This window comes from Plantactinospora sp. GCM10030261, from assembly GCF_042666615.1.
In the GTDB taxonomy this organism is placed as follows: Bacteria; Actinomycetota; Actinomycetes; order Mycobacteriales; family Micromonosporaceae; genus KBS50.
On sequence record NZ_JBHTDD010000007.1, the window covers coordinates 171,583 to 267,905 of the forward strand.

The following is a 96,323-nucleotide window of genomic DNA, read 5'->3' on the forward strand; positions in this document are numbered from 1 at the left end:
CGGACCCGGGCAGACGTGCTCGACGCGCACGGCGCGGAACTGCGCCGCATCGAGCGCGACCTGCACGACGGCACCCAGGCGCGGCTGGTCGCCATCGCGATGCGGCTGGCCGTGGCCCGGGGGGCGCTGTCCGACAACCCCCGGAACGAGCAGTTCCTGGGAGAACTTCTTCGGGACGCGCACGAAGGAACCGAGGAGGCGATGGCCGAGCTCCGCGAGGTGATCCGGACCGTCTATCCCCCGATTCTCACCGATCGTGGCCTCACCGGGGCGTTGACCGCGGTGACGGCCCGCTGTGGCGTGCCCACCCGCCTCGATGTCGGCAACCTCGAAGCCGTGCCGGCGGCCGTGGAGGCCGTCGTCTACTTCACCGTCGCCGAGGCGCTCACCAACGTCACCCGGCACAGCCGGGCGACCATGGCCGGCGTGCGGGTCAGCCGTGCGGCAGACCGGTTGTCGGTGGTGATCACCGACAACGGTGCTGGCGGCGCCGACGATCGGCGGGGCACCGGCCTGGCCGGAATCCGCCGCCGCGTACTCGCTCTCGACGGCACAACCGACGTCGACAGCCCGGCCGGCGGCCCGACGACCATTACCGTGAAGTTGCCATGCGGGTCGTGATCGCCGAGGACAACGTGCTGCTGGCCTCCGGGTTGGAGCTGCTGCTCAACAGCGTGGGGTTCGAGATCGCCGCCATCGCGGGCGACGCGGCGGGCTTCCTCGCCGCAGTGCGGGAGCACCGGCCCGACGTCACAATCGTCGACGTCCGGCTGCCGCCGTCGTTCCGCGACGAGGGCATCCGCGCCGCCCTGCGCGCCCGTCGCGACAATCCCGGCCTGCCGGTCCTGGTGCTGTCGCAGTACGTCGAGCAGCAGTATGCCGCCGAACTGCTCGCGAGCACCGGCGCCGGTGTCGGCTACCTCCTCAAGGACCGGGTCAGCCGGGTGGACGAGTTCGTCGACGCGTTGCGCCGCGTCGCCGCCGGCGGAACCGCCATGGACACCGAGGTCATCGCCCAGCTCCTCGCCCGCCGGCGGGATCCGATCGCGGTCCTCACTCCCCGCGAACGTGAAGTCCTCGCCCTGATGGCCCAGGGTCACGACAACAACACCATCGCCGACCGGCTTGTCATCACCGGCAACGCGGTGCACAAGCACATCGGCAACATCTTCGCCAAGCTGGGCCTCGCCGTCACCGACAGCGGTCACCGCCGCGTCCTCGCCGTCCTGACCTACCTCAACGGCGGGAGTCAGGGCGGCGGTCGCTGACCTGGCGCCGACGGGTCCAGCGGTAGGAGCGATTGCGGGTTCCCAGCTCAGCGCGGTCGCGGCGGCCGACCAGCTTGACCGGCCGGCTGGCCGTGCTCGGCGACGTCCGCCCGCGGCCATGGTCAGGCGTCGCGGCGGGCGGCGACACCCGGTCCGAATCCCGTTGTACCGTCGAACCATGTCGGACGAACTCGATCAGGCGCTGGTGTTACAGGGCCGGATCAGCGCCTTCGTGCGCGCCTTCGGGCAGCCCGGACCGGTGCCCTCCGCACCCGGCGGCGACCAGCACACCCGCCACCACGGCTGATCTCGCCCGTCACTGACCGGCGCCTGTCGCGACGTCAGGCGGCACCAGACGCCGCGTCGACCTGATCTCCGACGCGAGCCGCCATGGCCTGCTGCCGGCCGGGTTCCTCGCGCAGCATGGCGCAGTGCAGCCACTCGTCCGGGATGGCGAAGCCGTCCACCAGGGTCCGCATGTGCGGGCGCAACTCCTTGAGCAGACCGTTTACCACCGCGGTGATGGCCTTGGAACGGGCCGGCGTGAGCCGGCCGTGCTCCAGGAACCATCCCTTGTGCGTCTCGATGACGCTCAACGCGTACAGGTCACAGACCCGGGACAGCAGCGCCCGGACCGCCGGATCCGCGGTGTTCTCGATGCCGGCGACGAACGCCTCCAGGGTGACCCGGTCGATGTGCGCGGCGGCCACCGCCAGGACGTGGTCCTGTACGTCGTTGAAGATGTCGAAGGGACGGTCCTTCTTGTCGGCCGCCCCCCTGCGCAGGCGGCGGATCGCACCGTCGAGGAGGTGCTTCTCCCGGTCCTCGAAGACCTTTACCTGCCAGCCGCGGTGCGTGACAGCGACCTCCTCGTCCCGGCCGGGCACGGCGCCGACCAGCCGTTGGATGACCGACCGGGCGGCGGTGCGTTCGAGCACCATCTCCCTGACCTGGTCGGCGACGAAGGACGCGCGCCCCCAACCGTCCAGCGACCCGAACTCGTCCCGGTAGCCGGTGAGCAGTCCCTTGGCCACCAACTGCAGCAGGACCGTGTTGTCACCCTCGAACGTCGTGAAGACGTCGGTGTCTGCCTTCAGACCGGGCAGCCGGTTCTCCGCCAGGTAACCGGCGCCGCCGCACGCCTCGCGGCACATCTGGATGGTGCGGGTGGCGTGCCAGGTCTGCGCCGCTTTGAGACCGGCGGCCCGGGACTCCAGCTCCCGCTGCCGGTGCTCGTCGACCGGGCTGTCGTCGCGCTGCGCGTCGCTGAGCGCGGCGACCAGCTCAGCCTGGGCGAAGTGCAACGCGTACGTGGTGGCCAGCGCGGGCAGCAGTTTGCGCTGATGGGCCAGGTAGTCGTTGATCAGCACCTCGCGGTCCGCGTCGGGTGCGCTGAACTGGCGCCGGATGTCGCCGTAGCGGACCGCGATGGTGAGCGCCGACTGGGTGGCGGCCGACGCGGCGCCGCCCACGCTGACCCGGCCACGCACCAGGGTGCCCAGCATGCTGAAGAAGCGCCGAGCGTCGTTGGAGATCGGGCTGGAGTACCTGCCGTCCTCCGCGACCTGACCGTACCGGTCCAGCAGCATGTCGCGGGGGATCCGCACGTGGTCGAAGCTGAGCCGTCCATTGTCCACGCCGAGCAGGCCGGCCTTCGGCCCCGCGTCGCTGATCGTCACGCCGGGCAGCGGGGCGCCCCGCGCGTCGCGGATCGGCACCAGCCACGCGTGTACGCCGTGCCGCCGGCCCTCGGTGACGAGCTGGGCGAAGACCACGGCCATCCGCCCGTCGCGGGCCGCGTTGCCGATGTAGTCCTTGCGGGCCGCCTCGTGCGGCGTGTGCAGGTCGAAGGTCTGCGTCCGGGGGTCGTACACGCAGGTGGTCTGCAGTTGCTGGACGTCGGAGCCGTGACCGGTCTCGGTCATCGCGAAACAGCCGAGGAGGTCGCCGGAGATGATGTCCCGAAGGTAGGCGTCGTGGTGTCGCTCGGTGCCGAGGGCGTGGACGGCGCCGCCGAACAGGCCCCACTGCACACCCGCCTTCACCATCAGCGACAGGTCGACCTGCGCCAGCATCTCGCAGGCGACAATCGATCCGCCCGCGTCGGACCTGCCCCCGTACCGGGTGGGGAAGGCCGAGGCGATGCCCGACTCGACGGGGAGTTCGGTGAGCAACCGGCTGATCCGCTCCCGGGCCTGGTCGCCGGATTCGCCGTAGACGGGTAGGAAACGGGCGTCGAGGTGCTTCCGGTGCGCGGTGCGTACGTCGGCCCACGGTCCGTCGAGCACGTCTTGCAGCCGGGCGGGATCGACGGGGCCGGACACGGGATCGGACATGGCTACCTCGAGACGCCGTTGGGTACAGCCTGTACCCAGCCAAGGTTACCCAGCCGCTACAGTGATCCCGTGGATATACCCGTGGTGAAACGGGACACCATCGCCGCCCGCCGCGCCGCCGGAACCCCCCGCCAGCGCGCCCAGCGGCGACAGTTGATCGTCGAGGCCGCGGTCCGGGTTATCGAGGAAAGCGGCACCGCTGCCGGCCTGGGTACGGTGGCCGAGCGGGCCGGGCTTCCCCGGCCGCACGTCTACCGCCACTTCCCCAGTAGGGACGACCTCGACCGGGCCGTCGCCCGGCACGCCGCACAGCTGCTGACCGCGTGGATCCGCCCGTCCCTACCCGCCCCGGACACGCCGCCCGAGGCGGCGGTGCACCGCACCATCGGCCGCGTGCTCGCCTGGGCGGTGGAACACCCCCACCTCTACCGGTTCCGGGCCCGCCTCGGCGCCACCCACGGGACACTCGAACTCGCCGCCGCCCTCCGGCCGCACCTGCCCGCGTACGTGGTGGCAAGCCTCGCCGGCATGGTCGACGCCGGCATCCTCTGGTGGTTCGACCACCGGGACGAGGTGGACCGGACCCAGCTCAACGACTGGCTCGCCACCCAGGTCTGTCGGGTCATAGCCGAGTCGGCGCGGATACCACAAATACCCGCCGGGACCTCCGGTTCCGGACCCGATGGCGGATCGACGCCCTGACGCCGGTCCTTCGGTACGGTCCGCTGGGCGCCCCGCACACCGATGGTTCCGCTCCGGACGAGCTCGCTTCCGGTGAATCCACGGCGCCCGACTGACCAGGCCCCAGCGGCGGCGCCATATTCGGGTCCCGTCGTGGCGCGACCCCCGGCACAATGGCGCCGTGATCACCGCCACCCGCTCCCTGCTCGCCTCGCTCGCTCCGCTGCCGTACCGCATGCGGATGGACCGCCTCGGGCAGTGGGCGCGCACCGCGCCCGACCGCGCGCGGGTGTGCGCGGACCTGCGCGAGCATGGCCCGTACGAGCGGCAGCTCGCGCTGATCGCCGCGCTGGTTGCCCGGGACGCCGACGGCATCGCCGCCGCGACGCGTGACCCGCAACCGTCGATCAGGACCGCGGCGCTCACCGCCGCCGTCCGCGCGGACCTCCCGATCGGCGAGGTCACCGACCGGCCGGCCGTGGAGCGGCGGCGGATCTACCGGGTGCTGCGTCGGCGGCGCGCGCCGGCCGTCGCCGACCGGCTGATCACCGAGGTCCGCGCCCGGTTCGGCGACGCGGAGGCGGCCGTGCTGCTGCCCGCGTGCGGCGCCGACACGGTACGCGCCCTGCTGCCCGAGCTGGAGCACGCGCTCGACCTGGAACGGCTGGTGCGGCGCCACCAGCGACCCCTGCTGGACCGGGTCCGCGAGCGGCTGGCCGGGGCCGAACCTGAAACGCGGGACAGAATCTGGGACGACGTCGCCGGCGCGGTGCTGCGCTGTGACCCGGCACAGACGCTCGACCTGATCGAACGGTACGCGCCCGAGGAACGGTTGCCCGGCTCGCTCGACGCGTACGGACCGCTCGCCGCACACGACGCGCGTCGGGTCGCCCGGCTGCTCGTCGCGCCCGGCCGAGCGCGCTGGCTGGCGCGGACCGTACCGCCGCCGGCAGTGCTGCGCCGCCTCGCGGCGCTGCCCACCGACGACCTGGCGCCACTGGCCAGCCGGTTCCACGGCCACAGCCGGTCCCTGGCGGCGCTGCTCGACGCCGTGGCACCGGCTCGGCGCGCGGAGTTGTACGACCGGGCGCTGGCCGAGGTCGACACGACGGCTCTCGTCCCGGCGGCCGAGATCATGGAGGTGTTGCCGTCCACGGTCCGCATCCGTGAGGCGAACCGGGTGCTCGGCCTGGCGAAGATCCGCGAGCGGGAGCACGACGTCCGCGCCTGGAGTGCCTACCTCGCCTGGTCGGACGCCTCCTCAGCACTGGACGTCGCGGTCCGTTCCGGCGACGCCGACGAGCGGGCACGCGGCTACGCGCTGCTGACGGAGGCCGCCCGCCGGTCCCGTGACCCGCGGGCGGTGGCCGAACTCGTCCGCCGGCTCGGCCGGTTGCGTAACGAGCAGGATCCGGTACGCGCCGCCGCGCTCACGGCGCTGGCGAAGGCGGCGTCGGTGCTCACCGCGGACGCCGCGGCCGGGCTCACCCAACTGACGACCGACGCGGTCGACGCCCGGGACGGATCCGGCGCCACCATGGCGGCGTTGGCCACGCTCGCCGTCGATGTCCTCCAACACCACGTCGCCGTGCCGCTCCTGCGCGACTGGGCGTTGCTCACGATCGACCTGGTGAGCACGGGCGCGAGCACGCCGACCCTGCGCCGCTTCGACACGGTGCTGCGCCGGGGACAGGAGACGATGGTCTTCGAGCGGTTACGTGGCTGGGTCGAGGCCGGCATGGCCCGGGGCCGGTACGGCCCGCTCTTCGCGCTCACCCATGCCCTCGGCAAGCGGGCGCGGCGCCTGCCGGAGTTGCAGGACCTGCTGCGGCAGGCCGTCGCCTCCCACACGCTGCCGTCGGTAGCCCGCACGGCGATCGGGCTCTGGCTCGACGACCCGCGTACCCGCGCCGACCGGGTCGCCGAAGTGCTCACGGTCGACTCGTCGGCGGTAACGCTCCACGAGGTGTGGGCGACGATCTGCACCTCCCGCACCGACCTGCTCGACCAGGTGCTGGACCGTCCCCCGAACGGCCGCTTCGTGGAACAGGGGATCCGCTGGGTGCCGGCGTGGGTGACCCACGTCGAACGGTGGCTGCCGCACCAGCAGGCCCGCTTCGTGGAGCTGCAGCGGCTGGTCATCGCCGACGCGGGGCAGGGGCGGTGGCAACGCGTGGCGGCGATCCAGGTCGCGGCCCGGGTCCCCGGCGCGGGCCGGGACCTGGTGCTCCGCCAGCTCGACGATCCCGACGCGGTGATCGTCGAGGCCGCCTTGGGCGCGTTGGTGTGGACCGACCGGCCCGACGAGGCGCTGCCGGTGCTGCTCCGGTACGCCGATGGTGACCGGGCCCGGGTCGCGCTGTACGCGGCCGGCCGGGCCGCCCGGCACGTCGCGCCGTCCCGGCTGGTCGAGGTGCTGGCAGACGTGCTGGCCGGTCCCGCGAAGGTCACCAGCCGGAAGGAGGCGACCCGGCTGCTGGCACGCTACGGACCGCCGTCGACCATGGCGACGCTCCTCGACGTGTACACGCGTCCGCGCACGCACCGCGACGTGCGCGCCGCCATCGTCTCCGCCGCCAGGCAGCGGCTACAGACCGAGGCGAGTTGGACCATCCTGCGGACCGCTATCGACGGCAGCCGGGAGGAGCGCCGCGCGGTCCTGAACACCGACCCGTACACGATCCCCGAACGGCACCGCCCGCGCTACGGCGCGTTTGTCGTCGACGCGTGCCGGATCGACGACCGGGAGGTCAGGCGCGCCGCACACCAGCGGCTGGGGGACTGGTCGCCGTGGCTCACCGGCATCGCCGACCTGGTGGTGGACCGGCTCTGCGACCTTGGCGAGACGATGGTGGCCGTCGAGGCCGCCGGCCTGCTCAAGGCCGGTGGCGACGCGGTGCTCGGCGCCGCGTTCGCGAGGCTTGTCGACCGCGACGCCGCCGACGACCGGCCCGGCGACCGGAGCGCGGACCGTCCGGCCCGGCGCCGCATCGACCTGCTCGCCCGCGGCGCGGCCACCCGTTCCGGGATCCAACCGGCCACTGCCGACCGGACCGGACTTGTCGAGTCGGCGCGCTGGCTCGCCGGTCGGCCCGCCTTCGCCGGTACGGCCATCCGGCTGCTCGTCGACCTCGGCCGACTCGACAACCTGGACGAGATAGCCGATCTGTGCGCGGGTCGGCCCGTTCTCGCGGCCCGCCTCGCGGACCGGGTGGGTGCCCGCCTGCGGGGCCTGCGCGAGTGGCCCGAACAGGCGGTCCTCACCGGCGCCATCAGGCGACTGGCGGGCCGGGGCGACCTCGCGGGTGGCCTGTTCGCCGTCGCGTTGGTCTGGCACGGGGCCGGCTTCGGTTGGCCGGCGCCCTGGCGGGACCTGCTGGTCGGGCTGCGTGGGCATCCGGACGCCGACGTGCGCGAGGGCGCGTACGCCATCGACATGAGCTGACCGGCGCGCCCTCGGGAACCCGTCGTGCGGCACCACGGGTGACAGTTCTGTCCCACCCCTGCGGGAGAACCGGCCCACCTGATCGTGAGTAACGGCTGGTTGTGACGAGCGATGGCGTCGCCCGGCGGTGGCGGCGAGTCCGGCTAGCCGAACGTCTCCGGGACCGACCGAAGGCCCGACGACCCGTCCTGGACGGCGCGGGGCAACGTGATGGTGAAGGTCGTCCCGGCCCCGACCTCACTCTCGACCGCGATGGTGCCCTGGTGGTCGGTGACGATCTGGCGGGCGATGGCGAGGCCGAGACCACTGCCCCCGGTGCGGCGGCCCCGGGCGGCGTCGGCCCGCCAGAACCGGTCGAACACGTGCGGCAGCGCGTCCGCGGCGATGCCGGAGCCGGTGTCGACGACCCGGACGATCGCCTCCGTGTCGGTGTGGCTCGCGACCAGCCGCACGCTGCCTCCCGCGGTGCTGGCCCGGATCGCGTTGGTGACGAGGTTGCCCACGACCTGGCGGAGCCGGTCGGGATCGGCGCGCACCGCGACGGGGTCGGCCGCCACGCGCAACGACACCCCGGCTGCCTCCGCCCGGGCGTGGTGGGCGGTGGCACAGGTCTCCAGGAGTTCGGCCAGGTCCACCCTGACCCGGTGGTACGCCAGGTTGCCGGCCTCCGCCAGGGCCAGCTCCTGCAGATCGTCGACGATGCGCTGTTGCAGCACCGCCTCCTCGAGTAGTGAGGCGAAGAGTTCCTGGTCCGGGGTGATCACGCCGTCGGAGAGCGCCTCAAGATAGCCGCGCAGGTTGGCCAGTGGGGTACGCAGCTCGTGAGCGACATCGGCGACCAACCGGCGTTGCCGCTCCTCCCCGCGTTGCAGGGAGTCGGCCATCCGGTTGAACGACCGGGCCAGCTCCGCCAGTTCGTCGTTGCCCCGCACCGTGACCCGCCCGGTGAGGTCGCCTCGACCGAGCCGCTGCGCGGTCGCGGTGAGCGTACCGATCGGCCGCAGCACCCGCCGGCTCAGCAGCACGGTGCCGACGATGACGACCGCCGCGATGCCGGCCGCGGCGGCGAGCAGCGGACCGGTCGCCAGCGTGGACGCCGGATCCCCACGAGCACCGAGGTAGACCCGAGCGGGCGCCGGTGCCACGTCACTTATCTGTTTGGCGAAAACCTGGGTCAGGCAGGAGTCCCGCAGCTCCGCCGCCCCCGGTGCGTCACAGCCCAGAAAGGCCACGCCGGCCGTCCGGACCGGGCCCGACCGCGCGGCGACGTCGCGGCAGCCACGGACGATCTCGTCAACCTCGCGCTGGCGACGTGCGTCGTCCGCGTCGCGATCCGGATCGAACTGAGGAACTCCCGTGCTCGTCGGCGAGGTCACGACGGGGACGGACTCCCGGGTCAGGCAGGCCGCGAACAGCACGCCCAACCGGTATGCGCTGATGGCGGAGACGACGCCCTTCTCCCGGCCCGCCGGGTCGGCCGGCAAAGCGGCCAGGTTCAACACCGGCCGTGGGTCCACGAACCCGACCACCGTGCCCAGCGGGCGGGCGGTGCGCTTCTCCAGGGTGTCCGTGTCCACGATCACGGTTCCCGTGTCGGCGACCAGGTGGATCCGCTGTCCGGTCTGGACGCGCAGGGTCCGCACCAGAGCGGGCACGCCCTCCCAGGTGCCATGCTGGCTGCCGTATGTCTCGAGTTGCGCTACGACCTGGTCGAGTTGCGCCCGGTCGACGGTCGCCGAGTCGTTGATCTGTTGCGAGGCCTGCCGGAGGGTCAACCACGCAGTCGCCGCGGTCGCGCTCACCGCGACGAGAATGACCAGGCAGAGCACCCGTACCCGGAAGCTCACCGGTCGGCTCCGGGCGGGTGCTCCCGTGCCGGCGCCGCCGTGGAGGCCGGGACCGGTTCGGCGAGTCGGTAGCCGCGGCCGTAGACGGTCTGCACGTACCGCGGCTCGGCGACGTCGTCCTCGATCTTGCGGCGGAGGTTCATCACATGCGCGTCGACAGTGCGTTCGAGCACGAAGTGATCGAAACCGAAGGCGCGGTCGATGATCTGCGCCCGGGTGAACACCCGACCGGGCTCGCCGGCGAGCACCTCGAGGATGCCGAACTCCTTGGCCGTGAGGGCCACCGGCCGCCCGCCCACGCGTACCTCGAACCGGCCGGCGTCGACCTCCAGCTCGCCGACGCGCAGCGCCGCCCGGCTGTCGACGCTCACCACCCGCGCTCGGCGCAGCAGCGCCCGTACCCGAGCGGCCAGTTCCCGCGGGCTGTACGGCTTGGTGAGGTAGTCGTCGGCGCCGAGGTCGAGACCCAGCAGGACGTCGTCCTCGGTGGTGCGTGCGGTCAGCAGCAGGATCGGGATCTCCGATTCGGCGCGCAGGATCCGGCACACGTCGAGGCCGTCGACGACCGGCATCATCACGTCGAGAACCACCAGGTCCGGCCGGCGTGACCGGCACTGGTCCAGCGCGGCCCGCCCGTCGCCGACCAACAGCACGCTGTGCCCCTCGCGTTCGAGATAGACCCGCACCAGGTTGGCCTGTTTGGGATCGTCCTCGGCGACCAGGATCCGCGCGCTCATGTTTCTCCCATCCTGCCCTGGTGGTGGCGAGGGTCAAGGTAACCCGAAACCTGTGAAGAACCGATGCGGGCCGGCCCCGACGAACGCGGTGCGGGACGTTCACACAGCCGACCCACGGCTTCTTCAAAGGATCTTCACGACCGGCTGCCTACCGTGCCGTCATGTCAGTCTGGAGCCGGACATGATTGTCGGACCAAGGAACCCGGGCCGCCGTGACGAGCGACAGCGACGGGAGATCCGTCGACGGATCCGGGAAGCGGTCGCGATGCGCCGGGCCGCCGCGGTGGGTGGTCCCGACCCCGCCGGTTCGCGGGACGAACCTTCCGACGCACCGGAGGCCGCCGGGTGACGCCGGGTACCCCCCACGGGTGCCGGTAGGGTGGCGGAGGGTCATTAGGATCGTCGTGGACGATTCCTGTGTGGATTCCCCGGGCTCTGGGTGGGAGGCGCGACCGTGTTCCCGAAACTGTCCAGCGAGGACCCCCGGGTTGTCGGCGGATACCAGCTGCGGGCACGGCTCGGGTTCGGCGGAATGGGACAGGTATATCTCTCGTTCACCCCGGGCGGCCGGGCCGTCGCGCTCAAGGTCGTCCGCCGTGAGTACGCCGACGACGCCGACTTCCGCGGCCGCTTCGCCCAGGAGGTGCGCGCGGCGCAACGGGTGAGCGGCCGGTACACGGCACAACTGCTCGACGCTGGTCCGGACGCGGAGACGCCCTGGTTGGCCACCGAGTACGTGCCCGGTCCGACGCTGCACCAGGCGATCAAGGGCCACGGTCCGATGCCGCCCGCCGCCGTGCGGCAGCTGATCGCCGCCGCCGCCACCTCGTTGCAGGCGATCCACGGCGCCGATGTCGTACACCGGGATCTGACCCCCCGGAACCTGCTGCTCGTCACGGACGGCCCGCGCATCATCGACTTCGGCATCGCCCGCGCGGTCGACGCCACCCACCTGACGCTCAGCCACACGCCCATCGGCACGCCCTCCTTCATGGCCCCGGAACAGGCCGCGGGGGAGCAGGTGACGCCCGCGACCGACGTCTTCACCCTCGGCACGGTCGCCTACTTCGCGGCCACCGGTCGCACCGCCTTCGGCGACGGCAACTACCTGAGCGTGCTGCGCCGGGTCGCCGACGTGCAGGCGGACCTCACCGACTGCCCGGCAGAGCTGCGGGAGCTTGTCGAGTCGTGCCTGCGGCGGGAACCGGAGCGGCGGCCGACCACCACCGAGATCGTCGAGATGTGCGGCGGGACGCCCCGGTTCGCGCCCGACTGGCTGTCCCGGCCGATTCGCGGGGAGGTCACGCAACGGACCAAGGCCGTCGCCGAACTACTGAAGTCGCATGCCCCGGCGGCCCCCGCTCCGGCGCCGACCGGGTCGGCGCAACCCGGGCGGCGTCCCGGCAAGGCGCGCCGCACCCCGCCGCCGGCCAAGCCGGCCGGCCCCACCGCCCCACCGCCAACCAGACCGGCCGGCCCCACCGCCCAGCAGCCGGGCAAGCCGGCCCGTGCCACCAAGCCGCCGGCCGGACCGACGCGGATCGTCCCGCCGACTTCCGATGGGGCCAAGCCGACGAACCCGCTCCGTGGCTGGGCAGAGTCGCGGCACCTGAAACGTGTCGGGGCCGCCCTCGCGCTGCTGTTGGTCGGGCTGGTCGCCGGCGTGGCAATCACCATCAGGTTGGTCGACGCAGAGCGCGAGGCCGACGCGCAGCGGGACGCCGACAAGATCACCGACACCGGGAGCGGCACGGACTCGCCGTCACCGAGCCCACCGGCAATTGCGTCAGCTTCGGCGGCCCCGACCGTAGCCCCGGAGCCCACGGTGCGCTGGACCGGCACGATCACCGTCACCTACCGGGGCATGGACATCGATCAAAAGCCGCCCGTGGTCGCGCCCGAACCGAAGTCCGACTCGGATCTCCAGTTCGGCAGCTACCCCAACTATTCGTACCGCATCACCGGCTCGGATCGTCCCGACTACGCCAAGTGGGAGGGACAGGGAAGTCCCACCCCGACGGCATGCCGAGACCTGATTTCGACCAATGGATTGAGCAGCGTCGAGATCCGTCCCAGGGACGTCGTGTGCGTCCAGACGGGCGAGCAGCGCATTGCCGCAGTCACGATTACGAGCGCGCCGAAGGATATCTCGGCCGGCTTCACGGCTAAGGTGACGATTTGGGACATGCCCGAGGGCACGTAAAGGCGCCCTACCCGGCCTTCTCGTCCAGGTAGGCGCGGATCTCGCGTACCAGCGGGTGTTCGCGACCCAGCGTGGCCTCGGCGCGCACGGAGAGCCGGACCAGCCGCAGCGCCGCCGCGGCCTCCCCGCCCAGGCCGAACCTGCTGCGGATCCTGCCGAACTCCGCCGCGAGCAGGTCCTCACCCGCGGCGCGGTCCTCGGCGCGCAACCGGTGCGCCAACTCCGTGAAGTGCCGGTCCGCGCGGGCGTAGTCACCCTGCCGCAGCAACACCTCGCCGGCCTCCAGCGCGCGACCCGAATCGTCGTCGCGCGGACGACGCACCGTGGTGGTGTCCCGCGGGCCGTCGCCGATCGTCTCCTCGGCGGCCGACGGGACGAGGGTGGCCACGTCGGCCTCCGCGGTCGCCGGATCCGGCAGGGTTGGCCGTGCCGGATCGGGGAGGGTCGGGCGTGCCGGATCGGGCAGGGTCGGTGCCGGCCCCGCCGGGGAGGTCGGGACGGTCGGATCCGGCAGGGTCCGACCGGGTGTCCTCGGCGGCGCCGCGAGCGCGGCCAGGATGTCACGGACCTCGGGTGCTGTTGGGCGGGCGGCGGGGTCCTTGGCCAGCAGGTCGTGGACGAGCGCGGCGAGCCCGGGCGGAGCCTCCGGGCAGCAGACGGTGACCGGCCGCGGCGCTTCGTTGATGACCCGCTTGGCGTACTCGTTGAAGGCCCCGTCGATCCCGAACGGCGGCCCGTTGGTGAGCAACGTGTACAGCACCGCGCCGAACGAGTAGAGGTCGCTGCCCGGGCCCGGGTCCAGGCCCAGGCACTGCTCGGGCGACATGTAGGCGGGGGTGCCCATCCGCGTGCCTGGCTGGGTGTAGCGGGTCTGCATCGCGTCCGGCGCCACCGCGAGCCCGAAGTCGCAGATCTTCACCGTTCCGTCGTCGTCGACGATGATGTTCTGCGGTTTCAGGTCCCGGTGGATCACCTGAGGCTGGTGACCGTGCAGGTGGGCCAGCGCGTCCGACAGCGGCACCGCGTACCGGAGCACCTGGTCGACGGGCAGCCGCTCGCCGGCCGCGTACAGGATCTCACCGAGGTCCGGGCCGGCCACGTGTTCCATGACCACGAAGATGCCGCCCTCGTGCCAACCGACGTCGAACACCGACACCACGTTCGGGTGCTTGAACATCGCCAGCACCTTGGCCTCGCGCCGGAACCGGCCCAACTGCTCACGACCGGCGGTGGAGGCGAGCAGTTTTACCGCGACCGTACGCTCCAGCACGCGGTCGTGTGCCGCGTACACGGCCCCCAGCCCACCCTGGCCGAGCTGGCCGGTGATCTTGTACCGGCCGGCCAGCTTCAGGCCGACCCTGCTCATCGGCGTCTCGGTGGGCGTTCGATCATGGTGGCCTGCGCGGCCTCCACCGCGAGCGCGTCCGGTTGCGCCGGCACGGTCGTCTCCTCGGTGTCGAAGACGAACGTCCGGCCGCTGGCCACCAGTTCGACGCCGTCGCACAGCACGATGACCTCACCCGCGCGCAGCGTCCACGCGGACCGGTCCTTCGGCGACCGACCACCGGACGGCAGCCGCCGGCCAGCATCGGCGCCCTGGTCACGGCGTACCCAGGTGCCGTTGCGGCTCAGGTCGCGGATGGAGATGCGGGTGCCGTCCCAGGCCAGCTCGACGTGCTCGCGGCTGATCCGGCCGTGTGCCCTCTCGTCGAGCCACTCCCGGGCCAGCGCGAGCCCGGGACCGGTGGGCGCCCGCCCCACGACGCTCGGCGTGCCGGCCACCAGCATGAACCGCGCCTTCACCACACCGTCGACGCGCAGCTTGAACTGCTTCTGCGCCGGCCTCGGGCCGACGTCGGTGAGCGGCCGTTGATGGGTGGGGCAGCGCACGGTGCCCTGCCGGAACACCGGTGGCGGTTGGTTCGCGGGGGCGTCCGCGCCAAAAATCGGGCAGTCGTCCTCGGGGCATCGCCACCGCCGGGTCAGCAGCTGGGCACGGGCACCCGTGCCGTGCCGCCGGTCGTACATGCCGACGGCCAGCAGCCGGCTCTCCTCTTCCTTGCGGGAGATCTGCCAGTCGGGCGGGATCGACATCGTGCGCGGTTCGAGCCTGACCCCACCCTCGTCGGGTGCGGCCGTCGCCCGGAAGAAGCGGTCGCGACTTCCGGCGATCCAGGGGTACGTCCGGTAGGCGTCCAGGAACCTGTCGTCGCTGATCACGGGGACGCCCGCGAGGTCGGCGAGTTCGAGGAGACGGTCGTCGGCGACGTCGCGCACCTGGATGAGACCCGCGTCGCGCCAGCGGTGCAGGGTGGTCCGCTCCTGGTTGGTCAACTCCCGCAGGGACAGCAGCGACGCGTCGGCGACGGCGTAGACCTGGGCAGACTCGTCCCGGGTGTACCGGACCACGGCCCGCACCAGGCCGAGGAAGCGCCGCAGGTCCGCCGGCCGGTCGCCGGGGAGCGCCCGGTTGCGCACCACGTTGGACATGTCGACGGCGAAGTCGACCGCCTCGATATCGAGCGTGAGATGGTCCTCGACGCGCATGCGGCTGACGATATCAACGGCGCGCATGAGGGCAGTGGCCCCGTTCGGCGGAAATCCCACGACAGAGTAGGTGCGGTTCCGGAGAATCCCGGTGTGATCGCCGCCCTCGTTCGCCAGGCCCGCCCGCCGTCGCCTCTCGCCGGCCGGCTCGCCACCCAGTCGCTGCTCTTCGCGCTCGGTGAGGGCACCTTCCTGACCGGGTCGGCGGTGTTCTTCACCAAGATCGTCGGTTTGTCCGCCGCCCAGGTCGGCCTCGGCCTGACGATCGCCGGCGTCGCCGCGTTCCTGGCCGCGCTACCGATGGGCAAGCTGGTCGACCGCTTCGGGCCGAAGAAAATGTGGGCGGTGAGCGCGATCGGGCAGGCGGCGATGTTCGGGGTTTGGCCGTTCATCACCGACTTCACTGGTTACGTCGTCATGGCCGTCGGCATGGAGGTGATCGGCGCCCTCGGCGGCGCGGCGCACGGCGCTTACACGATCGACGTCCTGCCCGCGGAGGAGCGGGTGAAGTCGCGCGCCTACATGTACTCCGCGCTCAACGTCGGCTTCACCCTCGGCTCTCTGCTCGGTGGCGTCGCGCTGGCGTTCGAATCCAACGACGTCCTGCACGCGTTGCCCTGGTTCACCGCGGTGGCCTTCCTGGTCAATGCCGTCGCGATCACCCGGCTGCCGCGGGCCTCGCACGACAACCGCACCCCGGCGGAACGCAAGGTCAAGATCCCCGGACCCGGGCCGCTGCGCAACCCCGGCTGGCTGCTCACGACGTTCTTGAGCGGGGTCTTCTGGACCAACCAGGTACTGCTCAACGTCGTGATCCCGCTGTGGCTGGTGGAGAAGACCGACGCCCCACGGGTGCTGCTGGCCTTCCTGTTCGGCACCAACACGGTGATGTGTATCTTCCTGCCGATGGCCGCGGCCCGTGGGGTCCACGACGTGCCGACGGCGCTGAAGGCGATCCGGTTGTCGTCCACCTTCTTCGTGCTCTCCTGCCTGATCACGCTGGCGACCCACGAGACCGTCGGCTGGCTGACGATCGCATTGGTCTGGCTGGGTCACGTCACCGTCACCGGGGCGGAGCTGTACCTCTCGGCCGCCAGTTGGTCGTTCGAGGCCGAGTTGATGGATCCGCGGCAGCGCGGCGCCTACCAGGGCGCCGCCGAGTTGAGCGGCACCCTGGGCAAGGTGTGGGCGCCGGCGCTGTATACCTTCCTCGCGCTGAGCTGGGGCGCGTCCGGCTGGCTGATCATCGCCGGCATCATCGTGGTGGCAACCGTCGGCATCCACCCGTCGACCCGGCTGGCGCGGCGGTTCCTGGACAAGCACGTGCCCGCCGACGTGCTGGCCGAGGCCCACTCATCCAGCCGGGAGCCCGAGGAGGGACCGGCGCTCGGCCCACCCTCGCTCGTCGACACCGGGGAACCATCTACCGCGTCCACGACGGCCCGACCGGCACACTAGAGCCGTGTTCACGAACGGTGGCAGGCCCACCGGCTGATCGAAGTCAGCGTGAGCTTACGTGGTGTGATGGCGGGGACGAGCCGGCCCACCGTCTCCGCCATCCTTTGCGCTGCTGTAGCCCACGCATCAGCTACCCAGAGTGAACCGGATCGTCATCCACATAAATCGTCCATCGCGAATATTGCGAGTTCGATGCGGGCGTTGCGTGGGCTGCAGCAGCGCAAAGGGAACCGGCCCCCGGGCCGGGGGCAAGGCAATGTCACGCACCGCCACGAGGAGAGACCACAGCGCCCGTCATGACACAGTGTGATCACGCCTCTTGTGTGGTGCCCGAAGCGGTTCCCCGGGTGGAGCGGCCCAGGCGCTTGCTCTTAGACGTATACGTCTATAGGCTACGGCGGTGCCATTGGACGCGTCCCGGAACAGCCTGGTGTTGCCGATGCTCGGACTCCTCGTCGAGCGGCCGGCACACGCCTACGACCTCACGACCCGCCTGCGCGAGCGGTACGGGCACCTCTCCGTCACCCGGAGCACCGTCACGTCACTGCTCAAGGCACTGGAGAAGGCCGGCCTCGTCACCTCCCAGCTTCCCGAGCGGGTGGGCAACCGGCCGCCACGGACCGCGTTTGCATTGACCACCACGGGCGTCGCCGACTTCCGTAGCCGGGTCGAGCAGGGGCTGCGGGACAGTCCGGCCGCCTCCGTGGACTTCGTCATGGCCGTCGCCTATCTGGCGATTCTGCCGGCCGACCGGGCGGCGTCCATCCTGGACGGCCGCGCGGATCGGCTCGCCCAGGAGTTGGTCGCCCTGCGTTCAGCGGCCCGACCCGACGGCGTCCCCGCAGCGCACATGCTCGAAGCCGGCTACTGGCAGGCCATCGTCGCCACCGACATCACCTGGATCAGGGAGCTGGCACGGCGGATCCGGTCCCACGAGATCGACTGGCCAGCCCGGCCCACCAACTGACAAGGAGAAAACGTGAAGTTTGGCATCTATCCGGGAGGAAGAGCCGGCACGGTCTGCTCGCATCCGCCCGATCCCGCCGCGATTCGTACCCTCGTGGACGACCTCGCGGGCGGTCACCCCTTCGTCGTCCGCGAGTATGTCCACTTCTTCGGCGATGCCACGCCACCCGATATCGTCACGTCGCTCGGGGCCGAGGACGAACTGGCCCGCCTCACGATGCCCGACGACTGGTACGCCGAGGGTGGGCGCGAACTGGACCTGGTGGTCAGCTACATCCCTCGAACCGCCGATCTCTCCGGATGGCTGACCTTCCTCGACGCCGTCATCGACCGCTACGGCCACCTCGCGCGGTACCTCCAGGTGACGCTTGAGCCGAACTTCCCGATCCCGCTCATCGATGGAAGCGCACCCGGCGTCCTCGACGCCCTGGCCACCGGCATCCCACACGCGCGTAGGGCTCTGGATCGACGAGGTCTCGACAATGTGCGGATCGGGTTCTCCGTCGCCGAACCGGCGGAATGGTTGGGCGGCGACGAGGCCTTCTGGTCCTTCCTCTCCTCGCTGCCGCACCAGGACTTCGCGACGCACGTCGACTACGTCGGCCTCGGCCTGTATCCCGACGCCTTCTCACCCGTCGCCCCGCGAGGCAAACCCGGAGACGTAGCCTCCCTCACCGTCCACGCCCTTCGCCACCTGCGGGAGACCTCGTTACCGCGTGCCCACATCCCACCCGACACGCCGATCCACATTGTGGAGAACGGCACGCCGAGCGGGGCGCCTCGCACCGAGCAGGCCCAGTGCGATTCCCTGACCGACATGCTCGACGCCATCCTCGCCCAGCAGCAACCCCTGAACATCACCCAGTACGAGTTGTTCAGCCTTCGGGACGCCGACAGCGCCGCCACCGAACCCACCGGAACCCTGGGCATCGTCACCGACACCTACCGGCCCAAGCCCGCGTTCGCCACCTACCGCGACATCGTCCAGCGCGGCGGTCCCGGGACGGACAACGTCACGGGTGCGCTGGCAAGACCAGCGGGATGAGGAGATCGATGTCACTCGTAGTAGAACTTCTGCGGGCCGGGGTAGACCCAGGACAGCGCGTCGCGGAGCCGGTCCCGCCAGTTCTCCCAGTTGTGCCCGTCGCGCGACTCGACGTACCGGACGGTCATGCCGGCGGCCTCGAAGGTCGGCACCATGGACCGATTGGGGACGATCAGTGGTTCGTAGACGCCGCAGCTCACGAAGAGCCGGTCGGCGACGTGGGTCGGGCGGGCACGGTACCTGTTGACGAATTTGACGACCGGGTCGAAGACCGCACCGCCACCGTGGTCGGTACCGATGTCGGTGAACACGAACGACCCCGACATCAGGATGAGCGAGCCGTACGTGCTCGGTGACCTCACGGCCGCCGACAGCGCGGCCACCCCACCGAAACTCGAACCCATCAGGCACCGGCTGGACGGCTTGCCGATGAGCGGCAGCTCGGTCTCCAGCCGCGGCAGCAGCTCATTGGCGAGAAAGCGCGAGTGGGCGGTCGAGTCGGCGTACTCGGTGAGCCGGTCCTGCGGGTGCAGGAAGGCGACGACGGTCTCGGCGACGTCGAGCCGGTGGATCAGGTTGTCCAGCACTGTCTTGGCGGCGGCGTACTGCAGGAAGTCCGGGCCGTCGTGGACGACCAGCAGCGGGTACGACACCGACCGCCGGAACCGGGCCGGCAGGTAGACGGTCACCGGGCAGTCCCGTCGCAGCACCCGGCTGCGCACCGTCAACGGGACCAGCTCGCCCGGTCGGGCATCCGGATCGGGCATGGTCCACTCCGGCGAGGAGTAGCCGTGGCCGAAGCAGACCGAGGAGGTGCCGACGGGGCTGTAGGACAGCTTCTCGTTCAGCGGGTCGTTGAGCCGCTCGACGTGCCCGCCGCGGCGGACCTCGAGCTGGTAGTTGACCCGCGAACCCTCCGGAAGTTCGAGCACGAGGTACCACAGGTCGGTGCCGTACAACCGGCGCAGGGGTAACAGCTCGGGAAGGCCGACGATCCGCTGGGCGAGGAACACCTCGTCGACGTCGCCGCGGTAGAGGAACGTGCAGCGGGTGCCCTCGACGATGGGCACCTCGTGCCGGGCGAGGAACCGGTCCACCGCCGCGGCGTCGAGCGGCTTGCGGTCCTTGAGCCGGTTGATCGCCAGGCGGGCGGGCGGAGCTGCGAACCTCGGCACCGTCATGCCGCCTCCAGCGCCGTGACCTGGCCGTCCGAGGTGACCACCCGGGCGTCGGGCGGAGGCGAGCCATCGGCCTCCAACCGGACCCGCACCCCGTCGTCCAGCACCAGGCAGGGGGCGGGCGCGAACCGCCGGGCGAGCACCGACATCCGGACCGGGTCGTCGACCCGCAGCCGGCGCCGCAGGTGCGGCAACGGCACGAGGCCGGGCACCACCCCGAGACCGTCGCCGAGCACCTCGGTCTGGGCGATCCCGTGCGGGACGAAATCGTGGAACAGCACCACCCGGTCGGCCAGCGCCATCGCCCCGGCGGACCAGGCCACCACCACCGGCGGCAGGTGCGGCTCGACGTGGAACAGGTGCAGCGCCTCGACCAGGTCACCGACGTGCCCACCCGCGATGACGATCGCCTGGACGCCGGCCAGCAGGTGCCGCACCTCGTCCCGGTGCCGCGCCACCACCGGATGATCCTGCGGGCGCCAGGCGCCGAAGAACGCGTGGCGGGCGGCCCGGACCCGCGTCAGGTGTTGCTGGTCCACGAGCCGGACGGCGTCGAGGGCGTCACCCAGCGCGGCCTCCCGGAACCGGGGCCGGCTCTCCCTGTCCCGGGCCACCGCGTACGCCGCCCGCAGGACGTGGTCGAGCTGGGTGAGGTAGAGCTGGCGCAGCTCGGCGAGGGCGACGTGATGTTCCCGCTCGGCGTTGGCGTACTCCCGGTCCTGCTCGTGGACGTCGAGCCACCGGGCGTGCAGGGTCAGATTCACCCCACGCCCGCCGAGCAGATCCCGCAGTTCGGCATCGTCGGACTCGCGCTCCTGCCAACCCGCTGTCACGGCCGCGATGGGGACGTGCGGGTCGAGGTCACGGACGACGTGCTGCAGGGTCGGCCGGCGCTGCGGCCCCAGCAGCCAGACGGTGCGGTTCACCCCGCGTGCACGCGGACGGTCCGCCCGACCTCGTCCAGCATCGAGCGGAGGACGTCGTAGTCGGGGTGCCGCATGCGCACGTACGCGTTGGCCATGTAGCCGGCCTCCACCGGCTGCGTCGGCGTGCCCGGGTCGGGCAGGTGCGCGTCGAGCACCCACTGACCGTACTTCTCCTGGATCTGCTCGACGCCCGAATAGCCGGAGATGCGGCCGTCCCGGTCCGGCCGCAGCGCGATGATCCCGGCGGCCTGGCGGCGCGACGGGCGGGTCGCCACGTGCCCGTGTCCGACGGCGTTGGCCCATTCGCGGTAGAGGTCGAGATCGTTGCCGGCCGAGTAGAGGTCCCAGGCGCCGACGCCGGGCGGCCGGCAGCCGATCTCGGAGAACCGCAGCCCCTTGGGCCCGAAGAACCACTCCATGTGGGTGGCGCTGGTGCCGATGCCGAGCGCCTCGACCACCCGCTGCCCGAGCTCGCGGAGCTGGTCGTAGTCGGCGGCGGAGTCCAGGCGGTTGGTGGCGACGAACTGCGGCGAGATCCACCGGGTCCGCATCGCCTCCAGCACGGTGGGGTAGTAGTGGGACACGAAGTCCAGCGCCGGCTGTCCGTCGATCGACAGGGTGTCGTAGAACCCCTCGTGACCCTCCACGAACTCCTCGACGGCGATGGACGTGACGCCCTTGTCGCCGAACGTCGCAAGCGCCGCCGTCAGCTGCTCCCGGTCGTCGACGCGGGTCGTGTCCAGGGCTCCGGCGCCGCTGCGTGGCTTGAGGATGAGTGGGTAGCCGACCTCGTCGGCGAACGTCCACACCTGCTCGGCGGTGTCCGCCGCCGTCGAGGCCGCGGTCGGTACGCCGGCGGCCCGCAACGCCTCCTTCATCGACGGTTTGTCGCGGCACAGCCACGCCGTCCGCCGCGACGTGCCGGGGATCGTGCACCGCTCCCGCACCTCGGCGGCCGCGAGGGTGTGCGATTCGATTGTGGCTTCGAGGCGGTCGACCCACATCTTGTCCTGCACCCAGCGCACGGCGTCGGTCAGCACACCGACATCGGTCACGTTCGGCACCTGGTGGTAGTGAACCAGCCAGCTCCTCAGCTCCTCGTCGAGGAACTCCTGGGGCGACTCCCCGATGCCGATGACCTCGGCACCGACCTGCGCCAGCGCCCGGACGAACTGGCGCTGGTTGTTCGGGAAGCTCGGTTCGACGAAGATCACTCGCATCACCGGTCATGCTACGACCGGTCGGCACCTCGGGCCACCCGAGCCGTGGGGCAAGCCATCGACGAGATGTGAGATCCGGCCGCGCCGGGTACCGTCCGGCCATGGTCGCCGTCGCCTTTGTCGCCCCTTACCTCCTCGACGCCACGGCCCGTTTCGTGCGGTGCGTGGCGGCGCTGCCCGGAGTCCGGCTCGGCCTGGTGACAAGCGATCCGCTGGAACGGATCACCCCTGACCTGCGTGGCCTGCTGGCCGGCCACTGGCGGGTCGACGACGCGCTGGACCCGGGGCAGATCGCCGCGGGTGTCGCCGGACTCGCCAACCAGATCGGCCGGGTCGAACGGCTGGTCGGCGCCCTCGAACAGCTTCAGGTCCCGCTCGCCCAGGTGCGCGAGGCGATGGGCATCGCCGGCATGGACGTCGCGACGGCGCGCAACGTTCGGGACAAGGCCCGGATGAAGGAGGTGCTGCGGGCGGCCGGGGTTCCCTGTGCCCGCCACGCCCTCGTCCACGACCCGGCGCAGGCCCAGGCCTTCGCCGGCGACGTCGGCTTCCCGCTCGTCGCGAAGCCGCCGGCCGGGGCCGGCTCCCAGGCCACCTACCGGCTGGACGACCAGGCCGCGCTCGACGGCTGGCTGACGGCGATGCCGCCGACCGGCGACTCACCGGCGCTGTTGGAGGAGTTCCTGGTGGGCCAGGAGCACACCTTCGACAGCGTGACCGTCGGCGGCAGCACGGTGTGGTCATCGATCGCGGACTACCACCCACCACCGCTGGACGTGCTGCGCAACCCGTGGATCCAGTGGACGGTGGTGCTGCCCCGGGACGTCGGCGGCCCCCGGTACGCCGGCATCCACGCGGTCGGGCCGGCGGCGCTGCGCGCGCTCGGGGTGACCGACGCCCTCACCCACCTGGAGTGGTTTCGGCGACCCGACGGTTCCGTCGCCGTCTCGGAGGTGGCGGCCCGACCGCCGGGCGCGCAGCTGACCTCGATGCACGGGTACGCCCACGACTTCGACCTGTTCGCCGCCTGGGCCCGCCTCGTCGTCCTGGGCACCTTCGACGTGCCCGAGCGTCGCTTCGCCACCGGCACGGCGTACCTGCGGGGCATGGGTCGCGGCCAGGTCGGGGCCGTGCACGGGGTGGACGAGGTGAACCGGCAGGTCGGCCACCTGGTGGTGGAGTCCCGGCTGCCGCGACGCGGTCAGGACGCCGGGTCGGACTACACCGGCCAGGGGTACGTCATCGTGCGGGACCCCCGCACCGAGGTGGTACGCGAGGCGCTGCACCGCGTCATCACCGGGATCCGAGTCGAACTGGTGGAGACGCTGTGACGAACGTGGTCATGATCTCGCCGGGCTATCCGCTGGAGATGGCCTGGTTCACCCGGGGCCTGGCCACCGTGGGCGCCACCGTGATCGGCGTGGGCGACCAGCCCCGCGACGCCCTGCCACCCGCGGCCCGAGAGGCGTTGGCGCACTACGAGCACGTGTCGCTGGCCGACGAGGAGGCGGTGCTCGCGGCCCTGCGGGGCCTGTCCCGACACGTCCGCATCGACCAGGTCGAGTGCCTGTGGGAGCCGTACATGCTCCTGGCGGCCCGGGTGCGGGAGGCGTTCGGGCTGCCCGGGATGACGGTCGCGCAGACGCTGCCGTTCCGCGACAAGGAACTCATGAAGCGGACGCTCGACGCCGCCGGCATCCGTACCCCGTGGCACGCGAGCGCCACGACGGTGGCCGGGGTGTGGGAGGCGGCCGAGAAGGTCGGCTATCCGCTTATCGTCAAACCCATAGCCGGAGCCGGGTCGGCCGACACCTACCGGGCGGACTCCCCGACGGCGCTGGCCGAGGTGCTGCCGATGCTGCGCCACGTGCCCGAGGTGAGCGTGGAGGAGTTCGTCGAGGCCGAGGAGTTCACCCACGACACCGTGTGCGCCGGTGGCCGGATCCTGTTCGAGCACATGCTGTGGTACCGGCCCCGACCGTTGCAGATGCGCATGCACGAGTGGGTGAGCCCGGTGGCGATCTCGCTGCGTGACCTGGACGCGCCACACCTGGCCGACGGCCGGCGGATGGGCGAGCAGGTGCTGGCGGCGCTCGGCTTCGACACCGGATTCACCCACCTGGAGTGGTACCGGAAACCGGACGGCGAGGTGGTGTTCGGCGAGATCGCCGCCCGCCCACCGGGCGTCCGGGTGGTCGACCTGATGAACTTCAACACCGACGGCGACGTGTACGTCGGCTGGGCGCAGGCCGTGGTCCACGGCGAGATGGAGACGCTGCGCCACCGGCACAACGTGGGCAGCATCTGCAAGCGGGCCCAGGGGATCGGGCGGATCACCTCGGTGCGGGGCCTGGACGCGCTGCGGGCGGAGTTCGGGCCGGACATCGTCCTCGTCGACCTGCTTCCCGTCGGGGCGGCGCGCCGGGACTGGCGGGCCACCACCATCGGCGACGGAATCGTCATCGTCCGCCACCACGAGCTGCAACGGGTGATCGAGATGACCGAACGCTTCGCCGCCGACCTGCACCTGCACGCCGCGTGATGCCGCCCGCCGACGGTGACGCCGCCGCCCGCGACGCGACGACGCCCGACCCTGCCGGCACCGATGACACGAGCGTCACCGCGACCACCGCCGACGAGGCCAGCGCCGAGGCGACCGCGGCCGACCCCGCCGAGGTTCACCTCCGGGCGGCCGTACGGGCCGTGCTGCCCGCCGTCCGGGACGGTCTGGAACGGCTGGTCCGCATCCCGTCGGTGTCGGCCGATCCGGCGGCCCGCCCCGCCCTCGACGCGTCGGCGGCCGAGGTCGCCCGCCAGCTCGCCGAGGCCGGCCTTGCCGAGGTCGACGTGGTGCGGGCACCGGGTGGCCTGCCCGCCGTGCTCGGCCGCCGGCCGGGGCCGCCGGGCACCCCGACGGTGCTGCTCTACGCCCACCACGACGTGCAGCCGGTGGGTGCCCGGGCCGCCTGGCACGGTGAGCCCTTCGAGCCGCTGGAGCGTGCCGGCCGGCTCTACGGCCGGGGAGCCGCCGACGACAAGGCCGGCATCGCGGTGCACTGCGCCGCCCTGCGGGCGCTCGGCGACGACCTCGGGGTCGGCGTCGCCGTGCTCGTCGAGGGCGAGGAGGAGATCGGGTCACCCACCCTGCCGGCGCTGCTGGCCGAGCACCGCGACCGGCTCGCCGCCGATGTGCTCGTGCTCGCCGACTCCACCAACTGGCGGGTGGGCGTACCGGCGTTGACGACGTCGTTGCGGGGTGGCGTGAGCGTGGTGGTCGAGGTGGCGACCCTGCGGCACGCGGTCCACAACGGGGTGTACGGCGGTCCGGTGCCGGACGCGCTTACCGCGTTGGCGCGGCTGCTGGCCTCGCTGCACGACGAGCGGGGCGACGTGGCGGTGGCGGGCCTGACCCGGCAGTCCGCCGAACCGCTCGACCTGACCGAGGACCAGGTGCGCGCCGACGCCGGCCTGCTCGACGGCGTACGGCTGATCGGCTCCGGGTCGCTGACGTCGCGGCTGTGGCGGGCGCCGGCCCTGTCGGTGATCGGCATCGACGCGCCGCCTGTCGACACCGCCGGCATGGTTCTGGTGCCGACCGCCCGGGCCAAACTGGCGCTGCGGATCGGACCGGGCGACGACGCCACCGCCGCCCGCGACGCGCTGGTGCGCCACCTGGAGTCCCACGTCCCGTGGGGCGTCCGGTTGCGGCTGACGCCCGGCCGGCCGGTGGCGCCGTTCGCCGCCCGTACCGACGGCCCGGCCTACGCCGCGGCCCGCTCGGCGTTCGCGCGGGCCTGGGGTGTGCCGCCGGTCGAGATCGGCGTCGGCGGCTCGATCGCGTTCCTGGCGCCCTTCGTCGAGACGTATCGGGAGGCCGAGGTGCTGATCACCGGAGTCGAGGATCCGGACACCCGGGCGCACGGACCCAACGAGAGCCTGCACCTGGCCGACTTCGAACGGGCCTGCCTCGCGGAGGCGCTGCTGCTGCACCGGCTCGGCCACCAGCGACCTGTCTAACAGAGCTCTTCGAGGTACTGCGGCAGCATCCGCCGCCAGGTCGGCCAGTCGTGCTCGAAGTCCGGACCCCACGAGTCCACCCGGTTCGGCACGCCCTTGGCGCCGAGCGCGTCCGCGAGCGCCCACGACTCCCCGATGTCCTCCCAGGAGCCCTCGCCGGAGGCCAGGATGACCCTGCGACACCGCAGGGTGTCCAGCTGCGGACCGTCGAGTCCGGACACGAAATGCACGGCGGAGGCGAAGTACAGGTCGTCGCTGAACTGGTCGTCGAGCAACGCCCGCAACCGGTACGTGCCGCTCATCCCGAGTGCCGCCGAGAAAAGCTCGGGGTGGCGGCAGAGCATGGCAACCGCGTTGAACGCGCCGATCGAGGCTCCGGCCGTGACGATCGGGTCGCGGTGACCGCCGAGGTCGGCGTGGATGGCCGGTACCACCTCCTGCGCCACCGCCTGCTGGTACTGGTTGAGCAACCACATGCGGTGTGCCGGAGTGCCGGTCTTCGTGGCGAGGGCGCGACCGGCGACGCTGTCGCACGAGTAGAGCTTGATCCGCCCGGCATCGAGCAGATGCCGGCAGCTGGCCACCAGGTGGTGTCGTTCGATCTCCTCCGCGTCACCGCCGGCCGTGGGGAAGAGCAGCACCGGCGTGCCGTAGTGACCCCACCGCGTCATGCTGATCGGCTGCTGCACGCGCTCGGAGAACCACTGCTCGCTCGCCTTCACGAAACACCTCCACTTTTTTGCCGCCACGGCCGATCTTGATCATGTCAACGGTGGCATTGTCTCCTAGATTCATAGCTGTGACTGGTCATCTGATCGGGCTGCTCCTCGGTGCGGAGGAAGACTGGCCCCAGGCTTTCGAGGCGACCTTACGCATGGTGGGGCCGATCCACTACGGCGGCGAGATCCATCGCCTGTCCAGCGAGCGGCTGACCATCGAGCCGTTCCGGCTCGGCGATCCGGTCCGGACACCCTTGGTGATCGACCGGTTGGCGCACTGGTACTACCACCCTCGGGAGTGGCTGAAGAAGGCCGCCCTGGTCAACGGGACGTACCTGCTGAACAGCCCGTTCACCTTCCAGTCGATGGAGAAGCACAGCGCCTACTGCGCGATGGTGCGGCTCGGGCTCAAGGTGCCGGCGACGACCCTGGTGCCGTACAAGAACCCGGTCGACAACGTCCGCTGGGCCTACACCGCCGAACGCTACAACCGGCCCTTCGACCTGGACCGGATCGCCTCCGAACTGGGTTACCCGCTGTACATGAAGCCGTTCGACGGTGGCGGCTGGCGCGGCGTCTCCCGCATCAACGACCGGGCGGATCTGCACCGGGCCTACGACGAATCCGGCGAGATGCTCATGCACCTGCAAGCCACCATCGACTACGAGCACTTCGCGCGGGCGCTGTCCATCGGCCCGGAGACAATGGTCATGGACTTCCGTCCCGACCAGCCCATGCACGACCGGTACGCCGTCTCGCACGACTTCCTGTCGGATTCCGCCGGTTGGCAGGCCCAGGCGGTCAGCCGGGTGGTGAACGCGTTCTTCTCCTGGGAGTTCAACTCCGCCGAGATGCTGGTCCGCGGCGACGAGGTCTATCCGATCGACTACGCCAACGCCTGCCCCGACGTGGCCGTCACGTCACTGCACTACTACTTCCCCTGGGCGATGACCGCCCTGGTCCGGTGGTCGACGTACTGCGTCGTCACCGGCCGGCGACCCAACCTCGACCTGCGGACCAACCGGTACTTCGCCATCGCCGACAACGCCGACATGTCGTACGAGGAGAAGCTCACCGCCTACCTCGCCCTGGCGGACGAGTACTTCGAGACCGACCGCTACTGGGAGTGGTGCGACACCCACCTCGGGCACCTGGAGGAGCAGGTGTACGAGTGGGTGGGGTCGGACGCCTTCGACCGCATCCTGCGCGAGACGGTCGCGGCGACCTACCCGCCGCATGAGTACGACCAGTTCCTCGCCCACTTCCGCGGCCTGATCCGGCTGTGGTTGGACGACGGCGCACCAAACCGGCCCTCCTAGGGCCTGCCGGCTGGCCTCCTCGCCTCACCAAGATCCAGGAACAGACGCGGACTCAGGTGCGGTGAACAGCCGACCACCGTCAGGTCGGTGGCGCTGGGGCGCCGCGGCGGGTCGCGTGGTGGCGGGCGACCCGGGCCCGGTTGCCGCAGGCTGACGAGCACCAGCGCTGGGAGGCGCGTTCGGGGTGGTACAGCACGACGCAAGCCGGGGCCGCGCAGCGCCGCAGCGGATGTGTGGTGGCGGCCTCGATGACGCGCATGGCGTCGCGGGCGACGTCGGCCAGCAGCGCCCTGCGTCCCGTGGCGTGCGTGTGGTGTAGGAGGAGCGTCTGGTCACCGTCGACGCGCAACTCGGGCCAGGTCGGCGCCTGGGCGGCCGCCACGTTGAGTTCGGCCACGTCGTTGGTGTCCGGCGACCGACCCTCGGCCAGTGCGGCGAACAGCCGGCGTACCGCGTCGCGTAACCGCAGCACGTCGGTGTGGCTCGCGTCGTCGCCGCCCGTGACGAGCCGCCTGTCCCGCAGCCAGTCGGCGAGCCCTTCCGGATCGCCGATGGCGTCCTGCGTCCGACCGCGGCGGAGGTAGACCGTGTTGGCGAAGTCCACGGACAGGTCAGCCATGCGCTAATGGTAAATGCTCTTGTTTTCATTAGCGACGACTGGCAGATTAATGGCCTAGATCCTGCGTGACCATTAGAACCTGCGCGCCGGGCCGACAGTGGGCTCGCCGCCTCGGCACCGCCCCGCCTCGGCGGCTGACAAGGGAGTGACAATGTATGTGGCCCAGCTCTGGCGGTACCCGGTCAAGTCGCTCCGCGGCGAGCGGCTGACCACCGCGGAGCTCACCGCAGACGGCATCACGGGCGATCGCATCCTGCACCTTCGCGACTCCGCCGGCCTGATCACCGCCCGCAGCCACAGCGGGCTGCTCGGACTCTCGGCCAGGACCACGCCGAGCGGGCAGATCCTCGTCGAGGGCCTGCCCTGGCAGGACCCCGCCACCGCGCGAGCCATCCGGCACCGGGCCGGAGAGGACGCCGAACTCGTTCGCTACACCGGCTCCGAACGTTTCGACGTGCTCCCCCTGTCCGTGATCACCGATGGTGCCGTAGCGGTCTTCGGTAGCGATGTGCGCCGCCTGCGACCCAATATCGTCATCGGGGGCGTCCAGGGGCTGGCCGAACGCGACTGGCCGGGCAGGGCGTTGCGGATCGGTGAGGTGACAATCGGTGTCCTGAAGCTGCGGGCCCGGTGCGTCGTCACGACCGTGGACCCGGACACCGGTCAGCGCGACCCACGGGTGCTCCGTCGGCTGCACCGCGACTTCGACGGTCGCTTCGCGCTCGACTGCTGGTCGGTCGGCAGCGGCACCATCCACGTCGGGGACCCGGTGCGCCTGGTGGACGCGCCGGAGCCCCGGCCTCGGCCTGGTGGCTGGATCGTCGGGGCGCCCTACACCGTGCCGTGACGCCGGTGTCCCGGCTGGTGGCCTGCAAGTCCGACCGGACCGGCAGGCCACCACGCGTCAGCTCCGCGCCGGCTCGCCGGCGAAGACAACCTCCTGCTCCCACGCGTCGGGCGGCTGCCCGTGCAGACGCAGGTAGTGCTCCGCGATCCGGTCAGGATCGAACTCGCCGCCCGGTGCCACCGCTCCGCACACCGTCACGGTCGCCACGTGGACCCCGCGCGGACCGTACTCCTGGGCCAGCAGGGTTGTCAGCGCCCGCAGGCCCGCCTTGCCGAGCGAGAGGCTGACCACCGTGGGTAGCGGTCGGGGCATGCCTGCCGTGAAGATGATCGTTCCGCCACCGGACGTCGCCATTCGCGGCGCCACGTGTGCGGCCGCGGTGAGGGCGCCGAGGACGCGGCGAGGACCTGGTGCGCCAGATCGAGGCTCTCGGCCGATCGCGCGATCAGGCCGACCGGCATCCCCGAGACGCCGAACTGGCGCGCGACCGACGTCCCGATGCCTGGTCCGGCACCTACCAGGAGCAGTCCAGCCATGACGAGGACCCCTTTCGGTGTGTTCGCGGGTGGTGACCGTTACCGCGGGGCGGCCAGGCCGAAGACGAGAATCCGCGTGTCCACGTCGGCCGCCGGGCGGTGCGATGAACCCGGCTGGTAGTGAAGGAACGATCCGGCCGGAAACCGAGCTCCGTTGTCGAGCAGCTCGCCATGGACCACATAGATCAACTCGTCGGCGCTGTGGTTGTCCACCTCGGGCCAGGTCGCGCCCGCCGCGAAGTCGAAGGCGCGCGCGGCGACCGCCCCGCCCGGAAGACCTCGCCGCGTGATGCCGGCGGCCACGTCCTGAGTTCCCACCTCGTCGACGACGACCGCCGACAGCCCCTGGATCTCTTCAGTCATATCTCGATCATCCTCACCCCCGATCGACCAACCAGAGGCGAATCTGACACCGTCGGGTACCTTTCCGCCATGTCCCTCGGAGCCTGGTGACCGTCCGATGCCTCATGGTGGCGGAAGACGGGCGAAGACCCGCCGGTATGCCGCCGGGGTGGTGCCGACCCTGGCCTGGAACCGGCGTCGCAGGTTGAGCGCTGAGGAGAAGCCCACCCGTGCGGCGACCGTCTCCACCGGCAGGTCGGTGAGTTCGAGGAGCTGCCGGGCCGCGTCGACCCGCTGGTGGAGCAGCCATTGGCCGGGGCTGGTGCCGAGCTGCTCCTGGAAGTGTCGGGTGAGGGACCGTTCGGAGACCTTCGCCCGCCGGGCCAGTTCCGCCACGGACATCGGCTTGTCGAGCCGGCCGAGGGCCCACTCCAGCAGCGTCGAGAGGTTCTGTTCGACGGCCGGCACCGGCGGCACGCGGGCGTACTGGGCCTGGCCGCCCTCGCGCCTCGGGGGCATCACCATGTATCTGGCGATCTCCGCGGCATGCGCCGCGCCGTGGTCCTTGCGAACCACGTGCAGGCACAGGTCCGCTCCGGCGGCGCTCCCTGCCGTCGTCGCCACATCCCCGTGGTCTACGTAGAGGATGTCGGGTACGACCTCGATGTCGGGATACCGGGCCGCGAGTTCGGCGGCCCGCAGCCAGTGGGTGGTGGCCCGACGTCCGGCGAGCAACCCCGCCTCCGCGAGCACGAACGCCGCGTAGCAGATGGCGAGGATGCGCACCCCCCGGCCGTGCGCCTGTTTCAACGCGTCGAGGACGCGCGGCGGTACCTCGGGAGCCTGCCAGCCGGGGATGACGATGGTGTCCGCCGAGCCGAGCGCCGCCAACCCTTCCGGTACGACGAGGTCGTAGCCGAGAAGGGTGGGCACGGGTCCCGGCTCTGGCGTGCACACGACAAACTCGTAGCGAGCGGGCAGACCAGGCCGGCTCAGGCCGAACACCTCCCCGGCGCAGGCCAGCTCGAAAGGCGAAACGGGCGGGTTCACCAGCGCCGCGACCCGGTGGGCCGGGGCCGCCGCGGTGGCCTGCTCAGGAGGGTGGGTCATCGAGGTGCGCTCCACGATCTGTCGCTTGGTCCCGTACGACAGGAAGTGTCTCGGCGGCGTCGGCGGACCCGCAACGGCCACCGGGCCGGTGTGACGCGGCCCGCGACGTGTCCCGCCCCGCGGATCAGCTCTCCGGGGTGGTCGCGTGGGAGAGGGCCACGCCCGCGATGATCAGGGTGAGCGCGGCGACCCGTCCCGGCGTCACGGGATCCTGGTGGACGACGATGCCGAGGGTGATGGCGCCGATGGCGCCGATGCCGGTGAAGACCGCGTACGCGGTGCCGACCGGGATCCCCTGCATCGCCAGGGACAGCAGGTAGACAGCGGTGGCGGCGAGGGCGAAACAGACAAGTGTCGGCAGTGGGCGGGTGAAGCCGACCGTCGGCTTGATGCTCTGCGACCAGGCGACCTCGACCAGGCCGGCGGCGATGAGCAATGCCCAGCTCACAGCTCTCCGCCGATCTTCCGGGCCGCTGCCAGCGCGGTGGTGTGGGATGCGTCGTGGGCGTCGCGAAGCCGCGCGAGGCCCGGATCGAGACGGGCGTTGACGAGCTCGGTGCCGAGGAACGTCATCGCCTCGTCCGGGATGGCGAAATGCCCGACGAAGAAGTCGCGTAGGTAGCGCTCCTGGTGGTCGACCGGGTGACGCGGGGTGCCGGGCCCATAGGCCCCGCCGCGCGCGTACGCCACCACGAACCGCCGTCCGGTCAGCGCCATCTTGGGGAACGTCACCTGATCGATCCACGCCTTGAGCGAGGCGGGGATGGAGTAGTTGTACATCGGAGTGGCGATCAGGATCGTGTCGGCGGCCACCATCTCGTCGAGCAGCGGTTCGACGACTGCCCAGGCCCTGGCCTGGGCCGGTGTCCGCACCGCCTCCGGGTAGCGCGCGATGTCGGTTATCTGGTGGGCCAGGATGTGGTCGCACAGCTCGGTCCAGGCCTCGTCGATCTGCGGGACCGGGGTGAGTGCCAGATCCCGGTGGACGTACCTGCCGTCCGGGTGGGACGAGCGCCAGGCGTCGGCGACGGCGTCCCCGACCTCCCGGCTGAAGGAGTGTCGCCGGGCGCTGGCGTCGATATGCAGCAACGTCCGAGTGGTGAGGGGCATGGTGCGTCTCCTGACCGGTGAGAGATAAGCGGACATGGTGTCCGGATAGCTCCACCGTATCAAACGGACGGCACGTCCGGTTACTGTCCCGCTGCCGTAGGCTGGATCCGTGGCGACGAAGGAACGGGCGGACGCGGCCCGCAACCGGGCGAAGGTGCTCAGCGCCGCCGCCCAGCTGTTCGCGGCGGGCAGCCCCGGGGCGGTCACAATGGAGGACATCGCCCGCGCCGCCGGAGTCGGCCGGGGCACCCTCTACCGCCGTTACCCGGATGTGGCGTCCGTCGCGGCGGCGCTGCTCGACGAACACGAACGACGCCTGCAGGGTGAGCTGCTGCGCGGCGATCTGCCGCTGGGCCCTGGAGCGCCACCGCACGAGCGGCTCGCCGCCTTCCTCGCCGCGATGGTCGACCTGCTGGGCCAGCACAGCCATCTCGTCCTGGGCGCCGAGGGTGGATCGAGGCGGTTCGCCGTCGGCGCCTACGGCTTCTGGCGCGCCCATGTCCTCGCGCTGCTGCGGCAGGCCGGCACGCCCGACCCCGAGGCCCTCGCGGACACCCTGCTCGCACCCCTGGCGCCGGAGGTCTTCCGCCACCAGCAGGCCCAGGGCATCACGGCCGAGCGACTCAAGGCCGCCCTCACCCGGCTCGCGCAGGTGGCCACGGGTACGCGTTGACCCGCTGACTCCCCCGGGCCACCCAGGGCCTCGATCACGGAATCGGTCTGCGCGGGGGTGGAGCGGCCAATGGGCCGGCGGACGGGGCCGGGTCAATCCTTCGTCCCGTACGCTGATACGGGCGAATTACCCCATAAGTGGCGTTGGTTGAGTAATGGTGTTGATCGGAAGGGGTGCGGATGGCCACCGAGGCGGCCGAGTCGACCCGGGATGCTCATCACGGCATGTCCATCCACGAGGTCGTGACGCTGCTCGGCACGGACTCCGACGCCGGGTTGCCCGCCGCCGAGGCGGCCGACCGGTTACGCCGGTACGGCGACAACACGCTTCCCACCTCCACCGGTGGCGGCACGGTGCGGCGCGTTCTACGGCAGTTCCACAATCCGCTGATCTACGTGCTGATCGCCGCGACCGTCGTCACGGCGGTCCTCCGCGAGTATCCCGACGCGGCGGTGATTCTCGCGGTCGTGCTGACCAACGCCGGGATCGGCTTCGTGCAGGAGTCGAGGGCCGAAGCGGCCCTGGACAGCCTGCGGCGGATGGTGCGCACCGAGGCCCGGGTCGTCCGGGACGACAAGCGGCGCACCGTACCCTCGGCGGACCTGGTGCCGGGTGACCTGGTCGCGCTGGAGGCCGGTGACAAGGTACCGGCCGACCTACGCCTCATCCGCGTGACAGAGCTGCGGGTGGACGAGTCCGCCCTGACCGGCGAGTCCGCGCCGGTGAACAAGGACGAGGCCGAGCTTCCCGAGGTCACCGCCGTAGCGGACCGGCGCAACATGGTCTATTCCGGCACCTTCGTCACGACCGGCGGCGGAGCCGGTATCGCCGTGGCCACCGGTGCCCAGACGGAACTGGGGCAGATCCACCGCCTTGTGGGTTCGGCCGAGGTCCTCGCCACTCCGCTGACCCGGAAACTCGCCCGGTTCAGCAAGGCGCTCACCGTGGTGATCCTGTTACTGGCCGCAGTGACGTTCGGCATCGGGCTGGTGCGCGGGCAGGACGCCACGGACACCTTCACCGCTGCGGTCGCCCTCGCCGTGGGGGCGATCCCGGAGGGGTTGCCGGCGGCGGTCACCATCACGCTGGCCATCGGGGTGACCCGGATGGCGCGCCGCCGCGCGGTCGTCCGGCGGCTACCCGCCATCGAGACGCTGGGCAGCACCACGGTGATCTGCTCGGACAAGACCGGCACGCTCACCGAGAACCAGATGACGGTGAAGATCGTCTGGACCACGACGGGGAGGTTCGAGGTCACGGGTTCGGGCTACGCACCGGACGGCGAGGTGCGGGACAACGCGGGAGAAGAGGTCGCCATAGCCGCCAGCCCAGCGCTGCGCTGGTCCCTGCTCGCCGGTGCCGCCTGCAACGACGCCCGCATCCACCAGGCGGACGGGACATGGCAGGTCGCCGGTGATCCGACCGAGGGCGCGATGCTGGTGGCGGCGTCGAAGGGCGGCTTGGACCCCGAGTCGGTCGGGGAAACCCACCCCCGCCGCGCGACGATCCCCTTCAGCTCCGAACGGCAGTACATGGCCACCCTCCACGATCAGCGGGACGCCAACGAGCTGGTGGTGCTCGTGAAGGGCGGCGTCGAGCGGGTGGTGTCGATGTGCCATCAGCAGGTGGGAGCCGACGGGTCGGGGCAAGCCCTCGACACCTCGGCGGTATTGGTTGCGGCCGAGGAGTTGGCAGCACAGGGGTTACGGGTCCTGGCCACCGCCATGCGTCCGGTGACCGAGCCGGCGGAGTTCGACGAGCAGGCGCTGCCCGGCACGCTCGTCTTCACCGGACTCCAGGCGATGCTCGATCCGCCCCGGCCGGCAGCCGCGCCAGCGGTGCGCGCGTGCCACACGGCGGGCATCGCGGTCAAGATGATCACCGGTGACCACGCGACGACGGCGCGGGCCATCGCCCGCCGCCTGGGCATCGCCGGAGACGGGTCCGGACGTATCCTCTCCGGCTCGGAACTGGCCGAACTGCCCGGAGCCGAACTCGCCGACACGGTTGACCAGACCGACGTGTTCGCCCGGGTATCCCCGGAACAGAAGCTCCGCCTCATCGAGAGTCTGCAACACCGCGGGCACGTGGTGGCGGTCACCGGCGACGGGGTCAACGACGCGCCGGCGCTGCGCCAGGCGGACATCGGCGTCGCCATGGCCCGCACCGGGACGGAGGTGGCCAAGGAAGCCGCCGATATGGTCCTCACCGACGACGACTTCGCCACCATCGAGGCGGCCGTCGAAGAGGGCCGGGGCGTCTTCGACAACCTGACCAAGTTCATCGTGTGGACACTCCCGACGAACCTCGGCGAGGGTCTGGTGATCCTCGTCGCCATCGCTCTGGGGACCGCACTGCCACTGTTGCCCACCCAGATCCTGTGGATCAACATGACGACGGCCGTGCTCCTCGGACTCATGCTGGCGTTCGAGCCCAAGGAGAGTGGGATCATGGACCGGCCACCACGGGATCCCGGCCAACCTCTGCTCACCAACATGTTGATCCTGCGGATCCTGCTGGTCGGCGGCATCCTCGTCACCGCCACCTGGTGGATCTTCCAGTGGGAACTGGATCACGGCGCCAGTACCGCCGAGGCCCGAACCGCGGCGCTCAACCTGTTCGTCGTCGTCGAGGTCTTCTACCTGTTCGGCTGCCGATCACTTACCAAGTCCGCCTGGCGGATCGGCCTGCTCTCCAATCGCTGGATCCTGCTCGGCATCACCCTGCAGGCCCTCGGTCAAGCCGCCATCACCTACCTGCCCGTCATGAACCGGGTGTTCGCCACGGCGCCCGTCCGCGGGTCGGCCTGGCTGTACATCGTCGTCGCCGGTCTGCTCACCACCCTGGTGGTCGCCGCCGACAAGCGGCTGCGCCAGCGGATCGGACGAGGCGCGTCGGGCGTCGCCTGAGCCGGCGGCGAGGTCGTCGTACCGCGTCACCGTGGGGAGGGCGGTGCCCGCGTAGGGGCGGTGCCGGCGGCCGCCCACCCGGCGGTCCCGGGAGCGGCTCAGTGACTCAGCGCGATCCGGATCGCGAGGACGATCAGGATCAGCCCGGTCAGCCGCTCGATCGCCCTGAGCACCGGTGGGCGGGTCAACCAGGGGTGCAGCCGGTCGATGAGCAGGATGTAGCAGGCCCACCAGAGCACCGCGAGGCCGATGAACGTGGCGGCCAGCACCGCCGTGCGGGCCGCCGCGCCGTCGCCGGGCTTGACGAACTGCGGGACGAACGAGACGTAGAAGACGACCACCTTGACGTTCAGCAGCTGGCTGGTGACGCCCATGACGAACGAGCGGCGGGCCACGTGCGGATCCTCGGCCACCGGGGCGTTGCGGGCCGGCTCGGTCGCGTCCAAGCCGGTGCCGGCCCCACCCGCCGCCACTGTTACGGGTTGCGTGGCCGGCGCCGCCCGCCGGGGCCGGGTCGCCCACAGGATCGTGCCGCCCAGATAGAGCAGGTACAGGGCGCCGGCGACACGCAACGCGGTGTAGAGCCCGGGGGAGGAGACCAGCAGCGCCGACAGGCCGGCTGTGGCGAGCGACGCGTGCACCAGAGCGGCCGCGAACAGGCCGGCCAGCACGACGAAGCCCGCCTGCCGCCCGTACCGGACGGTCTGCCTGGTGACCAGGGCGAAGTCCACTCCCGGCACGATAATGATCAGCAAGCTGGCCGCGATGAAACTGACGATCTGGAGGTCAGACATGCCGCCCGCCCTTCCGCGGTCCGACGAGGGTCGGCGCGGCCTCCTCGATGACGGACACGCCGCTGTCGCGGCGCGGTCCGTGCCGGCGCCAGTTCTCGCGGAGCCTGATCCGGCCGTCCGGCAGCCGCTCGGGACGCGAGACACACTCCCCGACGACGATGGTGCCGTCGGTGAGCACCTCCAGGTACGCGAAGCGCACCACGCCCTCGGCGTCGCAGGTCCCCGCCAGCGAGCCGCGTCGTACGGTCCCGCCGGTGATCTCCCCCCAGACCAGGTCGCCGCGCTGGTGGTAGTGCCCCGTCAGTGGCGCCACGCCGGCGTCGTCGGTCCCGACGTGGTCGACGGAAACGAAGACCTTGTCGTCGTAGTCGAACGCCGCCATCACGCCCACCGGGTGCTCAGATAGTCGTCGTGGAACCGGCAGACGGCGCGACCGGCGATGGAGTTCAGCACCATCGCGCTGCGGATCGGCAGGATGCTGAGGTTGGAGTCGACCAGCCCCTGGACGTATCGCCCCCGGTTCAGCACGAAGATTTTGTGGTCGTCGGCGTGTTTCCACCGGATCGAGTAGTCCGACTCGATTATTGGTTCACCGCGCTCGTCGACGTCGACAAGCGCGGACAGTTCCGGATCGAAGGGCAGCGGGGCCAGCCGCCGCCCGGCCGCGACGACCAGGTTCACCGCCCGGTGCCGTTCCTCGCCACTGCCGGCCGTGAGGCAATCCAGCTCGATCTCCCCGTCCAGCTGTCGGGCCCCGGTCACGGTGCGACTCGGCACGATGATCACCGGGAACCGTCCGGTACGCAGCCGCTCCTCGTAGTTGTGCTGGTAGATGCCCCGCAACGTACCGGGCGAAATGCCGTCGCTGGTCAGGATCTGACCGGAGACGAGGCGTTCGCGCACGTCCCGCGACAGGGCGAGGAACGCCTCCTGGTAGGCGGGCCGGTACAGGTCGTTGGCCGAGGGGGAGTCCTCCAGCGGCGCGAACCAGGACCGCCGACCGATCCACCTGATGTCGCGGCAGCCCCGGCCCAGCAACGCCGCGACGCACTCCGCGCTGGTCTGGCCGCTGCCGATCACGATCCACGGCGAGTCCGGCTCGTCCGGCACGGTCGCCAGACGTTTGTCCAACTCGTCGGCGACGAAGACGTGCCGGGGATCGAGGGCGCTCAGGAAGTCGGGTACGAACGGCACGGTGCCGGTGCCGAGCACCAGGTGCTGGGAGCGGGCGACGGCCTCCCCGCCGCTCAGGCTGACGAGCGCGCCGTCGAAGTCCACCTGGTCGATCCGGGTGCCGTAGGAGATCAGCGGCAGTTGGCCCGCCGCCCACACCAGATACTGCTGGTACTCGACGCGGGGGATGGTGTCGAACCCGGCACCCAGCAGGGCGTAGACCTTACCGGTGGTCACCAGGTAGTTGAGGAACGACAGGGGGTGGGTGGGGTCGTAGAGCGAGACCAGGTCCTTGACCCAGCCGGTCTGCATGCGCACACCGCTGTGCAGCATCCCGTCGTGCCACCCCGGCCGGTCGCGGGACTCGAACAGGGCGATCTCCTGCGGCGCGAGCACGCCGTACATCGCCGCGAGGCTCAGGTTGGCGGGCCCCGCGCCAATTCCCACTGTGTGATAGGTCTGTGTCATCGTTCTGCCTCTGTCTATCGGGTTGGACACGGACGGCGGATCGGATGCCCAGCAGGGCGGTGGCGGCGAGCCGGCTGGCGGCCAGCACGGTCTTGGCGGCGCCGCCGCTGCCCCCGGTGAAGGTGAGCACGGTGCCGGCGACGCCTCGCAACGCCAGGCCGGCGGGTTCGCTGTAGCAGTCGGCGGCGCTGACCGGCGGGCCAACCGGTCGAAGGTTCCGGCCCGGGAACCGCTGACCGGTGGTCACCAGGACGCGTGCCGCCAGTTCGGCGTCGGGCTCGGGGCCCGGCGGGTCGACGTCCCAGCGATCGCTGGGCAGCCCGAGCAGCAGGCGTCCGGGACCGGCCGGCCGACCATAGAGGCCACTTGTGGCGTCCACGAAGCACGGCAGGTCGGGCCGGTCGGTGGCGTAGTGGGCGTACTGGACGTGTTTGGTGCGTAGCGTGGTCGGTAACCCGGCGGCGCGCAGCAGACCGGGCGTCCACGCCCCGGCGGCCACGACGACGAGGTCACCGGTGAGCCGGCGGCCGTCGCGCAGGACGACCGCGCCGTCGTCGAGCCGGGCCACCGGTGTGGCCTCGGTCCGGTCCAGGCCACGGAGGACGGCACGACGCAGCAGGTCCGGGACGAGGTATCCGGCCCGCCGTTCCCAGACGGCCACCGCACGTTCCGGAAGGTGGTCGAAGCCGAACCGACGCGCGATCTCCGGCCCGGCCACCATCTCCACGCCGGCGGCCGCGAGCCCGTTGGCGTCGGCCCCGCCGGTCGTCGCGGTTCCGGCCCCGCCCCCACCGGTCGTCGCGGTAGCGGCCCCGGCGTCGTCCGGATCGAGCACATAGAGCGAACCGGTCCGTCGCCAACCCACGTCCGCCGCGAGGGACGGGTCGGCCAGCAACTCGTCAAGGCTGGCGGCGGCCAGCGCCCGGGCGGCCGGTTCGGGTTCGAAAGCCCGTACCAACCCACCGGAGGCGGCGGTGGCGTCGACGTACCGGCCCGCCGGCCCGCCGCCCTCCGTGCCGATCAGCACCGCGTCGGCGCCGACGTCCCGCAGCCGTCGAGCCAGGAGAACCCCGCTCACGCCCGCGCCGACGATGAGCACCCGCGGCTCAGCCACCGGAGCCCGCCGGGATGCTGCCACCGATGAGACCCAGCAGCCCGGCCGCTCGTTCGGGCCGGCTGCGGAACGCGGCGAGCGCGGCGCGAACCGCCGTGGCGGGGTCGAACTGCTCCAGCCGCAACGCCTGCTCGCCCCGCGTCAGCTCGATGTCCGCCAACACACCGTCGAAACCGGGAGCGGTCCCGTCGAGGACGGTGGCGTACCGCGCCTTGAACGCCTCGTACGCCTCCGGCCGGAAGTCGGACTCGTACCTGTCCGGTCGGTCCCAGCTGACGAACGCCCGGACCACGGCCGGATCCTCGGTGGACAGGAACTCGTGTGCCCAGATGGCGTGGTCCCGACTGGTGGAGAACTTCGCACCGGTGAGTCGGTAGAACTCGTTGACCACCAGCCCGGTCGGCCGGTCGGGCAGCCCGGCGGCCAGGTGCAGTGCCGGAATGAGAATCGCGTAGTAGAAGGCGTTGTCGACACCGAGGAAGATCCACTGCTCGTCGACGTCCCGCCACGCGTCGAGGTACCCGTCCAGGGCGGCCGCGTCCGAACGCAGGTGGCGGGCGGGCAGGAGCAGGTTGGCCAGGGCCATCTCGGCCCACACGTCGATCCGCAGGTCGTCGTCCCATTCGATGCCCCAGTCGGACGGGTAGGCGAGTGGCACCTCAGGCAGCCCACCAGCGAGGCACGACCCGACGAGCTGGCGCAGCCGTGGCGGCAGCACCGTCCGGGACCAGAACCCGGCCAGCCGATCCCGGTGCTCCGCCAACCGAAGCACCGGAACCGAATGCGTGACCGGCTCGGGGGCCACAGAGCAGCAGGTCGACAGCGCGCCAACCAGGTTCGTGGCGGTGCAGAAACCGCCACACCCCTCGCAGGTGCCACCGGCGGCACCGGCTCCGCAGGCCGGGCAGCGCCCGACGACCCGGACGTGGTGCAGGACCCGATGACAGGCGGCGCACGCCCCCAGCGTCACCGGGGCCACCTCGACGGCCTTCACCTCGACCAGTTCGGTCAGCAGACCGGCCACGTCGTCGCGGTAGCGCGGGTCAGCCAGCGGGTCGACCATGATGTCGTACCGGATGCGTGCCGCGTGCAGGGCCTTGCCGATCAACGCCCCGTAGCGGCTGACGGTGTCCGCGGCGGTTTCCCCGCCCGCCTCCGCCCGCGCGAGCACATAGTTCTGGTGGGCGTCCAGGCCGCACTGGGTCAGCACCCGGCGGCCGCCGGCGCGCAGCGCGCGAGCCGCGATGTCGCCGGCGACGTACGGACCCGACAGGTGGCCGAGGTGCAGCGGCCCGTTCGGTGTCGGCGGCGGTGTCACCAGGAGCGCCGTGCCGGCGCCCGGGACGGTAAGCCTCGGGTCGTCAGCCATTGTCGACCCCGTCGCCGGTATCCGGCGCCTCGACGCTGTTCGTGCGCGGCATCCAGTAGATGCTCAGGATCGTGAGTGGCTGTTCCGGTGAGGGATTGTGGATGACATGGCGCTGCTCGGGATCGAGCAGGATCACGCCGCCGGTCAGCACCTCGACCTTCTCCCCACCCGCCTGGTAGATGGCCGTGCCGCGGGTGACCACGGCGAACTCGACCTCGGGGTGCACGTCCTCGGTGCTGCTGCCGCCGGGCGGGATCACACACCACATGGCGTCGAAAGGCAGTCGGCCGAGATCGCGGTACTGCTTCCAGCGACCGATCTGTATGCCGTATTCCTCGGTGAGTTCGGCGGTATCGCTGACGTATTTCCGCATTTCTGTCCTCCTGGCCGGGTTGACCTGAGCGCCGGAGCTGGGCTGACGCCGGTCTCGGTGCGACGGAAGAGTGGGCTTGGCTGATTATCGCCATCAATGGCAGTAGAGCCACTGTGGACATAATCTGATCGAGCTAACAGGAATTACACCGGCAGATCACCGGCAATCTCGCTGCTGACTGCCACCCAGTGGCCTCGGCTCCGGTGGTTCGCCGGCACGAATCAGCCGGAACCTGTACGGAGACGACTACGGTGATCCGCTATCCGGATACACTGGGTGATGACATCGTCACGGCTCGGCAGCGGGCCAACCTCACCCAGGAAGAGCTGGCCGACCGCACCGGGCTGAGCGTCCGGAGCATCCGCAACCTGGAGTCGGCACGGGTGACCCAGCCACGGCCGGCAACCGTCCGGCTACTACGTGACGTCCTCGGCCTACCCGCCCACCCGGCGCCATCGGCCCGGATCCGCCCCATGCAACTGCCGCTGGACATTCCCGGCTTCATCGGTCGCGCCGCGCAGCTCACCCAACTCGATCGGTTGCTCGACCGCGGACCTCGACGGATGTCCACCGTCGTGGTGTCCGTCCTGTCCGGACGGCCCGGAATCGGCAAGACGGCGCTGGCACTGCACTGGGCACACCGGAGGGCGGTCCGGTTCGCCGACGGAGTGCTGCACGTCCACCTGCGCGGTAGCGACCCGGCGAAGCCGGCGGTGACACCCTCGGAGGCGCTTGGCTGTCTCATCGAGGCTCTCGACGTGCCCGGTGTCGTCCCGAGTGGTCTCGCCGCGCGGGCCGGACTGTACCGCAGCGCCCTCGCCGGTCGCCGGATGCTCCTCATGCTCGACGACGCGCGGGACGCCGACCAGGTACGACCGCTGCTGCCCGGGGCTCCGGGCTGCATGGTCGTGGTGACCAGCCGGGACCGTCTCACCAGCCTGATCGCCGGCGAGGCCGCGCACCCGGTCGTGGTGGACGAACTCACCGCCGACGAGGCGTGGGAGCTACTCCGGATCCGGTTGGGCGCGCACCGCCTCACCGCCGAACGCGAGGCGGCGCAGAAGATCGTCACCGACTGTGCCGGTGTGCCTCGGGCGCTGGCGGTGGCGGCGGCCCACGCGGCCACCCAGCCCCGGCTGCCCCTCGCCGAGTTGGCCTGGTGACCGCCGTGGGACGCCGTCACCGCCGGTGGCCCCGGCCGCGATGATCAGGGCCGGTCGACGCGGGTGCCGGCCCGGGCGGCCACGTGCGCCGGCACGGGTACGCCTGCGGGCAGCGCGGGATCGGCCAGCGGCTGCTGCCACCGCGCGGCCAGGGGAAGCTCTCCGGCCCAGTGGCCACGTGCGGCGTCGGGGCTGTCGCCGTCATCCGGCGGACCGCTGCGCGTCTTGACCGACGCCTCGGTGAGCGGGAGCGCCAGCAGGGCCGTGGCCGCCAGTTCCTTGCGGTTCGGCTGCCGGGCGTAGGTCCACTGGCCCGGTGCGACGTGTTCGGTGAGCACCCGCAGGCCGTGCAGCTTCTCCTCCATGTCGGTCACCCACCGCGGCATGCCGTAGACCATCGCGCTGCGGTAGTTGATCCCGTGTTCGAAAACAGAGCGAGCCAGGACCATGCCGTCGACGACGGTTACCGTGACGCAGACCTCCGCTGCGGTGGTGAGACTTCTGCTGGCCACCGAACCGTGCAGGTAAAGGTGCTGTTCGTCGAATCCGTAGACGGTCGGCACCACCATCGGGCAACCCTCCACGAGGACGCCGAGGTGGCAGACGAAGCTGGCCCGGAGCACGTCGAACAGGGCGCTCCGGTTGCTGTGCCCCTTCTCCTTCATGCGGCGCAACCGGGTCCGGGGCGTCGCGGACAACGGCACATCGGCATCGGTCATGACGTGCCCAATTCTCTAGGAGGCCTGGCGGGCGGGTGTGTCGGCCAGCCAGACGTCGGCCAGGTCGCTGAGCGGCACGTCGAGGGCCTGGCTGAGGCAGACCACGGTGCCGAACGCCGGTGCGGGAAGGCGGCCCGCCTCGATCTTGCGCAGCGTCTCGGGGGAGATGCCGGCGGCCAGGGCCACCTCGACGAGGCCGCGACCGGCCCGCGCGGTCCGGAGGGCGGCTCCGAGGCGCTGGCCGGCGGCGATCTGTTGGGCGGTGAGTGGTTGGCGAACCATGCCCCGCAGGATATCCCTCCGGCGCGTCCCAGCCTGTCATGGTATAAAAATACCGAGTACGGGGAGGGGAAGCTGTCATGATCGAATTCAAGTCCGCCGAGGAGATCGGCCGGATGGCGGTGACCGGCACGTTCGTCGGCGAGCTGCTCGCCGAGCTGAGCGGTGTCGCCGCTGTCGGCGTCAACCTGATGGACATCGAGCACCACGCCCGCCGCCGGATCACCGAACGCGGGGCCGAGTCCTGCTACTGGGACTATGCCCCGTCGTTCGGCCGCGGCCCGTTCCGCAACGTGCTCTGCCTGTCGGTCAACGACGCGGTGCTGCACGGCCTGCCGCACGACTACGTGCTGCGCGACGGCGACCTGCTCAGCATCGACATGGCGGTCAGCATCGACGGCTGGGCCGCCGACTCCGCGCTCTCCGTCGTCGTCGGCACCCCCGACCCCGCCGACCTCAGGCTCATCGAAGCCACCGAGGTCGCGTTGGAGGCCGCCATCGCCGCCGCTCAGCCCGGCGGCCGGCTGGGTGACGTCTCCGCCGCCATCGGCCAGGTCGCCGGCTCCTACGGGTACGGCGTCAACGGCGAATTCGGCGGCCACGGCATCGGCCGCACCATGCACGAGGCGCCGCACGTGGCCAACAGCGGCCGCCCCCGCCGCGGCCTGAAACTCGATCCCGGCCTCACCATCGCCATCGAACCCTGGTTCTGCCGCTCCACCGACAAGATCCGGGTCGATCCCGACGGCTGGACGATCCGCTCCGCCGACGGCTCCCGCACCGCCCACTCCGAGCACACGGTCGCCATCACCGAAGCCGGCCCTCAGGTCCTGACCCGCCGCCCGACCCGCGACATCACGTCGGCCGACCCCACCTCGGCGGAGCCCACCAGGAAGCCCGCCACCGCCGCCTGACCTACCCGCCGCCCGCCCCCAGGCGTGGCTTCCGGACTCGATAGGTTTGTCGGCCATGACTGACGTACGGCTGGAACCGATGACCGCGGATGAGTACCAGCCGTGGCGGGCCAAGGCCGAGGCGCACTACGCGCGGAGTGTCGCCGCGTCGGGCCGGTCGGCACAGGACGCGGCTCGCATTGCCGCCGATACCTACGCGCAGTTGCTTCCCGACGAGTCCGCCACGCCTGATCATCATTTCTGGAATGCCTACGACGGCGACCGCCGGGTCGGTTTCCTCTGGGTCAAGGTCACTCACGGCACGGCGTTCGTCTACAACGTCGCCGTCGAACCCGACCTTCGCCGCCAGGGCTACGGCCGCGCGATCATGCTGGCGGCCGAACGCTGGTGCCGCGACAACGCGCTGCTGAGGATCGGCCTGCACGTCTTCGCCCACAACACCGGCGCCCGGGCCCTCTACGAGCAGTTGGGTTTCACCGAGACCGGTCGCAACATGGCCAAGGACCTGTGACCGCGATTCGCCCGGACGCTGCCGTCTCCCTCGCTCCGGATCACCCGGCCGGAACCCATCAGTCGCGGTAGGCCGTCATGAATGCCGGAACGTCCGCGTCAGTCGCAGGATGCCCTGGTGAATCAACACGCCGACGCCGGTGTTGACCGCGGCGAGGCCGGCGGCGCCGAGCAACCCCGGCTCGACACTCGCCACGCCGCCCGCGACCAGCAGGACCGGCCATGCCACAGCGGCGGTGATGAGCGTCGACCGCCACCAGCGTCCGAGTAACAGGCCGAACAGCACCAGCAGCGGGATCACGGCGGCGGCCACCTCCTTCGCTGTCGCAAATCTACCGCAGTGGATCGTTCCGGTGGCATCCTCCCAACCGTCGGAGAGCACGGCGGCCCGACTTTCGACAGGGACAGGTTGCGACGATCGCCAGACGCTTCCCCGGCGGGTGATCCATAGGTTCGGTCCATGCGGAAAACAACTCTTCTGGCGGCTGTCGCGTTATCCCTGGTCATCGCTTGTCCGGGGCCCGCGCGGGCCGGGGAACCGGCCGCCACACCCACCGTCTCGGCTATCGACGACTACCTGCGAGAGGCTCTCGACTCGACCGGCCTGCCGGGGATGTCCGTGGTGGTGACCCACGACGACCGGATCGTCCACGCCACCGGGCTCGGCCATGACGCGTCCGGGCGGTCCGTCACCGCCGACACCCCGATGCGGGTGGCGTCGGTGAGCAAGTCGTTCACCGCGGCCACGGTCATGACCCTCGTCGACGAGGGCCGGGTGGACCTGGACCAGCCGGTCGCCACGTACCTGCCGGAGTTCCGCATGGCTGATCCGCGCGCGGGCCGGATCACCGTACGTCAGTTGTTGAACCAGACGTCGGGCCTGTCGGACCGGACGGTCGACATCGGCGCGACGCAACGTGCCACCAGTCTCACTGGTTACCTGGCCGCCCTTCGACCCGGCGGGTTGGCCGGTGAGCCCGGAGTCCGCTGGGAGTACTGCAACGTCAACTACGATGTCGCCGCCCGGCTGGTCGAGGTGGTCGATGGCCGGCCCTTCGCCGACGCCGTACAGGACCGGGTGTTCGAGCCGCTCGGCATGGGCACCAGCGCCGTCGGAGACCGGGTGGTGCGGCCCTCGGACGGGTTTGTCTCCCTCTACGGTGCCTGGGTGTCCCGGGCCGAGCTTCCGGGCTTCCGTGGTGGGTCCGGTGGGCTCGTCACCACGGCGTCGGACATGGGTCGATGGTTGATCAGTCAGACGGGGCATGGTCCGCGAGTGGTGACGCCTGGCAGTTTGGCGGCGCTCCACACGCCGGCATCCGAAACCGGCTACGCGATGGGTTGGGGCGAGGAGCCCGTGGAGGGCCGGACGCTGCTGGTGCACTCGGGCAACCTGTTTACCTACACGGCCGTGCAGGCGGTGGATCCGGCCACCGGCTTCGGTTTCGCGGTCCTGACCAACAGCGCCTCGCTGCACGACGACACCTACGACGTCCTGCTGGGCCTGGTCTCGCTGACCGACGGCAATCAGCCGGCCGTGCCGGGCGGGGGACGGCAGACGATGGAGTTGGTCCTGGCACTGGTGGCCCTGACTGCCGTCGGGCTGGGGATTCTCGGCGTGCTCCGATCCGGTCGTTGGGCCCGCCGCCGTGCCCGCCGGGCTTGGTGGCGGACCATGCTGCGGATGGTGGGGACGCTGGTGCCGGTGGCGCTGCTGGCCGCGTACCCGCAGTGGGCGTCGATCCTGATGAATGGTCGGTCCGTGACCTGGGCGCAGATGACCTATTTCCCGGCGCCGTTGACGATCACGCTCGCGGTCGCCGCGGTGGCCGGGCTGGCGACCGCCGCGGCGCGACTGGTCCGGCTGCGGTCGGTGCGGCACGCGGACCTGGGCATCGCCGAACGACGGTGACGTTTGGCCGGATACAGTCGCGCGGTGCACAGGGAGCAGGTCCGGCAGGCGTACGCGTCCGTCGCGGAGCGCTATATCGAGCTGCTCGGCACCACGCAGCAGGTCCACGCCGACGACCTCGCCTTCATCGGGCGACGAGCGACTGCAACGGCCCAGCGAGGGACCTTATCGGCCACACGCCGCCATCGCGGCCGTTGCCGGCGCCGGGTCGCGGCTCCCGGTCAGCCCTCCTCGGTCGGACCGGGGCTGACCAGGCCCGTCTCGTACACGACCACCACGGCCTGCACCCGGTCGCGGAGATCGAGTTTGGCGAGGATCCGGGCCACGTGGGTCGAGTTCGGGCATGCGCACGTCCATGAGCACGACGTCGGGGCGGGTGCGTCGGACCGCGTCGACCGCCTCCGCGCCGGTCGCGGCCTCGGCCACCACGTCCACCCCGCCGGCCGTGAGGATCATGCGGAAGCCGGTACGAACCAGCGCCTGGTCGTCGGCGACCACCACCCGCACCGTCACAGCGCCGCCAAGGGGATCAGGGCCTCGACCCGGTAACCGGAGCCGGGCCGGGCCTCGGCGTGCAGCGTCCCGCCGTACACGGCGAGTCGTTCCCGCAGGCCGATCAGCCCTCGCCCGCCCGTTCCGCCGGTGGTGGCCGGGGCGTCCGGTTCGGTGTTGCGGACCCCTATCCGCAAGACCTCCGGGGAGTATTCGACGAGGACCGTGGCGGCGGCGCCGGGCGCGTGCCGCACCATGTTCGTCAACGCTTCCTGGACCACCCGGTGACCGTCGCCGGTGCCCGGGTGGAGAGCCTCGGTGAGGCCGCTTCGGCCCGCTTCCGGCGGGCGCACGTCGGCCTGGTCTTCCAGTTCTTCAACCTGCTCGACGACCTGACCGTGCTGGACAACGTGCTGCTCCCCGCGCGACTGGCCGGCACCCTCGGCCGCGCGGCGGGCGAACACGCCACCCGACTGGTGGACACGCTTGGCATCACCCGGCACGCGAACGCGTACCCGGGTCGGCTCTCCGGCGGCGAACGCCAGCGCGTCGCCGTCGCCCGCGCCGCGTGATCTCACCGGGAACTAGGATCACACGGGTGACGGTCCAGTTGTGTGTGCTGCTGTGGGCGCGTCCGGGCGCCGCCGAGGCACTTATCGCGTACGAGGACAAGGTGCTGGCGCTGCTCGGCGAGCATGGCGGTCGGGTGGTGCGGCGGGCCCGCACCGGCGGCACGGACGGCGCTCCCACCGAGGTCCAGCTGATCGAGTTCGCCTCGCGAGCCGGGTACGACGCGTTCCTGGCCGACGAACGGCGCACCGCGCTGGCCGGCGAGCGGGACGCGGCGATCGCCCGGACCGAGGTCTATCCCGCCGAGTTCGTCTAGCGCGATTCGTGGATGGTAGCGCTTCCACCTGGCGCGCCGGACACGGAGACGCGCCCTCGGCGCGGACAGCGCGGGCGACGGCTGTCTCCGGGGACCGCGGTGCCGTCGACAGCCGCTGGTCGCCGCCGTTTGCCGGGTTTGCGGCCGGGTAGCCGGGCGGGCAGTGGGCACGACGCCGTCCGGCCGAACCCGTCCGGCTGCCCGGCACAACTCGACCGACGGAGGAGTGGCCATGCTCAAGGGGCGGCTCGCTGACGTGGTGATCGGAACGTTCGGGGGCGCGGCGGCCACCGTCGCCGGCCCGAGACAGGGACTCGCGCGCCTGAGAACGAGGGCTGCCTCGCCCACCGTGGTCGGCATCGGGGTCGCGCTGGTCGCCGGGTATTTAGTCGGTCGCCGCCGGTCCGGCTGACCCCGACCCCCGGCGAGTGTGCCACAGCGACACGCCGGTACGTCCTGCACGCCCATACGGTTCTGCTCGACGGGGCACTGATCTGTGGACGCCAAAATTCGGTCGCCCGCGCATCCATGGAAGGGCGGAGACGTATTACCAGTGGTCGCGCCCGCCGGCGGGCGGGAGGGTTCGACACCAGGAGGAACGTGATGACCCTTTCCAGGGTGACCTGCGCGCGGGCAGAGGCGTTGTTCGTCTCCGCGGTGCAACCGTCCGAGCGACCTACCGCGTACCAGGTCCGCCGGGCGGTCGCGCACAGCCTGCTGCGGCATCGGCTGGCCGGATGCGCGGCGTTGGTCGCCCAGGAGTACGGCGACCACCCGGGCGCCGCGCTCGACCGGATGCGGTGGGCGGTCGCCGCGGTGCGGAACGCCTATCCGGCATCCCGTGTGGCAGCCGCACCGGCGCCCAGGCCACGTCGAACCGAGGTCTGCGCCGGGCGGTGCTGAACCGCAGCGGCTCACCTGGTCGCCGCGCGCACGGCGTCGGCGAGCAGGGCCGCGGCGGCCCGCGGTACGCCGTGCGCCACTCGGGCCGCACCGTGCGCGTACTCCCGCTCGGCCGCGACGGCCCCCAGCAGCGCCCGGCAGCGCGTGTCCACCTCGTCCCGTTCGTACAGCAGGGCGGGATGCGGGTGTGGCTGCCCGCGCCGTACGGCGTCCGCCAGGCCCAGCAGACGAGCGGCGGCGACCGGATCGGCTCGCAGGGCCAGCGCGGCGTGGGCATCCAGGACGGCCGGGATCTCGTACGGCGGAAGGCCGTGCGTCATCGCCTCGAGCCCACGTCGCAGCTGGTCGTCCACGCCCGTCAGGTCGCCGCAGGCGTGCCGGACGATGCTGGCGCGCGCCTCGACGAGGCCGCGGTGCGGGGTTTCGTCGCCGAACGCGTCGAGTAGTCCGAGGGCCGCGTCGATGGCGCGCCGGGCGCCGGCCAGCGACGCGTCGGTGAAAGGGCGGCCGTCTGACGGGCGATCGGGGCGGCTGCCTCGACGGGGGCTGGTGACAGCGCCGGCACCCGATCGGTCCTCGGTGTGGGCGCCGCCGGCCAGTTCGGCGATCGCCACCGTGGACAACGACAGCGCCTGGAATCGGGGATGCCCGCCCTGCCCGAACCGTTCGGCCGCCTCGGCGGCATGGGCGGCCGCCATGGCCCAGTCGCGCAGGCTCAGCGCGACGCCACCCAGGTTCATGAGCGTGATTCCCAGGTCGTTGTCCCGGGCACCGGCCCGCCGTCGCGCGACCAGCGCCTGCCGGTAGAACTCCTCGGCACGGCCGAGGTCACCGGTCAGCTCGGCCACGGCACCCAGGTTGTGCAGCGCCCGGCCCGCGGTCCGCCAGTCGTTCCCCATGACCGCGAGGTCGCGGGCCCGCTCCATGTGCCTGGCCGCGCCCAGCAGGTCGTCGCTCTCGCTCGCGAGGCTGCCCTCGAGCATCTCCAGCGCGGCGCCTGCGATGTGGTCACCGGCGCGCAGCACGCGACGGCCGCGGTGGAGCAGGTCCCGTGCGCCATCGGGGTCGTGCAGCAACCGGCTCATCGTTCCAGCCGCGGCCAGCGCCCACGCGGCCCCGGCCACTTCGGCGTCCGCGAGGGCGACCAGCGTGCGCCGGCCCTCGACGAAGCGGCCCCGCTCTTCGCAGTACCGGTACACGGCCTCGACGGTGGGCTGGTCCACAGCCGCGGGCATGTGCCGAGCGGCCCAGAAGAGGGCGGCCCGCACGGTGTCGGCGTCCGCGTCGAGCGCCGCGCACGCGGCACGGTCCAGGAACGCCGTTGTCACCGGCCTCGCCGGGCCGCTGTCCGGAGGACCACCATCGGGTGCGGTCACCGCGCGGAGCCGATCAAGGTAGATGCCGGCGACCGCACCCTCGGCGCGGAGCCGGTCGGCGCGGCTGGCCAACCGCTCCCGGGCCACCTCCGCGACGGCGTTGGCCATCACGTATCGGGTCACCGATCCGTCGCGTCGAACCCGCACCAGGCCGGCGTCCACCAGCTCACCGAGCGCGTCCAGCGCCTCGTCGACGTGGGCGGTGAGCCGCCGCAGTAGCCGATCCAGATCATCGGCCCGGATGCCACCCACGCTGGCTGCCAGCCAGGCGAACACGTCCTGGGCACGGGTGCCGGTCGACGCCAGGGTGGTGGTGATGGCGTCCCGCAGCGAGCGGTGGTGCGCGGGCAGGTCGGCCGCGCCGCCGGTGAGAACGTCCAGCGGACGCTTCAGTCGGTCGAGCAGCTCGTCCCCGCTGAACAGGTGGGTCCGGGCGGCGGCGAGTTCCACGGCCAGTGGCAGGTGGTCCACCGCGGCGCAGATGCGCAGCACCACGGCTCGATCCAGGGCGACGGCGGCGCTGGGCGCGACCGCCGTGGCTCGCTGCCGGAACAGCGCAGCCGCGTCGTCCGGCGGCAGCGGTCCCAGCGGGAACAGCCGCTCGCCCTGGGCGTTGAGCCGACGCTGACTGGTCACGAGGATGGTCAGTCCGGCGCAGTGCCGCAGTAACGTGGCCAACGCCGGCACCGCCGCGACCAACCGCTCCATGGCGTCGAGCACCAGGATCAGGCGGCGACTGCCCACCTGGATGCGGATCTGCTCGATGGCCGACCCCCGGGTTGTGCCGCCGTCGACCACCTCGGCGATTCGCTCGGCCACCAGGCGGTGGTCGGTCACCGCGGACAGATCCAACGTGCGAACGTCGTACCCGCCGCGCCGCAGTCCCGGGACCAACTCCGCGACCAGGCGGGACTTGCCCACGCCGGCGGGGCCCAGCACGGTGATCATCCGGTGCCGTCCGCCGGCGGCGAGGTCGAGCAGGGCCCGCAACTCGTCGCGGCGACCGACGAACCCGGTCGGCGCCGCCGCCAGTACCGCCGGCCGATCCGGCCGTCCATCGGCGTGGGCGGCGACGAGGAAGGCGCCGAGCGCGTCGCCGTCCAGCCCGAGGGCACCGGCCAGCAAGCGGATCGAGTGTGGCCGCGGCCGCGTCGTGCCGCCGCGCTCGATGTCCCGTACGGCCCGCTCGCTGAGCCCGGCGCGGACCGCCACGGCCCGCTGACTCAGCCCGGCGGCGATCCGATGGTGCCGGACCACGGCACCGAACTCAGCCACCCGTCGGACGGTAGGTGGCCGAGCCGGTCCTGGCTGTCGGACAGCCGATCGGGCGCCCGAACTGTCGGTTATCGGCTACTGCCGCCGTGTGGCCGATCGGGTAACCCGCGACGACGATCGGCTATTTCCATGTGCGACCGTGCGTGGCGCATGACTACGAAGGAGCCATGGCCAACGAGCGGACCATTCCCCTGCTGCCCTGCGCGTCCATCGACGACATCGTCGCCTTCTACGAGGTTCTCGGCTTCCAGATCACGTATCGGCAGCGGAAACCCAATCCGTACGCGGCGTTGCGGCGGGCGGACCTGGACCTGCACTTCTTCGGGATGCCTGAGTTCGATCCGCGCCAGTCCTACGGGTCCTGCCTGGTGCTGACGTCGGACCCGGGGGAGCTGTACCGGGCGTTCGCGGCGGGCATGCGGGCCGCGTACGGCAAGGTGCTGATCTCCGGTACGCCACGCATGACCCGGCCCCGACCGCGAAAGAACTATGACGGGTTGACCGGCTTCAGCGTCATCGACCCGGGCGGCAACTGGATCCGGATCGTTCAGTCATCGGCCACCGCTCCGGCGTCACCGGCCGCGCCGACCGGCAGACTGGCCGCGGCCCTGGCGAACGCGGTGGTGCTGGGCGACTCCAAGGGCGATCACCGGCAGGCCGCCCGGATCCTCGACACCGCGCTGGCCCGTCCCGAGGCCGGTGACGACCCGGTGGTGCTGGTGGAGTTGCTGGCCTATCGCGCCGAGATGGCAATGGCCCTGCGGGAACCGGCCACCGCGGCGGACCTGCTGGCTCGCATCGACCGCGTCACATTGATCGGGGACGAAGTCGAACGGGCCACGGACGCGTTGCGGGGCGCGGCCGACATCGCGGCGGCGCTGCGGGCGGAGCCGGACCGCTAGCGCGGTGTCCATAAACGTTCGCGGGTTCCGGTGTGTACCGGGCCTGGTGGACGGAGACACCCACAGTCACCCGAGGGCAGGTTCGTTAGGCGACCCGACTGCGGCCTTTGCGCTGCTCTAGCCCACGCAACCGGCGGCGGGTGTGGTCGGGGTTGAGGAAACCGGGGTGAGCGCGTGACCGTCCCACCCCGGTCGACGGGACAGCTACCTGCGGTAGTTCTTGCCGAGGGGCATGCCGGGGATCGGCTTGGCGATGAGCGCGACGGGGATGAAGAAACAGATCTGGCCGATCGTCACGGTGAGCGTCCACAGGGCCCGGTCGTCGTAGTGGGCCGACGCCCTGTCGAACAACTCGTCGGGGACCCGTTCCCCGGACGGATTCGGGGTGAGGACGGCCTCCAGGAGTTCCAACGCGATGCGCTCCGCGCCGGTAAAGTACGGGGCGTCCCGCCAGGACGCGACGGCGGTGATCCGCTCCTCGGTCTCTCCCGCCTTGCGCAGGTTCTCGGTCTGCCGAACGGTGTGGTAGGTGCTGCCGACGAGTTGCCCGGCCCGCAGCTGCACCAGACCGATCGTGGTGCGCGGGATCGAGCCGTTCAGCGTGGCCTTGGTCATCCCCTGGGCGACCGGTCCCAACTCGGGAAGGACCTCGATGGGGTCGGGCAGGCGCGACCGGATGTCGTCCTGGCCGGGGATCACGGGCGTGGACATGGTGAACTCTCCTCTGTCGTTCTCAGCCGGGTCAGTAGTTCGACGACGCGACCCCGGGAACTGTGAGGTGACCTGCCGACATCACAGTTGACCCCGGTGTTTCGTCGGACCGGCGGGAGGAACGCGACAAAGGGAGCCGCCGATCATGAGCACCCCATCCGAACCGGGGGACGGCCGACGCGACCCGGATCTGGCCGAGGTCATGAGCGAACGACGTCAGTTGATCAACCTGGCGTACCGGATGCTCGGCTCCCTGGCCGACGCCGAGGATGTCGTGCAGGAGTCCTACACCCGCTGGTACGCGATGTCCCGGCAGCAGCGTGCGGCCATCGAGGCACCCGGTGCCTGGCTGACGACGGTCGTTAGCCGGATCTGCCTCGACCTGCTCGGCTCGGCCCGGGTGCGGCGGGAGCGCTATGTGGGCGACTGGATCCCGGAACCGCTGCCCGATCACGCCGAGTGGAGTGGAGGGTGGCCGGGTGGGGATCCGGCGGATCGGATCACCCTGGACGAGTCGGTGAGCATGGCCTTCCTCGTGGTGCTGGAGTCGATGACTCCGGCGGAGCGCGTCGCGTTCGTCCTGCACGACGTCTTCCGCTACCCCTTCACCGAGGTCGCCGAGATCGTCGGCCGTACGCCGGCGGCCTGCCGCAAGCTCGCCTCGTCGGCCCGCCACCGGATTCGCGGCCCGCATTCCGCCGCGACCCCGTCCGCTCGGCGGGCCGGTGTCGTCCGGGACTTCAAGCAAGCCTGGGAGGCCAGGGACATCGCCGCCCTCGTCGGGATCCTCGATCCCGACGTCACGGCGACCGCCGATGGTGGCGGCCTGGTCGCCAGCCTGCGTCGCCCGATCGAGGGCGCCGTGGACGTCGCGCGCTACGCCGTCGAGATCGTGGAACTGGCGCCCGACATGACGATCCTGGAACGTACGGTCAACGGCCAGCCTGGGCTGGTGGCCGAGCGGGACGGTGCCGTCATCTCGGTGATGGCGTTCGACATCGTGGGCGACCGCGTCAGGCACATCTGGGCGGTTCGTAATCCGGAGAAGCTCCGCCCGTGGACGGCGGAGTCATGAGGTGGCGGGACGCCACGTCATGGCGTGGCGTCCCGCCACCGCGCCGGAGTCATCCCGTGATCGGCGCGGAATCGCTTGATGAAGTAGCTGACGTCGGGATAGCCGACCCGCCGGCTGATCGCCGCCACCGTCAGGTCGGTCTCGCCGAGCAGCAGGCGGGCCTGCCGCATGCGGCGTTGCGCGATCCACTGCTGCACGGTACGTCCGGTCCTGCGGCGAACCACGGTGGTGAGGTGACCGGGGGTGAGCCCGAGGTCGGCGGCGACACCGGCCAGCGACAGCGGCTCGTGGTAGCGGCGCTCGATGGTGTCGAAGACAGCCGCGAGCAGCGGCTCTCCCGAGGACCGAAACTGGGCGGCGACACCGGTCGACAGTCGGGCCGCGGCCACGAGCAACAGGGTCAGGTGGGCGAGTGCGGCTTCCCGATGACCGTCGCGCCGTGACCGTAGCTCGCCGTCGAGCGCGGTGAAGCGTCCGGTCCATTCGGCCCGGTCGGCCGGTGGGACGTGGAGCCGTTGCGCCCGGTCCGTGCCACGGGCGAACGGAAAGAGCAACGGGTGCGTACGCCACGACGAGTAGGCCCCGGACGTCCCGGGCCGCACCACGTCGGCCGGGAACCACACGGCCCACCCGTCCGTGACGACCTTGTCGTGCGGGTCGTGGAACGAGAGGACCTGGCCCGGCGCGATGACGAACAGGTCGCCGCGGGTCACAGTCCACGTCCGGCCGTCGATCAGCAGCCTTCCGTGCCCCCGTAGCACGTAGAAGAGCACCAGAAACTCGTGCGTGTGCGTGCCGTCGGCGCCCAGCACGGGCAGGCGCTCGCGGACCCGGGCCACCGCGACCGGTGCGGTCCCGGGCGCGTGTTCGAACCCGATGACCGGGACCCCCTGCCCGGTCACCCCGACTGGGCGGGGCGCCCAAACCGAAGTTTGTCGCATCCCTTCCACAGATTCGCCATTGTCCGCACCTTCGCCTCGCATGAGGCTGAGAGTACGACCAACTTTTGTCGGATGTCGGAGAGTGCCATGACCCATCAGCCCCACCTCGACCACGAACAGCACTACCTGCCGCCCATGGGCAAGCGCTGGCTGCTGCCGCTGTACGACCCGTTCAGCCGGCTCGCCGGCGTCGGGCGCCTGCACGAGCAGTTGCTGGACCGCGCGGACATCCGTGCCGGCCAGCGGGTCCTGGAGATCGGCTGCGGCACCGGCAACCTGCTGCGGGCGCTCGGCCGTCGCACACCGGACGTCGACGCGACCGGCATCGACCCTGACCCGGGCGCGCTGCGCCGGGCCCGCCGGAAGGCGGTCCGGTCCGGACTGACGATCCGGTACGAGCGCGCTTTCGCCGGCGCGCTGCCGATGGACGCCGACAGCGTCGACCGGGTGCTGTCGGCGTTCATGTTGCACCATCTCCCGGAGGACGAGCGCGACCGTGCGTTGGGTGAGGTCGCGCGGGTGCTGCGGTCCGGCGGCGAACTGCACGTGGTGGACATCGACGGCACGCCGTCCGGACGGGGAATCGGTCGGATGCACCGCGATCCACGGATGGTGACCAGCCGTCCCGAGCGGGTGTTGACGGCGATGACCGGTGCCGGTCTGACCGACGTGGCGGAGACCGGCCGTGGATCGGCGTGGTTCGGCCGGTTCGTTTTCTACCGCGCTCGGGCCCGCTGATCCTTGACGGGGCCGTCACCGCTGACTAGTTTGATTTAAACCAAACGGTTGAAACGGGGGTGGGGATGCCGCCGATCGACGCCCTGTCCAAGGTCTTCTCCGCCCTCGCCGATCCGACGCGCCGTGACATCGTGGCCAGACTCTCCGTCGCCGACGCCACGGTCAACCAACTCGCCGAGCCGTACCGGATGAGCCTTCAGGCCGTGTACAAACACCTGAGGGTGCTCGAGGACGCGGGGGTGGTGAGTCGGTCCGCCGGCTCGCAGCCCCGCCCGGTGCACCTGGAGGCCGAGGCGCTGGACCTGCTGGACGGGTGGATCGAGCGGTATCGACGCCAGGCCGAAGACCGCTACCAGCGCCTCGACGGAGTACTGGCCGCGATGGACGACAGCGACGACGAGGAGCACCGGTCATGACCACCGTGGAGGCGGATCCCCAGCTTCCAGTCATCCGCGTCACCCGCGATTTCCGGGCCACCCCGGAGCAGGTGTGGCGGGCACACGTCGACCCGGAACTCTTCGCCCGGTGGGTCGGCCCGAACGGCATGCGCACCCGCGTCGACCACTGGGACGCGCGGACCGGCGGCAGCTTCCGGTACGTGTCCGTCCGGGACGGCGTCGAGTACGGCTTCCGTGGGTGTTTCCACGAGATCCGGCCGGATCTCGTCGTCCAGACGTTCACGTTCGAGGGCGATCCGGACGGGGTGGCCCTGCAGACACTCCGGTTCGACGACCTCGGCGACGGCCGTGCCAGGCTCCGGGTGCAGTCCCTGGTGGACAGCTTCGACAGCCGGGACGCCTGGCTGAGGAGCGGCATGGAGACCGGCGTGGAGGACGGATACGCCAAGCTCGAAAGGATGCTCACCGATGGCCCTCGCTGACCTCACTCCCGCCGAGCGGCACCGCCAGATCGCGGCCGTCTTCACCGACCGCGTCCGGGCGGCCAAGGACTGGGACGCCCCGGCGCCGGTGGCCGGCTGGACGGCCCGGGACGTCGTACGTCATCTCGTCGGGTGGCTTCCCGGCTTCCTCTCCTCCGGTGCCAACGTCGGGCTGCCGAGCGGGCCCAGCGTCGACGACAACCCCGTCGCCGCCTGGCAGACCCAGCGCGACGCGGTGCAGGCCCTGCTGGACGACCCGTCGACCGCACACCGGACGCTTGCCGACAGGCACATCGGCGAGGTGCCGGTCGACCAGGCCATCGACCGGTTCTACACCTCTGACGTGTTCATGCACACCTGGGACCTGGCCCGCGCCACCGGACAGGACGATCGGCTCGACGCCGACTTCTGCGCCAAGCTGCTGACCGACCTGGAACCGATGGACGAGGTGCTGCGTTCATCGGGACAGTTCGGCCCCCGGGTGCCCACCCCCGACGACGCCGACGTGCGGACCCGGTTCGTCGCGTTCATCGGCCGCGACCCGTTCTGGACGCCGTCCTAGCGACTGTCTGCGCGGGCCGGTCTCGACGGCGGCCGGGGCTCCGGTCACGCCGTCAGGCCGGCACCCGGGTCCGGTGATCGGCGGCGCGGCCGTGGAGTTCGCACGGTTGCCGAGGTTCCCGCGGGCACAGCACCCACAGGTCCGACGCCGTCGCCCGGTACAAACGGTACGGCGCCGAGCCGGTCACATCGGCCCGCTCGACGGCGCTGGCCCCGTCCCGAGCGGGCCGGGGATAGGACGCCAGGGCGCGGTCGAGGTCGTCGTCCGCCACCTGCGCCGCCGTCCCGACCGCGTAGAGCGCACGGCCGTGGTACGGCGGCACGGTGGAGTCGAAGACGACGAGACTCACCCACGGGCGCCGCGCGAGGTGCCGGGAGTGGTCGGCGTCGGTGGCCGACACCCACAGGAACTCCCGGTCGGCCTCGGGGGCGAAGTACACCGGCGTGCTCCACGGCCGACCGGCGTCGTCGACCGTGCCCAGGGTCAGGTACAGGTTCCGCTCGACGAGCGAGCGGGCGTGCGCGGCGATGTCCATGGCGGCAATTGTCAGGCGTCGGCCGCCGCGCCGAGGAGCCGGGCCAGCTCGGCCGGCCGGGTGAACATCGGCCAGTGCCCCGAGCCGATGTCGACGAGGTCGAGGTGCTTGGCCCTGGCCAACTCCGCCAGCTCGCCGGCGGCGATCCACTCGCGGACCTGGTCCGGGGTGAACTCGGGACAGACGAGCGTGACCGGCACGTCGTACCGTCGCTCGTCGGTCAGCCCCACCACACCCTGGGCGACGCCCGCCGGCGTCGGGATGGCCGCCGACGCGATGCGCCGCCGAGCGTCCTCGTCGAGATCTGCCGAGTCCGGCCCCTCGAACGGTCCCCAGCCGGGGAACGGCATGACCCCGTCGACGAGATCGAAGAACGCGGCGTACTTCTCCCCGTCGGCGGACGGGAAACCACCGACGAGCACCACCCGGGCCACCCGCTCGGGTCGTGCGTCGGCGGCCATCCAGGCCAGTGTGGCGGCGGCCGAGTGACCCACCACGAGGACCGGACCGGAGGCGGCGTCGACCGCGGCGACCACCGCGGCGAGCTGGTCGTCGAGCGTGGCGGAGGTGGACCCGTCGCCCTGACCGGGGAGGGTGAGCGGCGTGGCGCGGTGGCCCAGCCGTTCGAGCGGCGCCACCACCTCGTCCCAGGCCGAGCCGTCCAGCCACAGGCCGGCGATGAGCAGGATGTCCATGGTCTCCCCCTGAGTTCGATCGGCAGGCGGTGAGCGTACGACCTGATCCGGACGATCCACTTCCGCTTATCGTCATCGACGATGCCGGCGAAGGTGGGGGTCACGCCCGACGCCCCAGCTCCGCCACATCGAGTTGACCCGCGTCAGTAGATGCGCCGGCCCCGCGCGTCCGGCACCCCGGACTTCCGGAAGAAGTACGTGTTGATCTGGTCGCGCCACTCCCGCGCGCTGCGGAGCTGCTCGTCGAGGCGTTCGGTGACCCGGGCGTACACACGATCGTCGACCAGCCCGGCGAGGCGTACCCACTGGTGCCGCATGGCGATCACCTCGTCCACCCCGGCGAAGTGGGTGTCGTAGATGTGCTGGATGACCGTGGAGCCGTCGCGCAGCACGTGGGAGTAGGGCACATGGTGGAAGAACAGCAACAGCTCGTCGGGACAGTCCGCGAGCGACTCGTACACCTGCGCCCACGGCGCCGGATACTGGCCGGTGAACCCGGTGCCCGTGGCCCCGGTGCGGTCCACCCCGACACCGTCCCGGTCGGCGAAGTGGTAGGTCCCCCACGGCGTGTACTCGTAGCCATCCACGTCCGGGCCGTAGTGAACACCGGGGCGGACCATGAAACCCGCGCCCAGCGGGGCGGTGTACCGCTCGTAGGCGCGCCAGGAGTCGTCCATGACGGTGTGCAGGATCCGCCGGACCGACCCCTGGTCGCCGACCGCCTCGTCGACACCGGCGCGCGCCGGGGGAAAGGTCAGGCCGATCCACTCGTCCAGGATGGTCCGCGGGTCCAGCTCCGGGTCCCAGGCCAGCCGGCCGAACGCGTACAGGTTGGCCTGGGCCAAGGGGTGGCCCGTCCAGAACCGATCGTCGCCGACGTTGGACACGCCCACCAGGCCGCCACCGGCGGGTGGGGGAGCGCCATAACCGCCGGCGGCGGCCAGGGTGCCGACGGTCGGCCCGTCCGGTCCCCACGGCGCGAACCGCAGCACCTCGCTCCACCAGGGCGCCAGGTAGCAGACGTGCCGTTGCTGGCCGGTGTATTCCTGGGTCACCTGGAACTCCACCGCGACCCGGGTACGCGGCATCGCGGCGATCACCGGTGACACCGGTTCCCGGGGCTGGAAGTCGATCGGCCCGTGTTTCACCTGGAGGATCACGTTGTCCCGGAACTGGCCGTCGAGGGGGGCGAAGTGGTCGAAGGCGGCCCGAGCCCGGTCCGTCGAGCGGTCCCGCCAGTCCTGCCGGTGGTTGTAGACGAATGCCCGCCAGTGCACCACGCCGCCGGTCGGCGCCAGCGCGTCGGCCAACAGGTTCGCGCCGTCGGCCTGGCTGCGACCGTACGCGAACGGGCCGGGTTGCCCCTCCGAGTCGGCCTTCACCACGTACCCACCGAAGTCGGGGATCCGCTCGTACACCCGCCGGGTGGTCGCGGTCCACCAGGCTCGCACCCGTTCGTCCAGCGGATCGGCGGTCGGCAGTCCGCCGACGACGACCGGCGTGGCGAAACTGACCGACAGGTGCACCCGGACCGCGTACGGTGCCAGCGCTTCCGCGATCTCCGCCACGTCACCGAGCCGGTCGGTGAGCAGCAGCGCCTCGGTGGCGTGGACGTTGACGTTGTTCACCGAGACCGCGTTGACGCCGCAGGCGGCCAGCAACCGTCCGTACGCCCGGATCCGGGGCAGGTCGTGGCGGGCCCGACCGTCCCGCCAGAAGATCGACCCACCGGCGTACCCGCGCTCCACCTGACCCGTCACCGGATGCACGGCCACGTTGTCCCAGTGGTCCAGCATCCGCCGATCGGCCGCCGGGCGGTGCGCCTCGGCCGCCCGGTCCCGGTCGAACGCCGCCTCGCCGAGCCGGACCACGGCGAACAGCCCGTACAGCAGGCCGGCCGGGCGGTCGGCGAGCACGACCGTGACGCCGTCGCGCCGGGCCAGCGCGAAACCCTCGGTGCCGAGCGCGTCCGGCCCGTACCGCCGCTCGATGTCGGCCGCGACGGCGCCCGCGGCGGCGGGCAGCGGCCCGGGGGCGGCGAGCGGGCCGGGGACGGCCGGCAGCTCGGCGGGCGTGAGTGCGAAGACCAGGTCGACCGGTTCCGGCGAGGGGCGGTCGGTCGACCGGCGGACCGTGCCGCCATGCTCGGCACCCGCCCGGGTCAACTCGTCAGCCACCGTGTCGAGGACGGGACCGGCTCCACGGACCAGCACCCGCCGCGACCCCACGGCCCGCCACGCCGCCCCCGGCAGCCATGCCGGATGCCATGCCTCGTCGGCCTCCACCATCGATCCGTCGGACCCGGTGACGGGCGGGGTCATCGGGTGAACTCCCGCTCGATCGCGTCGACAATCGGCGTGGACATCCGGAGGAACGCCAGGGTGAGGACCGAACCCAGCAGGGTGAGCACCGCCTCCGAGGCGGCCACGACGATGCCGGCGGCGAGCAGCAACAGGCAGGCGTTGCCGGCCGCCACCGCCGGGGTTCGGACCAGGAAATAGACCGCCAGCCGGACAACGTCCCGCGTGCGGAAGGCGAACAGCGAGGCGATCACCAGGGCGTTGCCGCCGGCGACCAGTGCCGCCACCGCGACGGCCACCAGCAGCGCACCCCACCACGCCGGTACGCCGGCGGCGCCGAGGTTGGTCAGGTTCACCGCGATCACGGCAAGCCAGAGCAGTAGCGGGACCCAGAGGCACAGCACGCCGCCGAGGTTCGCCCGGTAGCCGCGCCAGAACAGCGCGGCCGGCCGCAGATCGGTCAGGTCGGGCCGCTGGTGGCGCAGCGCGTACACCGCGGCGGACACCGCCGGACCGACCGGGACGCCGCAGGCGACCGCAAGCGGGATGTTGCTGGCGTCGCGGTCCAGCAGGAGCAGCGGCACCAGGCCGGGCAGGGTGGCGATGACCAGCGACAGCTCCACCACCAGCAGGGCGTGGACCGTCGCCGCCGCGCGGGACAGGGGACCGTCACCGAACTCTCGTCCGGCTCGCGGGTGCGGCGGCCGTGCGGCAGACACCGGCGGGACCGGCCGGGTCCGGCTGGCGGACCCGGCCGGAGCGCGGTCAGCCATGTTCCTTCTGGTAGCGCTCGTACGCCTTGTTGACCATCTCCAGGTACTGGTCCATGTTCTTGCCCTTCAACTCGGTCAGATAGGCGTCCCACTGGCCGAGGTCGCGTTGCCCGAGGGCGAACTGCAGCGCGGAGGCGACGACGTGGTCCTTGAGCGGCGTCTCCCACAGCGATGCCTGCTCCCGTTCCTCGTCGGTGAACGGGTACGGCGGGGGCGTGATCGCCGCCAGCGGCTTGCGGGCGTTCATCACCTTCTGGAACTCCTGCTCCTCGGGAGAGAAGAAGGACTGCACCAGTTCGGTGTTACCGGCGTAGGCGAAGACACCGTTGTAGAAACCGAAGTCCTTCTGCAGGTGCTTGCTGCCGCTCGGGTTGAGGCCGATGACATTCACGTCGGGGGTGAGGGTCCGCTTACCGGACGAGTCCTTCGTGTAGGTGATGCCCTCGACGCCCCACTTCGCGAACTCCTGCCCGGCGTCGGAATACCACAGCCAGTCGATGAACTGCATCATCGCGACGAAGTTCTTGCTGTCCCGGGCCTTCTTGGAGATCATGATGCCGTTCTCCAGCCGGGGCGCCGGGTTGATCTCGCCGGCCGGACCGATCGGCAGCGGGATCTTCGTCAGCTTCGCCGCCGGGATGGTCTTCGCGAGATCCGGCCGGTAGTCGTTGACCAGGGTCTGCGCGTTGCTGCCGATGACGAAGGACCTGCCGTTGGCAAGCTTCTGCCGCGCCTGGTCGTCGGTCTGGGTGAAGCTCTCCGGGTCGAGCAGCCCCTCCTTCACCAGCTTGTTGAGGTACTGGAGGACCTGCTTCCACTTGTCGGTGGCCCCGGTGTAGGTGAACTTCTCCGTCTCCGGGTCCCACGACGCGTGCTTGTAGGCCCATCCGGCACCGGCGAGGCCGTGCGAGACGGCGAGCAGGTTCAACAGGTTGCCGGCCGGGTTGGGCTTGCTCCACCGTTCGGAGAGCGGGTACGAGTCGGGATGGGCCGCCTTCATCGCCTTGAGCACCGTGTAGAGATCGTCCCAGGTCTTCGGGACCTGGAGGTTGAGCTGCTCGAGGATGTCCGTCCGGATCGCCAACGAATAGTCGTGCCACTGCTTCTCGTGCAACCCGGGCAGCAGGTAGAATTTACCGTCGTCCTGGCGGAGTGTGTTGATCTCGGGTTCGAGCTTCCACTTCGAGATCTTGTCCTTGAAGTTGGGCATCAGGTCGAGGTAGTCGCTGACCGGAAGGATGGCTCCCGAGGAGACGAAGACGTCCTCCTGGTCGGGATAGGTCTTGGGGATGATCAGCGGGGCGTCGCCGGCACCGATGAGCAGACTGCGCTTCTGCTCGTAGTCGCTGAGCGGAACGACGACCGGTTCCAACGTGACGTTCGTCCGCTTCCCGAGTTCGGTCCAGAACAGCCAGTCGTCCTTGATCGGATAGCTGGAATGGTTGTTGTAGAGGATCGAGAAGCTGACCTGTTCGGTGGCTTTGAACTGGTCGCCGGTGCCGTACCCGGCCATGGCGCCGGCCCGGTTGCCGGACAGGTCCGACTCCTCCGGGTCGTCGCCGCACGCGGTGGTGGTGAGCAGGAGCAGCGCGGTGGCCAGCGCCGCTGCTCGGCGCCGGGTTCCTGGGAGCATCGGGACGTCCTTTCGGGGAGCGCTGGTGGGACGGTGCGCGGAGGGCAGGTCAACCCTTGACCGCGCCGAGCAGCACCCCGGAGACGAAGTACCGCTGGACGAAGGGGTAGACGGCGAGGATGGGCAGGGTGGTGAGGACGACGGTCACGGCCTTGAGCGTCGCCTCGGCCTGGACCTCGTCCGACTCGGCGATGGCGCCGACGTTCTCCGCTCCGGTGGCGCCGGCGAGCAGGTTGCGGAGATAGACGGTCACCGGGAACATGTCCTGCTGGTCCAGGTAGAGGAACGCGGTGAACCACGAGTTCCAGAACGACACGGCGTAGAACAGCACCATCGTGGCGATGATCGCCTTCGACAGCGGCAACACGATCCGGAGCAGGATGCCGTACGTGTTCAGTCCGTCGACGGCCGCCGCCTCCTCGAGATCGCCGGGCAGGCTTTCGAAGAACGCCTTCATCACCAGCAGGTTGAACACGTTTATGGCGTTCGGTACGGCGACCGCCCAGATGGTGTTCTTCATGCCCAGGCTGGTCACCAGCACGTAGTTGGGGATCAGCCCTCCGGTGAAGAACATGGTGAACACGGCGAGCCCGACCAGGAACCCGCGGCCCTTGAGATCGGACTTGGACAGCACGTACGCGTAGCAGGTGGTGAGCACGATCGAGATCACCGTCGCGGCGACCGTGTACACCACCGTGTTGCGATAGTTGATCCAGAACGTCGAGTCGGACATCAGCAGCTCGTACGCGGTCAGGTTGAATCCGCGCGGGACGAGACTCACCTGGCCCGCGATGATGTACGCCTCGTCGCTGAGCGAGCGGGCCACGATGTTGAGGAACGGATACAGGGTCAGCACCACGACGCCGGTGAGGATGACCCCGTTCACCACCTGGAACACCCGGTAACCACGGGTCGGCCGGGGACCCCGCGGACGACCGGTCCGCCGCGTCGGCGGGGCGGTGGTCACCACAGGCTCGTTCCCGTCGTGCGGCGCGAGATGGCGTTCGCACCGAACACCAGGGTCAGCCCGATCACCGCCTCGAACAGGCCGATCGCGGCGGCATAGCTGAAGTTGCTGGACTCGAAGCCCATCCGGAACAGGTACGTGGAGATCACGTCGGAGGTCGGATAGGTCAACGGGTTGTACAGCAGCAGGACCTTCTCGAAGCCGACCGTCATGAACGTGCCGATGTTGAGGATCAGCAGCGTCATCATGGTCGGCCGGATGCCGGGAAGCGTCACGTGCCAGGTCTGGCGCCACCGGTTGGCGCCGTCTATCCGGGCCGCCTCGTAGAGGTTGTCGTCGATCGTGGTCAGCGCCGCGAGGTAGAGGATCGTGCCCCAGCCGACGGTCTGCCACACCTCCGACGAGACGTAGATGGCGCGGAACCAGTCGGGTCGTTGCAGGAACGGGGTGGGGTCCCCGCCCATGGCCTGGACGAGTTGGTTCACCGTGCCGTTGACGGACACCAGTTCGGCCACCATGGCGGCCACCACCACGATGGACAGGAAGTGCGGCAGGTACGACACCGACTGCACGAACCGCCTGACGGTGCGGGTACGGATCTCGTTGAGCAGCAGCGCGAGCACGATCGGCAGCGGGAAGCAGAACAGCAGGGTCAGTGTGCCCAGCACCACGGTGTTCGTGAACACGTCCCAGAACTTGGGGTCGGCGAGGAACATCCGGAAGTAGCGCAGCCCCACCCAGTACTCGCCGAAGAGGCTCCCGCCGGGCTGGAACCGGCGGAACGCGATGACGTTGCCCAGCATCGGCAGGTAGCGGAAGATCGCGAAGAACAGCAGCGGCAGTACCGCCAACGAGTAGAGCTGCCAGTCCCGGCGCAGCGCCTGCCGCCAGGATCGGCGGTGGACGCGGCGGCGGGCGGTGGGCGCCGCCGGTGCCGGTCGGCGGATCGGCGTGTCGTCCGGGGCCGGCTCCGCTGTCTTCAGGACGCTCATCCTCGGCCCCTTCGTGCTGCCGACATGCCGCCGGTAACGAGCCCCGAAACTTTCGGAACAGGACCGTAATCCGTGTCGGGAAACTTAGGAGGGGTATCGGTATGTGTCAAGGTCTTGCCGGTCGGTGTGTAGGGCCGGCCGAGGTCCGGACGGCTTTCCCGACAAACCTTCCGACCTGGATGGACCCGACGTCGAGGAGACCGTTCATCACCGATTGGGCGTGCTAACCTTCCCGAGAATTTCGCCGGATCCGGCAAGGCTGGAGGGACCGATGGCCCCGTTCGACCTGTCCCTCGACGAACTGCGGCGGTACGCCCGACAGTGCCCGTTGCCCGCGCGGACCATGGTCAGCCGGTGAACGGCTCGGGACCGAACCGACCCCAGGCCACGAAGACGGCCATGGCGAGGTAGACCAGGTCGGGCACGATCGTCGCCCGCTCGCCCCGACGCAGCCGCATGGCTGTCGCGCCGACGAACAGCACCGCCACGCAGGTGGCCGTCACCGGCACCATGATCGGCGCGATGTCGAGGACGGCGGGCAGGATCAGGCCGACGGCGGCCAGCAGTTCGAGGGCTCCGATGGCCCGCAGCGCGCCGGGGCTGAAGTCGAGCACCCAGGCCGAGGCGCGCCCGCCCATGGCGGCCATCTTCTCCCTTGGCACGAACATCTTCGACGTGCTGATCAACATGACGGTGGCCAGTAGTCCGGTGACGATCCACAGGACGACGTGCAGACTCATGAAAACCTCCTCAGCGGTGTACGGCCATGAAGAGGCCGGCGACCGGCTCGTTGTGACGGCCCGGCCGTGTGACCTGGCCCACGGTGGCGACCGTGTCACGCGACGGCGGTGACCGACGTCTGGAGGTGTGGCACGGCCGAGGGCGACGAGAAGGGAGTGAGCCATGGGCGGGGGAAGACCGGGTGCGGCGGGGGAGTTGTCCGGTGACGGCCCGATGGGGTCGGCCACCGAGGTGTTCGTCGCCCACCGCAACCTGCTGTTCACCGTGGCTTACGAGATGCTCGGCTCGGCCGCCGACGCGGAGGACGTCCTGCAGGAGACCTGGTTGCGGTGGGCGGGCGTCGACCTGGACACGGTGCGGGACCCGCGGGCGTACCTGGTGCGGATCACCACCCGCCAGGCGCTCGACCGGATCCGCACGCTCCGCCGCCGCCGGGAGTCCTATGTCGGTCCCTGGCTGCCCGAGCCGCTGTTGACGTCGCCGGACGTGGCGGAGGACGTGGAACTGGCCGAGAGCGTCTCGATGGCGATGCTGATGGTGCTGGAGACGCTCAGGCCGGTCGAGCGGGCCGTGTTCGTGCTGCGGGAGGTGTTCGACCTGGATTATGACGAGATCGCGGAGGCCGTCGACAAGAGTCCGGCCGCGGTTCGGCAGATCGCCCACCGGGCACGGGCGCACGTGGCCGCCCGCCGACCGCGCGGGGACGTGTCGCCGGCCCGCACCAGGGACGCGATCGAGGCGTTCCAGCGGGCGGTCGAGACGGGCGATCTGCGGCAGCTGCTCGACATCCTGGCGCCGGATGTGGTGTTCCTCGGTGATGGTGGCGGGCTCCGCCAGGCGGTGTTGCGGCCCATCGTGGGTGCCGAGAAGGTGGCCCGCGTGCTGACCGCCAGGTGGGCCAGGATCGTCGCCATGTCGCCGCAGTGGGCGCAGATCAACGGCCACCCCGCGCTGATCTTCCGGGACGGCCGCGAGGTGGACACGGTCGTCGCGGTCCGCATCGACGACGGCAGGGTGAGCGGTCTGTATGCCGTACGCAATCCCGAGAAACTGTCGCGCGTCGAACGGGAGGTTGCGATGAGCCGCTGACGGAATACCCGACGCCCGCCTGACGGCAGACGTGGTCACCAGGGGTGCAGGGTGCCGTCCGTCAGCCGGTTCACCGGCAGGTACGCGGGAGCGTAGGGGTAGCGCGCCGCCGCCGCCTCGTCGATGTCCACGCCGAGCCCCGGTGCGTCACCCGGGTGCAGGTAACCGTCCTCGTAGTGGTACTCGTGCGGGAACACCGCGTCGGTCTCCGGGGTGTGCCGCATGTACTCCTGCAACCCGAAGTTCGGGATCGCGATGTCCAGGTGCAGCGCCGCCGCCATGCAGACCGGGGAGAGGTCGGTGGCACCGTGCGAGCCGCTGCGGACGTGGTGCAGCGCCGCGAGGTCGAACACCCGCCGCAGGTGGGTGATGCCGCCGCTGTGCACCACTGTCATCCGGATGTAGTCGATCAACTGTTCCCGGATGAGCTGGGCGGCGTCCCAGATCGTGTTGAACACCTCGCCGGTGGCGATGGGCGTGGTGGTGTGCTGGCGGATGATCCGGAAGCCCTCCGGCAACTCCGCGGGGACCGGGTCCTCGATCCAGGTCAACCCGTATGGCTCCAGGCTGCGGCCGAGCCGGGCCGCCTCGATCGGCGTGAGCCGGTGGTGCACGTCGTGCAGCAGGCGTACGTCCGGCCCGAACTCGTCCCGGACCCGGGCGAACACCGACGGGACGTGCGCCAGATAGCGCTCGGTCGACCAGGTGGTCTCGGTGGGCAGCGCCGCGTCGGCCGGCTCGTAGAACATCTTGTCGGCGCTCACGCCGTACGTCCTCGGGATGCCCGGCACCCCGCTCTGCACCCGCACCGCCCGGTAGCCGAGGTCGAGGTAGCGGGCCACCTCGACCAGGATCTCGTCCATCGTCTCGCCGTTGGCGTGCCCGTACACGGTGACACCGGTCCGGGATCGGCCGCCGAGCAGGTCGTAGACCGGGAGGCCGGCGACCTTTCCCTTGATGTCCCACAGCGCGGTGTCCACGGCGGCGATCGCGCTCATCGTCACCGGCCCGCGCCGCCAGTACGCCCCCTGGTAGAGGTACTGCCAGGTGTCCTCGATGCGGGCCGGGTCGCGCCCGATCAGCAGCGGCACGACGTGATCCCGCAGGTACGACTCGACGGCGAGTTCGCGGCCGTTCAGGGTGGCGTCGCCGACTCCGGTCACCCCCTCGTCGGTAATGATCTTCAGGGTCACGAAGTTGCGCCCCGGGCAGGTCACGATGACGCGCGCGTCGACGATCTTCACCCTGGCACTCCTCTGTCCCCGGACCCGGCCACTGGAGACTGGACCGGTGACCGCCGGGTGTCAAGGCTGGGGCCGTGCCGACGCCGGGGCCCGGCTCAGGTCCGGGCGCCCTCCGCGACATCCCGGGTCGGGAGCGTTTCCAGAACGGACGCCGCCTGGGCGGCGAGCAGCAGAGCCCAGGCGCGGTAGCCCACCGGCCCCGGGTGGAAGCCGTCGGTGGCGAAGAAGTCCGGTCGAACCGGCAGCCCGCTGACCGGCAGGTGGGCGATGCCGGGCTGCCGCCTGGCGACCTGTGCGAGCCGCCGGTCGAGCCGGCTGGCGTACCGGCCGCACATCCACCGCACGGGCGCCGGCAGGGCGGGGAACCGGTGGATCGGCGGCAGCCCGGCCAGCAGCACCGGCACCGGGGTGCCCGCGCGGCGCCGGAGCAGGGCCACGAGGTCTTCGACGTCCTGCCGGAACCGGTCGGGCCGGCGCAGGCTGATCACGTCGTTCCCCCCGACCGCCACCAGCATCACGTCCGGCGTCCACCGGGTGTGCGGATCGGTGATCTGGTCGACCAGGTGGCGGGCGGTACGGGCGGTGGCGCCAGTGCGGGCCACCACGCGCCAGGAGATCGCCCTGCCGGTCAACGCGCCGATGGCGCCGGCCGCCTGTCCGGCCAGCGCCTCCCGGTGATCGGTGGCGCCGACCCCGGCGGCGGACGAGTCACCGAAGACCAGCAGCCGGAGTGGTTCGCCGCGGCCGGCGACCGACCCGGTGTCGGAACCGCCGGCCTCGGCGAGCCGGGGGATCCGGGGAGCCAGTCGAGCGAGCAATGGCGGCATGTCGCCTCCTTCATAACGCTGTTATGTCAATAACAGCGTTATGATGGCGTCGTGTCAAGACCCGGATCGACTCACCGCGCGGAACTCGCCGGCCACCTTGTCGAGACGGCCGCCCGCCTGCTCGCCGAACAGGGCCCGCGCGCGCTGACGGCGCGGGCCCTGGCGAGAGAGACGGGCGCCTCCACGATGGCCGTCTACACCCACTTCGGCGGCATGCCGGGCGTGGTGCGGGCGGTCATCCACGAGGGCTTCGCCCGGCTCGCCGATCGCCTCGCCGCCGTACCGGAGACAGCGGATCCGGTGGCCGACAGTTACCTGTTCGCCGCCGCGTACCGGCGGTCCGCGCTAGCCGACCCCCACCTGTACGCCGTGATGTTCGGCGGCTCGACCGTCGCGGGATTCGCGCTGTCCGAGGAGGACCGCACCATCGGTCGGTACACCCTGCGGATGGCCCGGGACTCGGTCGCCCGGTGCGTCGATGCCGGTCGTTACCGGTCGGTCGAGCCCTGGTCGATGGCTCGCCAACAGTGGTGTCACCTGCACGGCCTGGTCACCCTCGAGAACGCCGGGTTCCTGCCGGCCGGGGCGGCCGGATCGACGGACCACGAGTTCCGTCGGCACCTGCGCGACTTCGCCGTCGGGGCCGGCGACACGATCGAGCGCGCCACGGCGTCCCTGGCCGTCCTCGACCGGCCGGCTGACGACGAGCGGTCGGCACCGGGCGGTTGTCCATAACCGGTTGCCGGTCCGGCCCCCCGGCGGCAGGCTGAGCCGGATGCAGATCGACACGGCCCTGGTCCGGCGGCTGGTCACCGCGCAGTTCCCGGGATGGGCGGAGCATCCGGTGCGCCCGGTCGACCTCGACGGCTGGGACAACCGCACCTTCCGTCTCGGCGCCGACCTGTCGGTCCGGCTGCCCAGCGCCGCCGGGTACGTGCCGCAGGTCGACAAGGAACACCGCTGGCTGCCGGTGCTCGCCCCGCACCTGCCGCTGCCCATCCCGGAGCCGGTGGCCAGGGGGAATCCCGGTGCGGGCTACCCGTACCCGTGGTCGGTCTATCGATGGCTCGACGGCGAGCCGGCCGCCCGAGCCACGATCGCCGATCCGATCCGGTTCGCCACCGACCTGGCCGGATTCCTGGCCGCCCTGGGTCGGATCGACCCGAGCGACGGCCCGCCGGCCGGGCAGCACAGCGCGTGGCGGGGCGGCCCTCTCACGACGTACGACGAGGACACCCGGCAGGCCGTCGCGGCGCTCGCCGGACGGATCGACGGTGAGCTGGCCCTGGAGATCTGGCGGACGGCCCTGGAGGCCACCTGGACCGGGCCGCCAGTGTGGTTCCACGGCGACGTCGGCGTCGGCAACCTGCTGGTCCGTGACGGCCGGCTGGCCGCCGTCATCGACTTCGGCTGCGCCGGCGTCGGTGACCCGGCCTGCGACGTCACCGCCGCCTGGACGATGTTCTCCGGCCGCGCCCGGGCGGCGTTCCGGGACGCGCTCGCGGTGGACCAGGCCACCTGGGCTCGCGGTCGCGGCTGGACCCTGTGGAAGGCCCTGATCGTGCTGGCCCACGACGGCGACACCGAGAAGCTGACCTGGGCCCGCCGCACCCTGGAGGCGGTGTTCACCGAGTACCGGTCAACCTGAGGCGTCACACCCGGCGCAGCACGTGCAGCAGATACTCCTTGCGGTTCAGCGGGTTGTGGTCCCAGCGCTCCCGCTCCGGAGCCGGGCCGCGTACCGGCTGGTAGTGGTCGAACGTGCTCTCCAGTGTCCCCTCGCCACTGGTCAGCGCCGGCAGCCGCTGTTCCAGGTCGTGCACCCGGGCGGCCGGAAGGTCCCCGGTCAGCAGGTATCCGGAGCCACGGAGTTCCGTCTCGTCGACGGTGCCGCCGAGCCGGACCAGCACCGGCATCACCGCCGCGAACGACTCGGTCGGCAACTCCAGCCGGAACCGGTGCACCGGCTCGTGCACCCGGGTGCCGGCCCGCCGCAGCGCGGTCGTCAGCACCAGCGGGGTCAGGTAACGGAAGTCCCAGCCGGTGCTGGACATGCTCTTGTCGAACGTGCCGTGCATCCGGCTCTGCTTCGGGTAGTAGCCGGAGTGGGTCATGGTGACCAGGCAGTCGGGCACCTCCCAGCCGCGCAGCCCCTGCCCGAGGGTCTGGCGCACGGTCTCCTCGACCGCGACGAAGAACGCGTACGGCATCGAACCCAGCTCGACACCGAGGCGGAAGATCACCCCGCTGCCGGCCGGCGCCGGTTCGAGCCGCAGCCCGACGGTGGCCAGGAACGGGTTGTCGGTCCCGTCCTTGAACTCGACCGCCGCCCCGGTACCGGTCAACCGCTCGACGTAGATCGTCGTCGACTCGCGGAAACCGACCCGGACGCCGTACTCGTCGGCCAGGGTCGCCTGGATGACCTCCTTCTGCACCTCACCGTAGAGGGACAGGACGATTTCCTGGCGGGTCTCGTCCTGCCGCAGGTTGATCAGCGGGTCCTGCTCGGCGAGTTCGCTGAGGGCGGCGTGTGCCGCCAGGCGGTCCACGTCCCGCTCCGGGACCACCACGGTCGCCAGGGTGGGCGGCGAGAAGTGCGGCGTGCCGTTACCCGCCGGTTCGCCCGGTCGGCGGTCAGCCGCCGGTGGGTCGCTCCTCGGCGGGCCGGCCGGTGGCACCTCGCCGGGCCCGCCGATCGAGTCGCCGATCCGGATGTCGCCGAGGCCCCACACCTTGGCGATCTGACCCGCCGCGGCGGACGGCCGGGGGACGGCGGCGCCCCGCTCGAACACCGCGAGCGCGGTCACCTTGGCGCCCGGCGTCCCACGGAACGGCAGCCGCTCGCGGACCCGGATGGTGCCGGCGAAGAGCCGGACGTACGCGATCTTCTCCCCCGCCGGACCGCGTTCGATCTTGAATACGGTCCCGGACACCGGCCCGTCGGGGTCGCCTTCCGCGGCCGGCAGCAGGGTCCGGATTCCGGCGACGAGCGGTGCGACGCCCGCGCCGGTGATCGCGGAACCCACGAACACCGGGTACGCCACGGCCCGTGCCGTCTGAGCCGCCAGTTCGGACCGCAGCCGGTGGTACGGCGGCGGCCCGCCGTCCAGGTACGCGGCGAGCGTCGCGTCGTCGTGCTCGGCCAGCAACTCGGTCAACCGGGCGACGAAGCCGGTGTCGGTGCCCGGGTACGGCTCGACCGTGGCGTCCCGGGTGCCCGCGCCGGTGGCCGAGCCCATCGCCACGATGTCGGGGGTGAGCTTCTCCGCGATGTCGCGGAGCACCTCGGCGTACCGCGCCCCAGCCCGGTCGATCTTGTTGATGAAGATCAGGGTGGGGATGCGCAGGCGCCGTAGGGTCCGCATCAACACCCGGGTTTGCGCCTGGACCCCCTCCACGGCGGAGATGACCAGGACGGCGCCGTCGAGCACCCGAAGGGCGCGTTCCACCTCGGCGATGAAGTCCGGGTGGCCGGGCGTGTCGATCAGATTGACGGTGACGCCGTCCACCGCGAACGAGACGACGGCGGACTTGATGGTGATGCCCCGCTGCCGCTCCAGCGCCAGCGAGTCGGTCTGGGTGCTTCCCCGGTCGACGCTGCCGACCTCGTCGATGACCCCGACGGCGTGCAGCAGCCGCTCGGTCAGGCTCGTCTTACCGGCGTCGACATGGGCGAGAATTCCAAGGTTGACGATGTGCACGAAGCGTCATGTCCTTTACCTGGGCGACGGTTCCCCTGTGGATGAACATGAACGCAGCTCGCATCGCACTCTCCCTGCCTCGGTCGGCCCGTCGAAAGGAGTGCAGCAGAGCGACCACCGACGGGCAACCCCATTTCGCCGGGCACCCCCGCGATGCCGGTGCCCCGGCCCGGCGCCCGCGACTGACAGCGCGAGAAGGGGTCCGCTGTCCGGGCGATGCGTCGACAACGGACCCCTTCTCCCGTCCCGGCCGGTAGCGTCGACTGCGGAGGTGAGGTCAGACGTCCACACAGCTGATGGGCCGGGTGGCTCAGACCTTCGAGTTGATCGGCATCGGCGTACTCGTGCTGGGACTCGTGTGGTCGGCGGTTGTCGCCGTCCGGCGGTGGCGCATCGCCGGAGGTCGGGCGGCGTACCTCGGGCTGCGCGAGATGTTCGGGGGAGCGCTGCTGCTGGGCCTGGAGGTGCTGGTCGCGGCGGACCTCATCCGGACGGTGGCGGTCTCGCCGACGCTGGACAACGTCGCCGGACTCGGCCTGATCGTGTTGATCAGGACGTTCCTCAGCTTCTCCCTACAGGTGGAGATCGACGGCGTGGTGCCGTGGCGCCGCGCCTTGACCGGCGGTGCCACCACGTTCGCCCGGGCCGCCCGGAAGCATCAGTCGGGGGAGGCCGGCTGAGCGGCCAGCCAGGCGGCAAGCCGGTCGAGGCAGCTTTGCCAACCGAGGACGTTGTTGTCCCGATCGGCGTCGTCGCTGAACCCGGTGTGCGTGATGGCGAGGTCGGTCCCGCCGTCGGTGGGGCTGAGGGTCACGGTCACCCGGGTCCGCTCCGCGTCGCCGTCGAACCGCCAGTCGAACTCGAGCCGCTGCGGTGGGTCCACCGACCGGTAGCCACCGCCGACCGAGATACCACCGCCTGGCCCCTCGATGCGGTACGCGCCACCCACCCGTGGATCGACACTGGCGGTGGTCGCGAACCGTTGCGGCCAGAACCAGGCGGCCAGCAGTGCCGGGTCGGTCCAGGCGGCCCAGACACGTTCCTTCGGGGCGGGCAGGTGGCGGGTGACACGCAGCTCGCTCATCGGATCCCCTCGGAGTCGCGACACGAACGCGCCGACGGTACGCCCGGGATGCGACAGGTTCGGTCAGCGCGCCGCGACCGACGCCGGCTCCCGGTGCCGTCGGGCGCGGACCGCGGGGGCGGGCACGTCACCGTGCCGCACGGGGGCCGCGTCGCCGGTGCCCGGCGTGCCTGGACCGCCGAGGACGGCGACCAGACCGTCGGCGATGGTGCGCCGCCAGTTGACGTAGTCGTGCCCCCCGGTGTACTCGGCGTACGTCACGTCGTACCCGCGCTCGACCACGACGTCCCGGAACCGCCGGTTCACCGACACCTGATCAAGACCGTCGCCCCAGTACGCGTTCGTCTCGTGATCGCCCACGTCCAGATACAGCCGAACCGGTTGTGCCGGCCGGCGGGCGTACTCCCGGGTGAGCCACTGCGGCTCCCGGCCGGTGGGCGGGGCCGGCCACCAGAAGCTGGCGGACTGCGCGATCACGGCGCCGAAGACGTCCGGCGCGATGAGGCCGAGATAGGCGGCGGTGAGCCCGCCCAGGGAGGCGCCGGCGATCACTCGCTGACCGGGGTCCGCGCTGATCCGCCAGCGGCGACGGGCCCACGGAAGCAGTTCGTGCAGGACGAAGTGCCGCATCGCGGGACCCGGGCGCAGTTCCCGGTCCCGGCGGCCGCCGCTGGGCGCGCTGACGAACAACGCCATGGTGGGCGGGATCCGACCGGCCGCGATCAGGTTGTCCAACGTGGTGGGGATGCGCAGGACGGCCCGCGAGATGTGGCCGTCGAACACCACAAGCAACGGCAACGGCTCGTTTCCGGCGCCGGCCGGGCGGTAGACGCCGATCCGGCGCCGGCAGCGCAGCGCGGTGCTGCGCAGGCTGGTCTGCCGGTGCCGGCCGCGAGGAACGCCGGGGCGAGGGGTGCTCCACGACTCGGTGGGGGCCGCCGGCAGTTCGAGCAGGGACATCCAGTAGTTCCGGTCGTGCGGATCGGCCGGATCGGCGGGGAACAGCAGGCGGTGCGGGTTCAGCGGGTCGACGTGGGTGGGCCCGACGCCCGTGACGTCGGTCGGGATGGCGAAGCCCCGGTGCCGCACCAGATAGATGGTGCGCAGGTCGGTGCGGAGCCGCCGGGAGCCGTACCACAGGTCGGTGCCCTCGATCCGCCGCAGCGGCACGTCCACGCCCCAGTAGGTCGCGGTCTCCGCGGCCTCGCCCCGCCACAGGAAGGTGACCAACGCCTCGCCGTCCCGCACGTCCTCGACCAGGGGGGCGCCCGTCGCGGTCACGTCCCGCCAGAATTCGTCGACCACCCCCCGGCGTCCGGTCGACAGCTCCCGCAGCAGACGGGCGATCCGCGGACTCTCCTCCGTCACGACCTCATCTCCTCGACGCGTGTCGCCGGGTGGGCGGGACGCGATCAAGGCTGTCGCACATCCGCCACGAAATCAACCGTTCACCATCCGCTCATCCGGGCGGGTGCGACACGTGTCCGCTGGCGCGCGACGCGGGTGCGAGGGCGTCGACTGGCGGGCGCGGTGCGGGTGCGAGGCGTCGACCCGACCGGACCGGTGGTGACACCAGGCACAGTGGACCAACACGTACCGCCATAATGGGCCGATGGTCAGATGGGAATACGCGCTGCTGGTCCGCCGCCGACAGGCCGAGGGGAGTTCCTGGGGGCTCAGCTATCACTGGTACGGCCCGGACGGGTCGCGGCTGGACGTGACCGCCTACGGCGACACCGCTATCTCGCATCTCAACCGGGTGGGCGCGGACGGGTGGGAGCTGGTCTCGGCCGCCGAGGACGTCAACAACCTCCAGGGCACCACCGAGGTGTTCCGCTATCACCTCAAGCGGCCGGTGCGGGATTGACCCGTCAAGGGCGGCGCGGACCGGGCGGGGGGAGGCCCGGTCCGCGCCGCCTGGGACGGTGGCCCGGCGTACTCCGTCGAAGTCGCCGGTCCACCGCCCTGCGCCCGCCACGCGAGGGGCGCCGGAGCGAAGCTGGTGTGCCGTGATGGCACCGGGGCGGCCGCACGTGAGGTGGCCGCTCCGGCGTCACCGGCTGTCGAGCAGCGGGTCCGCCTCCGCCCGGCGCGCCAGGTAGAAGGCGGTGACGGTGTCCACCGCGGTCCCGCGGGTGCTGGCCGGCCGGTAGCGCACCGTCGCTGCGCGGGCCGAGGCTGTCTCCACGACGCCGGCGCACCAGGCGCTGCCACGGTGCACCCAGACCCGGTCCGAGGGTCGGTAGCTGTCGGTCGGGGCGAGCTTGCCGGGGTCGCGTTGTCCGGGTTCGACGGTGGGCAGGGACACGGTCACACCTCCGCGATGCTGGCGTTGTCGAGGGGAAGAGATGCTGCCGAGGTGAGGCTCTTCGTGCGGTACATGTCGGTGTCGGCAAGCGCGAGAGCCTCGGCCAGCCGAGTGGGGCCGGTGACCGGGGCCAAGCCGATCGAGGCGTGGATCCGGACCGCCTCGCCGCCGATCTCGATGGGGGCGCCGAGCTGGCTGGCCAGCCGCTTGCGGGCCTGGTCGCGACTGCCCGGATCGACCGGCACGTTCCCCATCAACGCGGCGAACTCGTCGCCACCGAGCCGGGCCACGGCACCATCGCCGACGAAGTGCGTGAGCCGCCGGCCGATCGTGGTCAGCACCCGGTCGCCGGCGGCGTGCCCGAAGGCGTCGTTCACCTGTTTGAACGCGTCGAGGTCCACCACGATGGCCAGGATGGGGAACTGGGTGCGGTCGGTGAGCAGGACCTCGCCGCGCTGGTGAAATCCCCGTCGGTTGTACAGACCGGTGAGGGAATCGTGGTTCGCGGCATGCCGGGCGGCCTCGAGCTGGCCGGCGAGGCCAGCCAGGCGGCTTTCCGCCCGAATCGCACGGCACCGCATCCGGTAGGCGGCCCAGAGACCCGTCGCGGCCGTCGCGGCGGCCAACAGGGTCAAGGGCTCCACCATGGTTGCCCCCTTCCAAACGTCGATCGATGTCGACGTTTTGCCTGGTGATGCCCCCTTTTTCATCACTAGAAGTGATGGGACGGGTACATCCGTACTGGGTTATCATGCTCCGCGTCCATTGCAGATGCAATAGCGGATGCACGTGCATCTGCCCGCGCGACTGGCGAGCCGCGGTTCCTCCCCGCCCTCGGCAACCGCATCACGTGCGGGCCTTCGAGAGAGGCTCCAATGCAGCAGCTACCGAACGGCGTGCCCACCACCGAACTGCCGCCCCTGGCCTGGCAGAAGAGCCGGCGGAGCAATCCAAGCGGCAACTGTGTGGAGATGGCCGGGCTGCCCGACGGCTCCGGCATCGCGGTCCGCAACTCCCGCCACCCGGACGGTCCCGCCTTGATCTACACGATCGAGGAGATCACCGCGTTCCTCCTCGGCGTGCGGGACGGTGACTTCGACAACCTCGTCGCCTGACCGGCGAGACACGTGCCCGGCCCACCGTCGTGAGGCGCGGGCGTCCGTGGAGGACGGTCGCCGATCCCGCCGACCGTCCTCCACTAGATCGACAGGGTGGGGTGGTCCGTTCGTCGGTGGTTCCCGTGGAGGTCTTCGCCTCACTGTCGGTTCATGGCATGCTTACGCGTCAGTGGTGCCGGGGGGCCAGTTCCGAATCGATTGGCAGGCGGAGGTCGTGGGTGGCGACGGAACAGTCCGGCACTGGGTCGGCCACGGGCCCCACCGTGCTGCGCATGCTCCTCGGCGCTCAACTGCGTCGTCTTCGCGAGGGCCGTGGTGTCACCCGCGAGTCCGCCGGCTGGGAGATCCGAGCTTCCGAATCCAAGATCAGCCGGATGGAGTTGGGCCGGGTGGGATTCAAGGAACGTGACGTCGCCGACCTGCTCACGCTCTATGGCGTCACCGACAAGGGTGAGCGCGACAGCCTCCTGGCCCTGGCCCGGGAGGCAAACAATCCGGGTTGGTGGCACCGCTACGGTGACGTGCTGCCGGGCTGGTTCCAGGCATACCTCGGGCTGGAGGCCGCCGCGGCCCTCATCCGGACGTACGAGGTGCAGTTCGTCCCCGGCCTGCTGCAGACCCGGGAGTACGCCCGGGCCGTGATCCTGCTCGGTCACGACGGCGCGGACGCCGCCGAGATCGAACGCCGGGTGACCCTCCGCCTGCAACGTCAACGGGTGCTCGGCCGGTCCGAGGCCCCACGGCTGTGGGCTGTCATCGACGAGGCCGCGCTCCGCCGACCGATCGGCGGGGTGGACGTCATGCGCGCCCAGCTCACCGCGCTCATCGAGGCCACCAAACTACCCAACGTACGACTGCAGGTGATGCCGTTCGCCGCCGGCGGACACTCCGCGGCCGGTGGGGCGTTCAGCATTCTCCGCTTCCCGGACGCCGACCTGCCCGACGTCGTCTACGTCGAGCAGCTCACGAGCGCGCTCTACCTGGACAAGCGCGACGACATCGACCACTACGCGGCGGCCATCGAACGGGTCTGCGTCGAGGCCGAGCCGCCCGAGCGGACGACCGAGATCCTGGAGCAGGTGCTGCGCGACTACGAACGGGTCGGCTGAGCCGCCATTCAGCCGAACGAGACCACTGGGGAGGACATACGTGCACGAGCACGGGGGTGGCGCCGACCGGATCGACACCAGCGTGGCGCATCCGGCCCGCCGGTACAACTACTGGCTGGGCGGAAAGGACAACTTCGAGGCCGACCGGCGGTCGGGTGACGAGATCGCGGCCCGGTTCCCGGCGGTGCGCACGGCGGCCGTGGAAAACCGGCGGTTCCTGCGCCGCGCGGTCACCTTCCTGGCCCGCGACGCCGGCATCCGGCAGTTCCTGGACATCGGCACCGGGATCCCCACCGCGGACAACACGCACGAGGTGGCTCAGGCGGTCGACAGCCGGTCCCGGGTGGTCTATGTGGACAACGATCCGATCGTGCTGTCGCACGCCCGCGCGCTGCTTACCAGCTCGACGGACGGCGCCACCGCCTACATCGACGCCGACCTGCGGGAGCCCGACAAGATCCTTGAGCATCCGGACCTGGACCGCACCCTCGACCTCACCGAGCCGGTGGGGCTCATGCTCATCGCCGTGCTGCACTTCGTCCGGGACAGCGAGGAGCCGTACGCGATCGTCCGCCGGTTGCTCGACGCCCTGCCCGCCGGCAGTTACCTGGCCGCGTCGAATGTGACCACCGACTTCATGCCGCCGGAGTTCGCCGCCCAGGCCCGCCAGTTCGGCGTGGCTGGCGGGCCACACGGCGTCATGGCATTCCGGAGCCGGGACGAGTTCGGTCGGTTCTTCGACGGGCTGGAACTGGTCGAACCTGGCATCCAGACGGTGGCCCGGTGGCGGCCCGAGGACGAATCCGGCTCCCGGCCCAGCGACGCGGACGCGGCCGTCTACGGCGCGGTCGGACGCAAGCCCTGACCGGAAGCCGCCGGCGCCACCTCGGCCGGCGTGGCGTCGTCGGCCGGCTCGCCCGCCCAGGCCGGCTCGCCCGCCCCGGACGGCTCGGCCCGGGCCACCGCGGCGAACTCCGCGTACCGGGCGACCGTCGTGAAACCGAGCCGGCGGTATACCGCCGTCGCCGCCGCGTTGTCCGCCCGGACGTTGAGCGTCACATGGTCCACGGTGGCCGCCAGCCGCCGGCAGAGCGCCGCCACCGCCAAGCCGGCGAGGCCCCGCCCACGGTGCGCTGGATGGGTGGTGATGTTGCCCAGCGCCGCCACCCGGTAGACCGGCGACCAGACGTGCACCCCGGCCACCGCCACCAGTTCACCGTCGCGCCGGACGCCCACGTACTGTCCCGTCTCCAACATCCGCCGATCGAACCAGTTGGCCGGATAGGACACTTCGTACAACCGGGCCAGTTCCGGCAGGTCGGCGGCGGTGAGCGGGGACCCCTCGGCCAGCGCCGAGGCCAGCCGTGCGGGTTCGGTGAGTGCCATCTTCAGGTGCGGTCCACCCGGGGTCAGGTCGTACCGGCGGGCGAGCCGCCAGTCGAGACCGGGGGAGAGGTGCGCGTACAACCGGGTCGGCAGCAGGGACGACAGGTCGTCGAGCAGTTCGCCCGCGGGACCGGCCGGGTCGTCGAACAGCAGCAGGGTCGGTGGGTCGACGCCGTGGTAGAGCAGGGCGACCGAGTCGCCACGCGCGTACCACGTGGTGTAGGGCCAGAAGAAGTCGTCCAGGTCACCGAGCTGGTACGCGTGCCGCGCCGGGTCCCGACGAAGCAGCGCCGCCAACTCCGCCCGGTCGTGAACGCTGCGCATCCGCATGACGCCGATCGTCACACGACCCGGTTCCGCCCTTGCCGCCGGCCCTTAAATTCGGCTTAAGCATGCGTTAGAAGGGGGTGTACGGGCCGTGATCACTTTGCTTCGCCGGGTAGCGTCCGCCGGGGACCAGCCACTGAGGAGTGACCAGATGGCCCGGAAGCGCATCGCTTACCTGTTTGTTGGCACCGTTGCCGTCGGTGCCCTGCTCGCCACCACCCTGCCCCTGCTCGCCGACGACTCGGGCAGCCGCACTGTGGTGGCCGTCGCCGACACGACCGCCACACAGGTGGTCCAGGACGGTGACAACGGCGTGAAAACCACCCTCGCCACCTGCCCCCAGCTCTGCGACGGAAATCCGCGCGGCTGGCGGGACGCCGTGGTGCGGTTCACCGTGACCGGGCTGCCAGCGACGGCCGGCAACATCCGTGCCCGGCTGCGGCTGCACGCCTGGACCGCCACGGCCGCCCGGGTGGCCGTCTTCCCGTCCAGTTCCGCAGCGGACGGTCCCGGCGTCGTCGCCGTTCGACCGGACCTGCGGGTGCCGGCCACGGCCGTGCGGGACGATGTCGTGCGCGGGTTCAACGAGTGGGACGTGTCGGTGGCCGTCACGGGCAACGGGGACTACACGTTCACCCTGCGCCAGGAGACCCACAACAGCCGCGTCTACTGGGCGTCGCGGGAGAACCGGCGCTCGGAGATCCGGCCGGAACTCACAATCACCTACGACGGGTCCGGTGGGTTACCAAGCCCGACGGCCAGCCCGATCCCGTCCGCCGCCCTGCCGAGCCGGCCCGCGCCACCATCCGCCTCGACCAGCCCGCGGCCGACCACCACGGCACCATCGCGCCCGGCCCCGACCGGTGGCCCGAGCACCTCTCCAACCGCCGGCCCGACCGTTCCCGGCTGGCGCCTGGCCTGGTCGGACGAGTTCTCCGGAAGCGGCCTCGACACTCGGAAGTGGACTGCGCGGGACAGCTGGGTGGACTATGACCGGGCCTGCATCACCAGCCGGGACAACAACGTGTTCGTCCGCGACGGGATGTTGACCCTGCGGGCCCACCGGGAGGGATACAGCTGCGGCTCGGAGCGACGCGCCTACACCACCGCGTACCTGGACACCCGGGGCAAGGCGTCCTTCACCTACGGCCGGTTCGAGATCCGGGCCAAGTCGCCCAACACTCCGACCGGCTCCACCGGACTGTGGCCGGCGTTCTGGATGCGGCCGGACGACGGCGGGGTGGGGGAGATCGACGTTGTGGAGCTGCCCGGCGGCGCCAACTGGTACAAGGGCGCCACTCAGGCGATCTTCTACGACTACACGCCGATCAAACAGGACAACCGTAGCAACCTGCCCAACGGGTATCCCGGCGACGGGTTCCACACGTACACCACGGAGTGGGAACCGGGCGTGCTGCGCTGGTACATCGACGGTCGGGAAGTCTACAAGCGGGACCGCACCACCACGTCCTGGTTCGACAAGGCATTCAGCCGCCCGTTCCACCTGCGGATCAATTTCCAGGTCGGCGGATGGCTCGGTGATCCGGACGCGGCGACGCGGTTGCCAGCCGACTTCCAGGTCGACTACGTGCGGGTCTGGCGACGCTGACCGCGCGGAGGCCCCTTGTGTCGTACGGCAGAAGGGGCCTCCGCGCGCGGTCAGATTCCCCGGCCGCGCCGGTGCAGCGCGCGTACCACCACATCGGCCCGGACCGCCCGGCTCGCCACCGCCAGCGCCAGGTAGGCGCGTGGCTCCCGGGGATTGCGCGCCAGGGTGCGGCCGGCCCAGCGCAGCGCGCTCCGGGTGTCGCCGGACGCCGCGTTCGCGAAGGCGATCTGACCGGAAACCCGCGCGGCCCCGGCCGGCTGGCTGGCGAACTCGGGATACCGGTCGAGCAACCACTGGAGTGCCGTCGATATGGTGCCCCACCGTTGCGCGAAATAGGACCGACGATGCCAGCGGACCAGCGCGTACGGCCGCGGAACGTTGGCCAGGGGACGACGGCGGGCGGCCCGCAGCAGGAATTCGTAGTCCTCGGCGTAGCTGCCGGGAATCTCCTCGTCGACCAGGCCGATGCCGTCGAGCAGCGCGTTCCGGCGGATCACGAACGTGGACGGGTGCAGCTCGGTGAGCCGGTCCCGCAGCAGCGCGGCCAACGCGACCCGGCTGGTAGCGAGCGCCCGATCCACCTCCCGGTCGGCGTACCGGACCCGGATGCCGCAACAAACCAGCTCGGCGGCACCGTCGTCGAGCGCCGCCACCTGGGCGGCCAGCTTACCCGGCAGCCATTCGTCGTCGTCGTCACAGAACGCGACGAGGTCGCCGGTGGCGGCCAGGATGCCGGTATTCCGGGCACCGGCCAGTCCGGGAGTCCGGTCGTTGCGCAGCACCCGGACCGATCGCCGACCGTCGATCGTCTCCAGCCCTGGATCCGGCTCGGACCGGTCGAATACGACGAGCACCTCGATGGTGCCGGGATAGTCCTGGTCGAGGATGCCGCGGATCGCCCGCGCCAGCAGCTCGGGCCGGTCCCTTGTGGGCACCACCGCGCTGACGGTCGGCGCCGGACCGGACCGCTCGGGGGCGTTGGTGGACCGCTCGGGTGCCTCGCCGGCACCGGGGTACGTGCCGCTCACCGGGCACCCCGCCGGCTCCGCGTCGTGGCCCGGACGAGGTCCTCGACGATCCGGCCCACCCGGGCCGCGGCCGCCGTCCGGGCGGCCTGCCGCGTCGCCTCGGCCACGGGGTCGATCCGGAACGTCGCCGGGGCGGCGAGACCCCGGTCCAGGGTGGCGGACAGCTCGCCGCCGGACCGGCAGAGGTGGATGTCCCCGGTGGCCGCGAGACGGGCCGCGTACCGCAGTTGGTGCTCGTCCACGTGCTCGCCGTGGGCCGGATCCCGGGGCACCACGATCGGCAGCCGGCCGGCCGCCCGGGTCTCCGCGATCGTCGCCGGGCCACCGTGGGTAACCACCAACCGGGCGGAGGTGATCGCCCGTTCGAGGTCGTCATGTGCGAGGAAGGCGGTGGCGCCCGGAATGAGCGGTCGGCGGCTCCGGCCGTACTGCACGGTCATCGTCGGGCGGTCCCGGCGGCCGGCGTACCAGCGCTCCAGCCAGTCCATCAGCCGGTGGAACGGGTGCGTATCGGTGCCGACCAGCACCAGCACGGCGGCACCCGTCGGCGTCGGCACGCTCACAGCAGGTGCCCCACGACGGTCGCGCCCGGGTACAGCCGGCGTTGCTCCTCGGACTGCACCAGCATCGCCGACAGGAAAGGCCGGCACAGCCGGGCGGTGAGGGTGCGGGTGTCGATCCGGTCCGACACCTCGATATACACGGTCGGAATGCGACGGAGCCGGGCCAGCGCGACGAACGGGACGGCGACGCCGGCGCCCGTGGTCACCACCGCGGCGAAACGCCGTTGTCGGAACAATCGGAGCGCCAGCACCGCGTTGCGGGCCAGGTTCCACAGATTGCGCGTGGTCGGGTGGTGGGCCCAGACCACCTCCTCGTCGCGCAGCAACGAGCAGGCGTCGGGTGTGTCGAAGGTGACCCAGCACCGGCCCCAGTCCCGGTACCACGATCGCAGGGCCAGAAGCTGGGCCAGATGGCCACCGCTCGAGCCGACCAGCAGCAGGTCGGCGTCTCTCGGAATCCGGGAAAACTGTGCCACTCGTCCCCCTTGGCGCGACAAATACCATATCGAAACCGGCCTTCTTCACAGGCACGGCGGGGTCGACGGTCCACTGCGGACCGCCTCATGCAGAATCGCGGACGACCGGCGGTTCGCGGGTCGGTCAATGAGCGGGTTTCTCGTATCCATTTCTTCGTACTCCGAACAAAAGATCCTCTCGGGCATCGCGGAAATCGCGGACCGGTCGCCGTAACCGGGATCCGCGACGCCGGCACATTCGGGAATGGATCACGAAAGCCGGCTGTCGAGCAGGTCGAGCAGCCCGGGATGGAGTGCCGGATTCCACCCGGCGCCGCCCACGGCCAACCGCCAGGTTCGCAACCACATCTCGATCAGGTAGGCGTCCACCACCGCCGTACCCACCGCCGGGTCCAGGCCGAGTTCCGCACCGTACCGCCGAACCGCCGTCTCGGCCGCCCGCGCCGCACGGTCCACCGGCCGGCCCGCCACCACGAGCGCCTCCTGGAACGCCTGATGGACCAGGTCGAAGCCGAGCGGTACGCCGGTCCCCGCGTGTTCCCAGTCCCAGGCCACCAGCCGATCCCCGAGCTGTCCCAGGTTCCACGGCACCCAGTCGCCGTGCCAGCAGCCGAACTCCATCGGCATCCGCCCGCACCGGTCGACAAGCGCCGTCACCGCCCGGGCGCACCGTCCGTGGTCCACCGCGGCGGCCCGAGCGGCGGCGGCCGCGAACCGGCGATGCAACGGCGATCCGGCCAGCGGTCGGACCACAGCCTCGGCGGCGTCGCCCCGCGACACCGCCCGGATCGCCGCGAGCCGCGGACTCCGCGGGTCGGCCAGCCGACGCACGTCGGGCGGCAACGGTGCGATCACCGCCACCTGCTGACCACCCCACTCGGTCGTCGTCAACAGGCGGGGCACCAGGGGGTACGCGGGATCGACCGGCGCCGTGGGCAGCCGGGTGAGGGTGGCGCCCTCCGCACGCACCAGGTCACGGGTGGCGCCGTTCCAGCCGATCTTCGCGTACCCGCGCGGACGTCCCCCGTCGTCGAAGAGCTGCAGGGTCGGCTTGCGGTTGGGGTCCGGCGGCCGGACCCCGATCGCCGCGTGCAGGCGTTCACCGCCCAGCGCCGCCGTCAGCCGGTGCGTCAACAACACCTCGGTCGGATCCACGCCCGCCGGCACGGCAATGCTCAACATCGGAAACGGGGCCAGCCGGGCCGCGCCGAGCCGGGCCGCCGCCCCCACCGCGGCGCGGGCCAGCCGGACCGGTGTCGGCCGCAGCGCGTTGTAGGCCAGCAGGGCAGCGGCGGCCACCGGCCGGCCCGCCAGCGGCAGCAGGAACCGGGCCCGCCGAACCGAGGGGACGACGGCGAACCGCATAGCCGCCTCCTCGATGGGGCCGATCCCCACCCGCAGCCGAGCGTCCGCGAACACCGCCCGGGTCACCCAACCGAGCCCGTCCGCCCGGTCCCGCGGGTCCGGTGCGGCTACCGGCGCCGTCACGACGACCAGTCGAAGCGCATGCCGAGCCGCTCGCGCAGGGCCGCGTTGTGCGGGCGGAAGTACGCTTCGAGATCCGCGCGGACCGTCGGATCCATCGGCGCCGAGCGGCGGTCGTTGAACACCTCGTACCGGCCCAGGTTGTGCGGGGGCAGGCCGAGGAACTCCAGCACGCCGGCATAGCAGCGGGCCGGCTCGCGGTACAGCGACTCACTCGGCAGGATGTGTACCCGCGCGCGGTCGAACAGATCCAGCCACGGCTCGAGATGTTCCAGGTACCGCCCCCGGGCCCGGTAGGTGTACCAGTCGTAGGCGTTGCTGACATAGCTCGGATCGGCGATCAGCCGGTCCCGTTCGCCGGCGGTCCGCTCCGGCTCGGCGGCCAGCGCCGCCGCGAAACCGAGCGGTTCGGTGCCCTCCGTGCGCCGCTCCTTCCAGTGCGAATAGGCCCGCTCCACCGGATCCCTCAGCAGGACGATCAGCCGTACGTCCGGCATCAGGTCGTGCACCCGGCGCGGCGCCAGCGGGTGGAACATGTACAGCGGAGCCGCCTCGCCGGCGCGGGGTGGGGCGCCGTAGCGTCGGCGCAGGGCCGCCCGGCGCCGGTCGGTCGGGAAGTGCGACCGGTACCACCGCTCACCGCGGTGCCAGTTCTCCTCGAAATAGTGCGACGTCTTGGTGTTCCAGGCCGGCCACAGCCGGGGGACCAGCGGATGCCGGATCAGGTAGTTCCACAGTGATGTGGTGCCGCCGCGCTTGGTGCCGATGATCAGGAAGTCCGGTAGCGGCCGGCGGTCGCTGGTCCGCTCGCCGTACCGCACGAGCACGTCCTTTAGCTGATCCCGCACTCCGGCCGGCGCCGCCCGGTTCACCCGGTCCCGCAACGTGGTCATGGTCCTCCCCATCGGTTTCGTCATCCGTCCTGACGTAGCTCGCGCACCGTGCGGCGCAGCCACCGCCGCACGCGGCGCCGACCGAGCGCCGCCACCGCACCCATCGCGAACAGGCCCAGGGCCACTGCCAGGCCCGCCGTTCCCCGGCCGCCCCCGGCCGGACCACCCGCCACGGCGACCGCCACCGCCGCCACCGCACCGACCACCAGCAGAGCGCCACCCGCCGCCCGCAGCGCCGGTCCGCTGAGCACCGAGCGGCGCAGGGCGCGGGACGCCGCGACCGCCGCGACGGCGTTCTCGGTCACGATGCCGGCGGCCCAGCCGCACGCGGCGCCGGTCACCCCGTACGCCGGAATCAGGACCGAACCGAGCAGCAGCGTGGTGGCCAACCCGAGGGCGGTGGCGAGCAGGTGCCGGCCACTGTGGCCGGACATCAACAGCAACGTCTGCACGTTGCCGAGGCCCACGTTGACAAGCATCGCGGCGGCCAGCACCGCGAGCGCCGGGCCACCCGCGTCGAACTCCGGTCCGAACAGCGCGAGGAACGCCGGCGCGAAGATGCCCAACAGCAGGTAGACCGGCCAGGACAGCAGCACCACCCACACCGTCGTCTGCCGGTGCACGGTCAGCGCCTCGGCGGTCCGGCCCGCACCCAGCAACCGGGCCAGCTGGGGTGCCACCGCCACCCGCAGCCCCTGCATGGCCAGTTGGCCAGCGAGCACGTAGCGCCCGACTCCGCCGAAGACACCGGCGTCCGCCTGGCTGGCCAGCGCGGCGGTCAACAGCACGCCGAACCACATGCCGCCGGTGTCGATCGCGGCCGACAGCGCCCGCGGCAGGGCGAATCCCCAGAACGGCCGCCAGTCGGCGACCGTCGGCCGCACCGAGGCGCCCGCGCCGACCCCCAAGGGTCCGCGGACCAGCATCGCGCAGGCGAGCATCGCGACCACGATCGGCAGCACCCAGGCCAGCAGACCGGCGACCAGGCCACCGCCGAGCAGCGCCACCGCGGCCACCAGGACCGGCCGGCTGATCGGCAGCAACAGGAACTGGATGCCGACGTACGCCCCGATGGTCCGGCTGGCCCGCACCGCGGACAGCAGCACCGTCATGGCGACCGTCGGCGGCACGGCGGCGAAGGCGACCGCCAGCAGCAGCGGTCCCTGCCGACCGGCCGCGTCGAGCAGTCCCGGTGCCAGCCGGTCGGCCGCCAGCACCCCGACGACTGCCACCGCGCAGGCCGACACGACCGGCGGCAGCAGGGCCACCGGGAGCAGGCGGGCGGCGTCCCCACCGGCGCCCAGCCGGCGGCGGGCGATCGCCCAGATGAGACCGGTGTCGGCGCCGAGGCAGCAGACCGCGGCCGCCACCGTGAGCACGCCGATCGCGGCGAACAGGCCACCGGCCCCGGCGGCGCCGAAACCGCGGGTGATAACCACGGCGAGCAGGAAGCCGAACAGTCCACTGACCGCGGCCCCGATCAGACCGAGCGCGCCGCTGCGGGCGCTGCGGCGCACCTCGATGCCGGCGACCGGCGCGGCGGTCACCGCCCCGCTCCCGACACCGAGGTCACCGCGCCGGTCGGGGAACTGGCGGCGGCCGCGGTCCCTGTGCGGCGGGCCGACGCCCACCGGCCTCCCGCCGGCAGGTGCGCCTCCCGGCGTACCGGACCGTCGACGGCGGCCAGGGCCAGACCCACGGCGAAGAACGCGGCGGAGAGGTTGTGGAAGTTCAGTCCGTAGAACGGCAGTTGCACCAGCCCGATGACCGGCACGACGGCCAGCCACTGGCCGGCCGCCGACCGAGCCCGGGCCAGTCGGGCGGCCACCACGACGAACCAGGCGACGAAACAGCACAGCGCGGGGATACCGTGGCTGAACATGACAAGCCAGAACTGGCCCTGGGTGCCGACCGGCGCGTTGGCCGAGGTGGTGTCGACGGTCACCGGCGCTCCGTAACCGAGCAGCGGAGAGTCGACGATGGAGCGCAGCACCTCGCGGTAGAGACTGGCCCGGTCCACCGTTGTGTCGCTGGTGCTGGTGCGCTGTTCGATCAGCTCGCCGACCGGGATGAGCAGGGTGGCCAGCCAACCCAGGACGGCCACCGCCAGCACAGTGCCGACCACCCGTACCTGCCCCCGGCGGATCGCGCGGCCGGCCAGCACCAGCAGGCCGGCGCCCAGGCTGAGGAACATGCCGCGATTGAGGGTGAGGAACGCGGGCGGCAGGGACAGCGGCAGCGAGACCATCAGCACCAACCGCAGCGGACCGGTCCGCACCGACAGCAGGTAGCCGAGGACGCACGGCACCAGCAAGGCGTACGTGCTGCCCCAGTTGTTGGTGTACGGGTACGGCGCGGACGGCCGGTAGGTCGGATTCAGCGCGCGAGGACTGTACTCCGAGGCGTGCAGGTGCACCATGTCGTTGATGAACGGTGCCTGGGTGATGCCAGCCGGCAGCAGCGATTCGGTGGGTGTGGTCAGCGACAACTGGGGCAGCACCACGCCCACCCAGCCGAGCAGGACCAGGGCCAACCAGAACAGGCACAGCGGCCGGAGTATGCGGCGCCAGGGCGTGAGTTCACGGGCCGCGGTGTAGACGTACACGGCGACGACAAGCGCGGTGATGTGGAAGGCCAGCCGCAGGGCCAGGCTCAGTCCGGCGGAGGAGCGGCCGAGTTGGCTGGCGCTGAGCACCGCCAGGGCGAGGAATACCAACCACCACGGCGTACCGGACGGCAGCACGACCCGGCCCCGACGAATCAGGTACGCCAGCAGCAGCGCGCCGAACAGCGGCCACACCAGGTAGAAGGCGCCGAGCGCCCACCAGAGTGGGACCAGACCGAACATCACGGCAAGCGGCCACACCGGCAATCGGGGCGGGTCGGGCCGGACCGCGGGCGGTGGATCGGCCCGACGGACGGGCGGCGGTGGATCGACCATCAGCGGCGGCCGGTGAGAAAGACGAAACCGAGCGTTCGGGCACCGGTGAGCCGGAGTCGTTCGGTGAGCCGGTGCAGTTCCCGGGTGCGGGTGCGGTCCCGGGCCACCACCAGCACCGCCGTCGCGTCCCGGGCCGCCCGGACTCCGCGTTCGTCGGACTCGGCCGGGGGCGCGTCGACCAGGACCAGCGTCGGCGCGCCCGGCCGGGTCGCCGCCCGGTCGGTCCGCTCCGCCGGATCGGACCCGGCCTCCTCCAGCAGCAGACGCGCCGCCGTTGTCAACGCTTCCCGATCGTCCGGAGGCGCCGGACGCGGACCGGGCGCCGGACGTGCACCGGGCGCGGGACGCGGGACCGGTGCCGACCCGCGCGGCCGGCCCGCCGACTCGTCGAACGACCGGGTGTCGCGGCCCGCCGAGGCGACCGGAACGCCGTTCGACGCGGAGTTGAGCCGCTCGTCCGCGTGCACCACCCGGATCCCGTAGCCCTGGTCGACGAGCGCCGCGGCCAGGCCGGTAAGCAGCCGGTCCCGACCCTCGCCGGCCCGGCTCGACAAGAGCACGGCGGGACGGGCACTCCGGTCGAGCTGCTCGGCCAGGACGAGGGCGGCGTACCGCAGATCGGTGTCCGGGCGGTCGTCCGCCCGGCGTGGGCGGCGCACCACGGCGAGCGCGGCCCGGCCGACGATCTCCTCGGCTTCGTGGATCGACCGGATTCGCCGGTCCACCGACTCGTGCGCGTAGCTGGCGATGGCGCCGGCCAGCAGACCACCGAGCAGGCCCACCATGAGGTAGATCGGCGCGGAGTCGTCACTCGACGACCTGGGTTGGTCGGCGATCTGCGTGATGGCGCCAGGTGTGGTGTCCACCGCGGCGACCGCGGCGCGCTCCTGGTTGAGCTGCGCCAGCTCCTCGTTGAGGGCCCGCAGCTGCTCCACCGCGGCGGTCACGCCAGGCGGCGTCGAGCCGGTGCGGGGGGCGCTGCCGGGCAGGCTCCCGCGCACCGCCGCCTGCCGGTCGGTGACCTGCTTGATGGCGGCGTCGTACGCGGCCAGCCGCGCGGCGCGTTGCTTCTCGTACAGTCCGCCGCGCACCTCCAGATAGGTCCGGGCGGCCGTGTTCACCCCGTCCACCGCCTCGGTGGCGCTCCGGCCGGTGTAGAGGAACCGCAGCACCTGGCTGCCGACCGGCAGCTCCACCTGCAGACCGGCGCGCGCGACGGCAGGCGTTCGGCCGGTCGTCGCGGCGACGGCGTTGATCACTTCGGTCCCGGTGGCCAGGCCGTTCTCGACGTTCATGTTGACCGTCCGGTCGGCGCCCGGCCCGGGGTAGCTGAACGGGTCGGCGACCACCGGTCGGACCGCCACCACCGCGACAGCCTCGTGGCTGGCCGGCACCACCCACAGCCAGGCGAACCCGGCGAGCAGCCCGATCACCGCTGTGACCAGCACCGTCGGCCAACGACGCAGGGGGATACGGACCAGGTCGCTGAGCGTCACGGCACGTCGCCCAACCGTCACGTCGGTCGTGTCAATCATCAAACCTCTTGACTATCTGTTGCGGATTTCCGATCACCACCACCCGCGGTGGCACGTCGGTACGAACCACGGTCGCCGCCCCCACGACGCTGTCCCGGCCGACCCGTACTCCCTTCATCACCAGGGCGCCCCCGCCGACCCACACGTTCTCCTCCAGGACGATCGGAGCGCGGGTGCTCGGCGACGGAGGGTCGTGCCGGCGGGCGGGATCCAGGTTGTGGAAGGTGCTGTCCACCAGTTCGCAGTTCGAGAGCAGGCACCGGTCCCCGACGGTCACCGTCGTCCAGCACCCGATCCAGGTGGCGTTGAGCAGGCAGTCCGCGCCGATCACCACCTCGCCGGGGCCGGCGAAGCGGACCAGCTTGTTGATCCGGGTGCGGTCACCGATGGTTACCCGGACCCCGCGGCGCAGCCGGATGCGACCGCGGATCCGGACGTCGCGGCCCAGCGTCAGGCGCGGATAGCGGACCCGGTACCAGGTCCGCCGGACGGTCAGGAGCAGCCGGGCGGCGGCGCGCAGCGGGAGGCTGGTCGGCAGGTCGCCGGGTCGGGCACCGGCCGGTCGAGGGTGGGCACCCTCGACCGGCCGGTCGGCGACGTGTCGCGTCGTCACTGGTTGCTGAAGAAGAGCGTGGGACTCGACCAGGTCAGCTCCGGTGTCGCGGCGGCGAGCAGCACAGCCGACGCGCCGTCGACGGCCACCGGGGCGGCGGGATCGAACGGCGCCGCGCGCAACGCGCCGTCCGTGCCGCCGAACAGCACCGACCCGTCGGCGTACGCGAGGCCGCGCACCGTGGACCAGGTGACGCCGGTGGTCGGCAGGGTGAACTCGCTCGCCCCGACGATGTAGCCGTCCGGCTCGAAGTACCGGTAGAACAACGTGTTGCTGCCCGGCTTGGTGTAGTACATCCGTCCGCTGAGGTAGAACGCGCCGGTGAGCGTGGACGGGTTGTACCAGTCGTTGTAGCCGATGTACCAGGGCGCCCCCACGGTGCTGCCGGTGAAGAACGAGATCCCCAGCTGGCTGCCGCTGGCCCAGTACAGCTTGTCGGACACCCGCATGGTCACCCCGGTGGAGGTCAGATTGGGCTGGCTGGTCACGGTTGCCGCGCCCAGGGTTCCGCCGGCGAACGGCACCTTCGTCAGTTGGTTCGGGCCGGTGCCCAGGTAGAGGTAGCCCGGGGTGGCCTTCGCCGCGTCCAACGCGGGTACGGTGCGCCCGCCGGCCATCGGGAACATTCCGAGCCGACCGTGGTACTCGCCGCCCATCCCGTCGGAGTTGTGGCCGAAGTAGACGCCGGTGCTGCCGCGCCACAACACGGGCACCGTCGACCCCCATGCCGTGTAGCCGGCAGGGGCGCCGCTGCGCCGGGGGTTCCAGTTCAACGGCATGCCGTTGCTCGGGTCGGCGGCCGCGATGCCGAGTCGGTCCACCGCGCCAGGCCCGTCCCGGTCGCTCGCGTTCGGGTTGTTCAGCCAGCGGAAGTGTCCGCCGAGGTAGATCACATTATCGGTCACCTCGACCGACGTGATCGAGTCGTTCCCCGTCCAGTCGATCCAGGTGGCGTCGAGGTTGCTGCCCCGGGTGGCGGTCTCGTACCGCACCAGCGCGTCGCAGTACGCCGTCGGCCAGCCACCGCCGCCGTTGCTGACGATGACGAAGTAGCTGCCGTCGTCGGAGAACTCGACCTCCTGGGCGTAGTGCACGAACGTGTTCGGCGAGGCGCACGGCGGGACGTACCGGTGTGTGCTCCAGTCCGCCACGGTCGGCGTCCCGGCCAGATCCACCAGCCCCACCTGGTTCCGGCCCAGGCCGTTCAGCAGGGTGAAGTTGCCGCCCACCACAAGCGTGCCGCCGTCGGCCGAGACGTCGAGCGTCCAGACGTACGAGGATGTGTTGTGTCTGCCGACGGTGGCGTTGATGACGAACGCCGGGTCCAGCTCGCCGGTCGTGGCGTTGAGCCGGGCCAGCCCGTTGCGCTGCACCCCGTTGAGCCAGTTGAAGGCGCCCCCGACGTACAACTGGTTGCCGTGCACCTTCAACGCGCGGACGTTGCCGCCGTCGGACCGCCCCTCCCAGGAGTCCACGATGGCGCCGGTCACCGGGTCCAGTTCGACGAGGTTACGCCGGCTGACCCCGTTCACGGTGTTGAACGCCCCACCGACGATCAGTTTCCCGTCTGGGCTGGTCGCCAGGGCGTTCACGGCCCCGTTCAGTGCCGGCGCGAAGGCGCGCAGGGCGCCGGTGTCCCGGTCGTAGGCGAACAGGTAGTTCCGGGTCACCAGGGTGGCGTCGGCGGCGGTTCGGACCTGGGTGAACGTCCCTCCGACATAGACGGTGTCGCCGATCTCGGCGAATGCCCGCGCCTCGCCGTTGCGGGCGTGTGGCGTGATGTTCGACGGGTTCGTGGAGGCCAGGGTGCCGACCTCGGGCGGCGGCACCAGGACGGCCCCGGCTGGCGCCGCCAGCAGGATGGCGAAGATCGAAAGCGACGGCACCAGGACCGCCGCCCTCCGTACACCTCGGACACGCCGCACACGGGACGTCACACCGCACCTCCAAGCGAACATGATTCGCGTAGCTTCCCGTGACCGAATGCTTACCGGAATCGGACGTTCGGCGGACCGTCGAGGTCGGAATGACGACATCGAACAGACTGTGCGGGCGGTCAGCGACCGTGGAGGGCGCCGGCTGCGGCACCGTCAGCCGGTACAGACCACGGCCGAAGGTCGCCGCCACCAGCCGGTCGTTCGTGCCGTCGTACTCGATGTCGTCCACCGGGACCAGCGGCAGTCCCCGGCCGACCCCGCTCGGTACCCGGACAGCGTGACGTACACCCGACCGGCGAACCGGGGGTCCACCACCACCCGGGTCACCCACGGCTGCCCGGAAAGCAGCAATGTCCAGGTCGTCCCCAGGTCACGGGGTAACCCACACCCGGCCGTCGTCTGGACGTGGCGCGGCCGGTCCGGGCTTGTCCGGTCGGCGTGGCGCGGCCGGTCCGGGCCGGACTACTGACCGGCTGACCGACCGGTCAGCCAGTCGTCGATGCCGGCGCGCAGCCGTCGCTTGTCGACGGTCGGGGCGAAGCTGGCCTCAGTCCCGGCGCGGGCCAATTCGGCGAGTGCCTCGTCGGACCAGCCGAGCCCGGTGCGCAGGTGCGTGTACTCCGCACTGAGCGTGGTGCCGATCATGGCCGGGATGTCCGTGTTCAGGGTGACCAGCAGGCCCGCCTCGACGAGCCGCGGCAGCGGATGGGTCCCCCGTGAGGCGGCGAACCCGAGCGCCACATTGGACGACGGGCACACCTCCAGTGGAATGCGCTGGTCGCGCAGCCACGCCATCAGGTCCGGGTCGTCGACGGCCCGGATGCCGTGCCCGATCCGCTCGGCGCCACCGGCCGCAACCGCCCGGCGGATGCTGTCGGCTCCGGCGGCCTCGCCCGCGTGGTGGACGATCCGCAGCCCACGGTCCCGGGCCGCGGCGAACACCTCGACGAACGGGTCCACCGGGTACGCCTCGTCGCCCGCCAGCCCGACGGCCACCACACCCCGGTCGGCGTACCGGACGGCCAGGTCCAGGGTCCGCCAGGCGCGTTCCACCGACCGGCGGCGGGAGTGGTCGAGGATGACCCGGCAGGTGATGTCGTGGGCCGCCTGCCCTTCGGCGAGACCGGCCAGGACGGCGGCGAGTGGCATCTCCAGGTCCCCCAGCCGCTCGCCGTGCGCGGCGGCGGTGAAGGAGACCTCGACGTACCGCACTCCGTCGGCGGCCTGGTCCGCGCAGAACTCGGCGGCGATCCGGCGGAAGTCCTCGGGTCGGCGCAGGCAGCGCCGGACCAGGTCGTTCTGCTGGAAGAAGTCCGCGAAGTCGGTGAAGGCGTAACCGCCGTCCGACAGGTGCGCGGGCAGGTCGACGCCATTGTCGGCACCGATCTCCGCGAGTGTCGACAAGCGCACCGCACTCTCCAGATGAACGTGCAGATGAGGCTTGGGCAACGTGATCACGTCTCGCATGGCCCGACCAACCTAACGGCCATCCGACCCTGGTCGCCAGGCAATTCCTCGGCACCCGTACGGGGCACAAGTCGCTTAACAGACTGCGTCCGTGCCCGTTCCGGGCGCAAGGTGAGGCTGACCCGTGTCGCGGGCGCGGCGCGGGCGGCCGGAGGGAGGCCGTCATGGAAGAGGGTAGGCGGTTGGCGGTCGACCCGCCGCGACGCAGTGCCGGTGGGGTGGCCGATCGACGGTTACTCGGGCGGATCTACCGCCCGGATCCGCGGGACTGGAGCCTGAGTCGGCTCCTGGAGATCGCCGAGCCGCCGGACTCGATCCGGCAGAGCACCATCGAGCAGGTCCTTGCGGAGACGACGTACTTCACTGACTGGCGCTCCTACCTGGTCTTCTGGCGCTGGCTGAAAAAGCAGCAGGAGCCGGCACCGCCGGCGCCCACGGATCGTGCTCCCGCCTGGGAACTGCCGATCCAATTGGACCAGGGGGACACCGGGCATTGCGTCGGGTTCGGCTGGGCCGGCTGGGTGGACGCCACCCCGGTCCCCGGGACGTACCAGAACGCGGACGCGCACGCGCTCTACTACGAGTGCAAGATCATTGACGGTGAACCAGGGGAGGAGAACGGTTCGACGGTCCGCTCCGGTGCCCTGGCCCTGCGGAACCGTGGCCGGGTCGCCGCCTTCGGATTCGCCGACAACCTCACCGAAATCGACGAATGGATCAACGCGCAGGGAACCGTCGTGGTGGGCACGGAATGGACGCAGGACATGTTCACGCCGGATGGCGACGGATACGTCAAGCCGACCGGGAGCGTGCAGGGCGGCCACTGCTACCTCATGCTCGATCGGCTGGACGCCGAGGACGCCTACCTCTTCCAGAACTCGTGGGGCGACAACTGGGGACAGAGCGGACGATTCAAGATCAAGTCCCGGGATTTCGAGGGACTGCTGGCCAGCCAGGGCGAGGCCTGTTGCGCCGCCGAACTGCCGCACTGACCCGGTGACCCCCGTTACCCGCTCCGCCGAACTTGATCAACGCTTTGTCGGTGATGTTGGGGGGTTGGAGCGCGTCGGATAGCCCTGTTTCGCCGACATCGAGATGATCGAGCGCATGGTGGGCCGGGGCGCGATCGGCGACCGTCCGGTTGTCGGTTGCGTGGGTGGTTTGACCGTGACCGGGGGCACGCTGGGGGTGGAATGCGGGCGGGCGCCGGTTGGTTACATCCCCCGTACGGCCAGGTAGCAGCGCGCTCGGCGGGCGGATGAGCCCGGGGCGTGGGCCGGCCCCCGAGGGAATCGCCTGGGGGTCGAGGTCGTTACACCGGGTCCGGCGCCGTGGTGGGTTCACCCCCCGGGACCGGCCG

The 96,323-nt window shown here is 71.3% G+C and carries 93 protein-coding genes and 2 pseudogenes (1 of these 95 running past the window's edge); 39 read left to right on the forward strand and 56 right to left on the reverse strand.

Going from position 1 to position 96,323, the window contains the following annotated elements:
- The 3 genes from ACFQUZ_RS11225 to ACFQUZ_RS11235 form a co-directional block, all read left to right on the forward strand.
- Positions 1-621, forward strand: the 3' portion of a protein-coding gene (locus tag ACFQUZ_RS11225; protein ID WP_377441140.1) for a sensor histidine kinase. 564 nt of this gene lie to the left of the window's left edge; only the last 621 of its 1,185 coding nucleotides appear in the window; the start codon falls outside the window, past its left edge; the stop codon is at positions 619-621.
- Positions 609-1,268 carry a LuxR C-terminal-related transcriptional regulator gene (locus ACFQUZ_RS11230; RefSeq protein ID WP_377440965.1) on the forward strand — a complete coding sequence of 220 codons (660 nt, stop codon included), beginning with the start codon at positions 609-611 and terminating at the stop codon, positions 1,266-1,268. Before ACFQUZ_RS11225 ends, ACFQUZ_RS11230 begins: the two co-directional genes overlap by 13 nt.
- 178 nt (positions 1,269-1,446) lie before the next feature.
- Positions 1,447-1,575, forward strand: a complete 129-nt coding sequence (locus ACFQUZ_RS11235; RefSeq protein ID WP_377440967.1) for a hypothetical protein — start codon at positions 1,447-1,449, stop codon at positions 1,573-1,575.
- 34 nt (positions 1,576-1,609) lie between these two features.
- On the opposite strand, the gene ACFQUZ_RS11240 is transcribed toward ACFQUZ_RS11235, so the two are convergent.
- The gene (locus ACFQUZ_RS11240) at positions 1,610-3,604 is read right to left on the reverse strand and encodes an acyl-CoA dehydrogenase (protein ID WP_377440969.1); all 1,995 of its coding nucleotides are present in this window, start codon (positions 3,602-3,604) and stop codon (positions 1,610-1,612) included.
- A 69-nt stretch (positions 3,605-3,673) separates the two neighbouring features.
- On the opposite strand from ACFQUZ_RS11240, the gene ACFQUZ_RS11245 reads away from it, so the two are divergent.
- Both ACFQUZ_RS11245 and ACFQUZ_RS11250 read left to right on the forward strand, forming a co-directional pair.
- A complete protein-coding gene (locus ACFQUZ_RS11245; protein WP_377440971.1) occupies positions 3,674-4,306 on the forward strand; it encodes a TetR/AcrR family transcriptional regulator in 633 nt (210 codons plus the stop codon).
- Between the two features lie 160 nt (positions 4,307-4,466).
- On the forward strand, positions 4,467-7,730 hold the full coding sequence (locus tag ACFQUZ_RS11250; protein ID WP_377440973.1) for a hypothetical protein: 3,264 nt from the start codon (positions 4,467-4,469) through the stop codon (positions 7,728-7,730).
- 143 nt (positions 7,731-7,873) lie between these two features.
- On the opposite strand, the gene ACFQUZ_RS11255 is transcribed toward ACFQUZ_RS11250, so the two are convergent.
- Both ACFQUZ_RS11255 and ACFQUZ_RS11260 read right to left on the reverse strand, forming a co-directional pair.
- Positions 7,874-9,577 carry a sensor histidine kinase gene (locus ACFQUZ_RS11255; protein WP_377440975.1) on the reverse strand — a complete coding sequence of 568 codons (1,704 nt, stop codon included), beginning with the start codon at positions 9,575-9,577 and terminating at the stop codon, positions 7,874-7,876.
- Complete coding sequence (locus ACFQUZ_RS11260) at positions 9,574-10,314, reverse strand: response regulator transcription factor (RefSeq protein WP_377440977.1); 741 nt, start codon at positions 10,312-10,314, stop codon at positions 9,574-9,576. The genes ACFQUZ_RS11255 and ACFQUZ_RS11260 overlap by 4 nt, the downstream gene beginning before the upstream one ends.
- 454 nt (positions 10,315-10,768) lie before the next feature.
- Here ACFQUZ_RS11260 and ACFQUZ_RS11265 point away from each other — a divergent pair, with 454 nt between their 5' ends.
- Entirely contained in the window at positions 10,769-12,517 is a 1,749-nt protein-coding gene (locus tag ACFQUZ_RS11265) for a serine/threonine-protein kinase (RefSeq protein ID WP_377440979.1), read from the forward strand.
- A gap of 7 nt (positions 12,518-12,524) precedes the next feature.
- On the opposite strand, the gene ACFQUZ_RS11270 is transcribed toward ACFQUZ_RS11265, so the two are convergent.
- Together ACFQUZ_RS11270 and ACFQUZ_RS11275 are read right to left on the reverse strand one after the other, a co-directional pair.
- The gene (locus ACFQUZ_RS11270; protein ID WP_377440981.1) at positions 12,525-13,883 is read right to left on the reverse strand and encodes a protein kinase; all 1,359 of its coding nucleotides are present in this window, start codon (positions 13,881-13,883) and stop codon (positions 12,525-12,527) included.
- On the reverse strand, positions 13,880-15,064 hold the full coding sequence (locus ACFQUZ_RS11275) for an FHA domain-containing protein (protein WP_377440983.1): 1,185 nt from the start codon (positions 15,062-15,064) through the stop codon (positions 13,880-13,882). Before ACFQUZ_RS11275 ends, ACFQUZ_RS11270 begins: the two co-directional genes overlap by 4 nt.
- Before the next feature lie 93 nt (positions 15,065-15,157).
- Here ACFQUZ_RS11275 and ACFQUZ_RS11280 point away from each other — a divergent pair, with 93 nt between their 5' ends.
- From ACFQUZ_RS11280 to ACFQUZ_RS11290, 3 genes are all read left to right on the forward strand, one after another.
- Positions 15,158-16,522 (forward strand): MFS transporter, encoded by a 1,365-nt coding sequence (locus ACFQUZ_RS11280; protein ID WP_377440985.1) that lies wholly within the window; start codon positions 15,158-15,160, stop codon positions 16,520-16,522.
- 400 nt (positions 16,523-16,922) lie between these two features.
- Complete coding sequence (locus ACFQUZ_RS11285) at positions 16,923-17,489, forward strand: PadR family transcriptional regulator (protein ID WP_377440987.1); 567 nt, start codon at positions 16,923-16,925, stop codon at positions 17,487-17,489.
- 12 nt (positions 17,490-17,501) lie between these two features.
- Entirely contained in the window at positions 17,502-18,533 is a 1,032-nt protein-coding gene (locus ACFQUZ_RS11290) for a hypothetical protein (protein WP_377440989.1), read from the forward strand.
- An 11-nt stretch (positions 18,534-18,544) separates the two neighbouring features.
- Here ACFQUZ_RS11290 and ACFQUZ_RS11295 read toward each other — a convergent pair whose 3' ends face one another.
- From ACFQUZ_RS11295 to ACFQUZ_RS11305, 3 genes are read right to left on the reverse strand one after another with little or no spacing between them, the layout of a single operon-like run.
- Positions 18,545-19,714: an alpha/beta hydrolase gene (locus tag ACFQUZ_RS11295; RefSeq protein WP_377440991.1), complete on the reverse strand. Its 1,170-nt coding sequence runs from the start codon at positions 19,712-19,714 to the stop codon at positions 18,545-18,547.
- The gene (locus ACFQUZ_RS11300; protein WP_377440993.1) at positions 19,711-20,637 is read right to left on the reverse strand and encodes a hypothetical protein; all 927 of its coding nucleotides are present in this window, start codon (positions 20,635-20,637) and stop codon (positions 19,711-19,713) included. Before ACFQUZ_RS11300 ends, ACFQUZ_RS11295 begins: the two co-directional genes overlap by 4 nt.
- On the reverse strand, positions 20,634-21,857 hold the full coding sequence (locus ACFQUZ_RS11305) for an acetyl-CoA carboxylase biotin carboxylase subunit family protein (RefSeq protein WP_377440995.1): 1,224 nt from the start codon (positions 21,855-21,857) through the stop codon (positions 20,634-20,636). Before ACFQUZ_RS11305 ends, ACFQUZ_RS11300 begins: the two co-directional genes overlap by 4 nt.
- A gap of 101 nt (positions 21,858-21,958) precedes the next feature.
- Between ACFQUZ_RS11305 and ACFQUZ_RS11310 the strand changes: the two genes are divergently transcribed.
- The 3 genes from ACFQUZ_RS11310 to ACFQUZ_RS11320 are packed head-to-tail and all read left to right on the forward strand — an operon-like array spanning position 21,959 to position 25,874.
- Positions 21,959-23,188 carry an acetyl-CoA carboxylase biotin carboxylase subunit family protein gene (locus tag ACFQUZ_RS11310; protein ID WP_377440997.1) on the forward strand — a complete coding sequence of 410 codons (1,230 nt, stop codon included), beginning with the start codon at positions 21,959-21,961 and terminating at the stop codon, positions 23,186-23,188.
- Entirely contained in the window at positions 23,185-24,399 is a 1,215-nt protein-coding gene (locus tag ACFQUZ_RS11315) for an acetyl-CoA carboxylase biotin carboxylase subunit family protein (RefSeq protein WP_377440999.1), read from the forward strand. The genes ACFQUZ_RS11310 and ACFQUZ_RS11315 overlap by 4 nt, the downstream gene beginning before the upstream one ends.
- Complete coding sequence (locus ACFQUZ_RS11320) at positions 24,399-25,874, forward strand: dipeptidase (protein ID WP_377441001.1); 1,476 nt, start codon at positions 24,399-24,401, stop codon at positions 25,872-25,874. The genes ACFQUZ_RS11315 and ACFQUZ_RS11320 overlap by 1 nt, the downstream gene beginning before the upstream one ends.
- Here the strand turns inward: ACFQUZ_RS11320 and ACFQUZ_RS11325 are convergent.
- Positions 25,871-26,596 carry an esterase family protein gene (locus tag ACFQUZ_RS11325; RefSeq protein WP_377441003.1) on the reverse strand — a complete coding sequence of 242 codons (726 nt, stop codon included), beginning with the start codon at positions 26,594-26,596 and terminating at the stop codon, positions 25,871-25,873. The genes ACFQUZ_RS11320 and ACFQUZ_RS11325 overlap by 4 nt on opposite strands.
- Before the next feature lie 77 nt (positions 26,597-26,673).
- On the opposite strand from ACFQUZ_RS11325, the gene ACFQUZ_RS11330 reads away from it, so the two are divergent.
- Positions 26,674-27,912: a RimK family alpha-L-glutamate ligase gene (locus ACFQUZ_RS11330; RefSeq protein WP_377441004.1), complete on the forward strand. Its 1,239-nt coding sequence runs from the start codon at positions 26,674-26,676 to the stop codon at positions 27,910-27,912.
- A gap of 79 nt (positions 27,913-27,991) precedes the next feature.
- On the opposite strand, the gene ACFQUZ_RS11335 is transcribed toward ACFQUZ_RS11330, so the two are convergent.
- Positions 27,992-28,531, reverse strand: coding sequence for a CGNR zinc finger domain-containing protein (locus ACFQUZ_RS11335; RefSeq protein ID WP_377441006.1), 540 nt, complete (start codon positions 28,529-28,531; stop codon positions 27,992-27,994).
- A gap of 151 nt (positions 28,532-28,682) precedes the next feature.
- Between ACFQUZ_RS11335 and ACFQUZ_RS11340 the strand changes: the two genes are divergently transcribed.
- Positions 28,683-29,378, forward strand: a complete 696-nt coding sequence (locus ACFQUZ_RS11340) for an MOSC domain-containing protein (RefSeq protein ID WP_377441008.1) — start codon at positions 28,683-28,685, stop codon at positions 29,376-29,378.
- Between the two features lie 57 nt (positions 29,379-29,435).
- On the opposite strand, the gene ACFQUZ_RS11345 is transcribed toward ACFQUZ_RS11340, so the two are convergent.
- The 5 genes from ACFQUZ_RS11345 to ACFQUZ_RS11365 all read right to left on the reverse strand — a co-directional run bounded on the left by ACFQUZ_RS11345 (position 29,436) and on the right by ACFQUZ_RS11365 (position 32,476).
- On the reverse strand, positions 29,436-29,732 hold the full coding sequence (locus tag ACFQUZ_RS11345; protein ID WP_377441010.1) for a hypothetical protein: 297 nt from the start codon (positions 29,730-29,732) through the stop codon (positions 29,436-29,438).
- Positions 29,733-29,953: 221 nt separating this feature from the next.
- Positions 29,954-30,277, reverse strand: a complete 324-nt coding sequence (locus ACFQUZ_RS11350; protein ID WP_377441012.1) for a cupin domain-containing protein — start codon at positions 30,275-30,277, stop codon at positions 29,954-29,956.
- A 102-nt stretch (positions 30,278-30,379) separates the two neighbouring features.
- A complete protein-coding gene (locus ACFQUZ_RS11355) occupies positions 30,380-31,366 on the reverse strand; it encodes a GlxA family transcriptional regulator (RefSeq protein ID WP_377441013.1) in 987 nt (328 codons plus the stop codon).
- A 124-nt stretch (positions 31,367-31,490) separates the two neighbouring features.
- Positions 31,491-31,814, reverse strand: coding sequence for a DMT family transporter (locus ACFQUZ_RS11360; RefSeq protein WP_377441014.1), 324 nt, complete (start codon positions 31,812-31,814; stop codon positions 31,491-31,493).
- Positions 31,811-32,476: an FMN-dependent NADH-azoreductase gene (locus tag ACFQUZ_RS11365; protein WP_377441016.1), complete on the reverse strand. Its 666-nt coding sequence runs from the start codon at positions 32,474-32,476 to the stop codon at positions 31,811-31,813. Before ACFQUZ_RS11365 ends, ACFQUZ_RS11360 begins: the two co-directional genes overlap by 4 nt.
- A 109-nt stretch (positions 32,477-32,585) precedes the next feature.
- Here ACFQUZ_RS11365 and ACFQUZ_RS11370 point away from each other — a divergent pair, with 109 nt between their 5' ends.
- Both ACFQUZ_RS11370 and ACFQUZ_RS11375 read left to right on the forward strand, forming a co-directional pair.
- A complete protein-coding gene (locus ACFQUZ_RS11370) occupies positions 32,586-33,149 on the forward strand; it encodes a TetR/AcrR family transcriptional regulator (protein ID WP_377441017.1) in 564 nt (187 codons plus the stop codon).
- A gap of 179 nt (positions 33,150-33,328) precedes the next feature.
- Positions 33,329-36,058 carry an HAD-IC family P-type ATPase gene (locus tag ACFQUZ_RS11375; RefSeq protein ID WP_377441018.1) on the forward strand — a complete coding sequence of 910 codons (2,730 nt, stop codon included), beginning with the start codon at positions 33,329-33,331 and terminating at the stop codon, positions 36,056-36,058.
- A 98-nt stretch (positions 36,059-36,156) separates the two neighbouring features.
- Here the strand turns inward: ACFQUZ_RS11375 and ACFQUZ_RS11380 are convergent, their stop codons facing one another.
- From ACFQUZ_RS11380 to ACFQUZ_RS11405, 6 genes and pseudogenes are all read right to left on the reverse strand, one after another.
- Positions 36,157-36,852, reverse strand: a complete 696-nt coding sequence (locus tag ACFQUZ_RS11380; RefSeq protein ID WP_377441020.1) for a LysE family translocator — start codon at positions 36,850-36,852, stop codon at positions 36,157-36,159.
- Complete coding sequence (locus tag ACFQUZ_RS11385) at positions 36,845-37,234, reverse strand: hypothetical protein (RefSeq protein WP_377441021.1); 390 nt, start codon at positions 37,232-37,234, stop codon at positions 36,845-36,847. The genes ACFQUZ_RS11380 and ACFQUZ_RS11385 overlap by 8 nt, the downstream gene beginning before the upstream one ends.
- On the reverse strand, positions 37,234-38,493 hold the full coding sequence (locus tag ACFQUZ_RS11390) for a SidA/IucD/PvdA family monooxygenase (protein ID WP_377441023.1): 1,260 nt from the start codon (positions 38,491-38,493) through the stop codon (positions 37,234-37,236). The genes ACFQUZ_RS11385 and ACFQUZ_RS11390 overlap by 1 nt, the downstream gene beginning before the upstream one ends.
- A 73-nt stretch (positions 38,494-38,566) precedes the next feature.
- Positions 38,567-39,631, reverse strand: a pseudogene (locus ACFQUZ_RS11395) (NAD(P)/FAD-dependent oxidoreductase); the annotation flags it as partial.
- Entirely contained in the window at positions 39,600-40,976 is a 1,377-nt protein-coding gene (locus ACFQUZ_RS11400) for a class I tRNA ligase family protein (protein ID WP_377441025.1), read from the reverse strand. The pseudogene ACFQUZ_RS11395 and the gene ACFQUZ_RS11400, both read right to left, overlap by 32 nt.
- Positions 40,969-41,349, reverse strand: coding sequence for a cupin domain-containing protein (locus ACFQUZ_RS11405; RefSeq protein ID WP_377441027.1), 381 nt, complete (start codon positions 41,347-41,349; stop codon positions 40,969-40,971). Before ACFQUZ_RS11405 ends, ACFQUZ_RS11400 begins: the two co-directional genes overlap by 8 nt.
- Positions 41,350-41,600: 251 nt before the next feature.
- Between ACFQUZ_RS11405 and ACFQUZ_RS11410 the strand changes: the two genes are divergently transcribed.
- Positions 41,601-42,512: an NB-ARC domain-containing protein gene (locus tag ACFQUZ_RS11410; RefSeq protein WP_377441028.1), complete on the forward strand. Its 912-nt coding sequence runs from the start codon at positions 41,601-41,603 to the stop codon at positions 42,510-42,512.
- Between the two features lie 44 nt (positions 42,513-42,556).
- Here the strand turns inward: ACFQUZ_RS11410 and ACFQUZ_RS11415 are convergent, their stop codons facing one another.
- Together ACFQUZ_RS11415 and ACFQUZ_RS11420 are read right to left on the reverse strand one after the other, a co-directional pair.
- Positions 42,557-43,231 carry a pyridoxamine 5'-phosphate oxidase family protein gene (locus tag ACFQUZ_RS11415; protein WP_377441030.1) on the reverse strand — a complete coding sequence of 225 codons (675 nt, stop codon included), beginning with the start codon at positions 43,229-43,231 and terminating at the stop codon, positions 42,557-42,559.
- Positions 43,232-43,246: 15 nt separating this feature from the next.
- Entirely contained in the window at positions 43,247-43,513 is a 267-nt protein-coding gene (locus ACFQUZ_RS11420) for a helix-turn-helix domain-containing protein (protein WP_377441032.1), read from the reverse strand.
- A gap of 77 nt (positions 43,514-43,590) precedes the next feature.
- Here ACFQUZ_RS11420 and map point away from each other — a divergent pair, with 77 nt between their 5' ends.
- Positions 43,591-44,424, forward strand: a complete 834-nt coding sequence (gene map, locus ACFQUZ_RS11425) for a type I methionyl aminopeptidase (RefSeq protein ID WP_377441034.1) — start codon at positions 43,591-43,593, stop codon at positions 44,422-44,424.
- A gap of 55 nt (positions 44,425-44,479) precedes the next feature.
- Complete coding sequence (locus ACFQUZ_RS11430) at positions 44,480-44,935, forward strand: GNAT family N-acetyltransferase (protein WP_377441036.1); 456 nt, start codon at positions 44,480-44,482, stop codon at positions 44,933-44,935.
- A gap of 75 nt (positions 44,936-45,010) precedes the next feature.
- Here ACFQUZ_RS11430 and ACFQUZ_RS11435 read toward each other — a convergent pair whose 3' ends face one another.
- Entirely contained in the window at positions 45,011-45,247 is a 237-nt protein-coding gene (locus ACFQUZ_RS11435; protein ID WP_377441038.1) for a hypothetical protein, read from the reverse strand.
- A gap of 147 nt (positions 45,248-45,394) precedes the next feature.
- Between ACFQUZ_RS11435 and ACFQUZ_RS11440 the strand changes: the two genes are divergently transcribed.
- Entirely contained in the window at positions 45,395-46,846 is a 1,452-nt protein-coding gene (locus tag ACFQUZ_RS11440; RefSeq protein WP_377441040.1) for a serine hydrolase domain-containing protein, read from the forward strand.
- A gap of 330 nt (positions 46,847-47,176) precedes the next feature.
- On the opposite strand, the pseudogene ACFQUZ_RS11445 reads toward ACFQUZ_RS11440, so the two are convergent.
- A pseudogene (locus ACFQUZ_RS11445) lies at positions 47,177-47,302 on the reverse strand (response regulator); the annotation flags it as partial.
- Positions 47,303-47,355: 53 nt separating this feature from the next.
- Positions 47,356-47,619, reverse strand: coding sequence for an ATP-binding protein (locus ACFQUZ_RS11450; RefSeq protein WP_377441042.1), 264 nt, complete (start codon positions 47,617-47,619; stop codon positions 47,356-47,358).
- A gap of 3 nt (positions 47,620-47,622) precedes the next feature.
- Between ACFQUZ_RS11450 and ACFQUZ_RS11455 the strand changes: the two genes are divergently transcribed.
- From ACFQUZ_RS11455 to ACFQUZ_RS11465, 3 genes are all read left to right on the forward strand, one after another.
- Entirely contained in the window at positions 47,623-47,910 is a 288-nt protein-coding gene (locus ACFQUZ_RS11455; protein ID WP_377441044.1) for an ATP-binding cassette domain-containing protein, read from the forward strand.
- A gap of 26 nt (positions 47,911-47,936) precedes the next feature.
- Positions 47,937-48,224 (forward strand): hypothetical protein, encoded by a 288-nt coding sequence (locus ACFQUZ_RS11460; protein WP_377441046.1) that lies wholly within the window; start codon positions 47,937-47,939, stop codon positions 48,222-48,224.
- 603 nt (positions 48,225-48,827) lie between these two features.
- Positions 48,828-49,127: a hypothetical protein gene (locus ACFQUZ_RS11465; RefSeq protein WP_377441048.1), complete on the forward strand. Its 300-nt coding sequence runs from the start codon at positions 48,828-48,830 to the stop codon at positions 49,125-49,127.
- An 11-nt stretch (positions 49,128-49,138) separates the two neighbouring features.
- Here the strand turns inward: ACFQUZ_RS11465 and ACFQUZ_RS11470 are convergent, their stop codons facing one another.
- Positions 49,139-51,778 carry an ATP-binding protein gene (locus tag ACFQUZ_RS11470; protein WP_377441050.1) on the reverse strand — a complete coding sequence of 880 codons (2,640 nt, stop codon included), beginning with the start codon at positions 51,776-51,778 and terminating at the stop codon, positions 49,139-49,141.
- Positions 51,779-51,945: 167 nt separating this feature from the next.
- On the opposite strand from ACFQUZ_RS11470, the gene ACFQUZ_RS11475 reads away from it, so the two are divergent.
- Positions 51,946-52,680: a VOC family protein gene (locus tag ACFQUZ_RS11475; protein ID WP_377441052.1), complete on the forward strand. Its 735-nt coding sequence runs from the start codon at positions 51,946-51,948 to the stop codon at positions 52,678-52,680.
- 204 nt (positions 52,681-52,884) lie between these two features.
- On the opposite strand, the gene ACFQUZ_RS11480 is transcribed toward ACFQUZ_RS11475, so the two are convergent.
- Entirely contained in the window at positions 52,885-53,391 is a 507-nt protein-coding gene (locus ACFQUZ_RS11480) for a carboxymuconolactone decarboxylase family protein (protein ID WP_377441053.1), read from the reverse strand.
- 145 nt (positions 53,392-53,536) lie between these two features.
- On the opposite strand from ACFQUZ_RS11480, the gene sigJ reads away from it, so the two are divergent.
- A complete protein-coding gene (gene sigJ, locus ACFQUZ_RS11485; RefSeq protein ID WP_377441054.1) occupies positions 53,537-54,466 on the forward strand; it encodes an RNA polymerase sigma factor SigJ in 930 nt (309 codons plus the stop codon).
- A 17-nt stretch (positions 54,467-54,483) separates the two neighbouring features.
- Here sigJ and ACFQUZ_RS11490 read toward each other — a convergent pair whose 3' ends face one another.
- Positions 54,484-55,407, reverse strand: coding sequence for a helix-turn-helix domain-containing protein (locus ACFQUZ_RS11490; protein WP_377441055.1), 924 nt, complete (start codon positions 55,405-55,407; stop codon positions 54,484-54,486).
- A gap of 87 nt (positions 55,408-55,494) precedes the next feature.
- On the opposite strand from ACFQUZ_RS11490, the gene ACFQUZ_RS11495 reads away from it, so the two are divergent.
- From ACFQUZ_RS11495 to ACFQUZ_RS11510, 4 genes are all read left to right on the forward strand, one after another.
- Positions 55,495-56,145 carry a class I SAM-dependent methyltransferase gene (locus ACFQUZ_RS11495; RefSeq protein ID WP_377441056.1) on the forward strand — a complete coding sequence of 217 codons (651 nt, stop codon included), beginning with the start codon at positions 55,495-55,497 and terminating at the stop codon, positions 56,143-56,145.
- A gap of 65 nt (positions 56,146-56,210) precedes the next feature.
- Positions 56,211-56,561: an ArsR/SmtB family transcription factor gene (locus tag ACFQUZ_RS11500; protein ID WP_377441058.1), complete on the forward strand. Its 351-nt coding sequence runs from the start codon at positions 56,211-56,213 to the stop codon at positions 56,559-56,561.
- Complete coding sequence (locus tag ACFQUZ_RS11505) at positions 56,558-57,025, forward strand: SRPBCC domain-containing protein (RefSeq protein ID WP_377441060.1); 468 nt, start codon at positions 56,558-56,560, stop codon at positions 57,023-57,025. The genes ACFQUZ_RS11500 and ACFQUZ_RS11505 overlap by 4 nt, the downstream gene beginning before the upstream one ends.
- Complete coding sequence (locus tag ACFQUZ_RS11510; RefSeq protein ID WP_377441062.1) at positions 57,012-57,587, forward strand: TIGR03086 family metal-binding protein; 576 nt, start codon at positions 57,012-57,014, stop codon at positions 57,585-57,587. Before ACFQUZ_RS11505 ends, ACFQUZ_RS11510 begins: the two co-directional genes overlap by 14 nt.
- A 52-nt stretch (positions 57,588-57,639) precedes the next feature.
- Here ACFQUZ_RS11510 and ACFQUZ_RS11515 read toward each other — a convergent pair whose 3' ends face one another.
- The 8 genes from ACFQUZ_RS11515 to ACFQUZ_RS11550 form a co-directional block, all read right to left on the reverse strand.
- Positions 57,640-58,122 carry a pyridoxamine 5'-phosphate oxidase family protein gene (locus ACFQUZ_RS11515; protein WP_377441064.1) on the reverse strand — a complete coding sequence of 161 codons (483 nt, stop codon included), beginning with the start codon at positions 58,120-58,122 and terminating at the stop codon, positions 57,640-57,642.
- 11 nt (positions 58,123-58,133) lie between these two features.
- Positions 58,134-58,817 (reverse strand): alpha/beta fold hydrolase, encoded by a 684-nt coding sequence (locus tag ACFQUZ_RS11520; RefSeq protein ID WP_377441066.1) that lies wholly within the window; start codon positions 58,815-58,817, stop codon positions 58,134-58,136.
- 143 nt (positions 58,818-58,960) lie between these two features.
- Complete coding sequence (locus ACFQUZ_RS11525) at positions 58,961-61,138, reverse strand: alpha-glucuronidase (protein WP_377441068.1); 2,178 nt, start codon at positions 61,136-61,138, stop codon at positions 58,961-58,963.
- A complete protein-coding gene (locus tag ACFQUZ_RS11530) occupies positions 61,135-61,890 on the reverse strand; it encodes a DUF624 domain-containing protein (protein ID WP_377441069.1) in 756 nt (251 codons plus the stop codon). The genes ACFQUZ_RS11525 and ACFQUZ_RS11530 overlap by 4 nt, the downstream gene beginning before the upstream one ends.
- Complete coding sequence (locus ACFQUZ_RS11535) at positions 61,883-63,523, reverse strand: extracellular solute-binding protein (RefSeq protein ID WP_377441071.1); 1,641 nt, start codon at positions 63,521-63,523, stop codon at positions 61,883-61,885. The genes ACFQUZ_RS11530 and ACFQUZ_RS11535 overlap by 8 nt, the downstream gene beginning before the upstream one ends.
- A 49-nt stretch (positions 63,524-63,572) precedes the next feature.
- Positions 63,573-64,490 (reverse strand): carbohydrate ABC transporter permease, encoded by a 918-nt coding sequence (locus ACFQUZ_RS11540; RefSeq protein WP_377441073.1) that lies wholly within the window; start codon positions 64,488-64,490, stop codon positions 63,573-63,575.
- Positions 64,487-65,482, reverse strand: coding sequence for an ABC transporter permease (locus ACFQUZ_RS11545; RefSeq protein WP_377441075.1), 996 nt, complete (start codon positions 65,480-65,482; stop codon positions 64,487-64,489). The genes ACFQUZ_RS11540 and ACFQUZ_RS11545 overlap by 4 nt, the downstream gene beginning before the upstream one ends.
- 347 nt (positions 65,483-65,829) lie before the next feature.
- Positions 65,830-66,222, reverse strand: coding sequence for a DoxX family protein (locus ACFQUZ_RS11550; RefSeq protein WP_377441077.1), 393 nt, complete (start codon positions 66,220-66,222; stop codon positions 65,830-65,832).
- A 163-nt stretch (positions 66,223-66,385) separates the two neighbouring features.
- On the opposite strand from ACFQUZ_RS11550, the gene ACFQUZ_RS11555 reads away from it, so the two are divergent.
- Positions 66,386-67,312: an RNA polymerase sigma-70 factor gene (locus ACFQUZ_RS11555; protein ID WP_377441079.1), complete on the forward strand. Its 927-nt coding sequence runs from the start codon at positions 66,386-66,388 to the stop codon at positions 67,310-67,312.
- Positions 67,313-67,347: 35 nt separating this feature from the next.
- Here ACFQUZ_RS11555 and manD read toward each other — a convergent pair whose 3' ends face one another.
- Entirely contained in the window at positions 67,348-68,556 is a 1,209-nt protein-coding gene (manD, locus tag ACFQUZ_RS11560) for a D-mannonate dehydratase ManD (protein WP_377441081.1), read from the reverse strand.
- Positions 68,557-68,651: 95 nt separating this feature from the next.
- On the reverse strand, positions 68,652-69,383 hold the full coding sequence (locus ACFQUZ_RS11565; RefSeq protein WP_377441083.1) for an SGNH/GDSL hydrolase family protein: 732 nt from the start codon (positions 69,381-69,383) through the stop codon (positions 68,652-68,654).
- Between the two features lie 51 nt (positions 69,384-69,434).
- Between ACFQUZ_RS11565 and ACFQUZ_RS11570 the strand changes: the two genes are divergently transcribed.
- Both ACFQUZ_RS11570 and ACFQUZ_RS11575 read left to right on the forward strand, forming a co-directional pair.
- Positions 69,435-70,118 carry a TetR/AcrR family transcriptional regulator gene (locus ACFQUZ_RS11570; protein ID WP_377441085.1) on the forward strand — a complete coding sequence of 228 codons (684 nt, stop codon included), beginning with the start codon at positions 69,435-69,437 and terminating at the stop codon, positions 70,116-70,118.
- A gap of 40 nt (positions 70,119-70,158) precedes the next feature.
- Complete coding sequence (locus tag ACFQUZ_RS11575) at positions 70,159-71,031, forward strand: aminoglycoside phosphotransferase family protein (protein ID WP_377441087.1); 873 nt, start codon at positions 70,159-70,161, stop codon at positions 71,029-71,031.
- A 4-nt stretch (positions 71,032-71,035) separates the two neighbouring features.
- Here ACFQUZ_RS11575 and ACFQUZ_RS11580 read toward each other — a convergent pair whose 3' ends face one another.
- Entirely contained in the window at positions 71,036-73,084 is a 2,049-nt protein-coding gene (locus ACFQUZ_RS11580; protein ID WP_377441089.1) for a GTP-binding protein, read from the reverse strand.
- A gap of 296 nt (positions 73,085-73,380) precedes the next feature.
- On the opposite strand from ACFQUZ_RS11580, the gene ACFQUZ_RS11585 reads away from it, so the two are divergent.
- Positions 73,381-73,764 carry a DUF1622 domain-containing protein gene (locus ACFQUZ_RS11585; RefSeq protein WP_377441091.1) on the forward strand — a complete coding sequence of 128 codons (384 nt, stop codon included), beginning with the start codon at positions 73,381-73,383 and terminating at the stop codon, positions 73,762-73,764.
- Here the strand turns inward: ACFQUZ_RS11585 and ACFQUZ_RS11590 are convergent.
- Together ACFQUZ_RS11590 and ACFQUZ_RS11595 are read right to left on the reverse strand one after the other, a co-directional pair.
- Complete coding sequence (locus ACFQUZ_RS11590) at positions 73,743-74,168, reverse strand: SRPBCC domain-containing protein (RefSeq protein ID WP_377441093.1); 426 nt, start codon at positions 74,166-74,168, stop codon at positions 73,743-73,745. The genes ACFQUZ_RS11585 and ACFQUZ_RS11590 overlap by 22 nt on opposite strands.
- Before the next feature lie 63 nt (positions 74,169-74,231).
- Positions 74,232-75,536, reverse strand: a complete 1,305-nt coding sequence (locus ACFQUZ_RS11595) for an alpha/beta hydrolase (protein ID WP_377441095.1) — start codon at positions 75,534-75,536, stop codon at positions 74,232-74,234.
- Between the two features lie 244 nt (positions 75,537-75,780).
- Here ACFQUZ_RS11595 and ACFQUZ_RS11600 point away from each other — a divergent pair, with 244 nt between their 5' ends.
- Complete coding sequence (locus tag ACFQUZ_RS11600; RefSeq protein ID WP_377441097.1) at positions 75,781-76,035, forward strand: hypothetical protein; 255 nt, start codon at positions 75,781-75,783, stop codon at positions 76,033-76,035.
- 186 nt (positions 76,036-76,221) lie between these two features.
- On the opposite strand, the gene ACFQUZ_RS11605 is transcribed toward ACFQUZ_RS11600, so the two are convergent.
- Together ACFQUZ_RS11605 and ACFQUZ_RS11610 are read right to left on the reverse strand one after the other, a co-directional pair.
- Positions 76,222-76,476, reverse strand: a complete 255-nt coding sequence (locus ACFQUZ_RS11605; protein WP_377441099.1) for a hypothetical protein — start codon at positions 76,474-76,476, stop codon at positions 76,222-76,224.
- 2 nt (positions 76,477-76,478) lie between these two features.
- Positions 76,479-77,123 (reverse strand): GGDEF domain-containing protein, encoded by a 645-nt coding sequence (locus tag ACFQUZ_RS11610; RefSeq protein WP_377441101.1) that lies wholly within the window; start codon positions 77,121-77,123, stop codon positions 76,479-76,481.
- Between the two features lie 228 nt (positions 77,124-77,351).
- On the opposite strand from ACFQUZ_RS11610, the gene ACFQUZ_RS11615 reads away from it, so the two are divergent.
- The 3 genes from ACFQUZ_RS11615 to ACFQUZ_RS11625 all read left to right on the forward strand — a co-directional run bounded on the left by ACFQUZ_RS11615 (position 77,352) and on the right by ACFQUZ_RS11625 (position 79,568).
- Positions 77,352-77,591, forward strand: a complete 240-nt coding sequence (locus tag ACFQUZ_RS11615; protein WP_377441103.1) for a DUF397 domain-containing protein — start codon at positions 77,352-77,354, stop codon at positions 77,589-77,591.
- A gap of 275 nt (positions 77,592-77,866) precedes the next feature.
- Complete coding sequence (locus tag ACFQUZ_RS11620) at positions 77,867-78,703, forward strand: helix-turn-helix domain-containing protein (RefSeq protein ID WP_377441106.1); 837 nt, start codon at positions 77,867-77,869, stop codon at positions 78,701-78,703.
- Between the two features lie 40 nt (positions 78,704-78,743).
- Complete coding sequence (locus ACFQUZ_RS11625) at positions 78,744-79,568, forward strand: SAM-dependent methyltransferase (RefSeq protein ID WP_377441108.1); 825 nt, start codon at positions 78,744-78,746, stop codon at positions 79,566-79,568.
- Here ACFQUZ_RS11625 and ACFQUZ_RS11630 read toward each other — a convergent pair.
- The gene (locus ACFQUZ_RS11630) at positions 79,541-80,419 is read right to left on the reverse strand and encodes a GNAT family N-acetyltransferase (RefSeq protein WP_377441110.1); all 879 of its coding nucleotides are present in this window, start codon (positions 80,417-80,419) and stop codon (positions 79,541-79,543) included. The two genes, ACFQUZ_RS11625 and ACFQUZ_RS11630, sit on opposite strands and share 28 nt — an antisense overlap.
- A gap of 148 nt (positions 80,420-80,567) precedes the next feature.
- Here ACFQUZ_RS11630 and ACFQUZ_RS11635 point away from each other — a divergent pair, with 148 nt between their 5' ends.
- The gene (locus ACFQUZ_RS11635) at positions 80,568-82,025 is read left to right on the forward strand and encodes a family 16 glycosylhydrolase (RefSeq protein WP_377441112.1); all 1,458 of its coding nucleotides are present in this window, start codon (positions 80,568-80,570) and stop codon (positions 82,023-82,025) included.
- A 50-nt stretch (positions 82,026-82,075) separates the two neighbouring features.
- Here ACFQUZ_RS11635 and ACFQUZ_RS11640 read toward each other — a convergent pair whose 3' ends face one another.
- The 11 genes from ACFQUZ_RS11640 to add all read right to left on the reverse strand — a co-directional run bounded on the left by ACFQUZ_RS11640 (position 82,076) and on the right by add (position 94,963).
- On the reverse strand, positions 82,076-83,053 hold the full coding sequence (locus ACFQUZ_RS11640) for a glycosyltransferase family 2 protein (protein ID WP_377441114.1): 978 nt from the start codon (positions 83,051-83,053) through the stop codon (positions 82,076-82,078).
- Positions 83,050-83,586: a glycosyltransferase gene (locus ACFQUZ_RS11645; RefSeq protein ID WP_377441142.1), complete on the reverse strand. Its 537-nt coding sequence runs from the start codon at positions 83,584-83,586 to the stop codon at positions 83,050-83,052. Before ACFQUZ_RS11645 ends, ACFQUZ_RS11640 begins: the two co-directional genes overlap by 4 nt.
- Positions 83,587-83,612: 26 nt before the next feature.
- The gene (locus ACFQUZ_RS11650; RefSeq protein ID WP_377441116.1) at positions 83,613-84,092 is read right to left on the reverse strand and encodes a UDP-N-acetylglucosamine--LPS N-acetylglucosamine transferase; all 480 of its coding nucleotides are present in this window, start codon (positions 84,090-84,092) and stop codon (positions 83,613-83,615) included.
- Positions 84,093-84,341: 249 nt separating this feature from the next.
- On the reverse strand, positions 84,342-85,580 hold the full coding sequence (locus ACFQUZ_RS11655) for a hypothetical protein (protein WP_377441117.1): 1,239 nt from the start codon (positions 85,578-85,580) through the stop codon (positions 84,342-84,344).
- The gene (locus tag ACFQUZ_RS11660; RefSeq protein WP_377441119.1) at positions 85,577-86,470 is read right to left on the reverse strand and encodes a sulfotransferase domain-containing protein; all 894 of its coding nucleotides are present in this window, start codon (positions 86,468-86,470) and stop codon (positions 85,577-85,579) included. Before ACFQUZ_RS11660 ends, ACFQUZ_RS11655 begins: the two co-directional genes overlap by 4 nt.
- Before the next feature lie 20 nt (positions 86,471-86,490).
- A complete protein-coding gene (locus ACFQUZ_RS11665; protein ID WP_377441121.1) occupies positions 86,491-88,017 on the reverse strand; it encodes a lipopolysaccharide biosynthesis protein in 1,527 nt (508 codons plus the stop codon).
- Positions 88,014-89,318 carry an O-antigen ligase family protein gene (locus ACFQUZ_RS11670; RefSeq protein WP_377441123.1) on the reverse strand — a complete coding sequence of 435 codons (1,305 nt, stop codon included), beginning with the start codon at positions 89,316-89,318 and terminating at the stop codon, positions 88,014-88,016. The genes ACFQUZ_RS11665 and ACFQUZ_RS11670 overlap by 4 nt, the downstream gene beginning before the upstream one ends.
- Positions 89,319-89,410: 92 nt before the next feature.
- Positions 89,411-90,946 (reverse strand): lipopolysaccharide biosynthesis protein, encoded by a 1,536-nt coding sequence (locus tag ACFQUZ_RS11675; protein ID WP_377441125.1) that lies wholly within the window; start codon positions 90,944-90,946, stop codon positions 89,411-89,413.
- On the reverse strand, positions 90,939-91,466 hold the full coding sequence (locus tag ACFQUZ_RS11680) for an acyltransferase (RefSeq protein ID WP_377441144.1): 528 nt from the start codon (positions 91,464-91,466) through the stop codon (positions 90,939-90,941). The genes ACFQUZ_RS11675 and ACFQUZ_RS11680 overlap by 8 nt, the downstream gene beginning before the upstream one ends.
- A gap of 89 nt (positions 91,467-91,555) precedes the next feature.
- Entirely contained in the window at positions 91,556-93,517 is a 1,962-nt protein-coding gene (locus ACFQUZ_RS11685) for a WD40 repeat domain-containing protein (RefSeq protein ID WP_377441127.1), read from the reverse strand.
- A 441-nt stretch (positions 93,518-93,958) separates the two neighbouring features.
- Positions 93,959-94,963 carry an adenosine deaminase gene (gene add, locus ACFQUZ_RS11690; RefSeq protein ID WP_377441129.1) on the reverse strand — a complete coding sequence of 335 codons (1,005 nt, stop codon included), beginning with the start codon at positions 94,961-94,963 and terminating at the stop codon, positions 93,959-93,961.
- Positions 94,964-95,127: 164 nt separating this feature from the next.
- Between add and ACFQUZ_RS11695 the strand changes: the two genes are divergently transcribed.
- The gene (locus tag ACFQUZ_RS11695) at positions 95,128-95,955 is read left to right on the forward strand and encodes a C1 family peptidase (RefSeq protein WP_377441132.1); all 828 of its coding nucleotides are present in this window, start codon (positions 95,128-95,130) and stop codon (positions 95,953-95,955) included.
- Positions 95,956-96,323: the final 368 nt, after the last annotated feature.

Excerpts from the sequence above, each read along its gene's own strand:
- ACFQUZ_RS11230 (WP_377440965.1), top strand. The coding sequence starts at position 609 with ATGCGGGTCGTGATCGCCGAGGACAACGTGCTGCTGGCCTCCGGGTTG.
- ACFQUZ_RS11235 (WP_377440967.1), top strand. The coding sequence starts at position 1,447 with ATGTCGGACGAACTCGATCAGGCGCTGGTGTTACAGGGCCGGATCAGC.
- ACFQUZ_RS11240 (WP_377440969.1), bottom strand. The coding sequence starts at position 3,604 with ATGTCCGATCCCGTGTCCGGCCCCGTCGATCCCGCCCGGCTGCAAGAC.
- ACFQUZ_RS11260 (WP_377440977.1), bottom strand. The coding sequence starts at position 10,314 with ATGAGCGCGCGGATCCTGGTCGCCGAGGACGATCCCAAACAGGCCAAC.
- ACFQUZ_RS11270 (WP_377440981.1), bottom strand. The coding sequence starts at position 13,883 with ATGAGCAGGGTCGGCCTGAAGCTGGCCGGCCGGTACAAGATCACCGGC.
- ACFQUZ_RS11275 (WP_377440983.1), bottom strand. The coding sequence starts at position 15,064 with ATGCGCGTCGAGGACCATCTCACGCTCGATATCGAGGCGGTCGACTTC.
- ACFQUZ_RS11295 (WP_377440991.1), bottom strand. The coding sequence starts at position 19,714 with ATGACGGTGCCGAGGTTCGCAGCTCCGCCCGCCCGCCTGGCGATCAAC.
- ACFQUZ_RS11305 (WP_377440995.1), bottom strand. The coding sequence starts at position 21,857 with ATGCGAGTGATCTTCGTCGAACCGAGCTTCCCGAACAACCAGCGCCAG.
- ACFQUZ_RS11310 (WP_377440997.1), top strand. The coding sequence starts at position 21,959 with ATGGTCGCCGTCGCCTTTGTCGCCCCTTACCTCCTCGACGCCACGGCC.
- ACFQUZ_RS11320 (WP_377441001.1), top strand. The coding sequence starts at position 24,399 with ATGCCGCCCGCCGACGGTGACGCCGCCGCCCGCGACGCGACGACGCCC.
- ACFQUZ_RS11335 (WP_377441006.1), bottom strand. The coding sequence starts at position 28,531 with ATGGCTGACCTGTCCGTGGACTTCGCCAACACGGTCTACCTCCGCCGC.
- ACFQUZ_RS11340 (WP_377441008.1), top strand. The coding sequence starts at position 28,683 with ATGTATGTGGCCCAGCTCTGGCGGTACCCGGTCAAGTCGCTCCGCGGC.
- ACFQUZ_RS11345 (WP_377441010.1), bottom strand. The coding sequence starts at position 29,732 with ATGGCGACGTCCGGTGGCGGAACGATCATCTTCACGGCAGGCATGCCC.
- ACFQUZ_RS11350 (WP_377441012.1), bottom strand. The coding sequence starts at position 30,277 with ATGACTGAAGAGATCCAGGGGCTGTCGGCGGTCGTCGTCGACGAGGTG.
- ACFQUZ_RS11355 (WP_377441013.1), bottom strand. The coding sequence starts at position 31,366 with ATGACCCACCCTCCTGAGCAGGCCACCGCGGCGGCCCCGGCCCACCGG.
- ACFQUZ_RS11365 (WP_377441016.1), bottom strand. The coding sequence starts at position 32,476 with ATGCCCCTCACCACTCGGACGTTGCTGCATATCGACGCCAGCGCCCGG.
- ACFQUZ_RS11375 (WP_377441018.1), top strand. The coding sequence starts at position 33,329 with ATGGCCACCGAGGCGGCCGAGTCGACCCGGGATGCTCATCACGGCATG.
- ACFQUZ_RS11380 (WP_377441020.1), bottom strand. The coding sequence starts at position 36,852 with ATGTCTGACCTCCAGATCGTCAGTTTCATCGCGGCCAGCTTGCTGATC.
- ACFQUZ_RS11385 (WP_377441021.1), bottom strand. The coding sequence starts at position 37,234 with ATGGCGGCGTTCGACTACGACGACAAGGTCTTCGTTTCCGTCGACCAC.
- ACFQUZ_RS11390 (WP_377441023.1), bottom strand. The coding sequence starts at position 38,493 with ATGACACAGACCTATCACACAGTGGGAATTGGCGCGGGGCCCGCCAAC.
- ACFQUZ_RS11400 (WP_377441025.1), bottom strand. The coding sequence starts at position 40,976 with ATGGCTGACGACCCGAGGCTTACCGTCCCGGGCGCCGGCACGGCGCTC.
- ACFQUZ_RS11405 (WP_377441027.1), bottom strand. The coding sequence starts at position 41,349 with ATGCGGAAATACGTCAGCGATACCGCCGAACTCACCGAGGAATACGGC.
- ACFQUZ_RS11415 (WP_377441030.1), bottom strand. The coding sequence starts at position 43,231 with ATGACCGATGCCGATGTGCCGTTGTCCGCGACGCCCCGGACCCGGTTG.
- ACFQUZ_RS11420 (WP_377441032.1), bottom strand. The coding sequence starts at position 43,513 with ATGGTTCGCCAACCACTCACCGCCCAACAGATCGCCGCCGGCCAGCGC.
- map (WP_377441034.1), top strand. The coding sequence starts at position 43,591 with ATGATCGAATTCAAGTCCGCCGAGGAGATCGGCCGGATGGCGGTGACC.
- ACFQUZ_RS11430 (WP_377441036.1), top strand. The coding sequence starts at position 44,480 with ATGACTGACGTACGGCTGGAACCGATGACCGCGGATGAGTACCAGCCG.
- ACFQUZ_RS11440 (WP_377441040.1), top strand. The coding sequence starts at position 45,395 with ATGCGGAAAACAACTCTTCTGGCGGCTGTCGCGTTATCCCTGGTCATC.
- ACFQUZ_RS11465 (WP_377441048.1), top strand. The coding sequence starts at position 48,828 with ATGACCCTTTCCAGGGTGACCTGCGCGCGGGCAGAGGCGTTGTTCGTC.
- ACFQUZ_RS11475 (WP_377441052.1), top strand. The coding sequence starts at position 51,946 with ATGGCCAACGAGCGGACCATTCCCCTGCTGCCCTGCGCGTCCATCGAC.
- ACFQUZ_RS11480 (WP_377441053.1), bottom strand. The coding sequence starts at position 53,391 with ATGTCCACGCCCGTGATCCCCGGCCAGGACGACATCCGGTCGCGCCTG.
- sigJ (WP_377441054.1), top strand. The coding sequence starts at position 53,537 with ATGAGCACCCCATCCGAACCGGGGGACGGCCGACGCGACCCGGATCTG.
- ACFQUZ_RS11490 (WP_377441055.1), bottom strand. The coding sequence starts at position 55,407 with ATGCGACAAACTTCGGTTTGGGCGCCCCGCCCAGTCGGGGTGACCGGG.
- ACFQUZ_RS11495 (WP_377441056.1), top strand. The coding sequence starts at position 55,495 with ATGACCCATCAGCCCCACCTCGACCACGAACAGCACTACCTGCCGCCC.
- ACFQUZ_RS11500 (WP_377441058.1), top strand. The coding sequence starts at position 56,211 with ATGCCGCCGATCGACGCCCTGTCCAAGGTCTTCTCCGCCCTCGCCGAT.
- ACFQUZ_RS11505 (WP_377441060.1), top strand. The coding sequence starts at position 56,558 with ATGACCACCGTGGAGGCGGATCCCCAGCTTCCAGTCATCCGCGTCACC.
- ACFQUZ_RS11510 (WP_377441062.1), top strand. The coding sequence starts at position 57,012 with ATGGCCCTCGCTGACCTCACTCCCGCCGAGCGGCACCGCCAGATCGCG.
- ACFQUZ_RS11515 (WP_377441064.1), bottom strand. The coding sequence starts at position 58,122 with ATGGACATCGCCGCGCACGCCCGCTCGCTCGTCGAGCGGAACCTGTAC.
- ACFQUZ_RS11520 (WP_377441066.1), bottom strand. The coding sequence starts at position 58,817 with ATGGACATCCTGCTCATCGCCGGCCTGTGGCTGGACGGCTCGGCCTGG.
- ACFQUZ_RS11525 (WP_377441068.1), bottom strand. The coding sequence starts at position 61,138 with ATGACCCCGCCCGTCACCGGGTCCGACGGATCGATGGTGGAGGCCGAC.
- ACFQUZ_RS11530 (WP_377441069.1), bottom strand. The coding sequence starts at position 61,890 with ATGGCTGACCGCGCTCCGGCCGGGTCCGCCAGCCGGACCCGGCCGGTC.
- ACFQUZ_RS11535 (WP_377441071.1), bottom strand. The coding sequence starts at position 63,523 with ATGCTCCCAGGAACCCGGCGCCGAGCAGCGGCGCTGGCCACCGCGCTG.
- ACFQUZ_RS11545 (WP_377441075.1), bottom strand. The coding sequence starts at position 65,482 with ATGAGCGTCCTGAAGACAGCGGAGCCGGCCCCGGACGACACGCCGATC.
- ACFQUZ_RS11550 (WP_377441077.1), bottom strand. The coding sequence starts at position 66,222 with ATGAGTCTGCACGTCGTCCTGTGGATCGTCACCGGACTACTGGCCACC.
- ACFQUZ_RS11555 (WP_377441079.1), top strand. The coding sequence starts at position 66,386 with ATGGGCGGGGGAAGACCGGGTGCGGCGGGGGAGTTGTCCGGTGACGGC.
- ACFQUZ_RS11565 (WP_377441083.1), bottom strand. The coding sequence starts at position 69,383 with ATGCCGCCATTGCTCGCTCGACTGGCTCCCCGGATCCCCCGGCTCGCC.
- ACFQUZ_RS11575 (WP_377441087.1), top strand. The coding sequence starts at position 70,159 with ATGCAGATCGACACGGCCCTGGTCCGGCGGCTGGTCACCGCGCAGTTC.
- ACFQUZ_RS11585 (WP_377441091.1), top strand. The coding sequence starts at position 73,381 with ATGGGCCGGGTGGCTCAGACCTTCGAGTTGATCGGCATCGGCGTACTC.
- ACFQUZ_RS11590 (WP_377441093.1), bottom strand. The coding sequence starts at position 74,168 with ATGAGCGAGCTGCGTGTCACCCGCCACCTGCCCGCCCCGAAGGAACGT.
- ACFQUZ_RS11600 (WP_377441097.1), top strand. The coding sequence starts at position 75,781 with ATGGTCAGATGGGAATACGCGCTGCTGGTCCGCCGCCGACAGGCCGAG.
- ACFQUZ_RS11610 (WP_377441101.1), bottom strand. The coding sequence starts at position 77,123 with ATGGTGGAGCCCTTGACCCTGTTGGCCGCCGCGACGGCCGCGACGGGT.
- ACFQUZ_RS11615 (WP_377441103.1), top strand. The coding sequence starts at position 77,352 with ATGCAGCAGCTACCGAACGGCGTGCCCACCACCGAACTGCCGCCCCTG.
- ACFQUZ_RS11620 (WP_377441106.1), top strand. The coding sequence starts at position 77,867 with ATGCTCCTCGGCGCTCAACTGCGTCGTCTTCGCGAGGGCCGTGGTGTC.
- ACFQUZ_RS11630 (WP_377441110.1), bottom strand. The coding sequence starts at position 80,419 with ATGCGGATGCGCAGCGTTCACGACCGGGCGGAGTTGGCGGCGCTGCTT.
- ACFQUZ_RS11635 (WP_377441112.1), top strand. The coding sequence starts at position 80,568 with ATGGCCCGGAAGCGCATCGCTTACCTGTTTGTTGGCACCGTTGCCGTC.
- ACFQUZ_RS11660 (WP_377441119.1), bottom strand. The coding sequence starts at position 86,470 with ATGACCACGTTGCGGGACCGGGTGAACCGGGCGGCGCCGGCCGGAGTG.
- ACFQUZ_RS11670 (WP_377441123.1), bottom strand. The coding sequence starts at position 89,318 with ATGTTCGGTCTGGTCCCACTCTGGTGGGCGCTCGGCGCCTTCTACCTG.
- ACFQUZ_RS11675 (WP_377441125.1), bottom strand. The coding sequence starts at position 90,946 with ATGATTGACACGACCGACGTGACGGTTGGGCGACGTGCCGTGACGCTC.
- ACFQUZ_RS11685 (WP_377441127.1), bottom strand. The coding sequence starts at position 93,517 with ATGTTCGCTTGGAGGTGCGGTGTGACGTCCCGTGTGCGGCGTGTCCGA.
- add (WP_377441129.1), bottom strand. The coding sequence starts at position 94,963 with ATGCGAGACGTGATCACGTTGCCCAAGCCTCATCTGCACGTTCATCTG.
- ACFQUZ_RS11695 (WP_377441132.1), top strand. The coding sequence starts at position 95,128 with ATGGAAGAGGGTAGGCGGTTGGCGGTCGACCCGCCGCGACGCAGTGCC.